The sequence below is a fragment of the Sinorhizobium sp. 8-89 genome (assembly GCF_030124325.1).
In the GTDB taxonomy this organism is placed as follows: Bacteria; Pseudomonadota; Alphaproteobacteria; order Rhizobiales; family Rhizobiaceae; genus Sinorhizobium.
The window spans coordinates 128766-244108 of record NZ_JASKLR010000006.1; the positions used below are offsets into that span (position 1 = coordinate 128766).

Below are 115343 nucleotides of genomic sequence, written 5' to 3' on the forward strand. Positions count from 1 at the left end.
GTTCTTCGACAATACCGATGTTGTTGAGTTTCCCTCGTCGGCACTCGGCGAGAACGCTGAAGAGGCCCAGGTCGGCCGCCCGAGGCGATAGACGACCTCCCCTGTCCTCGCCTCTATACCGTGCCCATGCACCTCCTTCAGGCTGTCGAATGACGCACGAGCGACTTGCCTGCCAGCCGCGGCAACTATCGCGACAGAGGCGGGATGTTTCGACGACCTGGCCATAGCGGCCGCCAGGGACAGTACCTCCGGCGGAATGCTGCCAACGTTGACGAGACGCATTTCGCCCAACGTGAGCGTTCCGGTCTTGTCGAACAGCACCGTATCGATGTCGGTCAGTCTTTCTAATGCGGATCCCTCGCGAACCATGACCCCCTGCTCGAAGAGCCGGCGTACGGCGACGACCTGGACCATCGGGACCGCGAGCCCGAGTGCGCACGGACAGGTGATGATCAGCACGGCGATGCCGATGGTGATCGCCTTGTGGAGATCGCCGGTCGCATAGAGCCAGACGCACAACGACACCAAGGCCAGCCCGTGAACGACGGGGGCATAGAGCGTAGCGGCGCGATCGGCCAGCCGGCGGTAGGTCGAGCGCCCGCTTTCTGCCGCCTCCATCATGCGCGCCATCTCGCCAAGGAAGGAATCGTCTGCCGAGCTGGTCGCCCGCAAGGTGAGCGGGTTGGACAGGTTCATCACGCCGGCCCGTATCTCGATGCCCTGTACTGCGTGTCTCCAGCAGCTCTCGCCGGAGACGAGCGAATAATCGAGCTCGGACGCCCCCGCTACGACGACACTGTCGACCGGCACTCGGTCGCCCGCAGCTACGAGAAGATGCATTCCTGGTCGAATTTCGGGAAGCGGGAGGTAGCTGACGGCGCCATCTGCTGTCACGACGTTGGCACCCTGGGGAGAGAGCCTTGCCAGTGCGCCGACGGCCGAACGCGCCCTGCCCCGCATCATCTGATCCAGTGTCCGGCCCGCCAGCAGAACAAACAGCAAGGAGACGCTCGCGTCAAAATAGGCGTATGGTGCATTCTGAAGCATATCATAGACGCTTAGCGCGAAGGCAAGGACAACGCCGACGCTGATCGGAACGTCCATGTTGGTTCGGCCGCGCCTCAATGCAGCCCAGGCCGAGCGATAGAATACTCTGCCGGAATAGACCATCGCCGGCAGAGCGAGCGCCGCCGAGATCATGTGGAATGCATGTCGCGTCGCGGGATCCGTTCCAAACCAGACCGAAACAGACAGGATCATGATGTTCATCGCCGAAAACCCGGCGACTGCGAGCGCTTTCAAGAGAGACGAAAGCACCGGGTCTTGCGCGCCTTCCTCCGAAGAAGCCAAGTGCGCGCAATAGCCGACCTTTTCGAGCTCGGCCGAAAAATCCGGGCTCTCATCAGCCTTGCCGCGCCAGTTGATGGTAACTCGCTTCGTTGACAGGTTGACCCGGGCGAGTTCGACGCCGCGGACTCTCCTCAGGACGCTTTCGACGGCCGCAATACAGGCGGCGCAGTGGACGTCGGGCAGCGCCAAGACGGTTTGGCGGAGGCCGCCGCCGAGATCCCGGCTCGCCAAGCCGATTTCTTTCGCGCCAGAAGTGCTCCGGGCAGTGTCCTCGGCGAGTGGAACAGCGATGCCAGTGCAGCAGGACATGACTATCGCATCGCTTTATAGGCGTGCCAGGTTGCGTGACCGAGCAGCGGGAAGATCACGATGAGGCCGATGAGTGCCGTCGCGACGCTGACCAGGAACAAGGCCAAAACGATCGCGCCCCAGACGAGCATCGGACGGAGATTGTTCCACACTAGCGCAACACTCACGCCCATTGCCGTGAATGCGTCGATGCGTTGGTCGAGCAGCATCGGAACCGAGAACACGCTGATCGCGAACGAAAACCCGGCAAACAGCGCTCCTACAAAGATGCCGACTAGGAGCATCGCCCAACCGGCGGGCGTCGTCAGCAGCAATTGCGTGACATGCCCTAGCCCCGGAAAAGGCCGCACGCCGAAAAACAAGGCATAGATGAGCACCGCCGCGCGCATCCAAAGCAGCATCAGCATGCACAGAAGCATTCCAGTAAAAAGCACCTGAGCCCCAGCAGCCGGCCTCACACGCAGCATGCTTCCGAGGCTTACGGGCTGCGCTTGTTCAAGGCGCGAGCTCTTCAGGTAGAGGCCCGCGCCCAGCAGAGGTGCGACGATCATGAAACCTGCCATCGCCGGAAACAGGAAATAGTCGCGTCCGGTGGCAAACAGGAACCAGACGATCAGAAAGGAAACGGCGAAGACCCCTGCCCCATAGGCAAGGCTGGGGATCGGGTAGGTGATCAGGTCGCGCCAGCCTTTGGCGAGCCACTCGAAAGGCGCCTTCGCAGGAAGATGCCGTTGCCATTTCGGATTCCAGGTCTCCTCTATGCCTGAGACCTCGCCGATGAAACTCCGTGACTTCTCTGCCATGTGCCCCTCCACGACGGTCAACAGGACGATTTTGCCGCTCGGTACTGTCCCGCCGCCGACCCCGGCTCCTTAAGATGCGGGATACAGCCGGGATCGCTTTGAACTGCGACGTAAAGCAAGTGGGCGTTGGCTCCGACGAAGATGGCCGCCGCCAGCACTATCCAGAAGAGCAGCCCTCTTCTCACCGGTCCTGCGACTGCCTTCGTCATCACGGTTTCTCCACGCCCAGGGAGTTGACGTAAAGAGCAAGGATCCTGATCTCCGTCGGAGTGAGCCTCTCGTCCCATGTCGGCATATGGCCCTGGCGTCCGCCATGGACCGACTCGATGATGTTCCGCATCGTGCCGCCGTAGATCCAATAGGCGTCGGTCAGGTTCGGAGCGCCCACCTCCAGACTGCCCCTCGCGTCCTCGCCGTGGCAGGCAGCACAGGTCGTCAGGAACACCTCACGGCCCGCCTCGATGCGCCCGACGTTGTCCGGTGTGGAGTACGACGGATTGCTGAGCGAATAGACATAGGCGGCGACGTCGCGAACCTGATTGCGGTCGAGCATCTCGTCGCGCCCGAACGAGGGCATCTGCCCTACCCGGCTTTCGGGGTGTCGGGTGTTGATCCCGACCCTCAGGGTCTGGGCGATGTTCTCCGGTCCGCCGCCCCAAAGCCAGTCGTCGTCGGTCAGATCCGGATAATTGCTTCTGCCTTTGCCGTCGACGCCGTGGCAGACGGCGCAGTTGTCTCCGAAGACTTGGTAGCCGGTGGAGCGCACCGTCGCCATCAAACTTTCGTCCGCCCTTATCTGGTTGTATGAGAGGGTGTCTATCCTCTTCTCCCAGACGGCTCTGGCTGCCGTAGCCGCCGCGAGCTTTTCTTCGACGACGTTACGCTCGTCGATCCCGAGCAGGCCTTTCGTATAGGTGCTGCCGAGCGGCCAAGTCGGGAGCAGCACCCACCAGATGAGAGCAAAGACATGGGTCACAACCAAGAAAAGCAGCACTCCGCGAGGAACGGGTGTATCGAGCTCCTTGATGCCGTTCCACTCATGCCCCGTGGTTTTTCGGCCGCTGATCGGATCGACTTCCTCTACGTCCATGGCCGGTCGTCCTTGTCGAGAATGTCCCTCTTGGCGCGATCGAAGCGTTCACGGTTCGCCGGCCAGAAGGTGTAGACCAGCACGCAGATCGAGAACCCGATGAGATAGAAGAGCCCCCAGGTCTTCGCTGTCTCCACCAATGTCTCGTGCGTCACATCCATGGCCGCCATTGCTCTTTTCGTTTCAATCGTTCGGGTTAGGTGGTTGTTCCGGCGCTGCGGTGTTTTGGTATGCCGCCTTCGTGAGCCGCCCGAGCACCTGCAGATAGGCGACCAGCGCATCCATCTCGGTGACCCGGGTCGTCACCCCGTCGAAAGCACTGACCTGTGTTTCCTCTCCATAGCGTTCCGTCACGCCGGAGGCCTGTTCACTGTCCGGTACGGCCTGGCCGAAGGCGTCGCGCGCCGCGTTTTCGATCATTTCGTCGGTATAAGGCACGCCGACGCTGCGCTGCGCCTGTAGGTGCGAGCCGAGATCGTCGAGGCGCAGCGGCGTTCGCGCCAGCCAGGCATAAGCCGGCATGTTCGACTCCGGCACGACGTCGCGCGGATTGGTGAGATGGGCGACATGCCAGAAGTCGGAGTATTTCCCGCCCACTCGCGCAAGGTCGGGACCGGTCCGTTTCGAGCCCCAGAGCATCGGGTGGTCGTATTTGGATTCGACCGCAAGCGAGAACGGTCCGTAGCGCTCCACCTCGTCGCGCAGAGTGCGGATCATCTGGCTGTGGCAGGCGTAGCAGCCCTCGCGGATGTAGATGTTGCGGCCGGCGAGTTCCAGCGGGGTGTAGAGCCGCATGTCCTCGGCCTCCTCCACCGTCTCGTCGATGGTGAAGAGCGGAGCGATCTCGACGATTCCACCGACGCTGGCCGCCACTATGATCGCCAGCACAAATCCGATTGCCGTTCGCTCGAGCTTTCGATGAAGGAGTTCGCGCATGCCGCTACTCCGCCGGGCTGGTCGCAGCGCCTTCGGGCACCGGAGCGGCCAGCGGAAGATCGTCATGCCGCTCGCCGCTGACGACGGGGGCGCCCCGGACGGTCATCCAGATGTTATAGGTGGCGACAACGGCCCCGATCAGGAACAGCAGGCCCCCGAAGGCGCGCGCTATGTAGTACGGGTACATCGCCACGAGCGAGTCCACGAAGGAGTAGGAAAGCGTCCCCTCCTCCGTATAGGTCCTCCACATCAGGCCCTGGATGACGCCCGAGTTCCACATGGCAAAGACGTAGATGAGGGTGCCGGCGAACGCGAGCCAGAAGTGCACTTCGACAAGCGCCGCGGAGTACATCCGCTCGCGCTTCCAGATCGCCGGCACAAGCGTATAGAGCGAACCATAGGTAATCAACGCGACCCAGCCCAAGGCGCCCGCGTGGACGTGGCCCACGGTCCAATCGGTATAGTGGGACAGCGAGTTGACCGGGCGAACAGCAAGGAAAGAACCCTCGAAGGTCGAGAGGCCGTAGAAGAAGGCGGCCATCATGATGAAGCGTAGCGTGGCGTCGTCGCGCACCTTGTGCCAGGCGCCGTTCAGCGTCAGCAGGGCATTGCCGGCCGACGCCCAGGACGGGACCAGGAGCATCACGGAGAACGTCATCCCCAGGTTCTGCACCCAGTGCGGCAGGGCCGTATAGTGAAGATGGTGGGAACCGGCCCACATGTAGAAGAAGGTAATGCCCCAGAAGCTGAGGATCGACAGCCGGTAGGAAAAGATCGGCCGCTCGGCCCGCTTCGGCAGATAGTAGTAGAGCATCGCCAGGAAGCCCGCCGTCAGGAAGAAGGCGACCGCGTTGTGCCCATACCACCACTGCACCATCGAGTCCTGCACGCCCGCCCATATCGTGTAGCTCTTGGCGTGGCCGAGGGAAACCGGAACGGTCAGGTTGTTGACGATGTGCAATATCGCCACGACCACAATGAAGGCCATGTAGTACCAGTTCGCAACGTAGATGTGGGGTTCCCTGCGGCGTGCCAGTGTGCGGATGTAGAGGACGAAATAGGTGACCCAGACGATGACCAGCCAGAGATCGGCGTACCATTCCGCCTCCGCGTACTCCTTCGACTGCGTCACGCCCATGAAGTAGCCGGTCACGGCCAGAATGCAGAAGAGGTTGTAGCCGAACAGCACGAACCATGGGCTGACCTGATCCGCCAGCCGCGCCCGCGAGGTCCGTTGGACGACATGGAACGACGTGGCTATCAAGGCGTTGCCCCCGAACCCGAAAATCACCCCGGTCGTGTGTGCCGGCCTGATCCGCCCGAAGCTCGCCCACGCCGTGTCGAAGTTCAGGCTCGGCCAGGCAAGCTGGGCGGCGGCCCAGACGCCAATGAACATGCCGAAGATCGCCCAGAACAATGTGAACCAGACGCCGACCTTGATCGGATCATCATAGTAGCGCGAGATACGCGAAGGATCCGGAGCCGGACCGAAGGATGTCGACATGATCAGGTACATGAGAGCCATGCTGTAGAGCAGGACGATCGCGCCATGAACTCCGAGCGGATCTGCCCGGCCGGCCACCGCCATGGCAATTCCAATGATTGCCAGGACGATCAAAATCGCCGCCGCCACATCCCGCTCCCTGGTGGTCAACTGTCCCATGAAGTCGCTCCCTCGTCATGCACAGTCCTAGTCCGAGCATCTATCTCCCGGATGCGACAATTCAAGGCTTCCGAGCGCATCTTGCGGCCGGAAGTAGCCGTTGTCGGCCACACACCACCTAGCAGTCATTTGCGTGCGGGGCGAAAATCCTCTCACCGCCTCGTCCGGCCGCTAATGCGCGCTTACGACGCCGTGGTGAAATAGACTCCGGGCTGTATCGATGATGGTTTCCTCCTGAGCCCGAGGACGCCATCCCAGCATTCGCCTCGCCTTCTTGCTGGTGCTCCTGCGAATGGGCGCGCTCGTCGCCTCTTCTATCGGCAGTGCTTGCACCTTCGCAGCGAGCTCGCCGAGATTCTCCCTGAGTACCTTGGCGATATCGAACAGCGTGACGACATCGCCGCTCACTCCAATGAAGCGCTGTCCCTTTGCCGCATCCGCCGTCATCGCGAGGATGTGGAGATCGGCCAGATCGCGGACATCAACCATGCCGAAGCTCAAGCCAGGTGGGGGCGGAGCGCCTTCGAGAAGCTGCTTGATGAAGGCGATCGAAGCAGAATTATCCGGCAGTGGACCGGTAGAGAAAACCCGATCATCGCCTCGTTTGCCGCCGCTGATTGGACGTTCGAACTCTTTGGTCACGCTGTGCCGGTGTCCGAGCAGCACGGCTGGAAGCATTTTCAGGTGGAGCATAGGCTTCTTACTATCGGCGGAAGTCGCTTCCGCGCGGCCGTAATGCGGCTTCGAGACGATGGCATGAAAACCGAGCCCGCATTTGCGGCTACGCTCGCCCTCGAGGCTAGCAATCCTTATCAAGCGCTGCTCGAGATGGCGGGTTGGTCTGACGAAGCCTTGGCCGCTCTGTTGCGGGAGCGTGGATTTTAGGCGGTACGGACGGATAGCCGTACCACCTCCATCAATTTGGACGAGGACCGACGATCAAACCCGCCTGGAGCGCCCTTTGTATCCGCTTTCCAGACTACGCATTCGAAGCCTTCCACTTGGACAAAGGCCAGCCAAAACCCAGCCCCACTTCGATCCTGCTGGTCCCAATTGAGTCCGCTACTGAAGGCCAGGGCAGATAACGGCAGCTAAAGACCGGACAGCGGAAATGATTTCCGCTTCGCGCCCCCATCGCGGTCGCCCATGGCCGCCTCATCAACTCTCGTAAGCGGACGTTCGTTCGGCCGCCGAGCATCACACAGACGATGCAAGGTGCCGATTACGCCGCTGCTGAGCTGCCGATCGCCTGCCTGAGCTGACGTACGTCGCGCACCGGTGGTGCGCGACGGAACGAGGAAATCGAAGAATGGGCGGCTGGACTGCTCGATGAGGATCTGGACGGAATGGTTGTTTGGTATCATGGGGGAGGTTCAACACGGGTAGAGAAGCCGAAGGCTCTCTACATTATTCAACTCTTTAATCACCAGACCCACCACCAGGGTCAGGTCCACGCCATGCTACCCGAGGCGGGTGCAGAACCCGAGCCAACCGACCTCGAGATGCTGCCATGACTTGCACAATTTTGCATAGCCGCACGAAATTTGCATTTTTGCTTTCCGACTTCGACAGATGCTCCTATGCCGTCAACAGCATCATCCTTTGGGAGTTGGTCAGCCAGCGCTACAGCCGCGCGATTGATCCGTCGGCGTTTTCACCTCTTTCGTTATCCTTCAAGAAACCGCTTGCATTATCGAAGCATCACACCTAATCTGCAACCAGTTGCAAATCACAATCACTTGCGAAGGAGTCAGATTGATGAAGCTTTACTCGGCGCCCGGTTTCACCAGTTTGGCCGACCATATCGCTATGCTGGAGGCTGGAATTCAATTCGACTTGGTCAAGGTCGACCTCGAGACGAAACAGATCGAGGGGGGCGGCCATTACCCGGAGATCAACCCGACAGGATATGTGCCCGCCCTTATGTTCGACGATGGCGAAGTGCTGACCGAGAATGTCGCGATCCTGACTTGGATTGCCGATCGCACACCTGAGCTCGCACCGCACGGTCATCTGGGGCGCTACCGCCTGCTCGAGATGCTGAGCTTCATCGCGACCGAGATTCACAAGCGGTTTCCCACCTACCTGTCACTTCCGGAGGATGTCAGGGACCCCACGGGCCAGCAACTGTTGCACTGGTTCGGCTTCCTCGCGGTCCGATTGGATCGGGGCTATCTTTTCGGAGAGACCTTTACGGTCGCGGATGCCTATCTCTTCCAACTTGCGTGGGGCGCGGCGCAACTCGGCTTCCCCCTGCCCGAGCCGCTTGGCGATTACATCGCCAGGATCGAGAAGCGACCTGCGGTACAAGCGGCGCTGCTCCGCGAGGGCCTCGCATGAGTACGTTGGTGATCCGCACCGATGGGGTCGAGCTCGCAACGCAGACCTTCGGCAATTCAACCCAGCCGCCGCTAATTCTGATCATGGGCGGAATGGCCTCGATGCTGTGGTGGCCGGAGGAATTCTGTCAGGGGCTCGCCAAACGGGGTCGCTTCGTCATCCGCTATGACCAGCGCGACACCGGTCTTTCGACGAAGTATCCCCCCGGTCAGCCGGGCTACACCTTCGACGACGCGGTCGATGACGTCTTCCGCGTGCTCGACGGCTACGGGATTTCGGAAGCCCATATTGTCGGCTTTTCTCTCGGCGGCATGGTCGGCCAGGTGGCTGCGCTGAAGAATCCGGAGCGTGTGCTTTCCCTGACGGCGATCAGCACCTCGCCGGTCGGAGTGCACACATCCGGCCTTCCGGCCAGCGGCGAGGATTGGATGGAACATATGTCCGTCGAGGCGGACTGGTCAGACCGAGCAGACGCGGTCGCCTACCTGGTCGAAGATGCGCGCCTGACAGCAAGCAAGGCGCATTCGTTCGACGAAGCCGGTACCCGAGCTTTCCTTGAACGGGACTTCGACCGGTCCGGAGGCTATCTCAACACTACCAATCACATCGTCCTCTTTGACGTCGGCGAGCCATGGCAGGGTCGGCTGAACGAAATGAAGGTGCCGCTTCTCGTCATTCATGGCACGACCGATCCGGTTTTCGCAGTTGAGCACGGCGAGGTACTCGCGCGCGCCGTAACAAATGCGAAGTTCGTGAAGATCGAAGGCGGCGGTCACGAAATTCATGCCGGCGATTGGGAACAAATCATTGCTGCTATCGACGAACATGCCGGAGGACGAGCATCCGCCAAGTGACCGCGATCTGCCAAGGGAAGGTGGACATCATGGATCGTGCCGACTTTTGTGACGCGGAATTGAAGTTGCACAATGAGCATCTGCGCGCCGCCGCCGACGTCAGAGTGCGCGACCGCGGGCTCGATATCGGTTGCGGTGCAGGACATCGAGGCAAGCGCGCAGCTGCACCGTTCCAGTCGATACATTATGCGATCTTTTTAGCCCAGAACGTGAACGTCCTCGTACAAGCCATGCACGGGGTTCGTGTAGGACGGCTCCCTTCGACCCCATTGCTGTCATTGGTGTCCGGCAATACGAACGGCTCGATTGAGCCCAATTTGCGGACGCCGTGGCGCGAGCAAGCGCTGTGCGGACATTCCGGACCTCGCGGGGCGGGTCTATTCTTTTGTAACCTCGGCCGAGGATGCATCTCCCGCGCGGTGTCCACAACGAAGTTAGCTGTATGTCCGCTGGCTCCCCTCGACACGTTGGGCACTCCGAGGGAGGTGAAAGATCGACCGATAGGCCCATCGGTGACAGACAACGGGAACGACCGATCTGGGGCTCTAGAAGGAATCTCGACGCGCGAAGCAAATTGAATCCAAGTTGAATCTGTAGTTATTTGACTCCGCCGGATGCCTGACAGAGCTTGGAATTCGCACGCGCAACCGGTCTGGGAAAGATGCGGCATCAACGCCCGCTGAACCACCGCCTCCAGTTCGCAAGAAGATTGGTCTCGAGTTCAGCTGAGGCTGCGGGTCTGGAGTACATGTCGCAAGCTAGCATGTCACGAAGGCGGAGCCCGCCGGACTGAAAAACAGATCCATGCAGGCGGATGGAGTCCGTCCGCGGCTTTCAACCACGAGGAGGAGAAGACTATGCCAGGCAAGAAGATTCTCATGCTGACCGGCGATTTCACCGAAGAATACGAAATCTTCGTCTTCCAGCAGGCCATGGAGGCCGTCGGTCATACGGTCCATGTCGTCTGTCCGGACAAGAAAGCCGGCGACATCCTGCGGACCTCCCTGCACGACTTCGAAGGCGACCAGACCTACACCGAGAAACTCGGCCACAATGTCGTCATCAACAAGACGTTCGTGGAAGCAGAAACTCAACTCGATGAGTATCACGCCGTTTACTGCGCCGGCGGCCGTGGTCCGGAATACATCCGCACCGACAAACGCGTGCAGGCAATGGTGCGGCACTTCCACGAAAAGCAGAAGCCAATCTTCACGATCTGCCACGGCGTACAAATTCTGATCGCCGTCGACGGTGTCGTGCGCGGCAAGAAGGTCGGCGCTCTCGGCGCCTGCGAGCCGGAAGTCACGCTGGCTGGCGGCACCTATATCGACCTCTCCCCCACCGAGGCCTATGTCGACGGGACGATGGTATCGGCAAAGGGCTGGACGGCTCTTGCCGGTTTCATGCGGGAGTGCCTTAAGGTTCTCGGCACCGAGATCTACCACAACTGATAGACTACGAGCCCGGCACACGATCGTGCGCCGGGCTCCATTTCTCCAGTGGTCTCGCCGCCCGCTATACCGCCCCTGGATTCCAGCCGCGCCCTCTGTTGCCGAACATCTCGTATCCGTCCCTCGTGACGGCGAGCGTGTCCTCGAGCTTGATGAACCCGCGCCTCGGGTGAAGCATCGTCGTCTCGACGGAAATGACCATGCCTGCCTCCAGGGGCCGATCCGTGTCCACGCCTTCATAGGCAACGGGGTGGTTGGTCATCAGGAACGGTGCCTCGTGGCTGATGAGACCCATGCCGTGGCAGAAGAAGTCGGTAAAGGCGGCCGAAGGCGAGCTTTCCAGCATCTTTTCCGCCGCCGCAATCATCTCACTGGCTTGAGCCCCGGCCTTGATCTTCGCGAAGGCCGCCTGCTGGATCGACTCGACTTCAGCTAGCAGATCCTCGAGCTCCGTATCGGGTTCGCCGAGCACGCCCATGCGGCAAAGGTCCCCAATGTAGCCGTGATAGTTGCCCCCGGAATCAATCGAAAGCACCTCGCCCTTCGCCCACGCCTGCGGCGAGGCCGCACGGTTGTGACTAGAGCCGAGGGTCAGCAGGCAATACTCGAAATGCAGGCCGCGATTGGTCTCCTCTCGCCGGAGCCGTTCAATGATCTCGATCTTAGTGGACCCCTCCCGTGCTGCCGCGATCGTGGCAAGCATGGAATCAGTGATCAGTTCGGACGCAAGCTTGAGCTTATGCAATTCCTGCGGCGTCTTGATCGCCCGCAGTCGCTCGAGCGTGTGCGTCGCATCCACAAAACGCGCACTTTCGAGACGAGAAGCCAGCAAATCCCGCGCATCCGACGGCAGAAAGGGCGGCTCGATGCCGATGCGAGCACCGGCCTTACCGATCTTTTTCAGGTGCTCGACCGCAAGCGCTGCAGCGTCGAGCGTACCCCAGGCTGCCGTATGGACGGCGGGTGTCCAGAACGGGTTGTTCTGGTGTTCGCCCCCTTCCATGCGGTTGCCAACATAGGCTGAGTGATCGGGTGAGCCCTTCTCATAAAGGACGATCGGCAGATAGCGGCTGTGGCCGATCGCATCCATTGCGGCGAAGAAGATGAATTTGTAGCCGCCCAGCAGGTACTGGGCATTGTGCTTGGAGGTGGCGAGCAGCACGTCGATGCCCGCCTCCTCCATGAGCTTGTCTAGTTTCGCCGTATCGAAGGGCGGCTCCGCCGCCCGCGTTTCTCTTGGGCTTACATCCACTGAATTTCTCCCAGAAAGGCGTTGTCGCGCGCTCTCAGGTACCGGGCGGGATTAAACGGAAATCCGGCAGATCCCGAAGCGCGCGCTCGGGGCCGGCTGGCGAATAGACGACAAACAGTTGCATCGGGCCGGAACCCGTGTTCTTCGTCGAGTGGAACCTGCTTTCCGGTACATAGATCGTGCAACCGGGCCCAACCTTCTGCGTCACCGGATTGCCGTTCTCGTCCTCCACCATCTGTTCGCCCTCGCCCGAGATCACGAAGATAATCTCTTCCGCGCCCGGATGATTGTGGCGCGCATGCCCCTCGCCGCTCGGCAAATCCACCACCCCACCCGAGAAGCGTTCGGCGCCGTTCACCTCCGGCGCGACCGTCAGGGCGAGGCGACCCCAGTCAAAGCCGAAGCTGTCGACATCCTTCGGGTAGAGAAAATATTTGTCCTTTGCCATGCCGCGGCCTCCTCCCGCATCTTGCCCCGCTTCAAACCACCGTTCTGATGGCAAGCGCCTTGAAATCTTCCGTCTGCTTGCGGATCGCCACCTCGGCCGGCAAGCGCTCCATGGAACTTGCGCCATAAAAACCATTACACTCCGGGCAACGGTCCAGGATATGGCGTGCATCCTCCGGCATCGAGATCGGCCCGCCGTGGCACAGCACGATGACGTCCTTCCGTACTGAGCGTGCGGCCTTCGCCATTGCTTCGATTTCTCTCACGCAGTCGTCGAGGGAGATCGCGGACGTGGCGCCGATCGCGCCGCCCGTAGTAACGCCCATATGAGCGACGATGATGTCTGCACCCGCTTTCGTCATCGCGATCGCTTCTTCCTCGTTGAAGACATAGGGGGTCGTCAGCAGGTCGAGCCGGTGGGCTTCACCGATCATGTCCACCTCAAGACCGTAGCCCATGCCGGTCTCCTCGAAGCTCCGCCGCATCCGTCCATCGAAGAGGCCAATGGTCGGGAAATTCTGTACGCCGGAAAAGCCCATGGCTTTCAGGTCCGCGAGAAACTGCGGCATGAAAACGAATGGGTCAGTGCCATTGACGCCGGCGAGTACCGGTGTCGTCTTCACGACCGGCAGCACCTCCAAGGCCATTTCCTTCACGATCTCATTGGCATTTCCATAGGCGAGCAGACCGGCCGCCGAGCCGCGGCCCGCCATCCGGTAACGGCCGGAGTTATAGATGATGATGAGGTCGATGCCGCCCGCCTCCTCGGCCTTCGCCGAAATCCCCATGCCGGCCCCACCTCCGATGATCGGCTTGCCGGCGGCGATCATGCCGTGGAACTTTTCAAGAATGGTCTTGCGGGGGACTACTGGCATCGGTGTCTCTTTCAGCGGTTGGCGATATCTCGGTAGGCGGCGACTGCGGCCTCGGCGAACTGCGGATCGTTGATGTGGAGCGGAAGCCGTTCGATGCGGCGCGCGTCGGTTCCTTCGACGGTGGCTTCCAGTGCCTCGAAGAGCGCCGCATCCGCCGCAGGATCGAAGAAGGCGCCGCCCCCGATATCGAGCGCCGACAGGCCTCTCTCCGGGATGAGGAACCGGAGCGGGCCTTTGCAGAGGTTCAGCTTTGCGCCAATCCAACTTCCGAGCGCAGCGCACTCCTCCGGAATCGTGCGCATGAGCGTGACGTTCGGGTTGTGGCGGTAGAAGAGGCGGCCGGCATAACGCTCCGGCACCGTCTCGGGCGCCCAGAAATTCACCATATCCAGCGCCCCGACGGAGCCGACATAGGGCAATTCGGTGCGCGCAATTGCGCCGAAACGATCCTCAGTCGCCGGCAAAACGCCGCCAAAGAGAAGATCGCAGACCTCCGTCGTCGTGATGTCGAGCACGCCCGAAAGAAGCCCGCTGTCTGCAAGCTTCTCCATCGTGCGTCCGCCGGTGCCTGTGGCGTGGAAGACCATACAGTCATGGTCGGCCTTGAGACGTTCGACGATGGCAGTCACACAGGGCGTCGTCACGCCGAACATCGTAAGGCCGAGAGCGGGCTTCGAGGCCAATTCCTTCTCCGGCCGGTTGGCCATGGCGGTAATCGCTTCGGCCGCGTTTTGCAGGATCACGCGGCTCAGGCGGTTCAGCCCGGCCATGTCCGTGACCGACGGCATCATAATGATATCGGAGACGTCGACATAAGGTGCTACGTCGCCGGACGCGAGCGTCGAGACCATGACCTTCGGCAGCCCGAGCGGCAACCTGCGCATGCCGGCGGTGATGATTGATGTGCCGCCTCCACCACCAATGCCCACCACCCCGGCGATGCCTTCGCGTTCAGGAAGGAAGCGCGCGAAGGCCTCGCTCATTGCGGCGACCGCCGTCCCTCGATCGTCGCCCAAAAGCACCGCGGCGGGACCGTCCGGATGCGCGGCAGCTACGGTTTCGGCGGAGATGTCGACCGCAATGGTGGGACGACGCGTGCCGACATCGACCAGAACGGGCCGGCCGCCCGCTGCCTCGACGCGGGACGCAAGATAAGCGAGTTCCTCCCCCTTCGTATCGGCCGTACCGACGACGTAAATGTGCTTCATCTCTCCTCCCTGGCGGCTTAGGCCCTCCGCTGCCTTAAAAGCCGCCTACTGCCCGCCATTTTGCCGGCTCTTGCAAAATTATGAGATGTGCGTATCGTAAAGATATGGATGTCTCACGTCAACAGAGCGAATCCTCCGCACGCGCCGAACGCGGTCCCCGGGCGCGCACACGCAAACTCATGTTGGAAACCGCCACACGGCTGATGCAGTCTGGTATCACGCCCTCGGTAAGTGAGGTCGCGGAAGCCGCCGAAGTGTCACGCGCCACCGCCTATCGCTACTTTCCAAGCCAGGCGGCGCTGGTTCATGCGGTGGTGGACGAGGCGCTCGGCCCGATCCTCGATTGGCGCTCCGAAGCACCCGATGCGCTTACGCGCATTGCCAATCTGCTGGCCACGGCCATGCCACGAATCGACGAATTCGAGGCGACCTTCAAGGCGGCGCTCAAGCTCTCGCTTGACCAGTGGGCGCAGCGCCAGGCGGGCACGCTTGGTAACGAACCACAGCTCACGCGCGGCCACCGCGTCGAACTCCTGCGACAGGTCACCGTGCCACTCGAGGGCAAGGTGTCCACTGAGGCCCGCGAGCAGCTCGCTCAGGCGCTCTCGCTTGTTTTCGGTGTCGAGGTGCTGGTCGTGCTCAAGGATATTTGGGGCCTATCGGCCGAACGCGCGCAATCCGTTGCACAATGGGCGGCGGCAGCCTTGGTCGAGGCGGCGGCTCGGGAGGCGCAAACTGCGGCATGACATCGCGCACTCTCGCGCACAGTAAACTGGTTTGACCAATTTGAATGATACGCATGTAGGCGGCTTGTTGACAAGCTTTTCCCTGATTGAACTACCGGTAAAGCATGCCAGGTTAAATTCCGCAGATCGCGGCATTGCGAACGGTGATCTGCGGCAGAAGGCAACGAAACAGGGCCTTGACGCTCGTTAGCTTTGGTAATACCAGATTGGTACTGCGGCCCGTTAAGCTTGAGATCTGACACAAGACACAAGGGTCGAGGAGGACCCGCCGCAGAAGCGCCAGCCAGGAGGATTTGATAGGCGAACCGCCCGCCGCAAGGTGGGTATTGTGCATAAAAGGGGAGGAAATGTAATGCGCAAGACAGTGGCCGGTCTGATGGCCGGTATCGGTTTCATGTTTGCCTGCGGAACACCCGCGCAGTCGCAAGAACTGACGATTTTCTGGGCCGAATGGGACCCGGCAAACTATCTCCAGGAGCTTGTAAACGAATATGAGGCCGAGACCGGCGTGAAGGTCACGGTCGAAACGACCCCTTGGGCGGACTTCCAGACGAAGGCCTTTACCGAATTCAACGCGAAAGGCTCGGCCTACGACATGGTCGTCGGCGACTCCCAGTGGATCGGGGCCGCATCGGAGGCCGGCCACTACGTCGATCTCACTGAGTTCTTCAACAAGCACAAGCTAAACGATGTGATGGCTCCTGCCACGGTGAAGTACTACTCGGAGTATCCTGCGAACTCCGGCAAGTACTGGTCGATCCCGGCCGAGGGCGACGCGGTCGGGTGGTCTTACCGCAAGGATTGGTTCGAGGACCCGAAGGAGATGGAAGCCTTCAAGGCGAAGTATGGCTATGACCTCGCTCCGCCGAAGGATTGGAAGCAGTTGCGCGACATCGCCGAGTTCTTCCATCGTCCGGACCAGAAGCGCTACGGCATCGCGATCTACACCGACAACTCCTATGATGGTCTCGTAATGGGTGTAGAGAACGCCATCTTCTCTTTCGGCGGAGAACTCGGCGACTACAGCACCTACAAGGTCGACGGGATCATCAACTCGGAGAAAAACGTCAAGGCTCTGGAAACCTACCGCGAGCTTTACGGTTTCACCCCTCCTGGCTGGGCGAAGAGCTTCTTCGTCGAGAACAACCAGGCGATCACCGAAAACCTCGCCGCGATGAGCATGAACTACTTCGCCTTCTTCCCGGCGCTGGTCAATGAAGCATCGAACCCGAACGCGAAGGTCACCGGCTTCTTCGCCAACCCGGCCGGCCCGGATGGCGACCAGTATGCCGCTCTTGGCGGCCAGGGCATTTCCATCGTCTCCTATTCCGAGAACAAGGAAGAGGCGATGAAATTCCTCGAGTGGTTCATCAAGGACGAGACTCAGAAGCGCTGGGCCGAACTCGGCGGTTACACGGCAAGCGCCAAGGTGTTGGAGTCCGAAGAGTTCCAAAACGCGACGCCCTACAACAAGGCCTTCTATGAGACGATGTTCAAGGTGAAGGACTTCTGGGCAACGCCCGAATACGCCGAGCTGCTGATCCAGATGAACCAACGCATCTACCCCTATGTGACGGCCGGCCAGGGCACGGCAAAGGAGGCGCTCGATGCTCTCGCCAAGGACTGGAACGCGACCTTCAAGAAGTACGGCCGCCACTAACGGGTAAGACATTTGGGAGGGTGCCGGCTCCCTCCCGTTTCTTCAACTTGGCGCCGGACGCGGCGTCGCGCTCAGAAATGCGCAAAAGGATGGCGCCCGGCGTTGGGCTCTCGGAGGAGGAGCACATTGGCCACCGTGGTTATGACATCGTTAGATTCGAAGTCGCGCGCTGCTTCGCGGGGCTTGAGCGACATCAAAATTCGCAATCTTTTCATTGTTCCGACGATCCTGTTCCTGATCGTCTTCAACATCTTCCCTTTGATCTACTCGCTCGGCTATTCTTTCACCGACTTTCGTGCTTCGACGAACGCGCCGGCTACCTTCGTCGGCCTGCAGAATTATCGGGAACTGCTAAACGACCCCTTCATCTGGGCGAACTTCGCCATTACGGCGAAATACGTGATCGTGTCGGTTACCGGTCAGGTTGTTGTCGGTTTCGGCACGGCGATGCTGCTCAACCGTGAGATTCCGTTCAAGGGTCTAATCACGACACTGCTTCTGCTGCCGATGATGCTGTCGATGGCGGTGGTCGGGCTCTTCTGGAAGCTGCTCTACGACCCATCCTTCGGCATCATCAACTATGCGCTCGGCCTCGGCTCTTTCGAGTGGCTGGCGAATCCCGACATGGCACTCTACGCTGTCGCCATCACCGACATCTGGATGTGGTCCCCCTTCGTGATGCTGCTCTCGCTTGCCGGCCTCTCGGCCGTACCTAGGCACCTTTACGAGGCGGCGGCCATCGATCGGGCGGGGCCGTTCTATACTTTCTTCCGCATCACCTTGCCGCTCGTGGCACCAATACTCATGATCGCGATCATCTTCCGCACGATGGAGGCTTTTAAGACTTTCGACCTCGCCTACATCCTCACGAGCCAGCCGACCACGGAAGTGATCTCGATCCGCCTCTACAAGATGGCGTTCCAGGAATGGCAGACCGGGCGGTCCTGCGCACTCGCCTACATAGTGCTGATCATGGTGCTCGCGATCACCAACATTTACGTCAAATATCTCAACAGGGTGAAGGAGCGCTGAGATGGCGGCCGTCCAAACTCGCTCCGAGCGCGCGCTGAACCTAGTGGCGATCGCCGCCGTGCTCGTAATCACGCTGCTCTTCCTCGCACCGATCTACTGGATCACGTCTACAGCCTTCAAACCGCGCAACCTCGCGACGACCATCCCACCGACGGTGATCTTCGAGCCGGAGATCTCGCCGTTCGTGAAGCTCTTCACCAAGCGCTCTCAGCTGCGCGCAGCACCGGAGCCAGAAGACTATGCTGCCGCTCCTTGGTGGGAACGGCTCGTCTTCGAAGGGGGTGAAAAGGTCGTGCGCTCGGGACGCGGTGAGGTGCAGTTATCTGGCTATCCCAACCGCTTCATGAATTCACTGATTGTCGCGATCACCTCTACGGTGCTCGCCGTTGGCATGGGTACCTTCACGGCCTACGGTTTCTCGCGGTTCAAAATGAAGGGCGAAGCGGACCTGTTGTTCTTCATCTTATCGACACGCATGCTCCCGCCCGTGGTCGTAGCGATCCCCATGTTCCTAATGTACCGGGCTGTCGGGCTGAACGACACCCACTGGGGTCTTATCATCCTCTACACCGCCTTCAATCTCTCCTTCTCGGTCTGGCTGATGAAAGGCTTCATCGACGAGATTCCGAAGGAATATGAGGAAGCGGCACTCGTCGATGGCTACACGCGCCTGGAAGCCTTCTTCAAGATCGTGCTCCCAGAGGCCGCCACAGGGATAGCCGCGACCGCCGTCTTTTGCTTCATCACAGCGTGGAACGAGTATGCTTTCGCGCTGATCATGACGAACCGGCGCGCGCAAACGGCACCACCCTTCATCCCAAGCCAGGTCGGCTCTGGCCTTCCGGATTGGACCGTCATTGCCGCAGGTACCTTCCTGTTTCTGCTGCCGGTCGCCATCTTCACCTTCCTGCTCAGGAACCATCTCCTGCGCGGGATGAGTTTCGGAGCGATCCGCAAATGACGTTTCGTGCCATAAACCAGAAGTATCTCGAGCCAGGCTCACAGCTCCTGATGATATCCGGCATCATTGCGCTGTGCCAGCCATGGAACCTGTTCCTTCATCGCTACGGACTGACGATGACGTTAGTCGGGCTGATTGCCTTCATGATCACGTCGAAGGTCCCGCCAGAACAGAAAACTGACGAGAGCAGGAATCCATGACGCAGATTGAATTGCGCGGCATTGAGAAGCACTTTGGTGCCGTTCAGGTCATCAAGAACCTCAATCTCGCCATCGTCGACAACGAGTTTATTGTTCTGCTTGGCCAGTCTGGCTGCGGCAAGACGACGACGCTGCGCGCGATCGCCGGGCTCGAAACGATCGACGAAGGCGACATCCTTATCGACGGCCAGCCGGTGCAACACATAAAGGCGTCGCACCGAGACATCGCCTTTGTGTTCCAGTCCTTCTCGCTCTACCCGCACATGACGGTCTTCGAGAATATCGCCTTTCCGCTTCGCGCCACGCGCGGCAACCGTGCGGATATCGAGCGCGAGGTTCAGGCGGTTGCAAAAACGCTGCAGATCACGCACCTGCTCGCCAGAAGGCCCTCCGCTCTTTCAGGCGGCGACATGCAGCGCGTGGCGATCGGCCGGGCACTCGTCCGGCGTCCCAGGGCAATGCTCATGGATGAGCCGATCGGCGCGCTCGACGCGAAGCTCCGCGAGGAGATGCGCGCTGAGATCAAGCGGCTTCACATCAAACAGGGCTCGACTACAATCTACGTTACCCATGACCAGGTCGAAGCCATGTCCCTCGCCGACCGTATTGTAGTCATGCACGAAGGTGTGCTGCAGCAAGTCGGCAGCCCTCATGAGGTCTACGCACGTCCCGCCAACATGTTCGTCGCGCAATTCGTTGGCAGCCCGGTCATGAACATGGCTGAGGTGACGGTTTCCGAGGATGCCGGGCATGCGCGCGTGCTGGTCCGAGGTGCTCCGGCCGCATTCGATTTTCCGTCCAGTCTCACGGCCAAGCTCGCTGCCGCTGGAGCCGAAAACGGCAATCTCACCCTCGGCGTGCGACCTGAAGGGGTTCTCGTCTCGCGGGAAGCACGTGAGGGCTTCGTGCCCGTCGAGGCCCATATCATCGAACCGCTCGGCTCGCACGACATCATAGACCTGCAGGTTGGCGCCCAGATGCTGCGAGCAAGGACGAAAAGCGGCTTCGTACCCCGGCCCGGTACGGCCGTCTGGGCCCGGATAAATCCGGCTCAGGCGCATTTCTTCGACAGCTCGACCGGCATATCTTTTGGGACCAGGCTCTGATGGCTCACATCGAACTCAAAGGCATCACCAAGACCTTCGGAACCCACACTGCCCTGAAGGATCTCAGTTTCGAAATTGCCGACGGAGAGTTTTTCGTGCTGCTCGGCGAGACGGGCGCCGGCAAAACGACGACTCTTAGGCTGATTGCCGGGCTCGAAAAGCCGACGGGCGGACAGATCTTCATCGACGGTGAGGACGTCGCCGACTGGGGCGCCGCCGAGCGCGACGTTGCGCTTGTGCTGCAGCAGTATTCGCTCTACCCCCGCTATACGGTGCGCGAGAACCTCGAATTCCCACTCAAATCTCGCATCCGGCGGGTCGAACCGGTTGAGATCAAGGAGCGTGTCGCCCGCGCCGCGAGGACGCTCCGGATCGAGCACCTGCTTGACCGCAAGACGGACCGCCTATCCGGTGGCGAGATGCAGCGCGTTTCCATCGGTCGGGCCATCGTGCGCAAGCCGCGCGTCTTTCTGATGGACGAGCCCCTTTCCGCCCTCGACGCCAAACTGCGCGAGGCGCTGCGTACGGAGCTCAAGAACCTCCAGATGAATCTCGGGGCAACCTTCCTCTTCGTCACCCACGATCAGATCGAAGCCATGTCGATGGGCGACAAGATCGGCGTGCTCAACAACGGCCAGCTCGTTCAGACAGGCACGCCGCAGGAGATCTATGGCAATCCCGTCAACACGTTCGTTGCACGCGCCGTTGGCTCGCCGCCGATGAACCTGATCTCAGGGAGGCTTGCGGGCAGCGAGGCTATCGCGGACGAAGGCTATCGCTTGCCTTTTGGGACGGCGTTCGGCACTGCGGTTGACGGACGGCCCCTCACCTTCGGCATCCGCCCGGAAGATCTCTTCCTCGAAAGCGGCGCACCCGGCGAAGCCCGCGTCCACGACGTCGAGAACCATGGCGTCGAGAAGATCGTCACGCTTCGCACAGGCAACCACTTCTTGCAGGCGACGGTGCCAGCCCAGACCGACCTCGAGATCGAGGAGTCTGTTCGCTTCTCCTGGAACCCGGAAAAGGTCGTGCTCTTCGACGGCGGAAGCGGGATGAGCCTGCGCCACGCTGGCTGAGTTCCGATCGACAACGGCCAAGCTGACTATACCTACAATTTGCAATCGCTGCCGCGGCGCAGGATAGCGGGCAAGACAACAAATGAGCGGTTGCGGCAGAAGAGCCTCTCCATCTGGAGTGCGGCGAAGTTGCCATGCCTTACGCCGGGAACCGTCGCCTATAGTGTTCGACAACCTCAGGGTTGCGGAGATTGGTGGGCAGCCCGCCTTTCAAGACGCGGATTGCTTCGGCCGCAGCTCCCGTTCCCATGCGCATCATGCTTTCCTCGGTGATGCCGGCGAGATGCGGCGTCACGATCACATTGTCGAGCCGGAAGTAAGGATGCTCAAGCGGTACGGGCTGTGTAGAGAACACGTCGAGGGCCGCGCCACCGATACGGCCCGCCTTCAGCGCCTCGATCAACGCTGCATCGTCCACGACGGGGCCGCGCGACACATTGACGAGGATCGCGCCCGGCTTCATGCGCGCTATCCGCTCACGGCTCATAAGGCCGGTCGTCTCGGGTGTAAGCGGACAGCAGAGAACGACGATGTCCGCGATGGAAACCAGGTCGTCGAGCGAGAGAAATCGTGCACCATCGGGGACGCTTGCCGGCGAGCGGCTGTTGACAACGATATCCAGCCCGAAGCCGTACTTGGCGATACGGAAGACCGCCTTGCCAACATTGCCCATTCCGACGATGCCAATGGTACGGCCCGCCAGGTCGTGGGCTCGTTCGGAGCGGGCGCGCCCGGCATTCCATCCATCGCTTCTGAGATCCCGGTCCATAGGACGGAACTGGCGCAGCAGGGCAAGCATCACCATGTAGACGTGCTCGGCAACAGTCGGCGCATTGACGGCCGGTACGTTGGCGATCAGCACGCCGGCGGCGGTGGCCGCGTCGTAGGGGATCATGTCGAGCCCCGCGCCATGCCGGACTGCCGCACGCAGGGCCGGTACGTTTCCGAAGAAGGCGGGCGGGATCGGTGCGCGCACGATGACAACCTCCGCACCCTCGCCTTCACGAAGCAACGTCTCGGGATCGGGGGCGGACGCGACGCGGAGATCACCCGCCGCCTTCAACATGGCCTCGGCGTCGGGATGCAGGGGATGGGTCGAGAAAATGTAACTCATCGGCCTCCTCATTGCCGACCGGGGCTACTCCGCTGCTGTCGCGGGCCCGCCGATGAGGCCCTTCCAGTAGCTTTCCGCACCCTGCAGATGGGCATTCATCAATGCTTGTGCGAGATTGCCGTCGCGTGCGAGCAGCGCCTCGTAGATACGGATATGTTCCTCGTGTGAGCGGCGGCTACGGGCGAGATCCGCGAAGTAGATGGGTAGCCGCTGCTCGCCCATCGTGTAATAAACGCTGCAGACACGGTAGAACACGCTATTCTTCGTCGCCCGCACGATCTCCAGATGAAAGTCCCTGTCCTCGCGGGCGAGGCCCTGGCCCGACTCGATCTTCGCCTCGGAAGCGGCTAGAATCTCGCGCAGGCGTTCGTAGTTCTCCTCCGTCGCCCGCGCACAGGCGAGTTCAGCAGCCTTGATCTCGTGGATCTTGCGGAGCTCCACCGTCTCGTAGATCACGATCGGATCCAGTGGCACGCCGGCACGCGCGAAGAGTGCTATCGCCTCGACGCTCGCCTCCGTAGTCGTCAGATAGATACCCGACTTCGCCCGGCGCTCCACAATGCGCATGGCTTCCAGGATTGCCAGAGCCTCCCGGAGCTGCCCCCGGCTAACGGCGAAGTGCTCGGCGAGCTCCCGCTCCGAGGGCGTTCGCCCATTGTCGCTCGAAGCCCTAAATAGATGGGCCGCCAGAGCGGAAAGCAGATTGTTTTCTTTCATGGTTACAGTCTTTGCGCGTGAGTCTCCAGAACGCGTTCGTTTATCGTAAATCCAAGGCCGGGTTTATCAGGAATCTCTATCATCCCGTCTCTGACAGCCACGGTCTCCTCAACGAGGTCGTGGATCATCGGGTTCGCGCCAACCGAATATTCGATGACAAAGCTTGCCGGAGAGGCCGCGCAGATGTGCAGGCCCGAGAAGAAACAAGGGGCGCCGGCCCACAAATGCGGGGCAAAACGGAGGTTGAAGGCACTGGCGATGACACCAATTCGCATCGCCTCCGTGATGCCGCCGCAGAACGCCGGGTCGGGCTGGAAAATATCGGCCGAGCGCAGCACCGCAAGGTCGCGGAAGGCGAACCGAGTGGCCTCGCTCTCGCCGGCCGCGATCGGTACCTTTCCAGCGGCGCGCACGTCGGCCATGCCGGCCTTATCGTCTGCGATCACCGGCTCCTCGAACCAGGCGAGATCACAATCCTGCACGAGATGGATGAAACGTTTCGCGTCGGCAACCGTATAGGTGCCATGCGCATCGACCATGATATCTACCGAGGGGCCCAGCGCCTTGCGGGCGGCACGCACGCGGGCGGCCGAAACATGCGGCGCGCGGTCCATTGCGCCGACCCTCATCTTGACCGCCTTGAAACCGCCGCTCGCAATGTAGGACTGCAGCTGCCCACCGATCTTTTCGACACTCTCCCAACCGCCGGAAGCATAGGCAGGCAACCGCTCCGCCTTCCGCCCGCCGAGAAGCTTCCATACCGGCACGCCCAGCGATTTCCCAAGAATGTCCCACAACGCGATGTCCACCGCACTGATCGCGGCAATGGAGAGGCCCCGACGCGAGAGTTCCGGCATCGCATGACCCGAAATCGCCGCCATTTCGTGGCGCACGCCGTTGTAAAGCATCTCCCAGATTGCGGAGATGTCGGCGGCGTCACGACCGACGAGCCTCGGCCCCACCTCATAGTTGAGCATGTGCACGAGCGTGCCGTAAGTACCCGTGCTGCCCGCAGCATTCTTGCCCTCACCCCACCCCACGATCCCGTCATCTGTTTCTATGCGCAGGATCGCCGCGTCGAAGGTTGTCAGGCGCCCGAAATCGCTGCGATGCTGCCGACTTGCTTCGATGGGTATGCGAACCCACCAGGCTTGGACGGTCTTGATACGCATTTCGCCTCCCCAACCTCGCGGCGCGCCGGCCGCAGGGCATGCTCCTCCGGACCGGTCCTCACTTGATCAGCGGCAGGATGGTCTCGGCGGTGATCCGCATCTGGTCATCGTAGAACTTCTCGGTCAGCAGGCTCGATCCGTGGTCCTGGATGAACTTGAGCTGCTCCGGCGGGATATCGACCGGGTTGCGCTCGACCATATCGGGATATTTCGCCGCCGGCGTGCGGTCGACCGGAGCCACGAACTCATTCGTGAGCGCACCGTTGTATCCGATCTCTTTCAGAGTGGCGACGATCTTCGGCCAGTCGAGATGACCGAGGCCTGCCGCAAAGCGGTTGTTGTCCGCCACGTGGAAATCGAAAAGCCGCTTTCCGGCGAGCCTGATTGCGTCGAATATGTCCTCCTCCTCTATGTTGAGGTGAAAGGCATCGAGGCAGACACCACAATCGGGATGCACTGCGTCGGCGAGCGCGAGCGCCTGGGCGGCACGGTTGAAGAGATAAGTCTCGAACCGGTTGAGCGGCTCGATGGCCAGCCGGACGCCCTTTTTTTGGGCGTGGGCGAAGCACTCCTTCGTCGCATCCACGACCCACTTCCATTCATCCTCCTCGGTACCATCCGGAACGATCTTGCCAACGGTCGCCGGCACAAGGGTGACGATCTCGCCTTCGAGTTCACTCACCATCGTTATGACACGCTTCACGTAATCCACCGACTTTGCGCGCTGACCCTCGTCCTTGGCTGCGAGGTTGCGCTCGCCGAGCGTCAGCGTCACAGCGCCCCAGCAGCGAACGCCGTGTTCCTTGAGCAACGCGCGAGTGTCTTTGATGTCGTACTGGGCCGGCTCGCCCGAAATCTCGATGCTCTCGTAGCCGTACTTTTTGATGCGGTTAAGCGTGACGGCGAGAGGCTCCGCCCGCATCCAGTTGTGTGTCGAAAGGTGCATAAACGTCCTCCCAGACTAGCGTGACTCCCCAGTCACTCGAGGCGGTGCGCGGCACCTCCTCCACTTCGACCGAACTCATTCTGGTTCGGCCAATCTACCCTTGTCAAAGCTCTATCCCAAATGATCGCTGGCGGCAAGGCGCCTTCACCGTGGCATTTTCCAGCTTTTATGCGATTTCCTGGGTATCTCGGCCGCTTCGCTTCGAGGCATCGACGTCGTCACCTTGACCAGATTGCCGTATTTGGTATTACCAGATCGCGGCGGGCACAGGGAGGCGTTTACCGCGGAAGCCAGCGCCTAAGGAGGAACGATGAAGATCGGCATGTGCATGTTTCTCTGGACGACGAGCGTCGGCCGCAAACATGAAAAGCTCCTTCGGGACATTAAGGCGACCGGCTTCGACGGGGTGGAGATTCCGATCTTTGAGGGCACTCCGGACGACTACCGCCGCCTCGGCGCATTGCTCGATGGTCTAGGTCTCGAGCGCACTGCCGTGTCTGCCATGAGCGACCCTTCCATGAACCTGATTTCGCCTGACACGGCGACACGCAAGCGCGGCATCGCCTACATGCAATGGGCTATCGACTGCGCCGCCGCACTCGGCGCGCACACGCTGAGCGGGCCACTGCATTCTACGCTGGGCCAGTTCTCCGGCACCGGGCCGAGCGCAGCGGAGCTGAAGCGGTCCGTTTCCTGCCAGCGCACGGTCGGCGATCATGCTGCCAAGCATGGCATCACCGTCGCGCTCGAGGCGCTGAACCGCTTCGAATGTTATCTCGTCAACACGATGGACGACCTTGCCGCCCATGTCGACGCGATTGGGCACCCTAATATTCGGGCCATGTACGACACGTTCCACGCCAATATCGAAGAAGCCGACCCTCTCGGAGCCTTCACCCGCAACAAGGACCGCATCGTACATGTCCACATTTCGGAGAACGACCGCGGCGTGCCGGGCCGCGGGAATATCCCTTGGACCGAGACCTTCAAGGCGATCCGCGCAAGCGGCTATGACGGATGGCTGACGATCGAAGCCTTCGGTCGTGCACTAAAGGAGCTTGCGGCTGCAACGAAGGTTTGGCGCGACTTCTCCGAGACTCCCGAGGCGGTCTATCGCGATGGATACCGTCACATCCGCGACGGATGGCAGGGAGCTGCGTAGTGCGAAAGTGAAGCAGCGTTTGCGAGCGGGTCTGCGGCGCTCGAACATCGTCCATGCCTCCGCCTCGCTCGTCGAGCCCTTCGCCTCCAGCGCCAGCAGATAGCGGCAATCCGCAACAAACTTCAATCGGTCGTCCACGACGCCCGTCTCCCGCCAAACTGTGCTCCAAGGCGCGCCTTCAAGCAAGCACGTTTCGAGTAATTCTCACAATCGCTTCAGAATGGCTTCTGATCCCTTCTCCGCGATCATTATCACCGGCGAGTTCGTGTTGCCGGAGACAATCGTCGGCATGATGGAGGCGTCGACGACGCGCAATCGGCCGATGCCGTGCACGCGCAGCTTCGCGTCCACCACTGCCATAGGGTCACTCCCCATCTTGCAGGTACCGACGGGGTGGAAGATCGTTGTGGCAATGTCGCCGGCGCGGCGGATCAAATCCTCGTCGCTGTCGTGCTCGCGGCCGGGAAGCATTTCCTGCGGCCCGAATTGCGCGAGCGCCCTCGTTTCCATGAGCCTGCGGGCGTGCCGGATGGACTTCGCCGCAAGCAATCGGTCGCCGGCGGTGGAGAGATAATTTGGGCATATTTCAGGTGACCGCGCCGCATCACGCGCAGTGACATGCACTGTGCCGCGGCTCTCCGGCCGGAGATTGCAGACGGAGACGGTGACGGCGGGATAGCGGTGCAACGGCTCACCGAGCCGGTCCGTGCTGAGCGGCTGGACGTGATATTCGAGATCGGCCGTCGCGACGGCCGAATCGCTTTTGGCGAAGATCCCGAGCTGGCTCGGCGCCATTGAGAGCGGGCCGGATCGGCTGATGGCATATTGCAGACCCATGCCGACGCGGTTGAAGAGGTTGTGATAGAGCTGGTTCAGGGTGCGCGCGCCCTCGATCTTGAAGACGGTGCGGATCTGCAGGTGGTCCTGCAGGTTCTCGCCGACGCCCTGAAGTTCATGGTGGACGGGAATGGCAAGGGCGGAGAGCAGGTCCGGTCGACCGATGCCAGACAGCTCCAGGATTTTCGGCGAGTTGATGGCACCCGCAGACAGCACCACTTCGCGTGATGCATGAGCGAAGCAGAGGCGGCCGCCAAGGCAGAAACGCACGCCCGTGACCATCTTGCCGTCGAAATTCAGCCTTTCGGTCTCGGCCCCGGTCAGGACGCGCAGATTCTTGCGCTTCATTGCCGGCCGCAGGAACGCTTTTGTTGTGTTCCAGCGCACGCCGCCGCGCTGGTTGACCTCGAAATAGCCGGAACCCTCGTTGTCACCATCGTTGAAGTCGTCAGTCTTCGGAATCCCAAGCTCTTCCGCCGCATCGCGGAAGGCGTCGAGGATCGGCCAGGAGAGGCGCTGGCGCTCGACACGCCATTCACCGCCAGCGCCGTGTATGGGCGACTTGCCGCGATAGTTGTCCTCCGACTTGAGGAAATAGGGTAGCACGTCGTCCCAGCCCCAGCCCGCATTGCCGGCCTGCCGCCACCCATCATAGTCGGCTGCCTGGCCGCGCATATAAATCATGCCGTTGATCGACGAGCAGCCGCCGAGCACCTTGCCGCGCGGATAGTTCAGTGCGCGGCCGTTGAGGCCGGCTTCGGCAGCTGTCTTCATCATCCAGTCGGTGCGCGGGTTGCCCATGCAGTAGAGATAGCCGATCGGCACATGAACCCAGTGATAGCGGTCCGTACCACCAGCTTCGAGCAGCAGAACCCGGTTCTTCGGATCGGCCGACAGCCGGTTTGCCAGAACGCAGCCCGCCGAGCCGGCACCGACCACGATGAAATCGTAGGTCCCCTCGTCCACCGGCGTTTCATTTACATGCAGGTTCACGCAGCAGCTCCCGATGCTATAGTTTCCGGCGCCGAGAGCCGCCGCCAGAGCGGCGTCATGGCCCCCGCCATGTCCTGGTAGAGCGCGTAGCGCCGGCTGTAATGCGCGGCAAGCGCGCCATCCGGCCTATAGTGGCGGTCGACCCGCACCATGGCATTCGCCCCTTCGGTGAAATCGGCAAAGAGGCCGACGCCTGTTCCCGCAGCAATCGCTGCACCCAGCGCCCCCGTTTCCCGCGAGACAGCGACGGAGACCGGCATGCCGAGCACATCGGCAAATATCTGCGGCCAGAAGCGGCTACGCGAACCTCCACCGCTGAGCACCACCTGATCGAAGGTGGCCCCGGCCTTGCGGATCGTCTCGATATGCTGGCGGTGTCCGAAGGCGACGCCCTCGAGCAGGGCACGGATCAGATGCCCCTTGGTGTGCCAGCCGGCAATCCCGTAGAAGCCCGCCCGCGCGCGCCCGTCCTGCTGGGCGCCGTAGAGATAGGGGTGATAGAGCGGATCGTCCGCCGCGGGCTCGACGACCGCAGCGAGCGCGCAGCAGGCATCGAACGGCGATACACCCTTCGCATGTTCCCCTTCGAAGAACTCCCGCACCAGCCATTCGAGATTGGCTGCCGAGGTGGCGCTGTTTTCCATCGCCATGTAGCGGGTGCGGTCGAAGGTCGAGGACATGAAGACGTGGCCATCGAGGTCGGGAACGTCGATGATCACCTGGTTGATGCTCCAGGTGCCGGCGATGATCGAGGCGCTGCCGGTGCGCGACACGCCCGAGCCAAGCGCCGAGGCGACGACGTCGAACAGCCCGCCGATCACCGGCGTTCCGGCGGCAAGCCCAGTCTCCTGAGCCACCGCCTCCGTCACCGTGCCGGCGATGTCGGCGCTTTCGATGAGCGGCGGCAACAGGTCCATGCAATCGGCAAGGCCATAGGCTTCCATCAGCGTCCCGTCATAGCGGCGGGCGGCGAGGTCGAGCAGACCGGCGCCGGACATGTCCGACACCTCGCTGACGCGCCGGCCGGTCAGGCGGTTCACGACGAAATCCTTGGAGAAGAAGACCGTGCCGATGCGCTTGAATATCTCCGGCCTGTATCGCTTCAGCCAGGAAAGGAGCGTCGGCGTCTGTGAGGGCCATGGGCGCTGGCGGCCGATCGGGTAAGTCCGATCGCCGACGCCTTCCGCCGCCCATTCTTCGACAAGGTTTGTCGCCCGCGTGTCGAGCGACTGGATGCCGAGGAGCGGTTCGCCGTCCCGGTCGAGGGCATAAAGCCCGTTGCCGTGGCCGGCGCAGCCGATCGCGGCGATATCGCTCGCCGCAATTCCCGCCTTGTCGAGGCAGGTACGGATGACACGCTTCGCATTCGCCCAGAGCTCGCCGAGATCGCGCTCGACATGGCCGGGACATGGCATGCGGCTGTGGCCCTCCTCGCTCGCATGCGCCAGTTCCCGGCCCGTAAGGTCGAAGATCACCGCCTTGATGACGGTGTTGCCGGCGTCGATCCCCAATAGATAGTCTCGCATTCGGAACCCCTCCCAAGGTTCTCTTACAGCGCCGCGCGTCTTACCAGACGCGCAAAGGTCGCTGTAACACCTTTGAACTGCTGCATGTTTTTGTCCTGAAATCGGCTACGATTTAAGGACACATGCAGTACGCCATCACCCCTGCTGATAAAGTGCGAAGGCGTCCTCGCCGCTCGCATCCCCGTGCACGATCGCCATGAGTCCGCGCACCACGGCGCTCGGATTGGCATGCTGGTAGATATTGCGCCCATAGACCATGCCCATTGCACCCTGCCGCATTAAGGCGGCTGACTTGTCAAAGACGGAGCGAAGACCCTCCTTGCCGCCGCCGCGCACCAGAACCGGGCAGCGCGCCGCCTCAACAACACGGTGGAAATCCTCCGGGTTCGTCGTCGGGTCGGCCTTGATGATGTCGGCGCCCATTTCACGGGCAAGCCGCGTCAGCGTGACGATCTTGTCGGCCTCGCCGTCGACCATATAGCCGCCGCGCTCCGTGACGGGCTGCATGACGAGCGGTTCGATCATCAACGGCATCCCGTATTTCTCGCCATCGGCACGCACGCGGGCGATATTCTGGACGCATTGGCGGAACAGTTCAGGCTCGTCCGGCAGCATGAAGAGGTTGACCACCACGCAAGCCGCGTCCATCTGAAGCGCGCCGATCAGCGGCTCGGCCTCATTCTGCAGAACCGCCCACATATCGCGGTGGCGGATGCGGTTGTAGGGATTGCCCATGTCGATACGCATGACGAGGGCCGGCTTGTCCTTGCCGGGAAGGCCCTGCACCAGGTCGGCCTGGCCGTAGTTCATCTGGATCGCGTCAGGTCTGGCCTCGACCAGCGCCTTCACGACGGCCGGCATGTTCTCCAGTCCCTCGAGGAAGGACGGCTCGTTACACACGCCGTGATCGATCGCCACGTCCAGGCATCGACCTTTGCCGAACAGCCGGTTCATCCGGACCTTGCGGTTGTCTCGCATGATTCACTCCTTTGTTTGTTCCTTGCAGAGAGGGTTGCCTCCGCGACGCCGTGGGCCTCAAGCATGAGGGTGAGAAAACGGCTGCGCTCCTCGACCTTGCGCGACGCGGGCCAAGCCTTTTCGGCCGCAAGCAGATCGAGGGCGGCCTCGGCCGTGTCGAGGGAAAGCTCGCCGGTGATAGCCAGCGTCGTGCGCCGCAGCAGCAGGTCGTCCAGATGTTCGACCGCCTCCGTGCGGATGAGATAGAGGAGCTCCCGGGCGCTGTAGCCGGCGTGGGGCAAGAGGTGGTCCGGCCCCGCGGCGGTGAAGCGGGCGACGTCCTCCGCATCTGTGCCGTAGCGCTCGAAAAGCGCTGCGGCGCGATCGGGGGAAAGGCCTGTCGGTTCCGATAGGGCCCGGATCCAGCCGCTGCGGTCTTTCGGAAATTCCCGTCCGCCGCCGAAAGCGCGATCGGCCGTATCGACGCGGCGGCTGTGGCCCAGCCGTTCCAGCGCCATGTCAGCGGCGAGTTCGCCGAAGGATCGAAAAGTCGTCCACTTCCCGCCGATCATGCAGAGCACCGGCGGCCCGCCTTCACAGCCTTCGAACACGGTGCAGAAATGGTCGCGCGGGATGCGGCCGGTGAAGCTATCGTTGCTGGCCGGCAGCGGTCGCACGCCGGCGAACTGAAAGACGATCTCTTCCGGTCGGATGCGCACGCCCGGCAGCACGAAGGCGAGCGATTGCAGGATATAGTCCCGCTCATCGGCCTCGCACCGCACTGCATCGGGATCGTCGACGCGGATATCCGTCGAGCCGACCAGCACCTTGCTGAGATAAGGAAAAAGGATGCAGATGCGGCCGTCCTCGTTCTCGTAGTAGATCATGTGCCCGTCGAGCATGTCGCGAAGCGCAGGATTGTCGATGATCAGATGCGAGCCCTTCGTGCCACCCGTCAGCGGAGCGGGTCGGGAGTCTGCGGGAAACAGCGTGCCGTTTGCGATATCAATCCAGCCGCCGGTGGCATTGATGACCAGCCGCGGCCGTATCGGGAACTTTTCGCCGGTTAGGTTGTCATGCAGCATGAACTCCCCGGCGCCGGCCTGTTCGATCGTCGCGTAGTTCAGAGCGCTGGCATTTGGCGCGCCCGACAGAGCGTCGCGCAACAGCTCGATGCCAATTCGTTCGGGATGACTGACCCAGGCATCGTGATAGGTCGCGGAGCTGCGGATTGCCGGATTGAGCGCAGGCCATTTTTCCAGCGTTGCTTTGCGGCCGCGGAACTGGTGCCGCGGCAGCAGCGCCCGCTTGTGCGCCAGGAAATCGTAGATGCCAAGACCGGCCCTAATGGCGACGGCACCACGGCGGCTGGGGCGGCGGGTGAGGCCGAGAAATCGCACAATGCCGTTGGCGAGACCGGAGAAGATATTAAAAATCGGCACCGTGGTCGGCAGCGGGGCGACATAGTGGGGGGCGTTGCGCAGCAACCGATCGCGCTCGACGAGTGACTCCTGCACCAGGCTGAACTCACCATTCTCGAGATAGCGCAGACCACCATGGACCATGCGCGAGAGGGCAGCGCTCGCACCCGAGCAATAGTCGCCCTTCTCGGCCAGCAGCACATTCACGCCCTGCAGCGCAAGCTCGCGAAAGACGCTCAGCCCGTTGATGCCGCCTCCGAGGACGCACACGTCCACCTTCGGGCTTTGGCGGAGCCCGTCCAATATCTCTTTGCGATTCATGATGACAGTTATCCGTCCATGTTGGCCAGCTTCGCCGAAACGGCCGTTTCGATGGCTGCCAGGTCTTCATCGGAAAGCCGCAAGGTTCCGGCTTGCGCATTGTCCATCGCCTGCACTGGGTTGCGCGCGCCGCAGAGGGCAAAGGTCACGCCCGGCTGCTTCAACGTCCAGGCGATTACCGTCTGCGCGATGCTGGCGCCGTGCCGCTCTGCGACGGGCCGGATCGTCTCGGCGAAATCCTTGGCCTTGCGCCGGTTGACGACGGAAAAGCGCGGATTGTCCTTGCGCTGATCGTCGCCGGAAAAGACCCGGTCCGGTCCGATCGTGCCGGAGAGCAGCCCGAGTGCCAGCGAGGAATAGCTGAGCGTCGACACGCGATTGGCAACGGTGAGCGGCAGCAGGTCCGCCTCGATCTCACGATCGATCATGCTGAACCGCTCCTGAATCGCGTCGAGCGACCCGGTTTTGAGGTACTGCGTCAGCTCGGAGCGATTGACGTTGCTGGCGCCGATTGCGCGGATCTTGCCGGCGCGCTTCAGCTCTTCCAGCGCCGCTACCGTCTCCTCGATGGGTGTCGTCGCGTCCTGCCAGTGGGTGATGTAGAGGTCGATATGATCTGTGCCGAGCCGCCGCAGGCTTTGCTCAACCTCATGGATGATCGAGTCCCGGCCCAGATACCGGTGGACCGGTTTGCTGTCCTGATCGAAGAAGTGGTTGCCCTTATTGGTATGCCACACGAGGCCGCATTTGGTGGCAATCACCGCCTTGTCGCGGCGGCCGGCGATCGCCTTGCCGACGATCTCTTCCGACCGGCCGAGGCCATATGCCGGTGCCGTGTCGATGAGGGTGACGCCGGCATCAAGCGAAGCGTGAATGGCGGCAATGGATTCCGCCTCATCCGTTCCGCCCCACATCCAGCCGCCGATCGCCCAGGTGCCGAGGCCGACGGCCGAGGCGCTGACGCTGGAGCGTCCGATCTCGCGGGTTAACTGCGCACCGCTCATGCGGAAAATCCTTCCTCGGATGCAATTTTAAGAATGCGCGCGCCGGTCGCCTCGTCGGTGACGAGCGTGTCGAGATGGTTGCCCCGCATGACGCTGAGAATCGGGCCCGCCTTGTTCGGCCCGCTCGCGATCCCGATCTTGGTGGGGATTGCGGCAAACTCCTCGAGCGTCAGCGACACCAGCGAACGGTTGAGGCTGTAGTCGCAAACCCGGCCTCTGTCGTCGAGCAGGTGGGCGAGCAGCTCGCAGGTCGCGCCGGAGCGTTCGATCGCCGCCCGGTCGGTGCTGGAAGACGGATGCAGATCGTAGTAGCTCGAGTCGTCGGTTAGAATCGAGCCGATACCGACCACCGCCACCTTCGCCTCGCGCGCCCGTTTGAAGACGTCGGCGACGGAGCGTATGTTGATCAGCATTTCGCGCTGCTTGGCATCGTCGGCAAAGAGGGGTGCGTGGATCTGGTAGGAGCGCCCGCCGAGCCGGTCGGCCATCAGGGTCGAGACATGATTGACATCGGTATAGTGCTTGCCTTGAACGCAGCCCGTCGCCGGAATGACCTTGACATCGAAACGACGCGGCGGCTGCAAACCGGCGACGACGGCGCTCACTCCTTTGCCGCCCGTGATGCAGATGGTATCGCCGTCGCCGATCTCATCAAGCAGCAGGCGGGCCGCCGCCTCTCCGACTGCTTGAAGCGCGGTCTGCGGATTGTCGGAGATGGTCGGCACCACGACCGCACGGCTGATACCTCCGAGCGCCAGAAGCCGTTCCTCGAGCTCGACCAGCGGCTCGACCGGGGACTTGATCTTGATCTCGACCAGGCCGAGCTGACGGCCCCGTTTGATGAGGCGGTTGACGGTGGCTTGCGAAATGCCGAGCTGATCGGCGATCTGTGCCTGCGTCAGGCCCTCCATGTAGTGTAGGACAAGCGCCTGGTGCATCTGGCGGGCGATGACGATTTCCTCCCGCTGTGGTGTCGTCTTGGGTTTCAGTTTCGCATTTGGCATGTCAGGCGGCCTTCCGCTTGTGCAGGAAATGGTCGATGGAAACGGCGGCAAGCAGAATGCACCCCTTGATCATGTCCTGCCAATAGACCGAAACGTCGAGCAGGATCAGAGAGCTGGTCACGACAGAAAGAAGCGCGATGCCGAGGATGGCGCCGAGGATCGTCCCGGAGCCGCCGTTGAGCGAGGCGCCGCCGATCACTGCCGCTGCGATGATGTTGAGCTCCATGCCGACTCCGAAGGTCGGGGTCGCGGCGCCGAACCGGGACATGTAGATGACGCCGGCAACACCGGCCAGAGTTGAGCAGAGCACCGTCACCCAGAACTTCACCTGATTGGTCTTGATGCCGGAATAGAGCGCCGCCTTCTCGTTGCTGCCGGTGTAGAAAACCTTGCGGAAGGCGGTGGCCCGGCGCAGCAGAAAATCGAACAGAACAACGACGGCGACGAAGATCAGGATGACATAGGGAACGCCGGAGAAACTGCCCTGCCCCACCGCCTTGAAGCCAGCCGGCAGGGTGAAGAGCGAAAGCGGAGTGCCCTTTGTGATAATCAGGCAAAGACCGCGCACGATCACCATGGCGGCGAGCGATGTGATGAAGTGGTTGAGTCCCACGACCGTCACGAAAAAGCCCATGACGCCGCCGATAGCGCTGCTTACAAAGATGCCGACAAGCGAAGCGGTCCAAGGGTCGAGACCGGACAGGAAGAGCGTGCCCGAGAGCACCATCGCAAAGCACACTACGGAGCCGACCGCGAGGTCGATGCCACCGACGATGAGCAGGATCGTCATGCCAACAACGACGATGCCTTCAACCGAAAAACTCATTAGCATGGCGCGGAAATTGCCGAGTGTCAGGAAATGCGGCGAGGCAAAGCTCATGGTCACGCAGAGTGCAAGAACGATTGCGATCAGCCCCGCCTCGCGCATTCTGCCGATGCGCCTCCAGGACGATGCCTTCGGCGCGCGCGCCACCATCGTGTCACTAGCCATTCCAGTCCCTCTCACTTGCTTGTCACGCGGCATGTCTCGCAGCCCGTGCCGTTACCACTCCTGACGCGAGGCGGATCACAGCCTCCTCCGTCATCTCGGCGGCGCCGAGCTCACCGGCGATGCGCCCCTCCCGCACGACGAGCACGCGGTCCGAGAGGCCGAGCAGCTCCGGCATTTCCGAAGAGATGAGGACGATGCCGATGCCCGAGCGCGCAAGCTCGCGCAACAGCCGGTGAATCTCCGCCTTCGCACCAACATCGATGCCGCGTGTCGGCTCGTCCATCAGGATGACATTCGGCTTCACCGCGAGCTGCTTGGCGATCGCGACCTTCTGCTGGTTACCGCCCGAGAGCGATCTTACGGGTGTCTCGATACCGCCCATCCGCACCGCAAGCCGCCGCGCGAGACCCTCCGCAAGCGCGGCCTCCGCACGTGCGTTCATGAGCCCGACAGAGTTCGTCAGCGAGCTCAGATCCAGCACGGACATATTCTGCGCGACCGACATTTCCAGAAATACGCCAGAGCCTTTGCGGTCCTCCGACAGATAGACGATTCCGGCCTTCACGGCATCCGAATAGGAATTGATCTTCTGCGCCTTCCCGCGCAGGTGTACCGCGCCCGCCGTGAGCGCTCGAAGCCCGCAGATGCCCTCGGCGATCTCCGTGCGGCCGGATCCGATCAGGCCGCCGATGCCAAGAATCTCACCCTTCTGGAGCGCGAAGCTGACGCCATGGAAACGCTCGCCATCACCGATGGTGTCCACCTCGAAGATCGGCTCGCCGGACGCCCCACCCGGTCCGAGCTTTTCCGGGTAGAGCTGCGTGATCTCGCGCCCCACCATGCGGCGTACCACGTCTTCCGGCGTGACGTCGGCGATGCAATCGGTCCAGACGTAGCGGCCGTCGCGCAACACGGTGACCCGGTCGCAGAGGCTGAAGATCTCGGCCATGCGATGACTGATATAGATGATGGATATGCCGTTCGCCTTGAGGTCGCGGATAATCGAAAAGAGCTGATGCGCCTCCGTTTCGGTCAGTGCCGCGGTCGGCTCGTCCAGGATCAGCACTCGGCAGTCGAGTGTCAGAGCCTTGGCGATCTCGACGAGCTGCTGGCTGGAAATCGGCAGATCCGCAACCTTGCGGCCGACGTCAATTGCGGCAAGCCGGTTCATTACCGCCTGCGCGTCGCGTTCGAGCGCGCGGTAGTTCATGAAAGGCGCACGGCGGCGGTTGGTCGCCGCCATGAACATGTTTTCCGCAACCGTCACATCCGGGCAGAGCGCGATTTCCTGATGCACGAGCCCAATGCCGAGCGATTGGGCGACAGCAGGTGAGGCGATCCGCACGATCTTGCCATCCATGCGGATTTCGCCCTCGGTCGGCTGCAGTACGCCGGCGATGATGTTCATCAGCGTCGACTTTCCGGCGCCGTTCTCGCCGCAGAGCGCATGGATCTCACCTTCTTCGAGCGTGAAATCGACGTCAGTCAGAGCCTTCACCGGACCGAAGTCCTTGGTGACGCCATGAATGGTGAGCACAGGCTCCGCCATCGTGTTCCTCCCCTCCCTGAGACCATCCGCGCCATGGGGCGCGGATGGCGCAAATCCGAAGCTTACTCCTCGATGCCCTTCGTGCCGCGACGCTTCAGGTATTTGTCCCAATAGAAGTCGTCGGCATTTTCCGCCGTCACGATCGATAGGCCGTTGTCGACGACCGGGATGCTCATCGGGTTGAAGCCGGAGCGCTTCGCATCGTTCATCGGATCGATCAGTTCCGGATGCTTGGCAAGCCAAAGCAACATGAAGCCCATATAGCCCTGCATGCCCTGGTTCGGGTTGATCGAACCGAAGACCTCGCCAGCCTTGATCATGTCGAGGATATTGGCGTTGACGTCTGCGCACATGACGAGGACCTTGCCGCCGCTTTCCTTGTTGGCCTGCGCGGCGCCGATTGCCGAATTTGCCTCCGGCATGAAGACGGCGCCGAGGTTCGGATTGGCCTGGATGATGCTGTTGAGACCCTGATAGGCCTTGGTTGGATCCTGGTTGGAGGCAGCACGGCCGACCAGCTTCATGTCCCGCCACTTCTCCTCCATCCGGCCGATGAAAGCCGCGATGCGCTTGTCGTGGTTGTCCTGGCCCGGATTTTCAAGAACCGCATATTCGCCCTTGCCGCCCATCTTCTCGGCGATTGCGTCGGCGGCATAGATGCCTTCGCGGGTATTGTCCGAGGTGATGAAGGACACGCGCCTGGAGAGCGGCGAGTCGGCCGCGAAGGTCACGACCGCCGTACCCTGGCCGATTGCGCGGTTGATCGGCTCGATGAAGGGGTCGGAGTTCATCGGATGGACGAGAATACCAGCTGGGTTCTGTGCCAGTGCCTGGTCGAAGGTGGCAATCTGTTTGTTGACGTCATATTCCGGCGTGCCCGTATATTCCGTCTCGCAGCCGAACTGCTGGCCCGCCTGCTTGAACATTTCATAGACCGGGAACCAGTATTCGACGCCCGACACCATGACGTTCATGACGTATTTTTCTCCCGGTTTGCAGCGGAACGGGTTCTCTGTCTCGGCGGCCGCGGAACCGGCAAAAAGCGTTGCCGCAAGGACCGCCATCGCGGTCGTGCTGAAAAAAATGCGCAAGTGTCCTCCTCGAGGCCGAAGCCCCTCCCAAAAAGCCCGAGGGCGTCGAACCGACGCCGATCTCAGTGAAGACCGGATTTCCTCCTCGAAGTCCGGTATGGGTAGCTAAACGCAAAGCGCATTGCCTGTCAATATAATTCATGCTGTGAATTATAATTCAGGCAGTGCAAGAGAAACGCTCCCGCGCAGCCTGCGACGAGACAAGCGTCGTCTAACCAAATGCTCTGCTCTACAAGCGCGGGTGATACGGGGAGCGGCAGAGGGTTCTGCTGGAATGTTCGAGGCCCGGTGCGGTCCGCGCCAAACCATTATTTCTCACGGGATGCGTGAGAGACGATCACACATAAGAGCCGTATGCCCGACCAACTTCCTCCCCTGCAGACTCTTCGCGCCTTCGAGGCGGCAGGGAGAAGGCTGAGCATGACACTGGCAGCGGAAGAGCTGCATCTCACCCACGGCGCAGTCAGCCGTCAGATCAAGACACTTGAGGATCATCTGGGGGTCCAGCTCTTCCGCCGCATGACCCGGAGGATCGAGCTGACCGACGCTGGCATCTCGTTCTTCAGTGCCGTCACCCGCCTGCTCTCCGAACTCGCGCGCGAGGCGGAAAAGGTTCGCCGCAAGAACGACACCACGCGCCTCGTCGTCAGCTCGGGCGTTTCCTTCGCAAACAAATGGCTGACACCGCGCCTGCACAGGTTGATGGCGCGATATCCGGATTTCGACGTCCATCTCGAAGTGACCGACACGCAGGTCGACTTCGCGGCAGGTCACGTCGATGTGGCGCTGCGTTATGGGGCCGGTCAATATCCCTTCGCGACTGCCGAGCGCATCATGACCGAGACAGTGTCCCCGGTCTGTGCGCCGGACTATCTCGACCGCATGGGTGGGCTTCGATCTCCGAGCGAGCTTGCCAAATGCCAGCTCATCCACGAGATGGGCATGAACACGACATGGGAAAGGTGGTTCGCGATGATGGAATTGCCGTATCCAAGGAGCCGGGGTCCCGGATACAGTCATGGCAGCATGTCCATCGAGGCAGCGATCCGGGGTGAGTGGCTCTTGGGCGGAGTGTTCTGGTCGCAGAAGACCTTGCGGCAGGCCGCCTTGTGTCGATATTCCCGCACGCAAGGCTGGAGGTCGAGTGGGGATACGATCTTGTTTACCAGGTGGGCAATCAAGATCACCCGAAGGTTCGCGCATTCAGAAATTGGATAGCCGACGAAGTACGGGAATTCATGGCCGTAAACTTCTAGAATCGAACGTTGAATATGACTGCTATCAGGGTCAGGATGGGACAGCTTGTTCAAGGACAGTGATTAGGCGGCGCTCCTCAGTCACCTTGCCGACATTGGGTGCACCGACGTCGCCCGTCAGCGGACCGTCCCAATGGCTCTCCAGCGCCTTGGCCATCTGCGCCGAACCCTTGCCGGCACCGATGACAACGGTGCCCCCTTTGGGCGCGGCGGCAGATTGGCGGCGATCACCTTTGTCGGATCGGCAGCAGCGACGGCGGCCTCAAAGAGCGAGGTCAGAAGCGGGCGGCGCTCGTCGCGGGTCAACGGGCCTTACTCCTCCACCGGGCCATAAAGGCCGAGCTGGTCGAGCAAGGCCCTCTGCCGGCCGGCGTTTTCCACCAGCAGGCCGGTGTAGCGCTCGACGATCCGGCCGCGATGATCCGGATCGGCAACGGCGGAGAGCGCGCCCACGATTGCGGCGATCTTTTCCGATGTCTGCCGCAGGTCCTCCAGGAGCTTCGGCTTGCCGACGACCTCAGCGACCGTCCGCTTCGTCACTCGTCCGATGCCGCCGGGCGTGCGACTGCCCGCTGAGACATAACCCTCCGGCAGATCGCCTTTGAGATTGGTGACCGACTTGAAGCGGATGACGTCGAAGATCTGGTTGACCGCCTGCTTCGCACCGGTCACCCGCGAAGGATGGTCGGTGTCGGCAGCCGCATGCGGCAGCAGTTCGAGCTTGCCCTTGTGCTTCTCTTCGAGCGGCAGGTAAGGCAGCATCGGTCCGGTGAGCTTGCCGGTGGCGGCGTCCTTGAAGAGGTCGGCGTCGATCGCCGCATGCGCGATCTTGCCGGACGAGAGCGCCTTGTCGAGGGCTGCGGCATCGACGACCTCCCCCCGATCATAGTTTACGAGCACCGCGCTGTGGTTCATCGCGCCGAGCACCTTCGCATCGACTGTTCCGGCGTTGGAATAGACGCCGGTCGCCGCATCCAGCCGGCCGAGGCCGATATGGACGGAGAGCACGTCGGCACCGGTGGCCGCCGCGACCGGACTTGCAGCGTATTCGAAGCCTTCCGCTTCGATCCACCGCTCGTGATGCTCGCGCGCATAGATCGCCACCTTCATGCCGAAGGCCTTGGCAAGCTTGGCGAGTTCGCGACCGATATTGCCGTAGCCGAGAATGGCGATCTTGCGGCCCTCGAGCTTCGCAGTCGGAAAATCCTTGAGCTGGCGGCCGGTGTCGAAGTCGCCGCCGACGACCATCCGGTGCAGCCTGTCGACCGGCAGGTCGGGAACGACCCTGAGGATCGCCTTCATCGCCATCTGGGCGGTCGCGCGGCTGTTGATCCCCGGCGTGTTCATCAGCGGCGCGTTGCCGCCCTCGCCATTGCCGCCGCCCCAGGAGGCCGAGCCCATGTTGCCGGTGCCGGCGCCGATGCGCACGCCGCCGAGCGGGAAGACGGAGGCCTTCGGGATGAAGGTCGCCGCCGCGATCAGCGCGTCGTACTGGCCCTTGTCGGTCTGCGGCAGGATCTCCGCCTCGGTGCTGAGGTTTGGCTGGTAGAAGAAATGGATGCGGCCCTTCTCGAGCGCCGACCGATCGCCGAGCGACCCGAGATGGAAGACGCCGCCCTTTTCCTCGATATAGGCCTTGATCTCGCTGTGATCCGGCTCACCGTCGGCGCCGAAGCGTAGGCCGACAAGATCGGCGATCAGCACGGTATAGGCGCGGGACGGATCGTCCTTGCGCACGGCGCCGTCGGTCTTGGCCGCAGCCTCGAAAGTAACGCCGTTCTTCGCCAGTTCCTCTTCAAGAACGACGATCTTGGCGCGCAGATAGGCGTATTGGAGATTTTCCAGCAACGCGACGACATCTTCCGGCTCGCGGATGCCACCTGCCCAGGCGCGATAGTCGCCGGGCGTGCCCGGGAATGCATTGACGTAGCGGGCCGCGTCGAGGCCGGGCTCGTACTCGCCGTTCGGATGGGTAATGCCCTCATAGCCGAGCAGTTGCTTCGAACGGGCGATGATGCGGGCGTGGATGTCGGGATCGGTAATGCCGTTGTCTTCGACCCTGAGGAGCGTCACCGCCGCGCCGCGGCGCTCGGCATCGGTGACCGTCAGCGACAGAAGCGGATGCGACGCGACCCATTCGTCGATCACCTTGCGGTTGGCGGCGGAGCGGCGGTTGAGGTCAATGACGGAGCCGACGCGCGCCTCTGACTGCAAAAGGCCGAAGGTGGTCTCGGCAAAGGCGAGCGCGCTGTACGTGTTGATAACGCCGCCAAGCATGCGGTCTTCCGCGGCATCGTAGAACGGCCCGGCATCGACGGAGCGCTTGGCCGAAAACGGCTGCCTGGGATCGATCGGAGGCGCGATCTTCAGCTGGCGCGGGATCGCCCAGGCCGGATCTTGCTGGTTCCGCTCGATCAATGCCAGGGCATGCGGCGTGAAGGAGGCGACAAAATAGCCCGAAACCCCGCCGATTGCCTTCTGGAATGGCATGAACAGGCAGCATTTCGCCATCACGGCGGCGACCAGTTCGGGCTCCCACGGCATGGCGCCGAGCATCGAGGTGGCATCGAATACCGCGTGGCGGTTTGCCGGATCGCCGTCTATCCAGCTCAAAAGTTCGCGGATCTCGCGGCTGGTATAGGCATTGGCCCCTGTCGTTTCGTGGCCGACACCGACGAAGATCGAGACGCCGAGGGCGGAGAGCTTTTCTGCCGTCGGGATCACGCCTTCCGAGGCGGCGAAATGGATGCGGCTCTCGCAACCTTTTTCGGCGAAGCGCTGCATCTCAATCAGCTGGGTGGCCCAGGACTGGCGGAAGAAGCCCGCGGCCTTCGACGGATCGCTCTCCGGCCGCGGCGTATCGACATAGATGCGCTGGGAGGCTTCGTTGGCGTTCATCAGGTGCTGGACGCAGACGGTGAAGCCGCTATGGCCACCGCCGAGCCCCACGGCCATGCGGTTCGCCTTCGGGAAGCCGAAATAGCGATGGATCGCCCGCATCATGTCGGTCAGGATCTTGTCTGCCGGATAGCCGCGGTGCATGCTGCGCGAAATTTCGGCGGTGGTGAAACCGCCGATGTCGTTGCCCCTGTCGTCGAACTTGCGATAGGTCTTCTCGATCCAGGTGTCGAAGGCGATGCGCCGCAGACGGCTATCCACCTCGTCGGTGGTCGCATCGGTGATCGGGCCGACGCCGAAGAACGGGTTGGACGGCAGCCTCGGAGCGCCCGCTCTGGTCAGTTCGAGTGCCTTCAGTCGCTGTTCCTGCATTTGCGCGATGTTCATCATGATCTGCCTATCTGTTTTCGAGGCCGGGAGATGGCGCTGATAGTGGATCGAGCCCTTCAGAAAGAAGACCTCATATGCGCCGAACAGCACGCGGAATGCGTCATCGTTGCGCCGGCAGTATGGGATTGCTGCTGCGCCGGCGCCGCGAGCGCATCGACCACCTCCACAGCGCGAGCAAGTCGCCCAATAGGCCGACAAAAACCCCACGGCCCTTTCGCGCTTCAGTTGGAGTCCACTTCCGCACGGTCGGTCCCGTCGGACCGGCCATGCGGCTGAGTGATTTCAGATCACAATACTGCTTCAGGTGCGAGCCCGGAAGCTTCCGCCGTTTCCGTGACCGGCTTAGCGGGTGCTGTCGCCGAGTGCCGCTCCCTTCCCTCTTCCAGTTCATCGAGAAGAGAATGCCATAGCGAAATGCAAAGCCCGACCATCACCAGCAGGAACGGCGCGGCCGCGATGATCGAAGCGGTCTGGAGGCCTTGCAGTCCGCCCATGACGAGGAGCACAGCAGCCGACGCACCGGCAAGCACGCCCCAAAGAATGACAACGCCAGGCTTTGGCTCCAGTGCCCCACGCGACGACAGCATTCCCATCACGACCGACCCTGCATCAGCGCCCGAGATGAAGAAGATGGCGACGAGAAAGATGGCCACCAACGACGTCAGCCAGGCGAAGGGATACTGCGCCAGAAGGGCAAAGAGCGAGACTGCCGCGCCCTGGTTGTTGACGGCATCGACGATCCCGCCGGCTCCGAAGAGTTCGGAATGGAGCGCAGTGCCGCCCATGATCGTGAACCAGATGAAGGTTACGCCGCTCGGGATAAGAAGCACGCCGATCACGAACTCCCTGATCGTGCGACCGCGCGAGATGCGCGCGATGAACACGCCGACGAAGGGCGCCCAGGATATCCACCAGGCCCAGTAGAAGATGGTCCAGCTGCCGAGCCACTTGCCGTCACTGAACGCGGCCGTGCGCAACGACATGGACACCAGATCGCTCAGATAGAAGCCCAGCGATTCGGTGAAAGTGTTGAAGATGAAGATCGTCGGTCCGATGCACACCAGGAATGCCAGGAGCACCATTGCGATGATCATGTTCATGTTGGAGAGGAACTGGATCCCCTTGCCCACGCCCGAGACCGCCGACAGTATGAACAGCACCGTCATGACGCCGATGATCGTCAGCGCGATCCCATTAGACTGGCCGGTTCCCCAAAGGAAGTTCATACCGCTATTGATTTGCTGGGCGCCAAGGCCGAGCGAGGTAGCGGTTCCGAACAGTGTCGCGATGAGCGCAAGCACGTCGATCGCCTTACCGATAGGCCCGCTTACGGCCTCGCCGAGAATCGGCGTGAAGGCAGCGGAGATCAGGTTCGACTTTCCCTTGCGGAACGTGAAATAGGCGATTGCCATGCCGACGACGGCGTAAATGGCCCAAGGATGAAGCGCCCAGTGGAAATAGGAATACTTCATTGCCAAGAGAGCTGCCTCGAGGGTCTTCGGCTCGGCCTGCCCGTGGGGCGGATCGGCAAAGTGGTATATCGGTTCGGCAACGCCCCAAAACATCAGTCCGATGCCCATGCCGACGCTGAACATCATGCAGATCCACGAGGCGGTACGGAATTCCGGTCGCTCGTCGTCCTGTCCAAGCCGTATCTTGCCGAAGCGACTCACGGCCAGGAAGAGGGCGAAGACCAGGAAACCGGCCGAGGAGACGACGAAACCCCAGCCGAAGTCGTCGATGATCGCATCGAGTGCCACCTTGGAGATCGACGACAGGCTTTCGGGGAATACCGTCCCCCAGCCGACGAATCCGAGGATGATGAACATGGCCGGCCAGAATACGGCCGGATCGATCTGGCTAGGTCGTGATGGCTCCATTTTTTGCTCCTCCTATTTAACCTCCGGGCCGCCGGTGATACCGGCCGCCTGGCCCTCATACGATCCTGTCCGGCGATCGCGGCTCGAGATGCGGCAAAAGCACGACGTTTTCGAGATCCGTCAGTCCGGCGGGGATCGATGCCTCATCCTCATAGAAGTCGAGCCCGGTCCCGCGATCGCAGCTGTCGAAGTGCGCGGCAGGCACGCGCTCCACTTCGACCGGCCAGCGCCGGTCACGGGCTTTTCCATTCAGGCCGCCTTGGTCATGGCCGACAGCACTTCTGCCACCGTCTCGCCGAAGGACGAAGGGGTCGGCACGATGGTGACTCCTGCGCTCTTCAGGATCTCGACCTTTTCCTGTGCCGATTCCCCGAAGGCCGAGATGATCGCGCCGGCATGCCCCATGCGGCGGCCCTTCGGGGCCGAAAGGCCAGCGATATAGGCGATCAGCGGTTTCTTCATGTTGTCGCGCGCCCAGAGAGCGGCCTCCGCCTCCTGCGGGCCGCCGATCTCGCCGATCATCAGCACCGCGTCCGTGTCCGGATCTTTCTCGAACAGCTCCAGCATGTCCTTGAAGGACGAACCGTTGACCGGGTCGCCGCCGATACCGACCGAGGTCGACACGCCGATGCCGAGTGCCTTCATCTGGCTTGCGGCCTCATAGCCGAGCGTGCCCGAGCGGCCGACGATGCCGATGCGGCCGGGCAGATAGATGGAGCCCGGCATGATCCCCATCAGCGCCTCACCGGGCGTGATCATGCCTGCGCAGTTCGGCCCGATCAGCGTCATGCGGTCCTCGTAGCGGTAGCGCCGCATGTACCGTTTGACACGGATCATGTCCTGGGACGGGATCCCGTCGGTGATGCAGACGCAGAGCCGGATGCCGGCATCCGCCGCCTCCATGATCGAGTCGGCCGCAAAGGGCGGCGGCACGAAGACGATCGAGGCATCCGCGCCGGTTTCCTGCACGGCGCCCTTCACCGTGTTGAAGACCGCCATGCCGAGATGGGTCTGGCCGCCCTTGCCTGGGGTGACGCCGCCAACCACGTTGGTGCCGTAGCGCTTCATGTCCTCGGCATGGAAGCTGCCGATCTTGCCGGTGAAGCCCTGGACGATGACGCGGGTGTTCTTGTCGAGCAGAATGGACATGTCTCGCCTCCCTCAAGCAGCCTTGCCGGCAGTGAACGCACGCCATGCGGCGACTGCCTTGTCGGCAGCTTCGGCCAGCGTTTCCGCGACGATGATGTTTTCGCCGGATTCGGCGAGGATGCGCCGGCCCGCTTCCATGTTGGTGCCGGAGAGGCGGACGACGAGCGGAACCGGCACGCCGACTTCGCGCAACGCCTTGATCACGCCCTCCGCCACCCAGTCGCAGCGGTTGATGCCGGCGAAGATGTTGACGAGAATCGTCTCGACTTGTCTGTCGTGCAGCACGGCGCGGAAGGATTTCGCCACGCGATCGGGCGAGGCGCCGCCGCCGATGTCGAGGAAATTCGCGGGCTCGCCGCCGGCGATCTTGATCATGTCCATGGTCGCCATGGCGAGGCCCGCACCGTTGATGATGCAGCCGATATTGCCGTCGAGGCCAACATAGGAGAGCCCACGGTCGGACGCGTAGGTTTCGCGCGGATCCTCTTGGCTTTTGTCGCGCATCTCGGAGATATGCGGCCGGCGAAAGAGCGCGTTTTCGTCGAAGCTCATTTTGGCGTCGAGTGCCACGAGGTCGCCCCGGCGGGTCACGACCAGCGGATTGATCTCCAGCATCGAGGCGTCATAGTCGACGAAGGCGCGATAGCAGCCGAGCAGCGTCTGTGTGGCGCGGCCGATCAGAGCATTGTCGATGCCCAATCCGAATGCGATCTCGCGGGCCTGGAAGTCCTGCATGCCGACGCCCGGATCGACGGTAGCGCGGATGATGGAATCGGGCTCGGTCTCGGCGATCTCCTCGATCTCCATGCCGCCCGAAGACGAAGCGACGATCATGATGCGTTCGGATTTGCGGTCGAGCACGAAGCCGATGTAGATTTCGCGCGCGATATCCATAGCCTCTTCGACATAGAGGCGGTTGACCAGTTTTCCCTGCGGCCCGGTCTGATGCGTCACAAGCGTGCGGCCAAGCATGGAGTCGGCGGCCTCGACGATCTCGTGGTCGGACGAGCAGAGCTTGATGCCACCCGCCTTGCCGCGCGCACCGGAATGGATCTGCGCCTTGACCACCCAGCGGTCGCCGCCGATCTCCCTAGCACGATAAGCCGCCTGCTCGGGACTATAGGCAAGGCCGCCGCGCGGGATATGGATCTGGTAGCGGGCGAGAAGTTCCTTGGCCTGATATTCGTGAATGTCCATGGTGTCCTTCCCTTCAGCCGCGGCCGGCGGTGATTGCTTCATGGGTGGCGAGCACGTTGCGCGCCATGCGTTCCGAGGCGGCGTCGATCATCTTGCCGTCGAGAGAGGCCGCGCCCTTGCCCTGGCTCTCGGCCAGCTTCAGCGCCTCGATGATGCGGCGGGCGCGGTCGACCTCCTTCTCCGGCGGAGAGAAGATCTCGTTGGCGAGCGCAATCTGGCTCGGATGGATCGCCCACTTGCCTTCGACGCCGAGGGCCGCAGCACGGCGCCCAGCCGCCTTGTAGCCGTCCGGATCGGAGAAATCGCCAAAGGGCCCATCGATGGCGCGCAGGCCGTAGGCGCGGCAGGCAACCGTCATCCGCGACAGGCCGAAATGCCATTGGTCGCCGGGATAGTCCGGATTGAGGCCGCCGATGCTGACCGTGCGGGCCTTCAGGCTCGCGGCGTAATCGGCCACACCGAAATGCAGCGCTTCAAGCCGTCCGCCGAAGGAGGCGATAGCTTCGACATTGGCCATGCCGAGCGCTGTCTCGATCAGCGCCTCGAGACCGACGCGCGTCTTGTAGCCCTTGGCAATCTCGATCTGATTGACCATCGCCTCTACCATGTAGAGGTCGGCCGGCACGCCGACCTTCGGTACCAGCAGCGTGTCGATCCGGTCGCCCGCCTGCTCCATGAGGTCGATCACGTCGCGATACATGTACTGGGTGTCGAGCCCGTTGATGCGAACCGAGATCGTCTTGCCGCGGCCGCGCCAGTCGATCTGATTGAGGGCAGCGACGATGTTGGCACGAGCGCGTTCCTTGTCCGGCGGCGCCACGGCATCCTCGATGTCGAGGAAGATGTAGTCGGAGTCAGAATTGGCGGCCTTCTCGATCATCTCGGGATTGGAGCCTGGGACGGCGAGTTCGCTGCGCTGCAGGCGCAGCCGGCGGAGATGATTTATCGTGTGGCTCATAGAGTTCTCCCCTTCTGGTCTCTTCAGGCCGCTCTGGCGGTCGACGCCGTGGCGGCAGAGCGAAACTGCTTGATCGCTGCGCCCACGCCCGAGCCCGGCTCGATCTTCACACCGCAATCCAGCAGCGTGAGTTCAGCGGCCGAAAGCGCACCCAGAACCATGACCTCGTTCAGCGAGCCGAGGTGGCCGATGCGGAAGACCTTGCCTGCCACCTTGCTGAGCCCGCTGCCGAGCGAGGTGTTGTAGGTGCGGTAGGCGTGACGGATCACTTCCACGCCATCCACGCCTTCGGGGAGCCGGATCGCGGACACCGTGTCGGAATGCCATTTCGGCTCGGTCGCGCAAAGCTTGAGGCCCCAGGCGGAGACGGCGGCGCGGACGCCGTTCGCAAGGTGATGGTGGCGGGCGAAGATATTCTCGAGGCCTTCCTCAAAGATCAGGTCGAGAGAGGCGCGCAAGCCACGCAAAAGCTGCGTCGGCGGCGTATAGGGGAAATAGCCCGCGTCGTTGGTGTTGATCATGTCCTCGAACGAGAAATAGCAGCGCAGATGGCGCGCGGTCCTGGCAGCTTCGAGCGCCTTCCCACTGACCGAGAGGAAGCCGAGGCCGGCGGGCAGCATGAAGCCCTTCTGCGAACCGGAAACGGCGCAATCGACGCCCCATTCGTCCTGGCGGAAGTCGATCGAGCCGATCGAGGAGACGCCATCGACGAAGAGCAGCGCCGGGTGGCCGCAGGCGTCGAGCGCAGCCCGGACGGCGGCCACGTCCGAGGTGACGCCAGTCGCGGTCTCGTTGTGCGTCACGAAAACAGCCTTGATCCGGTGCGCCTTGTCGGCGGCGAGGCGCTCGGCATAGAGCTCGACCGGCACACCTGTGCCCCATTCCCTGTCGATGCAATCAACCTCGAAGCCGAGGCGCTCGGCCATATCGACCCAGAGATGCGAGAACTGGCCGAAGCGGCTCATCAGCACGCGATCGCCGGGCGAGAGCACGTTGGTCATCGCCGCTTCCCAGGCGCCGGTGCCCGATGAAGGATAGATGAAGACGCGGCCGCTGTGGTTCTTAAAGACCTTCTTGACGTCTGCGAAGAGCGGCAATGTCAAGTCTGGATAGCGAGGGGAGCGCATATCCTCCATCGGCAGGTTCATCGCCTGGCGGACCTGTTCCGGAACGTTGGTGGGTCCGGGAATGAAGAGATGATTGTAGCCTGACATCGTTCCTCCAGTGGCTGCGTCCGCGGACGGCGTTTCCTCGGCACCAAAGCTGCCTTTCGGGTGATCGCCGCACAACACTCGCTCAGGCAGAAAAGAATGCCCGACGGGCAGCGTGGGAGCGGCCCTGACGGGTGGTCGCCTGGAAGGGATGGGTAGGAAAAGACTACCCGCAGGTAGTCACTCCGGACTGCGCCGGCGCTCTTTGGTGTAAAGGGCGACCGCCATGGCGCGATTGCGCACCTCGAGCTTATCGTACAGATTTTTGAGGTGGTATTTCACCGTATTCTCGGAAATGCCTGTTCGCGCCGCGATTTGAACATTGGTCCAACCATTGGCCAGCATGCCGAGCAGTTCGCTTTCGCGAGAGGTGAGCTGTTGGAACGGCGTGTTCGAGATTTTCGAGAGCACCGTGTATGGAATGCAGATCCGACCCTGCATTACGGCGGTGAGCGTCGCAAACAGGATTTCAGGATCTTCGAACTGGTAGCAGAGACCGTTGACACCGAGCCGGATCGTCTCGTTGAGGACCGAAGGATTGCTCGTGTCGGCAAAGAGAACGATCCGTGGGTCGAACCCGAGCCGGCCGAGTTCGGCGAGCACCTCGGGCGCCTCGGCATCGTCGAGCTGCCAACTGAGCAGCACGCAGTCCGTCTCGACGGAGGCAAGCTTCTCGCAAAGTTCGGCCGATGTCCGCGCCGTATCGATGATGGAAAACCTGGCATTTTCGGAAAAAAGTCCACGAAGAGCGGCAATCACCAAGGGATTGCGCTCCGCGATCAAAACTCGGCCTCCGCCCTCCTGCGACATGTGCCTCCCTGCGTCCTTGCCGTGATATGCACCCATCAGCGATGCCTGCACCGTAACATCACAAATCGCGGACATTTCCCCGTCGAGCGACGAAACGTGTCCTAAAACGCATCTCTGCGCGGAACGGAGGCGAACGGCGCAAAACCGCGCTCAGCCGATCGCCTGTTTCTGGGCGCGCGCGGTTAAGGCGGAACGGGAAAAACCAACGTTGCGGCCGTATTCCTCGGAGGACCCTTCACAGGTCCACCGAACTCCAAGAGCTGAGCTCTTTTCAGCCCCACTTCATTTCACCGGTGGCGGCCTTGGAACGGACATCGAGGGGACCCCATTCCAAACTTCGGGAGGCGGGCTAACAACATGGCCGCCTTTAGCGCGGCGGCAGCCCCGTTGAAGGTTACGACTCTTTGCTCGCGGGCTTAAGGGCAGAATCGAACAGCCCGCCTAAAGACGGCCGTCGCTGACCATGGGCTGTGCAAAAGTTTGCGTTGACCGTTTCCGATGGCGAGGCGACACTTGCAACCTGCGGCAAGGCGGGAGGAAAATGATGGCCGAGCCAGACAGCTGGCGCCACATGGCAACTGCGCCGAAAGACGGCAGTCGGATCCTCGTCACGATCCGCCCATCGGAACAAGGGGCGGCAGAAGTTGACCTCGCCTATTGGTCAAATGGCGACCAGTTCGGTGCAGAAGGCTGGCGCGCCTCTGATTCCTCGCCCGGCCGCATCATCGAATACGCCGAGCCGGAATTGAAGTGCTGGATGCCGATGCCTTCGGCCAATCTCAATCGCACCTCGATGCCCTCACCCTGGGAAGGCGAGGACGACCAAGAGCTCGACGGGTCGGGGATTTAAGAACCTGCTCCGCCATGCTCCGAAGATGATGCCAAGCGAGTGCCAAAATCCAACGCGACAAGGAGGCGACGAACGGCTCGCGCGATTTCTGGACCACCGCATTCGGGTTCCGAACGACCGACGTTCCCGACGATACATTATGCGATCCTTTGAGCACGGAAAGTGAACAGCGACGACGACGCTTTCCCAGCTCAGCCGAGCGGATCACCGTACGCTCGTGGATCGTTGAAGTTCCCTTTGGCATTAGCCCTGAATCGCTGACGTCGCCAGTTGGCGTGGCCGTCACATCGTCATCTAAGGGCCCGGAACAGGTCCGCAGAGGCGTTCTGATCCGACGACAAAATAGCGCCTAACTTGCAACGGCCGCGCGGCATGACAAAAGTATCTCGTCCCATTGACGCTTAACCCCTTTTTCGCTCATGCGGGTAAATCGCTTGTTTCCTAACGCTTTGCGGACTGCTGACACGATTTTCTGGAAATCGGCATCGTCTGTCGGCTCAAACCGGACTCCTAGGCGAGCGAGACGACCATTCACTGCTCCGATGATTTCTGCAGCACCGTCCCAATCCCCCTTGGCGGCGAGCACTCCGCTTATCGCTGCGATCGCGAGGTTCACTACCATTGGATAGTCATACCTCTCGCCGATGGCCAAGGCCTGGCCGGCGAGCGCTGCAGCGTTCCTCCAGTCGCCGCTGTGCAGTCTAAAATGGGCAAGGTTTTGCAACAGGTGACCGGGCCAATAGGTGTCCCCGAGCTTATCGAGCAGTTTGAGGGCATCATGATAGTGGGCTTCAGCTGCAGTCTCATCCCCTTCAGCGCGTGTCCCTTCGCCAATAGCAATAAGGGCGAGCGCAGTTCCATAGTCATCGCCAATGAGCCTCGACAGTTCCAGTGATTGCGCGATCAACATGCCGCCTGTCTCGGGATCGCCTGAGGTGGCTTTCGCGATACCGGCAATAATTCCGGCACTCGCAATTCCGGCCTTGTTGTCCAGCTCGCAGTAGATGCGGTGACTTTCAACGCCATATTCACGCGCTGTTTCGGAATCGCCGGACATGTATCGGATCAATGCGGCTGAGTTCAAAATCAGCGCCAGCGGCTCCAGCTCACCCGTGGTTCGCGCATGCTCCAAAGCCTTATCCGCCCATGCTCTTGCTTCGGAAAACTGACCTCTCGATATCCAAAGCCACCTTAGCGCCTCGATGAGCTTGGCGGATTGAAGGGCGCTGGATTGTCTCATCCGCCATTCAAGTGCCACCCGAATGTTTCCAGCTTCCTGCATCAGCTGCTCGACAAAGTCGCGCTGATTGAACCTCATCACGTTTGGAGCAGCCGACAGAACAAGGTCGGTAAAATGGTCCGCCTGACGGATACGCACAGTTTCGTACTCGCCAGACTCTCGGAGGCTATCGAGCGCAAAATCGCGAACCGTATCCAGCATGTTTAGGCGCGGGTGACCCAGCGCCGTGGTTCTGAACAACAAGCTCTTGTCCAAAAGAGCTTCCACGTAATCAACTACGTCGGCTTCATCCTGGAACAAATATTCAACGGCACCCAGATCGAACCCACCATTGAAGACAGACGACGCATAAAAGACCCGGCGCTGGTTGTCCGTCAGAAGATGGTCGCTCCATCCGATCATCAGACGAAGGGTGCGGTGACGGGGATCAATATCCCGTGCCTTGCTTCGAAGGTCCTGCATTCTCGTTTGAAGCCGGTTCTCCAGCTCCGCGACACTCAGGAGTCCCACATGCGAGGCTGCCAGTTCAAGCGCCAGCGGTAGCCCGTCAAGTCTCCGGCATACTCTGGAGATCGAAACTAGTGTGTCATTTTCCAATCTGAAGTCTGGCCGCTCGCGGCGTATGAAATTCTCAAAAAGCTTTACAGATGGGTTCTCTCGAATCTGATCGAAGCTCGCCTCTTCGTCGGGTAGGGTGAGAGGGGGTACGACGAAGTCGGTCTCCGAGCGCAATTTGAGCGGCTCACGACTGGTGGTCACAACGGTGACGCCCGGACATCTTCTGAGGATGGTATTTATGACAGGTGCACCTTCAACCAGGTGCTCGAAGGTGTCGAGTATTAACAACACCTCAGCGCCGCCTAGCGAGTTGCACACCGTTTCTACGGCGGAAACGCCGGGGACCTCCTGCAGGCCAACGGCCTTGCAGATCTCCGAAGCGATTAGATCCGGATCATCAATTTCGCTCAACTGTACGAAAAACACCCCGCGCGAGAAGAAGCTCAGCGCTGATCTGCCAGCGTGTATCGCCAAGCTAGTCTTGCCCACGCCGCCGGCACCCGTCAGCGTAATAATTCGGCTCTGCTTATCTGCCAAGATTCGATTGAGCCGGTCCATTTCTGAGCGTCGACCGTAGAGAACTGGCACATCGGACGGGAGATTGGTGCGATTGGCGCCGATGGATGAGATCGGTGCAAAATCGCTTTGTAATCCTGGGATCACCAGATCGAACAGCGCTTCAGGATATCGAAGGTCCTTGAGGCGATGGAACCCGAGATCGCGTATTTCTACATTCGCTCCGATCGGACCTTCTGCGATCTCATCGCGGACGACGTTCGAAATGACGATCTGGCCTCCGTGGGCCACCGATGCGATACGAGCCGCACGGTGCACCTCTATTCCGGTTATCGCGGCATCGTGTCTTCTTATCTTTCCGGAATGCAGCCCCATCCGGACCAGTGGCTTGCACCCTTGAGCCCATTCCTCCTTCGTCAAAGCAAATTGTGCATCAATCGCCGCCTGCACCCCTTGGGCCGAGGCGGGAAAGAGTGCGAATACAGAGTCTCCAGCAACGTTTATTTCTTCGCCACCATAAGAGTGGATGGCACTCCGCAAAAGTTCGTTGTGCCGAAGGAGCATCTGATCGTAGAGGTCAGGATAAGAATCCACCAGGTTTGTTGACCCCTCAATGTCAGTGAAGAGCATGCAAACGCTGTCGCCTGACGATTGAGACCGACTTGCTATTTGGGGTGCCATAACAACACCTCTCTCGGCTTTGTTGACTGACCCGGTCCGAACAAAAAGGTCCGTCGAAGGCACTTGGTCAGAGCAAGTTGAGTGCGATGTATGCTCAGGCGTTTAGAGTACGACGAGCTCCTTCCTTTGCGTGTGAGGAGCTCATTCCATGAGCCAACACGATGGGCGTTGGCCAACTGACGTTCAGCCTGCCGGAGGTCCTCGATTCCGGGTCGAAGGCCACATCGCCGAGCTTCGGAGACAGCCCTCCGAAAGATGTTGAACCTCATCAGGTCAGCCTCTAGTTCGCCGGAGCCTTCAAGGATATTCCAAACTGACGAGGTCGGCACCGTCAATTCTCCGTCGAGCCAGGCAATTTCATCGTCGAGGCGTGAATGGGCCCTCCCGGAACAGCAAAGCCATTCGATGAACTCAACTTCTATTTGTTTCCGATCCGCGCCACTCAACCCATCAGCGGCTCGCTCCCTGCCATCGCTTGAGAGTCCAAACAGCTGAGGTGAACTCAACGGGCGGAGCGGACCTCCTTCAATCTCTAGTAATTTCAAGACCTTGTTTGCAGCCTGAACGGCGTCGGCACGCTTTGTGTCTATGGCCTTCAAAAGGTCGAGCATCTCGCTAGGGAGGTGCCGCCCAGCCTTCTGATACGCGCCGGGCCAGGTCCGCATAGTATAGTGAAGCGATTGAGCCGCCGAGATAATTCCCTCGGCTTCGGGTGCTCCCATGAGACCTTTCCTGGTAGCCCGTCGCAGAGCGATCCGCATGTTAATCAATGGTTCCGTGAGCGGCGGAAAAGGCATTTCCTCGCGGTAAAGGACCGCCACTTCGTCCTCGGCGGATATCACGCGCTGCTTGAACAGTCGAAATATGATCCCCGCGCCATGCGCACCTGCCGGAAAGCAATCCGCCGCTCGCAGTGCGCCCATGCTGGAAGCGCCAACCACAACCGCCCCGTCCTGGACGACATCAACGACTTCCCGTGGCGAAATGGCAAGGACGTTGCCAAATGCGCCGTCAAGGACCAGAAAGAACTGATGTCTCAGGATGCGATAAGCATAAAGGTCCCCCCGCCTTGCCGGAGGTCTTATGATCGCATTTGGCAAAATGGACAGGATGTCCGAAGCGGGGGCGCTTGGGCCCAAAAACACGACCGGCGGCATCCGCATCGCGCCCATCGTTACAACAGGTGCCTTGCACTTCGCCAGCCAACACGGCGGTGGTCTATCGTAAAGAGCGAAAGACCGGGGACGCGCACCCTCATAACGGGCAGGCCCAGGGACTTTCGGCTCATGTCGATTACTATGGCCTGCGTAAGTCCGGCTGACTTTAGCCTCTCCAGGATAAGTTCGATTTCGCTCTCGACGTCAGGCAAGCTTGTATTGGGAATGGTGGAGAAGTCATGCTCGGCTACAAGATTCCAAGGCTTGCCTTCGGTACGCGATCGCGAGTTGGGTACCTGGTTGTAAGAGTCACGTGCACCGTGAATTACCCCGAGCCGTGATTGGAACGACTCAAGGATAGCATGTGTAACGGCGGCCCCCGCCTGAAGGTCAGCGCCCCAACCCTCAACGACGAGCGGCATCGGCCCGGCGGTACCACAAAAGAATGGATCTATCAGCGTGCTCGATATGACCGGTATCTCAAGGTCGGTCGTCAGATCTTCCAGGATGAGTTTCAGGTTTGCTTTCCTGGCGCGCTCCGCAAGCGCCTTGGGTATGGGAGGAAGCGAATCCAGATCGATCCTGCGTCTGGCGGGTCCGGCGCCCCCCTCATGTCCGTATTGTTCAAAGAAGTGATGCTGACTGACGGCATCCCGTTCGATAGCCTCCAGAATTGCGCTGCGCACCGCCCGGCCACGAGTGAACCCGGCTGCCAACCCATTGGTATCGACTTGATCCAGTATGTCTTCCTTTGCAGGAGATCTCGCCAGGTCGGCCAGAACCCAGATCGGACGGCCGCTGATCAATTCCCAACCCTGAACCCATTCAAAGGTCGAATCGGGACGATAGCTGGTAAGCGGGGGAAGATCGAAGGAGAGAGGATCAGCAACGTAGACGTCCGAGGACGTCAGCTCAAGATAAGTTGCATTCCGCGACTCGCCCTCGAATTCCTCTGCGCAGACCCTCTCGACCGCCTCCATGACAGCGCTGACGCGAGCCGCTTCCTTGTCCACCCCTTTTCCTAGATGAGTGGTCAAGTCTCGCGCGAGGGGGGTGACCGTTGCAAACACAGGCGTGCCCAAGACATCGAGTGATGTAATGTCGGCTATGCGTGTTATCGGGACTTGATCGATCGTGGATTTGAGGAACAGCTTGTGTTTGGCCTTTTCCAAGGCACTATGCCTCTCATCGCCGCGGTCGTACAACGGCCACCGGTCCAGTGACCTGAGCGACACCACGACTTCAGAATCCACAGATGATCGAGTGGTCCTTGTTGAGATAAATGTGGGACCCGGTTCTTTTACTGATGTTTTCGAGAACCGCGATTTCTTCGTCGGTGAGGTTTTCGATCGCATCATGTACCGCTTGCGGGAGCATATTCTCCTCCACGTCGGGAATGACATTCGAGTTCTTTAGACGGTCGAAATTTGGCTGGAATCCCGGCATTGTCACCTCCACAGGCGCTGAACAGTTTCGATGCTTGCTGGATTGCTGTCAGGGATCTTTGAATCGTGAGCCGCTGCCTATCAGTAATATTAGGATGCCGGCTCCATAGTTGTCCAGTAGTACTCCCTAATACTAAAGGGCTATATGTGCGCGATCAGGGCCGAACTTGAACCGTATCTGGATTGAGTTAAGATTTGCCGGCCTTGTTTGCTGTTCATCGAATGGTGTCGTTATGAATATGCTTGAAACACAAGCGAATAGTGACTTTGCGAGGGGTAGAATTGCGCTCTGTTTGCCCGCTCTCAAGGCGGCTTTCGACGACCTTTGGCGAACCGAGCCCCAACGGGAAATGACGATTGCTTTCCTGGTCTTGCTTCATCAAATCATGCGGGCATCGGTTCCCCTCATGCAGTTGGCTGTGGAACGATGCGACCAATTGGCAGGGACGGATAGGCTTGTCCCTTCGCTAGGAAAATATTACCGACATCATATCTCCGAGGAACTGCACCACGACACTTGGGCACTCGAGGACCTAGAGGCCGCAGGATTCGATCCTGAGGGAATTCTATCCATCACCCCTTCCGTCGAAGTAGCACGGCTGGTGGGCACTCAGTATTATTGGGTTCAGCACCATCACCCTCTCATGCTACTCGGATACATTGCGGTTCTTGAGGCCTTTCCACCTCCAGACAGTAAAGTTGACGAGATTCGGGATCGATCAGGCCTGCCGGAGTCATGTTTCAGGACCTTGAGAATTCATGGAGATCTTGATCCAACCCATAGCGCTGAGATCGATCAGATGTTTAATACGCTGCCGCTGGATCAGAAGCACTTGGAAATGCTTGGTTTGAGCGTGCTCCACAGCTGCGATGCACTCGCGGCAAGCGTGCGGGCTCTGCGACCCGTCAACTTTCTTGGTGGATCGACATACGGCTGACTTGGCCATTGCCGCCGTTTTGATGCTCCGCTTCATAGACAGCCCTGTCGTGAGAGGCCAGCAGCGACCACTTATTTGCAACTCCTCGGATTGCCAAGCGCTGTGGATGGCGGCTTCGGTCAAAATACGTGACGTTCATCCCTCGCCTTGAGCAGATTCGAACCGGCGACCCGGGATTCGCGGACAGATTTGAGAATGTGATTTCAACCGTTTCCGCCGGTGAACAGATTGGTTCAATGACTGCGTCCTTTCGGTATCTACCTCACTCGTCCAATGGGTCTCATTCGGCCTTGGATGGCAATCTCGATGGGCCGTATCCTGGCGAAGCAGCAAGGTATTCTAGATTTAGCGGCGCAGTACAAAGCAACATCAAGGCATCCAGTGCCTGCTGACCGGGTGATGAAGAAGCAGGGGTCTGCCGAAACGCATCGTCACCGACAAGCTCCGCTCCTAGGGAGCGGCGAGGCCGAGTTATGCCTACGGTCGAGCATTCAAGGCTTGAAAACTCGCATCGGGCTCGTTCAGACGGGACAATGCCGCGCCGCCGTGAGCGATCGGCCGCAGCAGGCGAGAAATTGCGACCAGGAGTGTCGAGAAATGTCCGAGCCACAATTGTCCATCCGCAGCGCCAAGGCAAAGGAACTGGCACATGCGCTGGCGCGCCGGACCGGGATGCCGATGAACAAACTCGTCGAGCAGGCGCTCGAGCACTACGACAGCGAGCTGCGCCAGCAGAAGAACCACCATCCGATCGACGCCGTCTGGGATCTCGCGGCCGCGGGTAACAGCGCGGTTCCGGCGGACGCCAGTTCCGCCCATGACGATCTTTATGACGAGCATGGCCTGCCGAAATGATTGCGATCGACACCTCGGTGATCCTGACGGTCGTGCTTGATGAGCCGGAAGCCGAAAACTTCAAGTCGGTGCTGCGCCAGGAAGCCTTGCTGATCGGCTGGCCGAGCATGTTCGAAACCCGCATTGTGCTTTCGGCGAAGGGGTTTGCCAACGCCGGCGACATCGTTGCGCGACTCACAGAGGTCCGGAATGTCACCGCCGGTCTCCTTCGACGGCAAACACTTTGAGGCTGCCGACCAGGCCTACGATTGTTATGGCAACGGCCGCCATCCGGCCGGGCTCAACATAGGTGACCGCTTTTCCTATGCGGTCGCTGTGCTCGCCAAGGCGCCACTGTTGTTCAAGGGCAATGATTTCGCCAGGACCGATCTGAACTGCCACCCGGCCTCGGCCGTTCCGGAGCGCAGCGAAAGATTCACGGAATGAGCACGGCGTCCGGCAGCCAGGCGATCCTGCGTAGCGCCGAGGAGCTCGATGCGCTCGACGCCATCCTGCCGTTCGACCGGCGTGACCAGCTCGCCGAACTGCTGACCGACGACGATGTCGCGACGCTGACACATCTCGCAGCCGAAGGCATGGGCGAAAACACGCTCAAGGCGCTCGCCTCCGACCTCGGCTATCTCGAGGCCTGGTGCCGGCTGGCGAGCGGCGCTTCCCTGGCCGGCGCCGGAGGCGCTGCTGCTGAAATTCGTCGCCCATCACCTCTGGGACCCTGTTAAGCGCAGCGAGGATCCCGGCCACGGCATGCCCGCGGATGTGGAGGTCGGATTGCGCCTCGAGGGACTGCTCAAGGCAAATGGCCCGGACGCGCCCGGCACGGTTCGCCGGCGGCTGACCTCCTGGTCGATCCTGACCCGCTGGCGCGGGCTCACCGGCGCTTTCGGCGCGCCATCGCTAAAGAGCGCGCTGAGACTCGCTGTGAAGGCAAGCAGCCGAACGCGACAGCGCAAGAGCAAAAAGGCCGTTACCGGCGAGGTGCTCGCCAAGCTACTCACCGCCTGCGCCGGCGAGCGCCTGGTCGATCGGCGCGATCGGGCGCTGTTTCTGACCGCCATTGCCTCCGGCGGCCGCCGCCGATCGGAGGTGGCGGCGTTGCGCATCGAGGATCTCACTGACGAGGAGCCAGTACGCGCCGATCCGGCCGACGAAAACTCCCCTCCCCTGCCCTGCCTGTCGATCCGCCTTGGCCGCACCAAGACCACGACCAGCGACGACGAGCATGTGCTGCTGATCGGCCGGCCAGTGATCGCCTTGAAACGATGGCTGACCGAAGCGACGATCGCGGACGGACCGGTGTTCCGGCGCGTCGACCAATGGGGCAACATCGACCGGCGGGCGTTGACGCCGCAATCGGTCAACCTCATCCTCAAAAACCGCTGCAAACAAGCCGGTCTTGATCCGGCGCTGTTTTCGGCACATGGGCTTAGATCCGGCTATCTGACCGAGGCCGCAAACCGCGGTGTTTCGCTACCGGAAGCGATGCAGCAGTCGCTGCACAAATCGGTGACCCAGGCGGCGAGCTATTACAACAACGCGGAACGAAAGAATGGACGAGCGGCCCGGCTGGTCGTCTAAGCGTGGCTACGCGCCGGAGACGCATCGGCTCGCCTCTCAAATGACTGCCATTCTTCCGGTCCCGCTTCTGCCTCTGACCTATCGTGCCGGTTACCAGGTGGTCTTTTCCGCCGCGCTGATGCCTTCGACGACAACGATCACGAGACCCTCCGCTCCGCTTGGCCGTTGGCTCTGAGCAAGGCCATCAGCATGGGCCTGAGCGAAAACTCCCCTCGCCGCGCCCTGCCCATCAGATCGCGTAGATACCCGCCCGCGGAGTTGATGTGGCCATGCCTCTCGAGGATGCAGGCAACCACGGTTGCCGCGTTTTCCGCTCCGAGCGTCTCGCAGGCGTCCTGATAGGCCGACGGACTGACACCGAGCATCGATCGGACGGTGACGGCGATGCTCTATATGTCGGATCATGGGGAGTCGCTCGGCGAGAACGGTCTATACCTTCACGGCATGCCCCTGTTCACTCGCACCGGACGTGCAGACCCAAATTCCCTTCCTTGTCTGGATGGGCAGTGACGTCGCTCAGGGGTTCGATAGTGAATGCCTGGCCGGGACGGCGCGCGAGGAGACTCATTCACGCGACAACCTGTTCCATAGCGTGCTCGGATTGATGGGCGTGTCGACATCGGTCTACGACCGTGACCTGGACGTCTTCTCCAATTGCAGGAAGTCGGAGACGTGATCTCCGCTTGAGCCGAACAGCTTGCTCGGTCATCTTGCATTCGCCGTGGTGGCTGGCGCGGGACGAGGAGTCCCGCGCCAGCGGCACGCATTCCCAGCCAGTGGAAGAGCTCGGTTAGACCCTGACCGCCAGCACCGCACAGCAATCGCCCGCCTTGATCAGCCCCGGGTAGTGGCGTGCGATGAAGATCCCGTCCATCCTGGCGTGTACCTCGATCGGCTCTGCGCCGGTACGTCCGGTCGGGTAAACACGCGCGATCACGGAGCCACGCTGGACCACATCGCCGAGGTCGGCCAGAAATTCGACAAGCCCGGTTTCCTCGGCGAAAGCAAAACAGTCGCCGTCCGGCATGTCCAGCCATTCTGTCGGCGATGTGTCAACGTCACCGTTGATGATTCCCGCATGCGTGAGGACATTGCGAACCCCGCGTTTGGCAATCCCGACGCTTTTTGCCGTCGCGGAGCCGCCGCCGCCGAGCTCCGTCGTGATGAAGATCTTGCCCATTTCTTCGGCGGCCGTGTCGTACATGCCGACGGCGTCGATCTCCAGCATCTTCATCGACCAGGGCGCGCCGAAAGCCTTCACGTAGTCGAAGGCCTTTGCCTCCTGCACCTTGTCGGCAAGGATGTGGGCAGCGCAGAACGGCAGGAAGTCGAGGGTCTTGCCGCCCGAGTGGAAGTCGAGCACGACGTCAGCGAGCGGCAGCAGAACCCGCTGGAAGTAGTCCGCGATCTTCTCGGTCACTGTGCCGTCCGGCCGGCCCGGGAAGCTGCGGTTCAAGTTGCCCTTGTCGATGGGGGAAGTGCGCGCCCCGCCCAGGAACGCCGGATAATTCATCGCCGGCACGATGATCACCCTACCCTGAACCTCTTTGGCGTCGAGCGTCCGCGCCAGATCGAAGAGCGCGACAGGCCCTTCATATTCATCGCCGTGATTGCCGCCGGTCAGGAGGGCGGTCGGGCCCTCCCCGTTCTTGATGACGGTCACCGGGATCATCACCGAACCCCAGGCTGAATCGTCGCGGCTGTAGGGCAGGCGCAGGAAACCGTGCTGGGTGCCGTTGGCTTCGAAATCGACCGTCGCGCTGATCGGAGACGGCCGCAGATGCTGCTCTCTCACGGCTCAGTCCTTGACCATCAGCTTGCGGGGCACGGAGGCTAGGCACTCGACGCCGGTTTCCGTGATGAGAATGCTCTCGGTCGTCTCGAAGCCCATGTCCTCGAGCCAAAGCCCTGTCATGAAGTGGAAGGTCATGCCCGGCTTGAGTTCCGTCCTGTCACCGGGACGCAGGCTCATCGTGCGCTCGCCCCAGTCGGGCGGATAGGAAAGCCCGATCGGATAGCCGGTGCGGTTGTCCTTGACGATGCCGTATTTCTTCAGGACCGCGAAGAAGGCGTTGGCTATGTCCTCGCAGGTATTGCCGGGCTTTGCCACGGCGAGGCCGGCCTCCATTCCTTCGAGGGTCGCCTTTTCGGCGTCGAGGAAGGCTTGGGTCGGCTTGCCTAGGAAGACCGTGCGCGACAGCGGCAGGTGATAGCGGTTGTAGCAGCCGGCGATCTCGAAGAAGGTGCCCTCGCCGCTCTTCATCGGCCGATCGTCCCAGGTCAGGTGCGGCGCGGACGCTTCCACGCCCGAGGGCAGCAGCGGCACGATCGCCGGATAGTCGCCGCCGATCCCGTCAACCCCGCGCGTGCCGGCGTCATAGATTTCCGCAACGAGATCGCATTTGCGCATGCCCACTTCGATCTTGTCGAAGATGCGCTGATGCATGGCCTCGACGATGCGGGCCGCATTGCGCATGTACTTGATTTCCGTCTCGCTCTTGACCGCGCGCTGCCAGTTGACGAGTGCCGTCGCGTCGACGAAGCGCGCATTCGGCAGATGCTTCTGCAGCGAGGCGAAGGCGGCAGCCGAGAACCAGTAATTGTCCATCTCGACGCCGATCCTGAGCGACCCCCAGCCGCGGTCGGCGAGAATGCCGGAGAGGTAATCCATCGGATGGCGTTCGGTGGACTGCACGTAGTGGTCGGGATAGCCGATGATGCTGTCGTGGCTCAGATAGGCGGTCAACTTGGCGCCGTTGGCGTCCTGCCCGCGGCCGAACCAGATCGGCTCGCCCGAGGGCGGCACGATCACCGCCTGGTGGACATAGAATGACCAGCCGTCATAGCCGGTGAGCCAGGCCATGTTGGACGGGTCGCTCACGATCAGGAGGTCGACGCCCTTCGCCTCCATGGCCTGGCGCGTCTTTTTGAGGCGCGCTTCATATTCCCCAAGGGAGAATTTGAGGTTGGGTTGGGTCATGTTTCTTCCTCGTTTTATCCGGCACTGCCGGTCTCAACTTTCGAATGTCGTACCCGCACTTGCGGCGTCGGCTCGCGCAAGCGCGAGCGTGGCAATGGCGGTGTCCTGAATGCCGGTGCCGGTCAGGTCGGCAATGGTGATTTCTTCGGCGCGCGTTCGCCCGGCCTTTTGTCCTGCGATGACCTGACCGAGTTCCGCGAATTCGGCATCCGGAGCGACGAGCCCGGCGGCAATTGCGTGATGCAATTCGCCGAGGCGGCGCGTCTGTTTCAGACTGTCGGCGACATAGGTGGCCCGGGCGATCGCCTGCGGGTCGAGCTCGTTCTTGTGTTCGGCGTCCGATCCCATCGCGGTCACATGCTGGCCGGGCCTAAGCCATTCGGCCTTGAGGATCGGCGCCTCCGACGGGGTGGTGGTCACAATGATGTCGGCACCCGAAATCGCGATGTTCGGCTCGCGCTCCGCCTTCACCGAAATCCCGAGCTTGCCCGCAAGCGCGCTGGCCGCCGCTTCGGCCTTCGCCGCATCGCGCGCCCAAAGCCGCGCCTCACGGATCGGGCGGACGAGGGTGAGCGCTTCGAGCTGCAGCCTCGCCTGCATGCCGGCGCCGAAGATCGCGGCGACCGAGGACTCTTCGCGCGACAGGTGTTTGGCTGCGACCGCCCCGGCCGCCGCGGTGCGTACGTCCGTCAAATAGCCGTTGTCGAGCAACAGCGCCTGTACCAGCCCGGTGCGGCTCGACAGAAGCACCATCATACCGTTTGTGCTCGGCAGGCCGACCTTCGGATTGTCGAAGAAACCCGGGCTGATCTTGATCGCAAAGCCGTCGAGCCCTGGAACATAGGCCGTCTTCACGTCGACCTCGCCGCGCTGCTCCGCAATATCCAGCCTCCGCAGCGTGGGCATCGGCACCGCTTTGGTAGCGAGTGCATGGAACGCCTCCTGGACGCAGGCGACCGCCTCGCGATCGAGCGGCACGATCCGGCGCAGCTCCGCCTCGGTGAGAATCGTCATCCGCGTCATACCGCCTCCTCGGGAAACGGGTCCGTTTCGCCATTCATCACGCTGAGGTGCAGGTCCATGTCGATATTGCGGCCGGAGAGAATGACCGCGATCGGACCCTCGATGTCCTTGATCTTGCCGGAGAGAAGCGCCGCAATGGCGACCGCGCCGGCTCCCTCCACGACCTCGCGCTCTTCAGCATAGGCGTGGCGCATGCCGGCGGCGATTTCCGCCTCCGTCACGAGGACGACGTCGTCGAGGAGCTCCCGGCACATGCGGAATGTCACGCGATTGTCGAGCCCGATGCCGCCGCCGAGCGAATCCGCAAGGCTCGGCCGTTCCTCGACGTGCACGGGCTTGCCGGCGGCGAGGCTCGCCATCATCGCCGCGCCGCGCTCCATCGTCAGCCCGATTACCCGCGTTGCCGGCCTGCGCGTTTTGACGGCTGCCGCCACCCCGGCCGCGAGCCCGCCGCCCGAAACCGGCACAAGCACCACGGCAACGTCCGGCATCTGCGCGACGATCTCAAGTCCGAGCGTTCCCTGCCCTGCGACGATCGCCGGATGGTCGAAGGGCGGCACCATCACGAGACCTTGTTCCGCAACAAGCCGCTCGACCTCTTCCTGCGCTTCGTCCTGAGACCTGCCGACAATCCGCACATGGGCGCCAAGGCGTCTGATCTCGGAGACCTTGTTCACCGGCACCAGGTGCGACATGCAGATCGTCGCGACCGAGCCTTCCACCTTTGCAGCATGGGCAAGTGCCCGGCCGTGATTACCGGTCGAGGCCGCGATTACGCCGAGCGCCCGGTCGCCGGCAGAAAGCGAAAGCACCGCATTGGTCGCGCCGCGCAGCTTGAAGCTGCCAGTCGTCTGGTGATGCTCGAGCTTGAGGCCGACGGGCACTCCGCAGAGCTGGCTCAGCGCTGCCGAGGCAACGAGCGGTGTCGTCAGCACGCGGCCGGAAATCCGCCGTGCCGCCACCTCGATGTCGTCTATCGTCACCGGAAGAGAGGCACTCATGGCCATTCCCCCTTAAGCGGCAGCCCCATGAGTTGCCCGAGCTGCGGCCGCGCCTTCCCGTCGCCACAGAGGCGCAGGCAAGCCCAGGCTGTAGCGTAATTGCTGCTAACGACGGGCCTGCCGATCGCCGCCTCGATTTCGGCAATGACGCCCGCCGCCCGCACGGCGGTGCAGGAAATGAAAAGGGCGTCGGATTCCGGTGCCGTCGCTTCCTTCGCGAAGGCCACGATCTCCTCAGGCGCAATCCGAGCCATCTCCCGGTCATCGGTGAGCCCTAGACAGGTGAACCTGTCGATCGCGAAGCCGAGGCCGGTGAAATAGTCCGCCATCGGTCGGCTGGTCTCGATCGTGTAAGGGGTGAGAACCGAAATTCTCCTCGCGTCCAAGGCGCGCAAGCCCTTGACCGAGGCAGCCGTCGGCGTAACCACGGCCGCTTCCGGCTTGGCGACCTTTATCGCGGCCGCTACCTGTTCGTCGCCAATGACCACGGAAGCCGACGTGCAGGAATACATCACGACGTCAAGCGTCTCCTCCGGCAGGATCAATGCGGCGGCCGCCGTCAGCGACGGCTGCATCGCCCGGAGATTTTCCCACGTGACCGGATTGGCATAGGGGATGCGCGCGACATAGACGCCAATCTGCTCGGACGCGACCAGACGCTGGAAGTCTACCTCCGTCGTGTGGTCCGTAGCGAGGATGATGAGGCCAACGCGCTTGTCGAGCGGCCGGTCGTCAAGGCGCGGCTCCTGCGATGCGAGCGAAATGGTGACTGGGTTCGCCATCAGCGTTCGTCCACCCGAGCGTAGCGCCCTTCCAGCCAGCGCAGGAAGAAGACGGAGATCAGGCTTATGATCAGGAAGAACACGCCGACCAGCGTCATCGGCTCGATGTAGCGATAGTTGCTGTTGGCGATGCTCTTTGCCTGGTTCATCAGTTCGAGCACCGTGATTGCCGAAAGCAGCGGCGTCTCCTTGAACATGGCGATTAGGTAGTTGGCCAGCGCCGGGATCATCGGCGGGATCGCCTGCGGCAGAATCACGTGGATCCAAGTCTGGCGCGCCGTAAGGTTCGTCGCCTTGGCGGCTTCCCACTGCCCGCGCGGGACGTTCTCGATGCCGGCGCGGTAGACCTCGGCGGCATAGGTGCCGTAGTGAATGCCGAGGCCGATGACGCCGGCGACCAGGGCCGGCAGGCGGATGCCGATGTCCGGCAGGACGTAGAAGATGAAATAGAGCTGCACCAGAAGCGGCGTGCCGCGAATGAACTCCACGGCAAAGCCGGTGGCGCGGGCGATCGGCGCCGGGGCCGTCATGCGCAGGATGGCGAAGGCGAGCCCGATCACGGCGGCAACGGCAGCGCCGAGAATGGTGGCGAGGATGGTGATCTGCAGCCCCTCGATGAGGGTCGGCGTGATCTGACGGACGAATTCCCAATCCCATTCCATGGTCAAGCCCTCACACCGTCGAGACCACGGGTCACGCGCCGTTCCAGCCAGCGCATGCCGAGCGAGATCAGCCAGGCCATGACGAAATAGAGCACCAGAATGGTGGCGAACGGGATCAGCGTGCTGCCGGTTTGCGCCCGCACTACCTGCGCCTGGAAGGTCATGTCGGTGAGCGAGATCAGCGACACGACGGCGGTTCCCTTCAAAAGCTCGATGGCGTTGTTGCCGAAGGTCGGCAGCATCAGCGGCAAGGCCTGCGGCAGGATGATGTGACGCATCGCTTGAAAGCGCGTGAGATTGAGCGCAATGCATGCCTCGCGCTGCTCGCGGCCGATCGCCTTCACCGCACCCCGGACAACCTCCGCGCCATAGGCCCCGACATTAAGGCCGAGCGCCAGTACTCCGGCCTGCAAGGGCGTCAGCGTGATCCCGGCGAAGGGCAGGACGAAATAGACCCAGAAGAGCTGGACGAATATCGAGGTGCCGCGGAAGAACTCGATATAGCTCGTGGCAAGCGCACGCACGGCCATGAAGCGGCTGACACGCCCGAGCCCGGCCGCAAAGGCGACCACGACGGCGAGCGCCGAGCCCATCAGGGTCAGTTCAACGGTCACCCATGCGCCCTGCAGGATCAATCCGATATAGCCGGACCAGTCGATCATCGTTCAATAATTCCAGTCGGAGTGGGTTTCGCTTGTGTGCGCCACGTCGTGCCTTCCCTCCGCGAAATGCGGAGAGAAGGCAATTCTTGGGGATCGGCTCCGGGCTATTTCGCGGCGCAGAGCTTCTCGCGCGTGGTTGACATCGCCGCCTTGGCCGAGAAGCCGTAGGGCTCGATGATCTTGGCGAACTCGCCGGATTCCTTCATCTTGGCGAGTTCGACGTCGAAGGCGTCGCGGAGCGCCTCGTCGCCCTTCCTGAAGGCGGCACCATCGCAGTAGACCGGCGCGCCTTCGACGGGCGCCACCACTTCGATGTTTGGGTCGCTGGCCTTCGAAACCAGATCGTGGATCGACAGTACCGGCAGCGAATAGACGTCGATGCGTCCGTCCTGCAGCATCTTCAAACCGCTCTGCCCATCCGGCACGACGATGACACGATCGCGCGGCACGCCCGCTTCGAGCGCCAGCTTCTCTTCGGTGCCGCCGCCGGGAGCGCCGATCTTCGCATCCGGATTGTCGGCGATGTCCTTGTAGCTGTTGAGCTTCAACGGATTGCCCTTCTTGAGTGCAAAGGCCTCGGCATCGCAGAGGATCGGCTGGGAATAGGCGACAGCGGCGCAGCGCTCCGGCTTCATGAAGAGGCCGGCGGTGATCGCATCGTGACGTCCCGCCTGCAGGCCCGGGATCATCGCGCCATACTCGGAGATGGACGCGACAACATCCGGAACGCCAAGCCGCTTGAAGATTTCGCGGGCGACATCCGGCGCGGCGCCGGAGACCTTGCCGTCGGCTCCGACTGCCGTAAAGGGCGGCTCGTTGGCGATCGCGATGCGCGCGTAGCCTTGTTCCTTCAGTTCCTCCAGCTTGTTCTCATCCGCCGAAGCGGGCGTGGCTGCGGCAACTGCCATCAAAGCTGTGGCGCCGGCCGCCATTGCCATCCATGCTCTCAATTTCATCGTTCCCAACTCCTCTGTCGTTCTCTTGCTGTTTGTTTGAGGCAATGTCGGCCGTAAGGCTTAGACGCGGTGCCCTGCCGCTATGATTTTGCGCAGGAAGGTCTGCGTGCGTTCCTGTGTCGGGTTGCGGAAAATGTGGTCGGGCTTGCCCTCCTCGACGATCTTGCCGCGATCGAAGAAGAGCACGCGATCGGCAAAGTCATGGGCGAAACCCATCTCGTGGGTGACGAGCAGCATCGTCATGTCGGTCTCGGCGGCGAGCTTGCGCATGACGTTCAGGACTTCCTCAACGAGCTCGGGATCCAGCGCCGAGGTCACCTCGTCAAACAGCATGATCTTCGGCGAGAGCGCCAGTGCCCGTGCGATAGCCACGCGCTGCTTCTGCCCGCCGGAAAGCTGCGCCGGCATGCTCTTCGCCTTGTCGGCCAAGCCGACCATGTCGAGAAGCTCCATCGCCCGCTTTTCCGCCGCGCTGCGCGCGATCCCCTTGGTCAGCATCGGCGCGAGCGTGACATTATCGAGCACGCATTTGTGGGGAAACAGGTTGAAGTGCTGGAAGACCATGCCGATCTTCTCGCGCATCTTGTGAAGATGCCGCTCGTCGGCCGGGACAAGGCTACCCGCCTTCTTCACGTGGTAGAGCTGCTCGCCGTCGATCTGGATGAAGCCGCCGCTGATCGTTTCCAGCGTCATCAGAATGCGAAGGATCGTCGTCTTGCCAGACCCTGACGGACCGATGAGCGCGAGCTTCTCGCCCGGCATCACCTCCATCGACAGCCCGTCGAGCACGGTCAGGGGACCGAATTTCTTGACGATGTTGTCGATGCGGATGATCGGTTCGGCCATGCGCGTCTCTCTCCCTTTGAGACAGGTAATGTCCTAACGATGGTCTGGTTCCAAAATCATGTCAATGTTAATAATAATATCATGACAATTATTCCGTCGATGCACAAAGCGTAGGCATCGGCGTCAGATCACGAGCAGCAACGCCTCCGGGTCGCCAAGCGCCAACGACGCGACTGTGCCAAGGCCGGTCTTCAATTCGTGCTCGGTCGTCGAGCCGAGCGATATCCTGACGGCCGGATGCCAGCCGCTGTCGCCGGTACGGAAGGATGCACCGGGCGCGATTGCGACGCCGCGCAGGCGGGCCTGGGAAACGAAGGCGTCCTCCGAGTGCCCCTCCGGCAGCGGCAGCCAGACATGCAGGCTCTGCGGATGCGTCCGGTGCGTGAGGTGCGCAAACGCCTCCTTGACGATCGCGTGGCGCGCGGCGAGAGCCTGGCGCTGCCAGTTTACGAGTTCCAGCGCCGTGCCGTCGCTCACCCAGTGCGTCGCGATCTCGGCGATAGAGGGGGTGGCCATCCAGTTCGACACGAGGTGCCGATTGGCGACGGCCGCAACATAGCGGTCCGGCGCCGCAAGGTAGCCGATTCTGAGGCCCGGCACGGTGATTTTGGTGAAGCTCGTCACATAGAGCGTCCGCTCCGGCGCGAGCGCGGCGACCGGCGGCAGCCGCTCCTCTACCAGGGGGCCCAGAATGTCGTTCTCGATGATGGCGATGTCATGCTTGCGGGCGACCTCCGCGAGAGCCGCTCGCCGCTCGGCGCTCATCAGCATAGCGGTGGGATTGATGACCGAGGGCTGCAGGAAGATGGCGCGCACTACGCCCTTGCGGCAGGCCTCGTCCAGCGCCGCCGGGATCATGCCATCGTGATCGATCGGCAGGCCCTGAAGATGAATGCCGAGATAGGTTGAAAGCGGCACCAGCGTATGATGGCTGATGGCCTCCGTCGCAACCGTCGAGCCGGGCGGCGCCACGCTCATCAGCGCCACGGTCATCGCCGAGGTCGCGCCGTTGGTGAGAGTGATATTGAGCGGAGAAATATCAAGACCGCAACGTGAAAGCCATTGAGCGGCGACGTTGCGGTGGCGCGGGAACACCATGTTGGGCCGGAACGAAAGCGCCGAACTCGCCGGCAAGTTCTCGGCGAGCCAGGCGAAGCCTTGCCGCATCTTTTCGAGATGGAGCTGCTCGCATACGGGCTTGAGGATCGAGAGGTCGATCAGCTCTCCCAGCCGCTCCGGCAGATAGGGCGGTTGCGGTTCGCGCGGGCGCGTCTGTACGAAACTGCCGCGGCCGACCTCACCGGAGATCAGGCCGCGCCGGATAAGCTCGTCATAGGCGCGACTCACCGTCTGGACGGAGAGCTTCAGGTCGTCCGCGAGCTTGCGATGCGTCGGCAGGCGCACGCCGTCCTGCAGCTTGCCCTCCTGAATTGCACGGGCAAACTGATCGGCCAGCGAGAGATAGGCCGGGCGGCGCAGGAGCGTTGTGTCGGGCGTCCAATTTGTCATGATTTGAACAGTGCTGAAAATCAGCTCAATTGACAATGCAAAAGTGAACACCCAATGTCTTTTCCCGGAGTTTGAAGCGACCAGGCCGACGGAAGGCACCTCCCGAATGAAACTCGACGCAATCGATCTGCGCATCCTGGAAGCGATCCAGGCCGATGGGCGTATCACCAAGCTGGCACTCGCGGAAAAGGCCGGCCTTTCGCCGACGCCATGCTGGATGCGTTTGAGAAAACTCGAAAGGGCCGGGATCGTAACCGGCTATCACGCACGCGTCGCCGTGCGTCGGGTGGCACCCGTCGCCAACGTCATTATGGAGGTCACGCTCGGCAACCATCGCCAGGCGGATTTCGAGCGTTTCGAGCGCGCCATCGCAACGATCCCCGAGGTCGTCGCCTGCTGGTCGGTCGGTGGCGGTGTCGACTATATCCTCAAGGTGGTCACCGCCGATATCGACGCCTACCAGCGGCTGGTCGATGCATTGCTCGAGCGCGAACTCGGCATCGACCGTTATTTCACCTACATCGTCACGAAGACGGTCAAGGAAGAGACAGTGTTGCCGCTTGGCTCGCTGCTGCCGCAGGCCACCTAATTGACAAGTAGCGCAGAAGCAGCGGCCAGTGCGGGCAATCCATTGAGATCGTTGCACGCGGTGGTTGCTTTTTTTGCGAGGCCGGGTCCGCCCACCCGATCTGCGCTGCGGCCGGCATCGCCAATCTCGAACTGATCGACGAACTCGGTATTGTCGAGAATGCCGGTTCGACCGGGGCCTATTTCCGGTCCGAACTCACAAAGGCGCTCTCGGGCCACAAGCACGCCGGCGAAGTGCGCGGAGACGGCCTGGTGGCGGCAATCGAGTTCGTCGAGGACCGAGACGATCGGAAGTTCTTCGATCCCGCGCAAAAGATCGGCCCGAAGGTGGCGACCGCGCTGGCGGAACGCGGCGTTCTCGGCCGCGCGATGCCGCAGGGCGACATCCTCGGCTTTGCGCCGCCACTCTGCCTGACGCGCGAGGAGGCCGATATCGTCGTCAAGGCGGCAGTCGGCGCAATCTCCGAAGTCCTCGGCAACAAATAACGGGCTGAGTTCCGGTCGTTCAGATCTGGCGGAGCGCTGGTTTCCTCGGCGCTCCGCGAACTATGCGGCCCTGTCGGTGATGGAACCAGGCTGGTTCGCTACAGCTGTCAGCGACCAGCGGGCTGAAACAGCTCCACGAAATTGCCGGAGGGGTCGATGAGCAGGATCTGCGATCCGCCGGGTCCGCTCACGATGTCATTGCGGAACTTGACACCGGCGGCCCGCAATTGGGCGACCTCGGCAGGCAGATCATCGACGATGAGGTGGATTCGGTTCCAGCCGCCCGGTTGAGGACGCTCGCCGTCGGGCATCGGTCGCCCCGCGGAGCTCGTTGGGCCACTGAGCAGCAGCCGCAGCGCTCCCCGCTTCACATCCGCAAAAGCGGGAGCGTGGTTGGAGAGAAGCGAAAAGCCCAGATGTTTCGTATACCACGCGATCGCAGCCTCGACGTCATCGACCATGTAGCGCACGTTGACGGTTGTTTCCGACATGCCTTCCTCCCGATCCGAGTTCACCGAGCAGATTGACGTCCGCACTCTACGGCAAAGATCACGGAAGCGGAACGTTCTCAGCCGAGAATTCGGGCTGGCAACCAGACGCCCTCCACTCGATCAGGCCGCTGCAGGATCGAGAAGCGACATGTCGATATCTGTCATCTCGACGCGACGCTCGAAGGCGATACCGTTTTCGTCGAACAGGTGGCAGTCGGCAGCGCGGATGCCGGTCCTGACCTCTTCGTCCGCCCGGATCGCAGCGGTCCCCGGCAGCATAGCGCAATAGTTCTCGCCCTCGCCGCCGAGCGAGGCATAGGCAACCGTATGCGCGCCGAGACGCTCGATGACCGATGGTGTGACCGCCAAAGTCAGGTCGCCGGAACCGATCTGGATATGCTCGGGGCGCACGCCGAGCGTCAAGCTCGCGCCGGCCATGCCGCTGCGCGGCTCGACCGGAATGATCGCCGTCTGCCCCTTGTACTCGACCTCGACGCCGGCTTCGCTCACCCCCTTGCAATTGACCGGCAGGAAGTTCATTTTTGGATTGCCGATGAAGCCGGCCACGAAGGTGTTGGCGGGCTTGTGATAGAGTTCGAGCGGCGCGCCCGTCTGGGCGATCTCTCCGGCATTCAGCACCACGATCCGGTCCGCCATCGTCATCGCTTCGACCTGATCGTGCGTGACGTAGATCATCGTCGCCTTCAATTGCCGGTGCAGTTTCGCCAGTTCGATGCGCATGTCGGCACGCAAGGCCGCGTCAAGGTTCGACAGCGGCTCGTCGAAGAGGAAGATCTTCGGCTCGCGGACGATTGCCCGGCCAATCGCGACGCGCTGGCGCTGTCCGCCGGAAAGCATTCCGGGCTTCTGTTGCAGGCGCTGGTCGAGATGGAGAATGCGCGCCGCATGCTCGACCCTGACCTTGAGCTTCTCCTCGGGCATCTTTTCCACGCGGAGCGGAAAGGCGATGTTTTCGTACACCGTCATATGCGGATAGAGCGCATAGGACTGGAACACCATGGCGATGCCGCGCTTGACCGGCGGCAGGTCGTTGACACGCTTGCCGTCGATGACGATGTCGCCCGCCGTGGTCTCGTCGAGGCCAGCGATCATTCTGAGCAGCGTGGACTTGCCGCAGCCCGACGGGCCGACGAAGACCACGAACTCGCCGTTCCTGACTTCGAGGTCGATGCTCTTCAGCACCTCGTAGGTGCCGTAGAATTTCTGAACCTTGTTGAGATTGAGCTGTCCCAAGAATCTGTCTCCGGCCACCGGCGCAAGGCGGCTCTGCCGCCAAAATGATCGGAGACCGCGGGCTGGCGTTCCGCGGCCTCCGTCGCGCTTACTTGTACTGTTCGATTTCGCCGGCAGCCTTCTTCAAGGCATCGGCCGGCTCCGCCTTGCCCGTGACTACCGATTGCACCATGTCGATCATTGCGTTCTGAAAGCCTTTGTAATCCGTGAAGAGCGGCTCCGGACCGCCATAGCCAATGCCGTCGATCAACGGCTTCCAGGACGGGTCGGCCTTGACGAATTCATCGACCTTGGGGGACGGGCGTAGCGGCGTCAGGCCTGCACCGCCCTGCAACTCGTATTCGCCCTGCGGACCGGGAGATGTAATGAACTTGGCGAATTCGATCGCCTTTTCCTCGACGCCAGTACCCTTGAAGATCGCCAGGCTGTCGGTGATCAGCAACGTGCCTTCACCCTTGGCCGAAGGGCCGAGCGGCAGCGGCGCGATGCCCCAGTTGAGCTTCGTGTCCTTGAGCAGCGCAGCGGCGCCGGAGCCCGACTGGATCATGCCAGCCTTGCCGTCAAGGAAGATGGCACGGATTTCGTTCTGCTCGTAAGCTGTCGCCCCCTCGACGGAATAGGGCACGATATCCTTGTAGGCCTGCAGGGCCGCCAAGACCTCGGGGCTGTCCATGACGATCTCATCGCCATCGATCACCTTGCCGTTGTTGGTGTAAACCCAGTGCATGAACTGGTGCATCGTGTTGTCGAAGGTCTTGGCCGGCAGACCATAGCCGGCAATGCCGGTCTTTTCCTTGATCTGCTTCGCAAAGGCGATCTCCTCCGCCCAGGTCTTCGGTGGCGTTTCCGGGTCAAGGCCGGCCTGCTTGAAGAGGTCCTTGTTCCAGTAGAGGGCCTTGGTCGAAAAGGCGATCGGCACGCCCCACTGGTTATCCTCGAAGGTCACGGTGTCGACGATGTTCGGATAGTAGCTCTTCTTCTCTTCCTCGGTCATCGGAACCGGAACGATCATATCGTTCTCGGCAAACTCCTTGAGGGTGCGGGATCCCACATAGGCCATGCCGACTGGCGTGCCGGCCGCAGCAAGCGTCGTCGCCTTGTCCTGGCACTGGGCCCAGCCGACGACTTCCGGCACCACCTTCCAGCCGGCGTTCTTGCCTTCCCATTCCTTGATGTATTTCTCGTGGATCGGATCGATCTTGTCGCCGCAATAGATCCAGCTGATCTCCTGGTCGGCGGCCTGCGCGGAAACGCTCCCGAGCGCTGTGGATCCGAGCAAGGCAAGCGTTAAGGCAGTCTTGTATGCAATGGTCACGATGGAACTCCCCTTCTCTGGTGGTTGCTTATTGTTTCACCGCGCCGGCGGTCAGGCCGCTGACGAGATAGCGTTGCAGGAAGAAAATGACGATGACAGCCGGCGCGATGCCGACGAAGCTTGCGGCCATCAGCTCGTTCCAGACCACTTCCTGCCGGCCGAAATAGGCGAAGAGGCCCACGGGCAGCGGCATGTACTCGGTCTTGGAATTGAAGGTCAGCGCGAAGATGAACTGCTGGGCATAGGAGCCGATGAAGGTGGTGATCGCGACCACCGTGATGCCCGGCATGGCGATCGGCAGGATCACCCGACGAAGCGTGTAGAAGTGGCTGGCGCCGTCGACGAAAGCTGCCTCGTCCAGTTCCCGTGGGATCCGCATCATGTAGGTGCGCAAGAGCCAGATCGCCGAGGGAATGAGGAAGGCGACGCCTGGTACGATCATGGCGAAATAGGTGTTGAGCACGCCGAAGCTGCGCATCAGCCGGAAGAGCGGGATCAAGAGCACCGCGCCGGAGAACATGTTGACCGCCAGGAAAGCCGCAAGCAGCGCACCGCTGCCGCGGAACCTGAAGCGCGCAAATGCATAGGCAGCCGGCACCACCAGCGCCAGCACGACCGCGGTGACGATGACGGAGATGAAGAACGAATTGAAGATATAGCGGGCGAATCCCGGCACGCTTACCCACATGGTCTTGTAGGCGGCGAAGGAGCCATTCTCCGGCCAGAAGCGATAGGGCGATGAAAAAAGCAGGCTGAGCGGCTTCAGCGACACCAGGAAGCCTTCGACAAAGGGGGCTAGAATGAAACTCAGGAAGACAAAGATCCCCGCGTAGATTCCGACCAGCTCGTACCAGCGATAGCGATTGATCAGGGCCGGTTGGCTCATCGGCTTTCTCCGGAGGCAAGGCGGTGGGTGACGCGGAAGTAGAGCAGGCAGAAGATCGACAGGAAGATGCAGATCACCACGGCACGCGCTGCACCTTCGCCATATTTCTTTGAGCCGATGGCCGTTCGATAGGTGTCGATGATCATCGTCGTGGTGTCGCCGTTCGGGCCGCCTTGGGTCAGGATCCAGATGATGTCGAACGAGTTGAAGGTGGCGATCAGCGAAAGCATCGACATGGTGATCATCGCCGGCACGAGCAGCGGCAGGGTGATGCGGCGAAAGCGGTAGAAGCGTCCGGCCCCGTCGGTCCATGCCGCCTCGTAGAGATCCTGCGGGATCGCCTGGATCGAGGCCAGCAGATAGAGCGTCACCAGGGGCACGCCGATCCACACATCGGTGATGATCGTTGCCCAGAAGGCCGTCGAACCGTGGGCGAGGAAGGCGACCGGACCATCGACCAGACCCAAGTTTTGCAGCACGCCGGAAATCATCCCGAACTGGCCGTTGTACATCCAGCCCCACATGAAGATGCCGATCGCCATCGGCACGATCCACGGCGGCATTGTGAGGACGCGAAACAGGGCGCGTCCCGGCACCGCCGCGTTCAGCATGACGGCGCCGAAAGTACCGATCCCCATCTTGATCGACACGGAAAAGAAGGTCCAAACGAACGTCCGGGCGATCACTTCCGCGAAAGTGCCGTTGAAGATCTTGTCATAGTTGAGCGTGCCCACCCACTTGGTCGTCTTCTTCAGCGAAGCATCCGTAAACGACAGGATGAATGTGTCCACCAGCGGATAGGCGACGATAACCGACACATAGAGAAGAGCCGGCAGAAGCAGGATCCAGGCGAAGATGATCGTGCTGCGCCGAACACTCATGCCCGTTCCCTCTCAGGCCGCACGGGCGTGCAACGCTTCGTCGAAGCGGTCCCATAGCGGGCGAAGATCGACGACGGTCCGCTTCATCCGTGCCTCGTCCATGGACAGCGCCAGGATGCCAGCCTGCAGCGCATCGAGCGGCGAAACCGGCAGCGGGCCGCCGTCCTTGACATGGGCAAGAATGTCGGTCGCCATCTGCTCGTCGGCGCCATAGTGTTGCGAGAGCGCGGTCTCCTTGGCGTATTTCTTCTCGACGACCTTCTTGCCGGAAAGCACCTCGTGGACATCGAGATAGCCGCGGATGAAGTCGCCTTCGGCCATGCCGCGCGACCCCATCACGCAGAAGCGGCGGAACTGGTCCGGCACGTTCAGGTTGGTATGGAAATTCATCGCTACGCCGTTAGCGTATTCGATGATCGCAACCTGATAGTCGATGATGTCGCCATCGCTGTCGAAAACCTTGTCCGATCCCAGCCACCCGCTCGGCTTGCGGTGAAAGAGCTGCAGGTCGTTGATACCTTCGCGGGCGGGATCGTTGGCGGGGGTGAAGCTCTTGCGGCCGCCGAAGCTCGCGACGCGCTCCGGCCGGGCGCCGACGACGCCGTTATAGAGATCGAGGTCATGGCAGCATTTTTCGAGCATGAAGCTGCCGGCGTAGCGTCCATAGCGGCGCCAGTCACGCATGAAAAATGCGCCATGATAGGGTTCGATGTGTTCAGCGGCCTCGATCGAAACGATCTGGCCGAGCGTTCCCGCAGCCTGGGCGGCGCGGAGATCGCGATACATTGGCGCGTAGCGGAGCACGAGGCCGACCATCAGCCGGTCATGGCCGTGCTTCGCCAGAAGTCCTGCAAGCTCCAGGCTCTGCTCGATCGTGCTGACGATCGGCTTTTCGCAGAAGATCTTGAGGCCGGCCTCGAGGCCGATGCGGATATGATCGAGATGCATGTGGTTCGGCGAGCCGATCATCAGGAGATCGAGCTTCTCGCTGGCAATCAGTTCCTCAGGCGAGGCATAGGCTCTGCCGGGGGATATGCCTTTTTCGACAAGGGTCGCAAGGCCGGCGGGCGCCGGATCGACATAGCCGGCGATCTCGAAGCTTTCGTCTATCGCCTTGAAGACATAGCCCAGATACCCCAGACGGAATCCGAGTCCGATTATCCCGACTTTCATGCTGTTGCTGTTCCCTTGCCTTTTGGCGTAATTTATTTTCGTAGACTGGGATAGATTTTTGGGTGCGTCAACAAAAAATCGAACATTTCGGCAAAACGTGAAATTCATTTTCACGCTCATGCCAAATGGCTCCTGTGATCTATTTTGGGGTTACGACTTTTGCGAGCAGTGATGTCCGTCGCGGGACGGCTCCTAGGCGCGCACCCGACCGGAAAGAAACCGTTCGACTGCCTGAAGCGCATCGTGGATAAGCACCGCCAGGGCCGCGACGATCAGTCCACCTTGAAGGACGAAGGCGAGGTTGTTGGACTGCAGACCGGCGATGATGACTTCGCCGAGCGTCTTTGCGGCAACGGTCGAACCGATCGTCGCGGTGGCAAGACTGATCACGACGGACAATCGAATCCCGGTCAGGATCACCGGTAGCGCCAAGGGAAGCTCGATACTGAACAGCCGCTGGCGCTCTGTCATACCCGCGCCGCGTGCAGCCTCCATCACCGTTGGCGGCAAGGTCGTCAACCCTGTCAGCGCATTTTCGAAGATCGGCAGCAGGCCATAGAGGAAGAGCGCGATCAGCGTCGGCTTCTCGCCGAAGCCGAAGATCGGCACGGCCAACGCTAGCACTGCCACCGGCGGAAAGGTCTGGCCGATGTTCACCAGGCTGCGCGAAAGCGGCAGAAACTCGGCACCGGCCTTCCGCGTGACGAGGATCGCAAGGGAGACTGCCACGGCGGTCGCGGCAAGCGTTGCGACAAAAACCGTCCGGAGATGCAGCAGCGTCAGCCAGAACAGACTGCCCTGGTTATAGATCGCCGGCGCATTTGCCTGCACCAGCGGCCTCAGCAAGGGTTCGAACCAAAGGGGCTGCAGCAGGAAGACAAGCAACAGCAGCAGGACCAAGAACCGGCCGAGATTGGGCAGCCACGCCATTACCGCGGCCTCGCCGCCCGTTTTGCCAGCCCTTCCAGACTGACCTTGCCGAGGATCGCGCCATCCGGCGCGACAACCGGCACGGCGGATCGCCCGGACCACAAGAGTTCGGAGAGCGCCTCGCGCTGGCTGAGCGTCGCCGGTATCGGCGCGCCCTCGGCCGCACCCGGCTCGACCGCATCCGCCGCCGTGTCGATCGCCAGCAACCGGAACGGCCGTTCGCTGGTGCCTATCAGAGTTTCGACGAAGGATGTCGCCGGCCTTACCAGCATCTCGGCCGGCGTCGCGTATTGTACGACGTCACCCTTGTCCATCACGGCGATCCGGTCGGCAAGATGAAAGGCCTCCTCCATGTCGTGGGTGACGAGAATGATGGTCGTGGCGAAATGTTTCTGGATGGCGACGAGGTCGTCCTGCGCCTTGGAGCGGATAATGGGATCGAGGGCGCCAAAGGGTTCATCCATCAACAGCACGTTCGGCTCCGCCGCAAGCGCTCGCGCCACGCCGACCCGCTGCTGCTGGCCGCCGGAAAGCTCATGAGGATAGCGCGTGCCGAAGGCCGCAGAATCGAGCTGGAAAAGCGCCAGCAGTTCCTCGACCTTCGCGTCTATGCGTTTCCTGTCCCAGCCGAGCAGTGTCGGCACGGTGGCGATGTTCTGTGCCACCGTGCGGTGCGGAAACAGCCCGTGGCCCTGGATGGCGTAGCCGATCCGGCGGCGAAGCTCGAAATCCGGCAATGCGCGATTGTCCTGACCATCGATTTTGATTGTGCCCGAGGTCGGCTCGACCAATCGGTTGACCATTCTGATCAGCGTCGTCTTGCCTGAGCCGGACGTGCCGACGATCACGGTTATCGTGTGCGGTTCGACGGTCAGCGACACGTCGTTGACGACGGTCGTGTCGCCATAGCGCTTGGTGACATGTTCGATTTCGATCATGCGGCATTGCCTTGGTTGCGGTCCGTTACGGTCATTTCGATCAGGGCATCGAGGACGATCGCCGCAGCGAAAGCCAGGACGACAGTCGGCACGGCACCCAGCAGCACGAGGTCCATGGCCGTCTGGCCTATGCCCTGGAAGACGAAGACGCCAAAACCGCCGCCGCCGATGAGTGCTGCTATGGTTGCAAGCCCGATGTTCTGGACGAGGACGATGCGGATTCCCGTGAGGATCACCGGAAAGGCGAGCGGAAATTCGATGCCGGCAAGGCGCTGCCAATCGGTCATGCCGATGCCGCGTGCGGCGTCGTTGGCGTCACGCGGAACGCCGGCGAGCCCGACCACCGTGTTGGCAACGACGGGCAGCAACGAATAGAGAAACAGCGCGACGAAGGCGGGCGCGACGCCGATGCCGCGAATGCCGATCGCCGCGGCACCCGGCACATGGATCGCGATCCAGCCGAGCGGCGCGATCAGGATACCGAAAAGCGCGATCGACGGAATTGTCTGGATGGCGTTGAGGACATTCAACACACCGGCACGCAGCGGCTCGACACGATGGCAAAGCACGCCAAGCGGCAACCCGATCACGGTCGCTGCCGCAAGCGATCCGAGCGCGAGCGTCACGTGTCGGCCCGCCTCCTTCCAGAAGGTGTCGGCGCGGCTCGCATATTCCTTCAGCATGGAAAGTCCGTCCCAGCCGCCGCCAATCAGCATCGCACCGGCGATCGCAAGAACAGCGGCAAGGACGAGTAGCCGGATGACGGGTCCCGGGTTCAGACGCGTCAGCGCGTCGGCAACCAGAAGGGAAAAGGCGAAAACCATCACCCAGAACCCGGAGGCAGGCGAAACACGGGCATAGGTGTTTTCCGGCGGCGTCAGATGGTTGGCGGCCATTCCGATCAGAACGCCAAGCGCGACGAGAGTCGCAAAGGCCACGGTCATTCGCACCAGATTCGGCGTCTTGAAGAACGCAATCGCCGCGGCAAACGCGAGAAGGGCGAGAAGCGCGTATCCGAGCGATGGCGGCAGGGCCTCCAGAATTGCCTTCGCTTCGCCCTGGACAATCCGGTTGGCCCGGAATGTTGCAAACGGCGCAAGAAGCGCCCCATAGACAGCAAGCGCGGCAATGACGATGCCGAGCTTGTCGATGCGGAGGGGCATGCCTTCCTTTCCCTGGATCATGCCATCACCCACGGCGCTTCTGGAGTTGCCCGCCCGATTGGATGGACGAGGGCGCGCCTGGCCGACGGGACAAGCGCCATCCCGTCATCACATCATTTAAGAAAGCCGTTCTTCTTCAGGAAGTCCTCTGCAACGGCCTTGGCCGGCTCGCCGCCAACCTGTACGCGGCCATTGAGCTCCTGCAGCGTGACAAGGTCGAGCTTTTCGAAGACCGGTTTCAAGAGCTCCTCGATCTGCGGATTTTCCTTGAGCACGGCTTCGCGAATGATCGGCGCGGGCTGATAGACGGGTTGGACGCTCTTGTCGTCTTCGAGCACGACGAGACCGGAGGGCGCGATGCCGCCGTCGGTACCGTAGACCATCGCGGCATTGGCGCCGTTCGTCTGGTTTGCAGCCGCCGCAATCGTGGCCGCCGTATCGCCGCCGGAAAGCGTGATCAGTTGCTCGGGTTTCAGGGTAAAGGAATAGGTCGTCTGGAACGCTGGCAGCGCCGCGGCGGAGTTGACGAATTCGGACGAGGCCGCGAGCACAACCTCACCGCCGCCCGAGACATACTTGCCGAAGTCGGAGAGCGTCTTGAGCTTGTTGGCGTCCGCAACCTCCTTGCGCAGCGCGATCGCCCAGGTGTTGTTGGCCGGCGATGGCGTCAGCCAGACGATCTTGTTGGCGTCATAGTCGAGCTTCTTGGCCTGCTCGTAGGCCTTCGCAGCGTCCTTCCAGGCAGGATCATCGGCCTTCTCGAAGAAGAAGGCGGCGTTGCCGGTATATTCCGGATAGATGTCGATCTCCCCCGCGGTAATCGCCTTGCGCACGACGGGCGTCGCGCCAAGCTGAACACGATCCGTGGTCTGGATGCCGTTGGCATTGAGAACGGAGAGAATGATATTGCCGAGGACGCCCCCTTCCGTATCGATTTTTGAGGAAACGACGACATCGGCCTCAGCCGCCGCGGCGGTGAGCGCAAGGGCAAAAGCGGTACCGATAACAGTCTTGATCAGGCGCATGATTGTCTCCCTCGATTTCGTCTCGCAGTTTGATCACGGATTTTCCGCTGCGTCGGGGTAAGCCATTCCATATATGTCAGGGTTCGGCGAAAAATAGAGCGCATTGCGTGTGCGAACCAGCGGTTGAACTCTTAACATGCACAGCCTTCGATTGGACATTGCAATCGATACCGTTCTCAGCCACTCTCCCCTCTGCGCATGGGAATTGTTTTGGGGGAAACATGTCCGTCTATATTCTCGCGCTTTTGATCGGTGTGGTGGCGGGGCTTCGCGCCATGACCGCGCCCGCCGCCGTCAGCATCGCGGCGGCCGCCGGCTGGCTGCCCGTCGCCAATAGCTGGGCGGCTTTCATGGGCTTCCGCTTCACGCCGTATATTTTCGGCCTGCTGGCACTCGTGGAATATGTCACCGACCAGCTTCCGAGCACGCCAAGCCGCAAGGTGCCGCAGCAGTTCGGCGCGCGCATCGTCAGCGGCGGCTTTTGCGGCGCGGTGATCGGCACTGCGGGCGGATCACTTGTCGGCGGTGCGATCGCCGGCGTCATCGGGGCTGTCGTCGGCACGCTCGGGGGTTACGAGGCGCGAAAGCGACTTGGCTTGGCCATTGGCAAGGATTTGCCGGTAGCCCTTCTCGAAGATCTGGTTTCAATTCTGCTAGCCTTCTGGGTGGTGTCCTCCGTGTCATGAGCAAGCACTTCGACGCAATCATCATCGGCGCCGGCCAAGCGGGACCATCGCTCGCCGGGCGGCTGACGGGTGCCGGCAAAACCGTTGCGCTCATCGAACGCAAGCTTTTCGGCGGCACCTGCGTCAATACCGGCTGCATGCCGACCAAGGCCATGGTCGCCAGCGCCTATGCGATCCACACCGCCCGCCGCGGCGCCGAATACGGCATGACGACCGGCACCATTTCCGTCGACTTCGGCCGCGTCATGGCGCGGAAGGAAAAGGTGCGCCTCGATGCGCGTTCGGGCGTCGAAAGCTGGCTCAAGAGCATGAAGAACTGCACCGTCATCGAGGGCCATGCGCACTTCGAAAGCCCGACGGACGTCCGGGTCGGCGATGAGCTGATTTCCGGCGACCAGATTTTCATCAACACGGGCGGGCGTGCCGCCGTTCCCGATTTCCCGGGTGTGGACGAGGTCTCCTATCTCACCAACACGTCGATGATGGACCTCGCCGATCTTCCGGATCACCTGGTCATCATCGGCGGCAGTTATATCGGGCTCGAATTCGCGCAGATGTTCCGCCGCTTTGGTTCCGAGGTCACCGTCATCGAGAAGGGGCCGCGCCTGATCGGGCGCGAAGATCCGGAGGTCTCCGATGCGATCCGCGACATTCTCGAAAAGGAAGGCATCGATATTCGCCTCAATGCCGAATGCATCCGTTTCGCCAAGCACAAGGACGGGGTTGCCGCCGGCGTCAATTGCACGTCAGGGGCCCCCGAAGTCATCGGGTCGCATGTGCTGCTCGCCACCGGTCGCCGGCCGAATACGGACGACCTCGGGCTCGACAAGGCCGGCGTGAAGACCGACGCGCGGGGCAATATCGAGGTCGACGATTTCCTGCGCTCGAGCGTTCCGCATATCTTCGCGATGGGTGACTGCAACGGCCGCGGCGCCTTTACCCATACGGCTTACAACGATTTCGAAATCGTCGCCGCCAACCTCCTCGACAATGATCCGCGCCAGGTGACAGAGCGAATCCAAACCTACGCGCTCTATATCGACCCTCCGCTCGGGCGCGCCGGCATGACGGAGAGCGAGGCCCGTAAGAGCGGCCGCAAGCTTTTGATCGGCACACGGTCGATGACGCGGGTCGGACGCGCCGTCGAGAAGGGCGAGACGCAGGGCTTCATGAAGGTGATCGTCGACGCGGATACGAAAGAAATTCTCGGCGCATCGATCCTCGGCACCGGCGGCGACGAGGCGATTCAGAGCATTCTTGACGTCATGTATGCGAAGAAGCCCTATACTCTGATTACCCGCGCCATGCACATCCACCCGACGGTGTCGGAACTGATCCCGACGGTGTTCGGGGACTTGTCGCCGGCGCCCTAAAAGCGGACTTCAGCGGCTCGCCTCATCCGCCTGCCGGCCGCCTCCCCGAGAGCGGCGGAAGGGAAAGACTGAAACAACTGGAATCCGCTCAGAAACCCAGGATGCGGCGCATCGCGGGCACGTCCCCCTCCCCGCGTGAGGGAGAGGGCAAGCACGACGGTCAGATCCTATCGCTGAACCAGCGCAGCGACATGCAGGAGAGCCCCGCATCGATTTTGCCGATTTCTGTGGTCTTCAGCGGCACGACCTTGTAACCGGCCTTGTCGAGCATCTCGATGGTGCGCGGGAAGTCGGAGCCGACCATGACGACGTCGTTGACGCGGAGCGCATTGGCCGCCGGCTCCTCACCCTCCGGGATGATGATCTGCTTGAACTTCTTGAAGACACCCGAGCGCGCCAGGCGACCGGTGGAAAGCACGGTCTCGTCGTCGAGCAGCGAGCAATCCGTCTTGAAGTGCAGAACGCCCTCAGGCGTCGCGACGATCTCGCTCTTGCGGTCGAACTTGTCGAGGCAGGCCTGGAGCGCTTGGGCACCCGTCTTGTCGGTGCGGGCCGAAAGGCCGATCATCACGCTTTCGCGCGTCGTCAGCACATCGCCGCCATCGGCATAGCCGGTACCCGGCAGGTCGAGAACGGTCTCGAACATTTCCCGCAGTGTCGGCTCGATTTCCGCGGTTTCCTCGACGCGGGTCGCCGCACCGGGGCGCAGCAGGATCGCGCCCTCGGTGAAGACCAGCGCCGGGTCCTCGATGAAGATCGAATCCGGGAAGGCTTCGAGTGCCGGCAGGACCGTCACCTTGACGCCCGCGTCGCGCATTGCGGTGACATAGGCGTCATGTTCGGCCGCGACCCCCTCATAGGTCGGGTTGCCGCGATCGTCCGCGCGCAGACCGTTGACGACGGATTGTGAAGGCTTGCGGACAATGATGGAGTTAAACTCGTAGGCGGGGCGCGGCTGCGGCATTCTGTGCTACCTCTGGTTTGAACCAACCGTTTCTACTGCATGATTCGTCAAATCGAAATCGATTTGAGGACAAAATCATGCAGCCTCTCCGCTTCGGACCAACGGGAGAAAATGATGTGAGCCATATTCCCCAGATCGATTATGATGCCGCGTCCGATGCGATCCGCGCCGCGCACGACGAGGAGCTTCGCCTTCGCGGGCGGATGACGAATATGAAGCGCACGCTGCTTCATTCGCCGACGGCGCACCGCATCTACGCGGAATGGTTCACGCTGCGTGATGAGTTGCGCCCTGCCCTTGACGACCGCGCTGCCTGGCTGCTCTGCCACGCGATTTCCGAGGCGATGCATTCCCGCATCGCCATGGGTTTCTTTCGTCGCGCCTTCGCCAATGCGGGGATCGATTTCAACTCGATTATGCCGAGCGAAGACGAAGAATGCCTGATTGCGTTCGGACGCGCTATCGTCGCGGATTCCAACAATGTTCCCGCCGAGATCTGGGACGGATTGAAGGGGCGCTACGATAACGCGACGCTGGTCAACCTCGTTGCCTTTGCGGGCATCATGGTCGCAACCGCATTGTTCAACAATGTCGTCGAGGTCGATTTCGACCCGGAATTGCTGCCTTACGCAGATGTGTCCACCGCCTGACGAAACCGTCATTGGCCGCCGCGTTATTCCAATATCCTGTTCGTGAATGCGGGATTGCCGCGCAACGTGTTGCTGACGGTGCAGATCTCGTTTTCCGCAGCTTCGGCGATGGCGTGGCGGACGGTATCGTCGAAATCGCCCTTGATGGAGAATTCGATGTCGAAGCGGGCGACCCGCGACGGCTCGTCATGGGCTTTCTCGCCGGTGACCTTGGCGGAGACTTCCGCCAGCCTGTCGAGCACCCCGTAACGGCTTGCCGCGATGCGGGCGCTCAGCACGAGACAGCTCGCGAGCGAAGCGTAGAGGAGATCGAGCGGACCGTAGCCCGGCTGCGACGGGCTGGTGACGATATCGAGTTCGCCGCCGGTGACCGACGTCACATGCGGGAAGCCTGTCCGCCCGACGACCGCGATGGCGCCCGTTTCCCTCGTCCGCACCTTCAGCTCCGCCATTCCCAATCCCCTTTACACTCGCCGTCCAAAACCGAGGCAATATCCGGGCAAAGCTTCGATTCCGCAACAGCGCCGCGGACCTTGGAGGGCCCGCGGCGCGATTTGGATCAGTTCTTCTTCACCAGACGGTAGAAGACGAAGTCGGACGTGGCGCCATTGACGTAGCCCGCGACACTCGCCTTCATTGCCACCTGCGTCGCCGCCTGGAACATGATCACGATCGGCGACTTCTCCTGCACCTTCTTTTGCAGGTCGACATACATCGCGTTGCGCTTGGCGGGATCCGCCTCGGCCTTGGCCGCCTTGGTGGCGGCATTGAGTTCGGCCGGCACCGCCCAGGCGTTACGCCAGGTCGTCGTCGACTGATAGTGATCGTCGGAGTTGTCTTCGTTGAAGGCGAAGGCAGCAGCGTTGGAATCCGGATCCATGAAATCCGGGCCCCAATAGAGCAGCATCGCTTCATGGGTGCGGGCCCGATACTTGGTGATCACCTGGCTGCCAGTTCCGGGAATGATCTCGAAATTGATACCGGCTTCAGCGAACGAGGCCTGCAGCGACTGCGCCATGTCGGTAAAGGGCGTCGAGTTGATGACATCGAGCGTCACCTTGATCGGCGTCTTGATGCCGGCGTCTGCAAGGATCTTCTTCGCCTTCTCGACGTCGTAGCTATAGGGCGTCTCGTCGAGCGAACCGGGGAAGCCTTTGGGCCAAAAGGCCTGGTGTACTTCCATCTGTCCCTTGAGGAAGCTGTCGGTCATGCCCTTGTAGTCGACGAGGTAGCGCGCCGCTTCCCAGACGGCTTCCGGCTGCAGGGGAGCGGTCTTCTGATTGAAGGAGAGGAAGTGAACGGCCGCCTGCGGATAGGACTCGACCCTCATGTTTTCCTTGCCGGTGATGCCGGCGACCTGATCGGGCGTCAGGTTCTTCGCCATGTCGACGTCGCCGGTCTCGAGTAGAAGCTGCTGCGTGGCCGCTTCCGCGACGTGGCGGATGATCACGCCCTTGATCGCCGGAGCGCCGCCGAAATAGTTCGGATTGCTCTGGAGGTTCAGGAGTTCGCCGGCGCGGAAGGCGCGCAGCACGAAGGGCCCGGTTCCGGCGGAGTTGGCCTTAAGCCACGCATTGCCGAAGTCGCCGTTCTCCTCGTTTGCCTTGACTGTCTCGGCATCGACAACCGATGCCGGGCGCGCGGCCAGAACGTTGAGCACGAAGGCGGACGAGAAGTCGCCCTCGTATTTGACGATAACCTTGTTGCCGTCGGCGGTTACCATCTTCTCGATGTTCTCCGGCGTCCAGCCGAGCTGCGTCAGGATGAAGGCCGGCGCCTTGTTGAGCGCCACGACGCGCTTGAACGAGTAGACAACGTCTTCCGCGCGCAACGGATTGCCGGACGAGAAGGTCACGCCGTCACGCAAGGTGAAGGTGACGGTCTTCGCGGCGTCGTCCGCGGTCCATTCGCTGGCGAGCCCAGGGGCAAGTTTCTTGACGTCGGGCGCGTCGTATTGCACGAGGCGATCATAGGTCTGCGTGACATATTCGCCCGACGAGAACTCATAGGCCTCAGCCGGATCGATGCTGACGATGTCGTCGATGTTCTGGGCGACGACCAGGACATCCGCCGGCGTTTCGGCCAATGCGGCCGGCGAAACGCCGAGCGCCAGTGATGCCGCGAACACCGCGGCTTTGAAGATTTTCATCATCGCTTCTCCTGTTTTCGATGAGACTTGGTTTTTGCGGGCCGTGCCGGTGTTCCCGTGGCCTCGGCATGACCTGCTGCCTTCGATGCGGCAGTTCGCGGCCGAAAGAGCGGCAACGTTCCGGTCCAAAGGATGCGGGCCGCCTTGTCGGTCCTGTTCCACCAGTAGTGCGGTTGGATTCCCCTGAAATGCAGGCCGTCGCCGTCCGTCAGCGTCGTCTGCTCGCCATCGAGGCCGAAAAGGATTTCACCGTCGAGGACGAAGACGATCTCCTCCCCCTCATGGCTGAACACTTCCGACCGATGGCCCGGCGGAATCGTGATGACGAAGCTCGAAAGCTGGTTGCCGGCAAAATCCGCGCCGATGCGCTCGTAGGCGACCGGCGAGCCGCCGACAGAGAAGACCATTCGATCTTCAGCGCGCGAAAGACCGGTGTCGATTGCCGGGGCGAGAATGAAATGGCTGATCTCGGTGTCGAGGCCGCGTGCGATCTGCGCGAGCGTGCCGAGCGAGGGCGTCGCGAGATCCCGTTCGACCTGGCTGATATAGCCGACCGATACGCCGGCGACATCACTGAGTTCCTGGAGCGTCATATGCATCTGGCGCCGGCGCGCGCGCACCAACGCGCCGATCCTCGGCTGCGGTGCGGAATTCGCACTCTCCGGCGCGGCACGCGCATCGTTCGATACGGTCACGACCGCCTCCCCTCCTCAGTAAAATTTTTTTGATTTAAGCAAATATATTTATATACTCCAAGCGAATTCTTGCGCTATGGGCGAGGCCCAACGCAGGCCAAGCAGGGATGGAGCCGCCACGTGGCAGATGACAGCACGACCACCGCCGAACCCGCGCGCCGCCGCGGCGTGACCGGATCGGCCCATCGCTGGCTTGTCACCACCGCCGGATTTCTCGTCACGCTGGCCGTAACCTTCCTCGGCCTTCTCGCCATCACCTTCTTCATCGGCCGGATCGTGCCGATCGATCCGGTGCTCGCAGTCGTGGGCGACCGCGCTCCCACTGCGGTCTACGAGCGGGTGCGCGTCGAAATGGGCCTCGATCGCCCCTTGACGACGCAGTTCGTAAGCTATGTCGGCGACGTGCTGACCGGCAATTTCGGCACGTCCGTTTCCACGGGCCGGCCTGTCATCGAGGACCTTGCCCGCGTCTTCCCGGCGACACTCGAGATGGCTACGCTTGGCATTATCATCGGGGTCCTGCTCGGCGTCCCACTTGGCGTCATCGCCGCAAGCCGGCGCGGCTCTTGGCTCGATCAGGCAATTCGCGTCGTCGGCCTGCTCGGCTATTCCGTTCCCGCGTTCTGGCTTGGCCTCGTCGGACTCGCCGTCTTCTATGCCCGGCTCAATTGGGTCGGAGGCCCCGGCCGCGTCGAGATCTTTCTCGACGGCATCGTGCAGCCGGTGACCGGCCTGCTGCTGATCGACAGCATCATCGCCGGCGATTGGGAGGTCTTCGGTAATGCCGTCTGGCACCTGATATTGCCGGCGTCCTGCCTCGGATTCTTCGCGTTGGCCTATATCGCCCGCATGACACGCTCGTTCATGCTCGACCAACTGAGCCAGGAATACGTCACGACCGCCCGGGTCAAGGGCGTTCCCGAGCGGCTGGTCATCTGGCGCCATGCCTTCCGGCCGATCCGCGTGCCGCTGATCACCGTCATCGGGCTCTCCTATGCCGGCCTTCTCGAGGGCTCGGTAATGATCGAGACGATCTTCTCCTGGCCCGGCATCGGCAACTATCTGACCGTGGCGCTGCTCAATGCCGACATGTCCGCGGTACTCGGCTCGACCCTGGTAGTCGGTGCAGTCTTCATCGGCATCAACAAGATTTCGGACGTGCTTTATCGCGTGCTCGATCCGCGTGCGCGCTAGGGAGGTGCGGGACATGGCAACGCTTCGCGACTGGCTGATCGACGACAGCCCCGCTTCCCCGATGCAGGCCCGGCTTAACCGGCTTTATCGAGTCCTCGGCGCGCTGATGCACAATCCGTTGGCAGTGATCGGGGCGATCATCGTCGCCGCCCTGATCCTCGCAGCACTCTTTGCGCCGTGGCTTGCTACGCACGATCCGCTACGCCAGGCGCTTGCCGAACGGCTGCTGCCGCCGAGCGCCGCGCACTGGATGGGCACGGACGAACTCGGGCGCGATATCTGGTCGCGCGTCGTCTATGGTGCCCGCATAACGCTGGTGATCGTCGCGCTCGTCGCCGTCCTTGCGGCGCCGGCCGGGCTCGTCATCGGCGTCGTTTCCGGCTATTTCGGCGGCTGGGTCGATCGCATCCTGATGGGCATCACCGACATCTTTTTGTCGCTGCCGAAGCTGATCCTGGCGCTCGCGTTTGTCGCAGCCCTTGGCCCGGGCATAGAGAACGCCATCATCGCGATCGCCATCACCTCCTGGCCCGGCTATGCCCGCGTCGCGCGGGCCGAGACGCTGACGTTCAAGAATTCCGAGTTCATTGCCGCCGTCCGTCTGCTCGGCGCGTCGAGCCTCAGGGTCAATCTCGGCCACGTGCTGCCGCTCTGCACCTCGTCGATGATCATCCGCGTCACGCTCGACATGGCCGGCATCATCCTGACGGCGGCCGGCCTCGGCTTCATCGGCCTCGGCGCCCAGCCTCCCCTGCCGGAATGGGGTGCGATGATCTCGCGCGGACGCTCCTTCATTCTCGATCAATGGTGGGTCGCAACGATGCCGGGCTTCGCGATCATCCTCGTCAGCCTCGGCTTCTGTTTCCTCGGCGACGGCCTGCGCGACGTGCTCGACCCAAAGAGCGGAGAACAGCGCTGATGAGACCGCTCCTCGAAATCGAAAACCTGCGTGTCACCTTCCCGACAGCACGCGGCGATATCGATGTCGTGCGCGGCGTCTCCTTCACGCTTGGACGCGAGCGCCTCGGCATCGTCGGCGAAAGCGGCTCCGGCAAATCGATGACCGGCCGCTCGATCCTGAAGCTCGTGCGCGCACCCGGCCGCGCGACCGCAGACAAGCTCGCCTTCGACGGTATCGATCTCAGCACCCGCTCGGAGAAGCAGATGCGCGCTATCCGCGGCGCTCGTATCTCAATGGTGATGCAGGATCCGAAATTCTCGCTCAATCCGGTGATGACCATCGGCGAACAGATCGCCGAGGCGCTGCTGACGCACAAACGTCTGCCGCGGCGGGAAGTGAACGACCGCGTGCATGCCATGCTCGAATCGGTGCGCATCACCGACCCGGAGCGTGTCGCCCGGCTTTATCCGCACGAGGTTTCCGGCGGCATGGGGCAGCGGGTGATGATCGCGATGATGCTCATCCCCGAGCCGGACCTGCTCATTGCCGACGAGCCGACCTCGGCACTCGACGTCTCGGTCCAGGCACAGGTGCTTGACATCATCGACGAACTCGTCAGGCGCAAGGGCATGGGGCTGATCTTCATCAGCCACGACCTCAACCTCGTCTCGAGCTACTGCGACCGGATCCTGGTAATGAATACCGGCGAAGTGGTGGAAGAGTGCAGGGCCGGCGAATTGATGAACGCCACGCACCCATACACGCGTGGCCTGATCGCCTCCATTCCGCGCCTCGATGAAACAAGGGACGAGTTGCCCGTGCTCGACCGCAGCGCCTGGGCCAAAGCATGACAGCGCTCTCTCTCAAAGACCTCGACATCTCCTACGGCGACACGCAGATCACGCACAAGGTGAGCCTCGACATCGCCGAGGGCGAGAGCTTCGCGCTTGTCGGCGAAAGCGGCTCGGGCAAGTCCACCGTCTTGAAGGCGATCGCCGGGCTTGCGCCCGAATGGACCGGCGAGATTTGCGTTCTCGGCAAAGCGCGCGGCCACGGCGTCGACCGCGGATTTTCGCGGATCTGCCAAATGGTGTTTCAGGACCCCTATGGTTCGCTGCATCCCCGAAAAACCGTCGACGCGACGCTCGGCGAGGCCCTGACGATCCACGGCATCGGCGACCGGAGCGCCCGTGTCGAGGAGGTGATGGCGTCCGTCGGCCTCGACCGGAAATTCCGGTTCCGCTTTCCGCATCAGCTTTCCGGCGGCCAGCGCCAGCGCGTGGCAATCGCGCGCGCACTGATGCTGAAGCCGAAGATCCTGCTGCTCGACGAGCCGACCTCGGCTCTCGACGTTTCGGTGCAGGCGGAAATCCTCAACCTGCTCAAGCGTCTGCGCCGCGAGCAGAATCTCACCTTCCTGATGGTCACCCACAATCTGCCGGTCGTCTCCTTCCTCTGCGACCGGCTGGCCGTCATGCGTCACGGCCGCATTGTCGAAGTGGCCGGCGTTGACGAGTTGAAGCGCGGTGACCTCAAGGAACCCTATTCGCGCGAACTGATGCAGATCAGTGCCGCACACGCCAGCTAATCGTCCCACTCAATTCTCCCAAGGACATAGGATGAATATCGAGCATATCGCCGCTCTGGCGGAATTCGACGCAACCATTGCCAACGACACCAGCGCAGATGCGCCCTATCGCGCGCTGCAGACGCTTAGCCGAAAGCTGATCGGCGCCAAGCTCTTCACGATCATGACGGTGGACATGGCGAATGAGTTGGCGCGCCGCGCCTATACCTCGCACCCCGACGAGTATCCGGCCTCCGGCACCAAGCCGATTCACTATGATCGCTGGTTCGACACGGTCCACAAGGCGCGCGAGACCTTCGTCGCCAATACGGTTGCCGACATTTCCACCGTTTTCGGCGATTACGAGACGATCGCTGCACTCGGCTGCGGATCAGTCGTGAACATTCCAGTCGTCGTCGGCGGCGAACTGCTCGGCACGGTCAACTGCCTGGATGTCGAGCACCACTACACGCCGGAAAAAGTCGAGCTTTCGAAACTCATCGAGATGCCGGCCAAGCTCGCATTTCTGGCAGCAGCGCGAAGGGCGGCAAACTGATCGGGACAGATTGCCAGCCGGAACCCTGAGCGGCCACGGTTCGCGTGCCGCCGTTCGGCCAAGGGCCAAGCGGAAGCGTCAGGCCGACTCCGGCGGAATGACACCCTTGGTGAAGAGGAAGCAGCCGTAGAAACGCGTCTCGCCGGTGGTGATGACGCAATAGGCGTTCTTTGCTTCCTCATAGAACGCGAAGCGCTCGATGCCATACATGGGCGCCGGCTTGCCCTCGGCGCGATCGATCTCCGCCTGAACCTCCCGTTGTACCGCCGGAAGTTCATCGGGGGCGCCCATGACTTCCATGCGCCCTGCGGAGGGCTGCAGCGGCGTGTCGAGCGGCAATATCGAAAGAACGGCCTTCACAGCGCGGGCCGCGGAGACATTGTCAATGTGCAGCAATTTTCCAAGCGTCGTCTGCCGCGCGATCGCGTCGGACGGGAAATTGGTGTCCGAGATCACCAGCGTGTCGCCGTGTCCCATCGAGCGCAGCGCGTGCAACACGTCGGCATTGAGTGCCGGGTCGATATTCTTGAGCATTCCAGTCCTCTCCCTGCATGATTCCTTGAGACCGAAACCGATCTACTGCAATTCAACGTGCTGCAGCAACTTTGCGCATCCGATCGAGCGCGCGGCGCTGCGTGCGCCGGTCTTCGGCGCTGCACGGCCGCATCAGGCCGTTTCCAAAGCCGGTCGTCAACAGATTGTTCGGATTTCCCCGCTCTTCCGGCCGTGTCCCCCCCGCCCGAAAGATGCTTGATCCCCTACTCGCCGTAGGGGATCCAGATGTTCTTGACGTCGACGGCGCGGCGCAGGAAAGCGGGGCCTTCGGCAGCTATCCGGTCCATCCAGTCGGTCGCCTTGCCGTAATCGACAAAGGTACGCTTGAGATTCCCGATAGAGAGCTTCTCGACCAGCGTCGAGAGTTCCGGCGAGCCGAAAGCCCAGAGCGCGTCGACGTCGTTATGGGCGGCAAGCGTCTTGGCGAGCTCGACGGCCGAGCCGGTGACAATATTGATGACGCCGGCCGGCACATCCGATGTTTCAAGCACGGAGTAGAAATCGGTAGCCGCCAGCGGATGCTGTTCGCTCGGAACGGCGATTACGCGATTGCCGACGGCAATCAGCGGTGCGACGAGGCTGATGAAACCAAGCAACGGCGCCTCGGGCGGGCAGATGACGCCGACGACACCCTGCGGCTCCGGCATCGCCAGTGCAACGCCGCGAAGCGGCGGCTGGTGCACGATGCCCTCGTATTTGTCAGCCCAGGCGCCATAGGTGAAGAGACGCGCGATCGCGGCGTCGATCTCCGCCCTGGCGCCGGCTGCCGAGGCGCCGGTCATGGCGGAGATACGCTCGGCAAATTCCGCCGCACGGCCACTCAAGTTTTCGGCAACGTAGTAGAGAATCTGCGCGCGATTGTGCGTCGTCGCGGAGGACCAGGCCGATGCGGCCTGCGCCGCGACGACGGCATTGCGGATGTCCTTGCGGTTGCCTTCGCCGACCTCGCCGATCACCTTGCCCTTTGAAGAAAGCACCGGCCGCGAATAGTTGCCGTCCGGCCGCGCCTGCTTACCGCCGATGAAGAGCTTGGCGGTGCGGTCGAGCGTTGGCATGGAGAAGTCGCCCGCGGCCGCCTTCACAACCGGTGCAGCCGGGACGGGACGAAGCTTGCGCCCGATCCAGGCTTTCGGCTTCAGATATTCATAGCAGCCCTCGCGCCCGCCTTCCCGACCGAAGCCCGATTCGCGTTTTCCCCCGAAGCCGGCCGCCGCGTCGAAGAGATTGGTGGCATTGACCCAGACGACGCCGGCCGTAAGCTTCGCGGCAACATGTAAGGCGAGCCCGATTGTTTCACTCCAGACGCTGGCGGCAAGGCCGTAGCGCGAATGATTGGCGAGCTGGATCGCCTCTTCCGGCGTGCGGAAGGTCATCGAGACCGCCACCGGCCCGAAGATTTCCTCGGTGGCAACGATCGATGTCGGCTGGACATTGGTGAGCAGCGTCGGCGGATAGAAGCTGCCGCCCTTCGGCAGGTCGATCTTGGGCTGGTGCAGCGACGCGCCCTGTGTCACGCCTTGGGCGACCAGACTTTCGATCCGCTGCAACTGCACCGGCGCGACGATTGCCGCCATGTCGATCGCCTTGTCCAGCGGATGACCGACGCGCAGGGTCGCCATGCGTCGTGTGAGGCGCTCATAAAAGAGCGGCGCTATGCCTTCCTGGACGAGAAGGCGCGAACCGGCACAGCAGACCTGGCCCTGGTTGAACCAGATGGCATCGACCACGCCTTCGACCGCACCGTCGATATCGGCATCGTCGAAGATGATGAAAGGAGACTTGCCGCCGAGTTCCAGCGTCAGCGACTTGCCGGTGCCTGCGGTCTTTTCGCGAATGAGGCGCCCGACTTCGGTGGAACCGGTAAAGGCGATCTTGTCGATATCCTCATGCTCGACGATCAGCGCGCCGGTTTCGCCCTCGCCCGTCACCACATTCAAGACGCCTGCCGGCAGCCCGGCCGCGGCGGCAAGGTCGGCAAAGAGGAGCGCCGTCAGCGGCGTGAACTCAGCGGGCTTCAAGATTACGGTGTTGCCGAGCGCGAGCGCCGGCGCGACCTTCCAGGCCAGCATCAGGAAGGGGAAGTTCCACGGAATGACCTGGCCGACGACGCCGACCGGCACCTGATCGGCGAACTCGGTCTCCTGAAGCTGAGCCCAGCCGGCATGATGGTAGAAATGACGGGCCGCGAGAGGAATGTCGATGTCGCGCGTCTCGCGGATCGGCTTGCCGTTGTCGATTGCCTCGACCACGGCGATCAGCCGCGCGTGGCGCTGGATCATGCGAGCCAGAGCGTAAAGGTGACGCGCGCGGGCATGGCCGGGCAACTTCGCCCACGCACTCTGCGCCTTGCGCGCGGCGGCAACGGCGCTGTTGACGTCCTCGCGGCCGCCGAGCGCGATCTTGGCGAGCAAGGCGCCGGTCGCAGGCTCGTATGTGTCGAATGTCTTTCCAGACGCTGAAGCGGCGAAGGCGCCATTGATGAAGTGACCGAACTCGCCCTTGTGGCGTGCGAGCCATTCGCGAGCTTCGGTGTCGGCCTCGGGTGCGGGACCATACGACATTTCGTCAAAATACCTGGCGACCGTCATCGGGATTATCCTATCGGGTGTCTGTTGAGGGCCGAGTAGGCGCCGCTGACGTGATGTTCAAGCTGGCGCTCGATATCGGCAAGCAAGCTCGACGCCCCTACGCGGAAGAGATCCGGCTCCAGCCATTCACGACCAAGTTCGTCCTTCATGAGGAACTGGTAGTTCAGCACGTCCTTTGCCGCCGAAATGCCGCCGGCCGGCTTGTAACCCACCTTGAGGCCCGTACGCTCCTGATAGGCGCGGATCATCCTGAGCATGACGAGCGTGACGAGCAGCGTCGCATTGACGCCCTCCTTGCCGGTCGACGTCTTGATGAAGTCGGCGCCGGCCATCATGCAGACGAGCGATGCCCGCGCCACGTTGCGCAACGTCTTGAGGTCACCGGTTGCCAGGATTGCCTTGACATGAGCATCGCCGCAAGCAGCGCGGAAATCGCGCATCTCGTCGTAGAGCGCCTGCCAATTGCCGGTCAGCACATGCTCGCGCGTGATGACGATATCGATCTCGCGCGCGCCATCGGCGACCGAGGCCTCGATTTCCTTCAGCTTAACGTCATGCGGCACGAGCCCTGCCGGAAAGCCGGTGGAGACGGCGGCAACCGGGATGCCGGAACCCTCGAGCGCCTCGACGGCGGTCGAAACGAAGCGATGATAGACGCAGACCGCACCGGTCGTGATGCCGCGATTGCCCATGCCGAGCGCCTCGAGAATGTCCTGACGGACCGGCTGGCGCGCCTTGGCGCACAGCCGCTTGACGCGCTCGTTCGTGTCGTCGCCATTGAGCGTGGTGAGATCGATGCAGGTTACGGCCTTGAGCAGCCAGGCGGCCTGGGCGTCCTTTTTGACGGTACGCCGCCCTGGCAGCGTCGCAACGCGCCGCTCGGCCGCCGACAGATTGACGCGCTGATCGACTACCCAGGAAAGGTCGAGCTCAATGCCATCATTGCGCGGCCAATTGTGACCTACGCCGGCGGTCTCAACGGCTGACGCCGCCGTGCTCTTCACAGCAAGGTCTTCCAAACGACTACTCCCTCGTATCGCCGATGTCGCCCTTGGGCGCGCATCTTCGCAGCTTTTGTCCGCCTTGGCGATATGTTATCTTTCTATCTAATCATGTTAGAAATCCACCAAAACAGCGCATCTGTCAAGCAAAGAGCCGCGTCCCGTGAACCCGCGCTACGTGAGTGCCATCTCGCCGTCTTCCGTTATGATCGCTCCAAAGGCGCCCGTGGACGCGAAGAAGGCCGGCTTCAGCTTGCCGATCTTGCTGCGATCGACGACGAGGTAATTTTCCCGCGCGAGCGAAATCACCTTCTGCTTGATCGCCACCTCGTGGAAGTGGACGCAGGTCGCACCCCGCAGTTGGTCGATCCCGGCGGCGGAGAGAAACGCGACGTTGATGCCAAGCCGATCAAGCGTATCCAGGCCGGAATCACCTGAGAAGGATGCCGACGACGGATGATAAAGACCGCCCAGCATGACGATCCGCACATTGGGTTTCCGGATCAGGCGGTCGGCCGCATTCAAAGAATAACAGACTGCGGTTATTGAATAATTTTCCGGAATCAGGTCGACGAGATATTCAAGCGTCGTACCGCAGTCGATGAAGATCGTCTCATCGGGACGAATGTACCCTGCGGCGTGGACGCAGGCCTCGCGCTTGGCGGTTGCGTGGCTATCGGCCGCGCGCGCAAGTTCATAAGGAACATCGCTTTCGATATCGGCCGCGGGAACGATGTGCCCCCCGAGATAGCCGAAAAGCCCGGGATTGTCGGCAATGTCGCGACGCACTGTCATCTCCGACACGCCAAGCAGCGCGGCGGCGTCTTTCAGATGCAGCACGCGCCGCGCCGAAAGCGCGTCGGTCAAGGTCGTGATACGCGTCGACTTGCGGTTAGCCATTGTTCTTCCGGGCGAAGGCTTGCGCTAAATGACGCCACACAACGAGTGCCTGGCGAACAATTTTGTTAGAAATATCACAAATCAATCCCCGACGACAAGGATGCGTCGCCTAACGGCAACGGCCGACGGACGACGAGAGAGCAATCGGGAAGACGATCTCAGGGTGACGGCGCGCGCCTACGGTCCACTACAGCCGCAGGGCATCTTTCAAATTGCTGTCCCTCTTCGTCGCTCGCAGGTCGAGATCCGCCTCGATGTGGTCGATATGCTCGAGCATCAGCGCGCAGGCAGTGTCGACGTCCTTCCTTTCCAGAGCGTCGACGATCTCCTGATGCTCACTATGGCCGCAACTCGAAATCACCGATTGCCCATAGAGTGCGATGACGAGCGAGGAGCGGGCAATGAGCTCGTCCATGAACCGCTTGAGGATGGCGTTGCCCGTGATGGCGGCGATCGCCAGATGAAAGTCGCCGGACGCCTTGATCTCGGCCCGGCGGGCGGACTGGCCACGCTGGATCGTCAGCCGCTCCTCTTCGGCAAGCAGCTCACGCAACTCCTTGATATGCCGCTTCTCCAGATGACGGGCCGCCTCGCGCAAAAGACCCGGTTCGATAAGCCGGCGCGTCGCAAAGATCTGTTGCGCCTCGGCGACAGAGGGATAGGCGACGAAGGCGCCGCGATTTTTCTCGACCGTGACGAGCCCTTCATAGGAAAGCGCTTGAAGAGCGGCGCGCACCACCGTGCGGCTGACACTGAAAAGGCCGCCGACATCGCTTTCGGAAAGTTTTGTGCCGGGCGCGAGACGCCGCTCGACGATCGCTTCGCGGATCGAGTCGCGGATATGGGGAGCACCGATTTCGATGGCGTCTTCGGAAGTGGCGAGATTTGATGAGGTCATGAGGCTGGCAATCCGGACAACGCCGATACTGTAGCGTGATGAACGCTGGAAGTTAACAGCCATTCGCACGCAAATATTTTTGATATTGTATACGATTGCCTCAGATATTGGCGACAAACGCCTATAAAATGTGCAGCTAATCAACGGCCGCACGAGCCACCTCGCCGGGGCGGGAGAATATATTCGACAGATCATGCCCTTAAGCCCTGACGGGCGAACTGGCACGCTTGATGCTTCTCTCCTTGTGCAAGGAGAAAACGCCATGTCAAAAGCGGCTGAGATCGATATTGCCTCGGTTTCCAAGATCTACGGCACGACAACGGCCGTCCATTCGATCAGCCTGAAGATCCCCGCCGGCAGCTATTGCTGCTTTCTCGGACCTTCCGGCTGCGGCAAGACGTCGACGCTGCGCATGATTGCTGGTCACGAGAGCATTTCGTCCGGCGACATTCGCCTCGGCGACATCGTGGTCACCGATTTTCCGCCGGCGAAACGCGGCACCGCGATGATGTTCCAGTCCTACGCGCTGTTCCCGCATCTCGACCTCATCGACAACGTCGCCTTCAGCCTGAAGATGAAGGGAGTCGACAAGAACGAGCGCCGGGCGAAGGCCTTGGAAATGCTCAAGCTGATGCAGATGGAAGCCTACGCGACGCGCCGCCCGGCGCAGCTTTCCGGCGGTCAGCAGCAGCGCGTGGCGCTTGCGCGGGCGCTGATCACCGATCCGGAGGCGTTGCTGCTCGACGAACCGCTTTCCGCGCTCGATCCCTTCCTCAAGATCCGGATGCGAGCGGAGCTCAAGAAGCTGCAAAAGACGCTCGGCATCACGTTCGTCCATGTCACGCATAGCCAAGAGGAAGCGATGGCGCTCGCCGACCTGATCGTCATCATGAACAACGGCCGGATCGAGCAGGCAGCCAAACCGCGCACCGTCTTCGAAAAGCCCGCGACGGCCTTCGTCGCCCGGTTCATGGGCGACCATAACGTGCTGTCGGGCCGCGTGACGAAGATCGAGGACGGCATCGTGACGCTTCACGTGCCGGAGGGCCAGAGCTTCACCGTACGCGACATCGGGCAGGAGGTCGGCAAGCCGATCGACATCGGCATCCGAACCGATCGCGTGCGTCTTGAATCGGCCGTGGAAAAGTCGCTGGGCTTCCAGGGCGTCGTCTCGAATGTCGAATATCGCGGCGCTTCAGTGAAGATCACCGTGATCGGGGCCGGCAGCGACGATTTCACCGTGATCGTCTCCGACGCGGACTATTTCAAGAAACCCGTGCCCCTCGGCGATGCGGTGTCCTTGAGCTGGGCCCTGGAGGACGTGATCCCCCTCGGCCGCCTGTCAGCCTAGCCCGAAAAAAGAGCCGTTCCGGCCGCCTCCCGCTCAAACCAACCACTAACCATCAAGAAAAGGGGAACTACGCATGACAACCGAGGCCAGTTCACTAAAACCGCAAAAAGCGATCTCCCGGCGTTCGCTGCTCAAGACCGGTGCCGCCGCTGTCGGCGCCATCGCCGGATCCGGGGCCATCACCGGCTTTCCCACCATCTGGGCGCAGAACCCGATCACGCTCCGCCAGTTCGGCACCGGCGTTTCGAACATCAATGCGATCGCCGAAAAGTGCAAGCAGGACCTCGGCATCACGCTGGAAATGACGGCGACCGATTCCGATGCCGCCGCCCAGCGCGCCGTCACCCAGCCGGACTCCTATGACATCGCAGATATCGAATACTGGATCGCCAAGAAGGTCTTCCCGAGCGGCGTCATGCAGCCGATGGATGTCTCGAAAATCAAATATTACGACAAGATCGTGCCGCTCTTCATCGATGGCAAGCTGAAGCCCGACAGCGTGATCGCGCAGGGCACCGCGCCGCACACGGTCGGTTTCGTCGAGGCGCAGGATTCCAAGACCTTCGCCAAGGAGCCGACGCAATGGATGACCCTGATCCCGACCATCTACAATGCCGACACGCTCGGCATTCGCCCGGACCTCGTCGGCCGCGAGATCACCACCTGGGCGGACATCATGGATCCGGCCTTCAAGGGCAAGGCGGCGATCCTCAACATCCCCTCGATCGGCATCATGGACGCCGCCATGATCATGGAGGCAATGGGCAACATCAAATATGCCGACAAGGGCAACATGACGACGGATGAAATCGATCAGACCATCGATTTCCTCATCAAGGCCAAGCAGGATGGCCAGTTCCGCGCCTTCTGGAAATCCTTCGACGAGAGCGTCAACCTTATGGCCTCCGGCGAGGTCGTCATCCAGTCGATGTGGTCGCCGGCGGTCGCCGCCGTTCGCTCCAAGGGGATCGCCTGCAAATACCAGCCGCTGAAAGAGGGCTACCGCGCCTGGGGCGGCGGCCTCGGTCTCGCCGCGCACCTGCAGGGCGCCCAACTCGACGCCGCTTACGAATATATCAACTGGTATCTCTCCGGCTGGGTCGGGGCCTATCTCAACCGCCAGGGCTATTACTCCGCCGCGATGGAAACCGCGAAGGCTCACATGTCCGAGGACGAATGGGGCTTCTGGGTGGAAGGCAAGCCGGCAAAGGGCGACATCCTCTCTCCGGAAGGCAAGATCATGGAGAAGGCCGGCGCTGTCCGCGACGGCGGCTCGTTCGAGGAGCGCATGGGCAAGGTCGCTTGCTGGAACTCCGTGATGGACGAGGACCGTTACATGGTCCGCCGCTGGAACGAGTTCATCGCGGCTTAACGGCAATTTGGGCCGCACGCCAGGCCGCTGGCCCCTCACCCCTCACCCTAGCCCTCTCCCCGCACGCGGGGAGAGGGGACGCAGGCGGCGCTTGCCTCTTGTCTCCGCGACAGGCGGAGGGAACGAGGCGGTCGCGGCAAGCCCCTTCTCCGCGCTCGCGCGGAGAAGGTCCCGGCAGGGGAATGAGGGGCAGTTTCGAAGGCAGTAAAAAAGGGACACAGAGGATGACTGCAGTCGCAACCTCAGGAGAGATCAAGGCGGGCGAGGCACCACGCTCCCTCGCCGCACCACAATGGCTAATCGCCTATCTCCAGGCCGCTCCCCTCCTCCTGATCCTCGGCTTCTTCTTCATCCTGCCGATCCTGACCATCTTCGTCGTCAGCTTCTGGGACTACGACTTCGCCGGCCTCTACCCCGACGTCCTGACAATGAACTATACCGACACGCTCGGCTCGTGGGTGACGTGGAAGACCTATCTCAACACGCTGAAATTCACGGCGATGACGTGGGCTCTTACGCTCTTTATCGGCTTCTGCGTTGCCTATTTCCTTGCCTTCCACATTCGCACGACGACGATGCAGATGGTGCTTTTCCTCGTCTGCACCGTGCCGTTCCTCACCTCAAACATCATCCGCATGATCTCCTGGATTCCGGTTCTCGGACGCAACGGCCTCGTCAACTCGACATTGATCGAACTCGGCATCATCCCTGAGCCGATCGAATGGCTGCTCTATTCCGATTTCGCGGTCGTGCTCGCCATGGTGCATCTCAACACGCTGTTCATGGTTACGCCGATCTTCAACACGCTGATGCGCATCGACCGTTCCCTGATCGAGGCCGCGCGCGACTGCGGCGCGACAGGTTGGCAGATCCTCTGGAACGTCATCCTGCCCTTGGCAAAGCCCGGTATGGCAATCGGCTCGATCTTCGTCGTAACGCTGGTGATGGCGGATTTTTCGACCGTGCAGGTGATGTCCGGCGGACAGAGCGCGTCGGTGGCGCTGATGATGAAGAACCAGATGTCGCTGCTGCAGTACCCGGCAGCGGCGGCCAACGCGGTCGTGCTGCTGATCGTCGTGCTCTTGATGGTCGCCGCGATCCTCCGGGTCGTCGATATCAGGAAGGAGCTCTGAGATGAGCCACGAAAGACGGACATGGGAATTCTACGTGCTGGCGGCCTTCTTCGCGCTGTTCGTGCTGTTCCTTTACGGACCGTTGTCAGCGGTCCTGATCCTGTCCTTCCAGGGGCCTGACGGCGGCCTCACCTTTCCGTTGAACGGGGTTTCGACGCACTGGTTCTACAACCTCTTCGAACAGCAGGCTGTCGGCGATTTCGGCGCCTCATTCCGCCGATCCTTCACGCTCGGGCTTATGGTTATGGTCGTCAACGTCGTCGTGGCGCTCCTCGCCGGCCTTGCCTTCCGCCACCGCTTCCGCGGCTCGACGACGCTCTTCTACGTGACGGTCGCAAGCCTCGTCGTGCCCTCGATCATCATTTCGCTCGGCATCGGCGTCGTCTTCCAGCAGTTCGGGCTGAAGCCCGCCTGGTACTCTTCAGGCTTCGGCGCGCATCTCACCTGGACGCTGCCCTTCGGTGTGCTCATCATGTTCGCGGTCTTTAACCGCTTCTCGCCGGCCTATGAGGAGGCTGCCCGCGACCTCGGCGCAACACCGTGGCAGACCTTCCGCCATGTCGTGCTGCCGATGATCGCGCCGAGCCTGATCGGAGTCGGTCTCTTCGGCTTTACCCTCTCCTATGACGAGTTCGCCCGCACGCTGATGACATCCGGCACCTACAATACGCTGCCGCTCGAAATCTATGGCATGACGACCAACGTGACGACGCCGGTGCTCTACGCCCTCGGCACGGTCACGACACTCTTCTCCTTCACCATCATCCTCGTCGCGCTCGCCATCATCCTCGTGCTGCGGCGCCGGCAGGCAAAGATAAGCTGACATCCATGCGCATCCTGATCGCCAATCCGAACACCACCGTCTCAATGACGGAAAAGGCTGCAGATGCAGCGCGCGCCGTCGCCGGGCACGGCACTGAAATCATGGCGGCAACCTCCAGGAACGGCCCTGCCTCGATTGAAGGACACTATGACGGCGCGATCGCTGTGCCCGGCCTGCTGGTGGAGATCCGTGCGGGGCAAGCCGCCGGTGCCGACGCCGCCGTCATCGCCTGCTTCGATGATACCGGCCTTGAGGCCGCGCGCACCCTCGCCGACATTCCTGTGTTGGGGCTTTGCGAGTCCGCCGTGATGACGGCCGCCCTTCTTGCCCAGCGCTTCACCGTCATCACCACGCTGGAGCGTTCGCGCGTTCTCATCGAAAATCTTGTCGGGCGCTACGGTATGGGCAGCCGCGCAAAGGTTCGCGCCGCCGATATTCCGGTGCTCGACCTCGAGGACAAAGCGTCCGGAGCCCTCGTCAAGCTCAGGCGGCAGATCGAACTGGCGCTCACGGAGGACGGAGCCGAAGCGATCGTCCTCGGCTGCGCCGGCATGGCCGATCTGGCGCAGGCGCTGCAGCGCGAATACGGGGTACCGGTTGTCGATGGGGTCTCGGCTGCAGTCAAGCAGGCGGAGGCGCTTGTCTCGCAGGGGCTTACGACGAGCAAGCGCGGCTCCTATTCCGCTCCGCTTGCAAAACCCTATACGGGGTCGATGCAGGCCTTCGCGCCAGGACCCGCTTCGCCCTGAGCGCCCTTTCCCTTCAATCGTTCCGGTTGCAGCGCCGTTCAAGCGGCGTCTGCGGCTCTCTTGGTCGCATCGCGATTGACAAGCCCCCGGGAAGGTTGACAGAGTGACGCTCAATCGAGACGGGCAGCATTGGGAGGACTTGATGTCTATGCGCGCGTTTGTCGGCCTTTTCACGCTTCTTCTCACGCTCGTTTCCCTCGGCTCGCCCGCCTCGGCGGCTGAAACGGACCGCACAGTCGAGATAACGCAAGACGGCGACTATTTCGGCTTTGATCTTCGCACCGAACAGAACGTCTCGCTTCAGCAGTGCCAGAGCGCCTGTACCGCCGACCAGGCCTGCCGCGCCTTCACCTACAATCCAAAGGTGAAGTGGTGTTTCCTGAAATCCGATTTCAATCAGTTGAACACCTTCAAGGGAGCGATAGCCGGCAAGGTCGTCGAGACGGGCAGCGACGAGCCCGATATCGGCGCGCCGCCGCGTCTCTCCTTCCTTTCGGATCAGCTCATTCAGGACGCCCGCGAAGTGAAAGCGAATCTCGCGCTGACAGAGGACCAGCAGGGATTTGGCGTCAACGGCCTGATCGAAGCCGCCCGCGGCGAGTTGACGGCTGGCAACATAGAGAACGCGCTGAAGGGCTTTCGTGGCGCGCTGGCGATAACGCCGGATGACGGCGAATTGTGGCTGGAGACGGCGCGCGCCGCCAACCGCATCACGGGCAATACCGAGATCGCCGGCCAGGCAGCGCTTGCCGCCCTCAACGGCTACCAACTGACCCGCAATGCCCAGAGCCGGGCAGACGCGCTTGCCGTTCTCGCCAAGGCACTCGAAAACACGGAAAACTATCGCACCGCCCTCAACGCCTATAAGGCGAGCCTCGAACTTGTCGAGGCGAAGACGGTCGAAACCGCTTACCTCGATCTCAGGGCGCGACAGGGCTTCCGCGTCACCGGCCATACGATCGATGCCGACAGCGCGAGCCCGCGCGCCTGCGTTCAATTCTCCGAACAGCTCGTCAAGAACGGACCGGATTACGCCTCCTTCGTCACCCTTGACGGCACAGCTCCGAAAGCGGTCGAGGCCAAGGGAAGCGAGATCTGCGTCGAAGGATTATCCCATGGGCAGCGCTATAAGCTGGCGCTGAGGCAGGGCCTGCCCTCCTCCGTCGATGAAGTCATCGAAACGCCCGTAAGCCTCGACATCTATGTGAAGGATCGTTCGCCGATGGTGCGCTTCACCGGCGACAGCTTCGTGCTGCCGTCGACCGCACGGCGCGGCATTCCGATCGTCTCGGTCAATACCGAGAGCGCCAACCTCAAGCTCTATCGCATCGGTGATCGCGGCATCTCTTCGCTGCTCACCAGCTCGCAGTTCCTGACGCAGATCGACGGCTATAGCGAAGAGCGCATCAAGGACGAGAGCGGCGAACTCGTCTGGCAGGGCAGCATCGACATCGATACCGAACTCAACAAGGAAGTGGTGACCAGCTTCCCGGTGGATGAGGCGCTGCCGCAACGCAAGCCAGGGATCTACGTGCTGACGGCAGTCTCCGGAACCGGCCTCAGCCAGGATTGGGACGCGCGCGCCACCCAATGGTTCGTGGTCTCCGACATTGGCATCTCGACCTATGCCGGCACGGACGGGCTCACCGTCTTCGCCCGCTCGCTCGCAAGTGCCAAGCCGCTCGACGGCGTCGAACTGCAACTCGTCGCAAAGAACAACGAAGTTCTCGGCACCGCGATGAGTGATGCGGAGGGGAGAGCGACTTTCGCCGCCGGCCTGATGCGCGGCGCGGCGAGCATGACACCCGCCGTCATCACGGCGAAGAAGGCGGACGCGGATTACGTCTTCCTCGACATGACGCGCGCCGGTTTCGATCTTTCCGATCGCGGCGTCACAGGCCGCGCGGCACCCGGTGCGATCGACCTTTTCGCCTGGACCGAACGCGGTATCTACCGCGTCGGCGAGACGGTGCATGCGGCAGCCCTTGCCCGCGATGTAAACGGCACGGCCATCGAGAACCTGCCGCTGACCTTCGCCTTCCTGCGCCCGGATGGCGTCGAGGACCGGCGCATGGTGAGCAATGGCGGCAAGGTTGGCGGCCACACACTCGACCTGCCGATCCCGGAAAATGCCATGCGCGGCACCTGGACGATGCAGATCTTCGCCGATCCAAAAGGAGCCGCGATCGGCGAGAAGCAATTCCTCGTCGACGACTTCGTACCGGACCGCACCGAGTTCGATCTGACGAGCGAGGCGAACGAAATCACGGTCGGCACGCCTGTGCAGGTCGCGGTCGACGGCCGCTTTCTTTATGGCGCGCCCGCCGCCGGGCTGACGCTCGAGGGTGAAGTCTCGGTCAAGCCGGCGCGCGAGAACGCCGCCTTTAAGGGCTATTTCTTCGGCCTTGCCGACGAGGAGGCGAGCGAAGACACGCGAATGCCGCTCGAGGGGCTGGAGCCGCTGGACGAGAACGGCAAAGCTGTCTTCGACGTCGATCTGACCGAGGTTCCCTCGACGACGCAGTTGCTGAACGCCAATGTCACGGTGCGCATGCGCGAGGCCGGCGGCCGCGCCGTGGAGCGCTCGCTGACGCTGCCGGTCAAGCCGGAGGGGCCGATGGTCGGCATCAAGCCGGAGTTTTCCGGAAATCTTGGCGAAAACTCGGTCGGACGCTTCCACGTGATTGCGCTCGGGGAGGACGGCACGAAGATGCCGATGTCCGGCTTGCTCTGGAAGCTGATCAGCGTCGAACGCAATTACCAATGGTATCGGGACGGGAGCGCCTGGAAATACGAGCCGGTCGTCTCCACGAAACAGGTGGCGAACGGTACCGTCGACGTGACCGCAGAGGGTGGCGAGATCGCCGTGCCGGTCGGCTGGGGCCGCTACCGCCTCGAGATCGAGACGGCTGCGGTCGACGGACCCGCTTCCAGCGTCGAGTTCGATTCCGGCTGGTATGTCGAAGCAACTTCGACTGAAACACCGGACGGGCTGGAGATTGCGCTCGACAAGGAAGAATACGCGATCGGCGAGACCGCGAAACTGAAGGTCTCGCCACGCTTCGCGGGCGAGCTTCTGGTAACCGTCGGAACCGAAGATCTGATCGCGACGAAAACCGCGACCATTGCCGAAACCGGTGGCGAGGTGGAATTGCCGGTCACAGCCGACTGGGGTGCCGGCGCCTATGTCACTGCGACGCTTTATCGTCCCGGTGATGCCCAGGAGAGCCGCATGCCGATGCGGGCGATCGGCATCAAGTGGCTCGCCGTCGATCCGGCGGACCGCAAACTCGCACTCACGCTCGACGCGCCCGAGACGACGCAACCGCGCCGGCCTCTTGATATCAATCTCAAGGCGCGAGGGGCAGGCGCGAACGAGGACGCTTACGTCACAATCGCCGCCGTCGATGTCGGCATTCTGAACCTGACGCGCTACGAGGCACCCGATCCCGATGGGTGGTACTTCGGCCAAAGGCAGCTCGGCGTCGAAATCCGCGACCTCTACGGACGCTTGATCGACGGCTCGCTCGGTGCCACCGGTCGGTTGCGCACCGGCGGCGACGGCGGGCAAATGCCGCTGCAGGGCAGCCCGCCGACCGAAAAGCTGGTCGCCTTCTTCTCGGGGCCGGTGAAGCTCGATGCCGACGGCGAGGCGAAGGTCAGCTTCGATATCCCGCAGTTCAACGGAACGGCACGGGTCATGGCCGTCACCTGGACGAAAGCGGGTGTCGGCCATGCGGTCAAGGACGTCGTGATCCGCGATCCGGTCGTAGTAACCGCAAGCCTGCCGAAGTTCCTTGCCCCGGCAGACCGAGCCGAACTGAGGCTCGACATCGCCAACACGGATGCACCTGCCGGCGAATATCAATTGCAGGTGACGACCAACGGCCCTGTAACAGTGGAGCAGACCGGCGCAGCCGAAACCGTGCATCTTGACGCCGGCGGCAAGACCGCCGTGACTCTGCCGCTGACGGGCCAATATCCCGGAAACGGGCTCGTCACCGTGGCGCTTTCCAACGCCTCCGGCCTGTCGATCGAGCAGGCGCTGAACATTCCGGTCCGCCCAGCCGCGTTGCCGGTCACCCAGCGGCAGGTCGTCAATATCGCCGCCGGCAGCAGCCTTACCGTGGACGACCAGCTGCTCGCCGACAGCCTGTTGCAAGGCGCTTCGGTCAGCCTGAACGTCACACGCTCGGCCGCCTTCGACATCCCAGCACTGCTGATGACGCTCGACCGCTATCCCTATGGCTGCGCCGAACAGACGACGAGCCGCGCGCTGCCGCTGCTCTATCTCAGCGAACTCGCAACACAGTCCGGCCTTCCCGACGACGAAGCGGTGAACAAGCGCGTGCAGGATGCGATCTACAGCGTGCTCGCATACCAGTCCTCCTCCGGCAGCTTCGGTCTCTGGAACCCCGGTTCGGGCGATCTTTGGCTGGATGCCTATGTCAGCGATTTCCTGACACGTGCCCGCGAGCAGAAATATGACGTGCCCGAACAGGCGATGGTGCAGGCACTTGAAAATCTCCAGAACGCGCTAAGCTACGAGACCAACGTCAAGGACCGCGGCAACGAGATCGCCTATGCGCTCTACGTGCTCGCCCGCAATCGCAAGGCGGCGATCAGCGACCTTCGCTACTATGCCGACACGATGCTCGACGATTTCCCGACGCCGCTTGCCAAGGCGCATATCGCCGCGGCATTGGCTCTCTACGGCGACGCCGCGCGCTCGCAAGATATCTTCGCGGCGTCGCTGAACATGTCGACCGGTTCCGGTCTCGTCAAAGTCAGCCTCGCCCGGTCCGACTACGGCTCGTCGCTGCGCGACGGCGCGGCGGTGCTGGCACTAGCCGCGGAAAGCCGGCCCGCGCCCGCGATCATTCCGGAGCTTTCCAAGATCGTCGCCCGGGAGTGGCAGCAGGCGAAATATACGAGCACGCAGGAGCAGACCTGGATGCTGCTTGCCGCGCGCGCGATCCAGGGCGGCGACGCGGATATGAAACTCGACATCAACGGCGCGGCGCGCACCGGCAGTTACGCCGCTCGCATCACCGGGGACGCTCTCATCGAGCACCCGGTCGTCATTCGCAACAACGGCGCCGACGCGGTCTCCGCCGTGGTGACGACCGTCGCCGCCCCGGCTCAGCCATTGTCGGCCGGCGGTGATGGCTTCACGATCGAGCGCACCTACTACACGCTCGACGGCGCCGAGGCCAATGTCAGCGAAGCGCGCCAGAACGAGCGTTATGTCGTCGTGCTCAAGGTGACCGAGACCAACGACTGGCCGTCGCGCGTCCTCATCAACGATCTCTTGCCGGCCGGCTTCGAGATCGACAATCCGAGCCTTGTCGACAGCGCCCAGCTTTCGAACTTCGAATGGATCGGCGAGGTGGAGGCTGCCCATACCGAGTTCCGCAGCGATCGCTTCATTGCGGCGTTCGATCGGTCCACCGGCGACAACCGGGAAATCACGCTTGCCTATGTCGTGCGCGCGGTAACCCCCGGCACCTATGATCATCCGGCGGCAAGCGTGGAGGACATGTACCGGCCGCAATTCTCGGCCCGAACGGCAACCGGGCGCATGGAGGTGCTGGCGGCACAGTAGGCACGCGATGTCCTTCCTGCAAAGGCTCTTGATCGGCTTGGGGATGAACGGCAAGGGCGTTGCCCCGGCGTCACCCCCCTCTGTGCTGCCGGGCATCTCTCCCACACGGGGGGAAATTGCGGAGGCACCGACGTGCGCCACCTCCACATCGCACGCGAAGGTTCATTTAGCGCACGCCGAAGCGAATGTCCTCGATGCGTGGGCACTGACGGACGACACCGTCCCATCCGGCGGTGAGGCTGAGTTTGTCGAGGATGGGAAGCGGAAAGTCCGCGCCCTGCCGATCTCCTCCCTTGTGGGGGAGACGCCCGGCAGGGCAGAGGGGGGTGCGGCCGGCACGGTCAAACCCGATTGTTTTCGCCATCCCCGCCGCCTTGGCGCGATTTTGATCCCGAGCGTCCTGCTCCTGACCGCGCTTGTGGCCCTCGGCCTCCAGTGGGCCGACAAGGCATTTCCCCCGCCGATCGAAGGAGCGATGGATGTCTCGGCCGAGGTTCTCGACAAGGACGGGCAATTGCTGCGCGCCTTCGCCACAAATGATGGTTTATGGCGCCTGAAGACAACCGTGGCAGATGTTGATCCGCGCTTCCTGGAGATGCTGATCGCCTATGAGGACCAGCGCTTTCGGGACCATAACGGCGTCGATCCGCTGGCGCTCGGCCGCGCGGCGCTGCAGTTCGTCACCAACGGCCGCATCGTTTCGGGCGCGTCAACCCTTTCCATGCAGGTTGCAAGGCTGATCGAGCCGCGTCGGGAGCGCACACTGACGGCGAAACTCCTGCAGCTCGCTCGCGCCATCCAGATCGAGCGCCGCCTCAACAAGGATCAGATACTCGACCTCTACCTGACGCGCGCGCCCTATGGCGGCAATCTCGAAGGCGTACGTGCGGCAAGCCTTGCCTGGTTCGGCAAGGAACCGCGCCGCCTCTCCGTTGCCGAGGCCGCGCTGCTCGTGGCGCTGCCGCAACTGCCGGAGAAACGCCGCCCGGACCGCAACCTCTCCGCCGCGGAAGCCGCCCGTAAACGGGTGCTGACCCGCATGGCGGTCGCCAAGGTGATCGGCGAAGGTGAGATAGAACGCGCAGACATGACGGCTGTGCCGAACCGACGCCTTCAGCTTCCGGCTCACGCCGCGCATTTGGCGGAGGCCGCACTCCGTAAGAAGCCGAAGGTCCTCCGCCACCACACGACGCTGCGTCGCGACATTCAGGACGGCCTCGAGGCTGTCGCGCGCGAGGGCGCGGCGAAACTGGGCCCCAAGGTCTCCGTCGCCATGGTGATGGCCGACATCCGGAGCGGCGAGATCGTCGGCGAGGTCGGTTCGGCCGCCTATTTTGATGCGAGCCGCGCCGGCTGGATCGACATGACGCGGGTCACGCGATCGCCGGGGTCGACGCTGAAGCCATTCATCTATGGATTGGCCTTCGAAGAGGGGCTGGTCAGCCAGGAGACGATCATCGAGGACCGGCCGGCGGATTTCTTCGGCTATCGGCCACGCAACTTCGATATGAGCTACCAGGGTGACGTCAGCGTTCGGCAAGCACTGCAACTCTCCCTCAACGTGCCGGCGATCCGCCTGCTCGATGCCGTTGGCCCCACCCGGCTGATGGTGCGCTTTCGCCGGGCCGATGTGCGGCCCGCGCTGCCGCCGAACGAGGCGCCGGGGCTTGCGATCGGCCTCGGCGGTGTCGGCATCACCTTGCGCGACGTCGTTCAGCTCTATGCGGGCCTGGCCAATCGCGGCTGGCCGGTGCGGCTCGGCAACGGTATCGAGGGCCAGGCCGCCCCGATCGATGGGGAGCCGCTGCTCTCGACCCTTGCAGCCTGGCATGTCGCGGATATCCTCTCCGACGTGCTGCCGCCCGCCGGCAGCTTCCAGCGCGGCATCGCCTACAAGACCGGCACCAGCTACGGCTATCGCGATGCCTGGTCCGTCGGCTTCGACGGCCGCTACGTGCTCGGCGTCTGGGTCGGCCGGCCCGACAACGGCGCCGTGCCGGGATTGACCGGCTACGGCGCCGCCGCACCGTTCCTGTTCGAAGCCTTCGCCAAATCGGGGATCGCCATCACGCCGCTGCCGGATGCCCCGGCTGGCGCCGTGCGGCTTGCGCAGGCCGACCTGCCGATCAGCCAAAGGCGCTTTTCGATGACGGCAAGCGGCCTGCTTTCGGCCTCCGCACGCGAGCCCGCGCCGCAGATCGTTTTTCCGCCGGAAGGAGCGCGGGTGGAACTTGGCGCGATGAGCCGCGAGACCATGATGCCATTGACGCTCAAGCTGCAGGGTGGCCGCGCGCCCTTCCGCTGGCTTGCCAACGGCCGGCCATTGCCCGATGTCACCCGACGCCGCACCAGCCAATGGCTTCCGGACGGCGGCGGCTATTCTACCTTGACGGTCATCGATGCCATAGGACGCGCGGCGAGCGTTCGTGTTTTCGTAGAATAATGCCTGCCGGATCAGTGACCGGCATCAACCGCGGCACTTTTCGCAAGGCTTCGCACCCGTCCACCGATCATCCATTCCAAATCGGTGGACGGCGCGTCGGCCCTTGTCATGCAAAGGCGTCATGCAAAGGCCGCCCTCATCATGCACAGGCTCATGCACTCCGGGTCGTTTTGGGTTCAGCCGCTTGCTGACGCGCTGGATGGCCCGTCATCACAATCGGCATTCCCGCTTCAAGGCAGGCAGCCACGAAGGCCTCTCGGGCAACCGCGGCAGGCGTCATCCTATTAAGCGCGCCGCGGCAGGTGCGCACCGCACGCTCGTAACGCTGCCCCTTGCGTAGCGGCCACTCGTTTTCGAGGAAGTCCAGAGCTTCATATACGGAGTTGAAGGTATGCGTGATGCCACTTGAAAGACGTACTGTGAGGGGGATTGTCCAGGGAATCTCATTGAGAAGCATTTTTTCCTCCTTTCACACGCCACCAATGGATCGCTTACAAAGATCCCACACAGATATTGGCGCCGATTTCAGAAAATCAAGTCGAATCGACATTGAAATTTCACAAGGTTTTACAACGGCTTGCCGCTAACTTTCTATTCGGCAGCCGATAACGCGGCCGCAGCTCGCGCAGCCCCTTGAAACCGCTGCAGAAGTACCTAAATCGCAGGTGCGAGCCGCCTTTTCCGGGGCTCGCAGTCGAGGAGCACCGCTCTCTTCGGCGCTCCTCATCGTCCATGTTGCTCAAGGAGGATATGGCTATGAGAACAACACTCGACTTTTCTCCCCTCTCCCGGTCCAGCGTGGGGTTTGACCACGTTTTTGACCTGCTCGACGCGGCAAGCCGCTTGGCGCCCGCCGACAATTGGCCGCCCTACGACATCATGCGCGTCAGCGAGAACCACTATCGCGTCATGATGTCTGTCGCCGGTTTTACGCCCGACGAAATCTCCATCATGCATGAGCCGCAGTTGCTTGTCGTTCGCGGCGAAAAGGCCGGAGAGGACAAGGCAGAATACCTCTATCGCGGCATAGCCGGCCGCAACTTCGATCGCCGATTCCAATTGGCTGACTATGTGACGGTCACGGGTGCCAATCTCGCCAATGGCCTGTTGGCAATCGATCTCGTCCGTGAGCTGCCCGAGCAGATGAAGCCGCGCCGGATTGAGATTCAGCAGGCCAAGGCCCTGCCCCCGATCGAGGACCAGCATCGGGCCGAAGGTGGCAAGCACGCCGCATAGGCGCGCCGAACGACCGCCCGATGAGGAAGATCGCCGAAACGCCGGCCGACGCCGGTGTTTCGGCTGACGGCGACAAACGAAAAAGGAGCTGACAAATGAACGTACGTGATCTCATTCCATGGGGCCGCGCCCAGGAGCACGTCCCTACGTCCTATCGCGATCGCGACCGCGATCCGTTCCTGATGCTTCACCGGGAAATGAATCGACTGTTCGATGATGTCTTCCGCAATTTCGATCAACGCATGCCGCTTGCGTTTTCGAACCACCCGGCCTTCGGCGCGGGTTGGCCCAATGTCGAAGTCACCGACCGCGACAAGGAGATCAGGGTAACGGCGGAGTTGCCCGGGCTCGAAGAGAAGGATGTCGATCTGTCCCTCGCCGAGGGCGTCCTGACGCTGCGAGGCGAAAAACGCGCCGAGAGCGAAGACAAGGAAAATCAGTTCTCCGAGCGCTACTACGGCCGCTTCGAGCGTCGCATTCCGCTGGGATACGACATCGACGAGAACCAGGTCAAAGCGACCTTCAAGAACGGCGTGCTGAGCGTCACGCTTCCGAAAACGGAGCAGAGCCAGAACAAGTCCAGGCGCATCGCGATCAGCGCCGAATAAACCCGGCAACGACGTGCTGGCCTCTGCGCGTCCGATCGGACGCGCAGGCGGTTCGCGCCCCGTCCGTCACTGCACGAGGATAGCCCGAAAGTCGTTGACGTTGGTGCCTGTCGGTCCCGGTTTGAAGATATCGCCGAGCGCATCGAACGCCGCCCAGCTGTCGTTGCGCTGAAGCAGCGCCGCCGGGTCCAGTCGTTGTCCACGAAGCCGGGCGATCGTCGTACCGTCGGCAAAGGCGCCGGCATTGTCTTCCGAGCCGTCGATCCCGTCGGTATCGGCGGCAAGTGCCGAAACGCCTGGAATCCCGTCAATGGCGAGTGCCAGCGACAGGAGAAATTCGCTGTTGCGGCCGCCCTTTCCTTTCCCCTTGATCGTTACGGTCGTTTCACCGCCGGAAAGGACCACGACAGGTTTGGAGAACGGCCGGCTGCGCTGAGCCACCTCACGCGCGATCGCCGCATGGACGCGTGCGACTTCACGCGCCTCGCCTTCGATAGCGTCGGACAGAATGATTGCCTCGATCCCGGCTTCGCGGGCGGCGGCGGCGGCGGCCTCGAGCGAGACTGCGGCCGAGGCGATCAGGCGCACTTCGTTTCGGGCAAACTTCGGATCGGACGGTTTGGGCGCGTCCGCGGCATCCGTCGCCAGCCACTGCATAACCTTCTCCGGCAATGACAGCCCGTAGTGCTCGATGACCTTCAAGGCGTCACCGCGCGTGCTCTCGTCGGCGATCGTCGGACCGGAGGCGACGAGCGCCGGGTCGTCGCCCGGAATATCGGAGACCACAAGCGAAACGACTTTCGCGGGATAGGCCGCCGCCGCGAGCCTGCCGCCCTTGATCGTCGACACATGCTTGCGCACAAAGTTCATCGCACTGATCGGCGCGCCGGACGCGAGCAAGGCGCGGTTGACGACGATTTCCTCCTCCAGCGAGAGGCCGGACGGTGGCGAAGGCAAAAGCGCGGAGCCGCCGCCGCAGACAAGCGCCACCACCAGGTCGTCCTTTGTCAGACCTCCGATCTCGGCGAGAAGGCGTTTCGAGGCGTAGAGCCCGCTTTCGTCCGGCACGGGATGGGCAGCCTCCAGCACCTCGATGCGCTCGCAATGAACGCCGAAGCCATAACGGGTGACGACGGCACCGCTCAGCGGACCATCCCAAAGCTTTTCGAAGGCCCGCGCCATTTGCGCAGCGCCCTTCCCTGCCCCGACGACAACGGTTCGTCCCTTCGGCTTTTCCGGCAGATTCGAGGCGATGACGAGGGCGGGATCGGCGGCGGCAACGGCCGAGGTGAACAGCATTTCGAGAAAGGTTCGCGGATCGGCGATCGGTGCCACGTTATGTCTCCCTGGAAGTGAGGGGCGGCGGCTCCTCACCGCCGCCCTGCGGATGAGCATTTCACCGTCTTTCCCGAACAGTGAAATTGCTCTAACTCTTTGAACCTACGCAATTCCGGACGGAAAACCGTTACACACTTTTCCTGGAATTGCTTTAGGCAACCTGGTGGTTGGCCATCCGCTCGAGCGCCCGGACGAGACCGGAATGGTCGAGCCCGCTGTCGCCGTTGGCGGCGCAATTGTTGAAGAGCTCCTGCGTGGCCGCGGTGTTTGGCAGCGAGATGCCGAGGCTCTTTGCGCCCTGCAGCGCCAGATTGAGATCTTTCTGATGCAGCGAAATGCGGAAGCCCGGATCGAAGGTGCGCTTGATCATCCGATCGCCATGAACTTCGAGAATGCGGGAGGAGGCAAAGCCGCCCATCAGCGCCTCGCGGACGCGCGCCGGATCGGCACCGGCCTTGGACGCGAAGACCAACGCTTCGGAGACCGCCTCGATCGTTAGCGCGACGATGATCTGGTTGGCAACCTTCGTGACCTGACCGTCGCCGCAATCGCCGACAAGCGTGATGTTCTTGCCCATCAGCTTGAAGAGCGGCAGGGCGCGGTCGAAGGATTCCTGCGAGCCGCCGGCCATGATGCTGAGCGACGCGTTCTTCGCCCCGACCTCGCCGCCGGAGACCGGCGCGTCAATATATTCGGCGCCCGTTTCGCGGACCCTCCTTGCGAATTCCT

General features: G+C 62.0%; 105 protein-coding genes and 6 pseudogenes (2 of these 111 cut by a window edge). 41 read left to right on the plus strand and 70 right to left on the minus strand.

What is annotated here, in order from left to right:
- The 7 genes in view from QN219_RS14540 to ccoN are tightly spaced (at most 22 nt apart) and all read right to left on the minus strand, a layout consistent with a single transcriptional unit that may run on beyond the window.
- Positions 1-1659 carry the 5' portion of a heavy metal translocating P-type ATPase gene (locus QN219_RS14540; protein WP_284000420.1) on the minus strand. It extends 612 nt beyond the left edge of the window, so only the first 1659 of its 2271 coding nucleotides appear in the window; the start codon lies at positions 1657-1659; its stop codon lies beyond the left edge, outside the window.
- Positions 1660-1661: 2 nt separating this feature from the next.
- On the minus strand, positions 1662-2462 hold the full coding sequence (locus QN219_RS14545) for a DUF2189 domain-containing protein (RefSeq protein ID WP_284000421.1): 801 nt from the start codon (positions 2460-2462) through the stop codon (positions 1662-1664).
- Positions 2463-2479: 17 nt separating this feature from the next.
- Entirely contained in the window at positions 2480-2671 is a 192-nt protein-coding gene (locus QN219_RS14550) for a hypothetical protein (RefSeq protein WP_284000422.1), read from the minus strand.
- On the minus strand, positions 2671-3552 hold the full coding sequence (gene ccoP / locus QN219_RS14555; RefSeq protein ID WP_284000423.1) for a cytochrome-c oxidase, cbb3-type subunit III: 882 nt from the start codon (positions 3550-3552) through the stop codon (positions 2671-2673). Before ccoP ends, QN219_RS14550 begins: the two co-directional genes overlap by 1 nt.
- Entirely contained in the window at positions 3543-3713 is a 171-nt protein-coding gene (locus QN219_RS14560; RefSeq protein WP_284000587.1) for a cbb3-type cytochrome oxidase subunit 3, read from the minus strand. The genes ccoP and QN219_RS14560 overlap by 10 nt, the downstream gene beginning before the upstream one ends.
- A gap of 22 nt (positions 3714-3735) precedes the next feature.
- On the minus strand, positions 3736-4488 hold the full coding sequence (ccoO, locus tag QN219_RS14565) for a cytochrome-c oxidase, cbb3-type subunit II (RefSeq protein WP_284000424.1): 753 nt from the start codon (positions 4486-4488) through the stop codon (positions 3736-3738).
- Positions 4489-4492: 4 nt separating this feature from the next.
- Positions 4493-6151, minus strand: a complete 1659-nt coding sequence (gene ccoN / locus QN219_RS14570; RefSeq protein ID WP_284000425.1) for a cytochrome-c oxidase, cbb3-type subunit I — start codon at positions 6149-6151, stop codon at positions 4493-4495.
- Between the two features lie 327 nt (positions 6152-6478).
- Here ccoN and QN219_RS14575 point away from each other — a divergent pair, with 327 nt between their 5' ends.
- The 5 genes from QN219_RS14575 to QN219_RS14600 all read left to right on the plus strand — a co-directional run bounded on the left by QN219_RS14575 (position 6479) and on the right by QN219_RS14600 (position 10796).
- Positions 6479-7036 carry a DUF4269 domain-containing protein gene (locus tag QN219_RS14575; protein ID WP_284000427.1) on the plus strand — a complete coding sequence of 186 codons (558 nt, stop codon included), beginning with the start codon at positions 6479-6481 and terminating at the stop codon, positions 7034-7036.
- Between the two features lie 461 nt (positions 7037-7497).
- Entirely contained in the window at positions 7498-7665 is a 168-nt protein-coding gene (locus QN219_RS14580) for a DinB family protein (RefSeq protein ID WP_284000428.1), read from the plus strand.
- Between the two features lie 244 nt (positions 7666-7909).
- A complete protein-coding gene (locus QN219_RS14585; protein ID WP_284000429.1) occupies positions 7910-8491 on the plus strand; it encodes a glutathione S-transferase N-terminal domain-containing protein in 582 nt (193 codons plus the stop codon).
- A complete protein-coding gene (locus QN219_RS14590) occupies positions 8488-9345 on the plus strand; it encodes an alpha/beta hydrolase (protein WP_284000430.1) in 858 nt (285 codons plus the stop codon). Before QN219_RS14585 ends, QN219_RS14590 begins: the two co-directional genes overlap by 4 nt.
- An 857-nt stretch (positions 9346-10202) precedes the next feature.
- A complete protein-coding gene (locus QN219_RS14600) occupies positions 10203-10796 on the plus strand; it encodes a DJ-1/PfpI family protein (protein WP_284000431.1) in 594 nt (197 codons plus the stop codon).
- A 64-nt stretch (positions 10797-10860) separates the two neighbouring features.
- On the opposite strand, the gene QN219_RS14605 is transcribed toward QN219_RS14600, so the two are convergent.
- Genes QN219_RS14605 through QN219_RS14620 form a run of 4 tightly spaced genes read right to left on the minus strand, consistent with a single transcriptional unit; the run spans position 10861 to position 14578 of the window.
- Positions 10861-12048 (minus strand): Xaa-Pro peptidase family protein, encoded by a 1188-nt coding sequence (locus QN219_RS14605; RefSeq protein WP_284000432.1) that lies wholly within the window; start codon positions 12046-12048, stop codon positions 10861-10863.
- Positions 12049-12082: 34 nt separating this feature from the next.
- The gene (locus QN219_RS14610) at positions 12083-12496 is read right to left on the minus strand and encodes a cupin domain-containing protein (RefSeq protein WP_284000433.1); all 414 of its coding nucleotides are present in this window, start codon (positions 12494-12496) and stop codon (positions 12083-12085) included.
- Between the two features lie 31 nt (positions 12497-12527).
- On the minus strand, positions 12528-13370 hold the full coding sequence (locus QN219_RS14615) for a phosphoenolpyruvate hydrolase family protein (protein WP_284000434.1): 843 nt from the start codon (positions 13368-13370) through the stop codon (positions 12528-12530).
- An 11-nt stretch (positions 13371-13381) separates the two neighbouring features.
- Entirely contained in the window at positions 13382-14578 is a 1197-nt protein-coding gene (locus QN219_RS14620) for a Tm-1-like ATP-binding domain-containing protein (protein WP_284000435.1), read from the minus strand.
- A 104-nt stretch (positions 14579-14682) separates the two neighbouring features.
- Between QN219_RS14620 and QN219_RS14625 the strand changes: the two genes are divergently transcribed.
- The 7 genes from QN219_RS14625 (at position 14683) to QN219_RS14655 (ending at position 21359) form a co-directional block, all read left to right on the plus strand.
- The gene (locus tag QN219_RS14625) at positions 14683-15324 is read left to right on the plus strand and encodes a TetR/AcrR family transcriptional regulator (RefSeq protein WP_284000437.1); all 642 of its coding nucleotides are present in this window, start codon (positions 14683-14685) and stop codon (positions 15322-15324) included.
- 352 nt (positions 15325-15676) lie between these two features.
- Positions 15677-16984 (plus strand): extracellular solute-binding protein, encoded by a 1308-nt coding sequence (locus QN219_RS14630; protein WP_284000438.1) that lies wholly within the window; start codon positions 15677-15679, stop codon positions 16982-16984.
- Between the two features lie 126 nt (positions 16985-17110).
- Positions 17111-18016 (plus strand): carbohydrate ABC transporter permease, encoded by a 906-nt coding sequence (locus QN219_RS14635; protein ID WP_026621800.1) that lies wholly within the window; start codon positions 17111-17113, stop codon positions 18014-18016.
- A gap of 1 nt (position 18017) precedes the next feature.
- Positions 18018-18977 (plus strand): carbohydrate ABC transporter permease, encoded by a 960-nt coding sequence (locus tag QN219_RS14640; RefSeq protein WP_284000439.1) that lies wholly within the window; start codon positions 18018-18020, stop codon positions 18975-18977.
- A complete protein-coding gene (locus QN219_RS14645; protein WP_284000440.1) occupies positions 18974-19177 on the plus strand; it encodes a hypothetical protein in 204 nt (67 codons plus the stop codon). The genes QN219_RS14640 and QN219_RS14645 overlap by 4 nt, the downstream gene beginning before the upstream one ends.
- Entirely contained in the window at positions 19174-20283 is a 1110-nt protein-coding gene (locus QN219_RS14650; RefSeq protein WP_284000441.1) for an ABC transporter ATP-binding protein, read from the plus strand. The genes QN219_RS14645 and QN219_RS14650 overlap by 4 nt, the downstream gene beginning before the upstream one ends.
- Entirely contained in the window at positions 20283-21359 is a 1077-nt protein-coding gene (locus tag QN219_RS14655; protein WP_248449214.1) for an ABC transporter ATP-binding protein, read from the plus strand. The genes QN219_RS14650 and QN219_RS14655 overlap by 1 nt, the downstream gene beginning before the upstream one ends.
- A 139-nt stretch (positions 21360-21498) precedes the next feature.
- On the opposite strand, the gene QN219_RS14660 is transcribed toward QN219_RS14655, so the two are convergent.
- From QN219_RS14660 to QN219_RS14675, 4 genes are read right to left on the minus strand one after another with little or no spacing between them, the layout of a single operon-like run.
- Positions 21499-22473 carry a hydroxyacid dehydrogenase gene (locus tag QN219_RS14660; RefSeq protein ID WP_284000442.1) on the minus strand — a complete coding sequence of 325 codons (975 nt, stop codon included), beginning with the start codon at positions 22471-22473 and terminating at the stop codon, positions 21499-21501.
- Between the two features lie 24 nt (positions 22474-22497).
- Positions 22498-23190 carry a FadR/GntR family transcriptional regulator gene (locus QN219_RS14665; RefSeq protein ID WP_284000443.1) on the minus strand — a complete coding sequence of 231 codons (693 nt, stop codon included), beginning with the start codon at positions 23188-23190 and terminating at the stop codon, positions 22498-22500.
- 2 nt (positions 23191-23192) lie between these two features.
- Positions 23193-24362 (minus strand): mandelate racemase/muconate lactonizing enzyme family protein, encoded by a 1170-nt coding sequence (locus tag QN219_RS14670; protein ID WP_284000444.1) that lies wholly within the window; start codon positions 24360-24362, stop codon positions 23193-23195.
- Between the two features lie 58 nt (positions 24363-24420).
- On the minus strand, positions 24421-25308 hold the full coding sequence (locus QN219_RS14675; protein ID WP_284000446.1) for a sugar phosphate isomerase/epimerase: 888 nt from the start codon (positions 25306-25308) through the stop codon (positions 24421-24423).
- Positions 25309-25618: 310 nt separating this feature from the next.
- Here QN219_RS14675 and QN219_RS14680 point away from each other — a divergent pair, with 310 nt between their 5' ends.
- Complete coding sequence (locus QN219_RS14680; protein WP_284000447.1) at positions 25619-26470, plus strand: sugar phosphate isomerase/epimerase; 852 nt, start codon at positions 25619-25621, stop codon at positions 26468-26470.
- Positions 26471-26674: 204 nt separating this feature from the next.
- On the opposite strand, the gene QN219_RS14685 is transcribed toward QN219_RS14680, so the two are convergent.
- The 9 genes from QN219_RS14685 to QN219_RS14725 all read right to left on the minus strand — a co-directional run bounded on the left by QN219_RS14685 (position 26675) and on the right by QN219_RS14725 (position 38164).
- A complete protein-coding gene (locus QN219_RS14685) occupies positions 26675-28294 on the minus strand; it encodes a GMC family oxidoreductase (RefSeq protein ID WP_289624142.1) in 1620 nt (539 codons plus the stop codon).
- Between the two features lie 2 nt (positions 28295-28296).
- Positions 28297-29826 (minus strand): FGGY-family carbohydrate kinase, encoded by a 1530-nt coding sequence (locus tag QN219_RS14690; RefSeq protein ID WP_284000449.1) that lies wholly within the window; start codon positions 29824-29826, stop codon positions 28297-28299.
- Positions 29827-29961: 135 nt separating this feature from the next.
- Entirely contained in the window at positions 29962-30804 is an 843-nt protein-coding gene (locus QN219_RS14695; RefSeq protein ID WP_284000451.1) for a class I fructose-bisphosphate aldolase, read from the minus strand.
- On the minus strand, positions 30777-32525 hold the full coding sequence (locus tag QN219_RS14700) for a glycerol-3-phosphate dehydrogenase/oxidase (protein WP_284000452.1): 1749 nt from the start codon (positions 32523-32525) through the stop codon (positions 30777-30779). The genes QN219_RS14695 and QN219_RS14700 overlap by 28 nt, the downstream gene beginning before the upstream one ends.
- A gap of 8 nt (positions 32526-32533) precedes the next feature.
- Positions 32534-33529 (minus strand): aldo/keto reductase, encoded by a 996-nt coding sequence (locus tag QN219_RS14705; protein WP_284000453.1) that lies wholly within the window; start codon positions 33527-33529, stop codon positions 32534-32536.
- Positions 33526-34533 carry a sugar-binding transcriptional regulator gene (locus tag QN219_RS14710; protein WP_284000454.1) on the minus strand — a complete coding sequence of 336 codons (1008 nt, stop codon included), beginning with the start codon at positions 34531-34533 and terminating at the stop codon, positions 33526-33528. The genes QN219_RS14705 and QN219_RS14710 overlap by 4 nt, the downstream gene beginning before the upstream one ends.
- Position 34534: 1 nt before the next feature.
- The gene (locus QN219_RS14715; protein WP_284000456.1) at positions 34535-35524 is read right to left on the minus strand and encodes an ABC transporter permease; all 990 of its coding nucleotides are present in this window, start codon (positions 35522-35524) and stop codon (positions 34535-34537) included.
- 22 nt (positions 35525-35546) lie between these two features.
- Positions 35547-37073, minus strand: coding sequence for a sugar ABC transporter ATP-binding protein (locus QN219_RS14720; protein WP_284000457.1), 1527 nt, complete (start codon positions 37071-37073; stop codon positions 35547-35549).
- Between the two features lie 62 nt (positions 37074-37135).
- Positions 37136-38164 carry a substrate-binding domain-containing protein gene (locus QN219_RS14725; protein WP_284000458.1) on the minus strand — a complete coding sequence of 343 codons (1029 nt, stop codon included), beginning with the start codon at positions 38162-38164 and terminating at the stop codon, positions 37136-37138.
- A gap of 354 nt (positions 38165-38518) precedes the next feature.
- Between QN219_RS14725 and gcvA the strand changes: the two are divergent.
- Positions 38519-39420, plus strand: a pseudogene (gene gcvA, locus QN219_RS14730) (transcriptional regulator GcvA).
- A gap of 106 nt (positions 39421-39526) precedes the next feature.
- On the opposite strand, the pseudogene QN219_RS14735 reads toward gcvA, so the two are convergent.
- From QN219_RS14735 to QN219_RS14775, 9 genes and pseudogenes are all read right to left on the minus strand, one after another.
- A pseudogene (locus QN219_RS14735) lies at positions 39527-39726 on the minus strand (DUF4147 domain-containing protein); the annotation flags it as partial.
- Positions 39727-39732: 6 nt separating this feature from the next.
- Positions 39733-42708, minus strand: a complete 2976-nt coding sequence (locus QN219_RS14740; RefSeq protein WP_284000588.1) for an NAD(P)-dependent oxidoreductase — start codon at positions 42706-42708, stop codon at positions 39733-39735.
- A 287-nt stretch (positions 42709-42995) separates the two neighbouring features.
- On the minus strand, positions 42996-44588 hold the full coding sequence (locus tag QN219_RS14745; RefSeq protein ID WP_284000459.1) for a BCCT family transporter: 1593 nt from the start codon (positions 44586-44588) through the stop codon (positions 42996-42998).
- A 55-nt stretch (positions 44589-44643) separates the two neighbouring features.
- Positions 44644-44793, minus strand: a complete 150-nt coding sequence (locus QN219_RS14750) for a hypothetical protein (protein ID WP_284000460.1) — start codon at positions 44791-44793, stop codon at positions 44644-44646.
- Between the two features lie 44 nt (positions 44794-44837).
- Positions 44838-45737, minus strand: coding sequence for a succinate--CoA ligase subunit alpha (gene sucD, locus QN219_RS14755; RefSeq protein ID WP_284000461.1), 900 nt, complete (start codon positions 45735-45737; stop codon positions 44838-44840).
- Positions 45738-45749: 12 nt separating this feature from the next.
- Positions 45750-46934 carry a malate--CoA ligase subunit beta gene (locus QN219_RS14760; protein WP_284000462.1) on the minus strand — a complete coding sequence of 395 codons (1185 nt, stop codon included), beginning with the start codon at positions 46932-46934 and terminating at the stop codon, positions 45750-45752.
- Between the two features lie 13 nt (positions 46935-46947).
- Positions 46948-47892 carry a CoA ester lyase gene (locus QN219_RS14765; protein ID WP_284000464.1) on the minus strand — a complete coding sequence of 315 codons (945 nt, stop codon included), beginning with the start codon at positions 47890-47892 and terminating at the stop codon, positions 46948-46950.
- A gap of 23 nt (positions 47893-47915) precedes the next feature.
- On the minus strand, positions 47916-49106 hold the full coding sequence (locus QN219_RS14770; RefSeq protein WP_284000466.1) for an aminotransferase class V-fold PLP-dependent enzyme: 1191 nt from the start codon (positions 49104-49106) through the stop codon (positions 47916-47918).
- 177 nt (positions 49107-49283) lie between these two features.
- Positions 49284-49913: a response regulator transcription factor gene (locus tag QN219_RS14775; protein WP_284000589.1), complete on the minus strand. Its 630-nt coding sequence runs from the start codon at positions 49911-49913 to the stop codon at positions 49284-49286.
- Between the two features lie 544 nt (positions 49914-50457).
- On the opposite strand from QN219_RS14775, the gene QN219_RS14780 reads away from it, so the two are divergent.
- On the plus strand, positions 50458-50763 hold the full coding sequence (locus QN219_RS14780) for a hypothetical protein (protein ID WP_284000467.1): 306 nt from the start codon (positions 50458-50460) through the stop codon (positions 50761-50763).
- A 349-nt stretch (positions 50764-51112) separates the two neighbouring features.
- On the opposite strand, the gene QN219_RS14785 is transcribed toward QN219_RS14780, so the two are convergent.
- The 4 genes from QN219_RS14785 to QN219_RS14800 all read right to left on the minus strand — a co-directional run bounded on the left by QN219_RS14785 (position 51113) and on the right by QN219_RS14800 (position 56361).
- Positions 51113-53758 (minus strand): adenylate/guanylate cyclase domain-containing protein, encoded by a 2646-nt coding sequence (locus QN219_RS14785; protein ID WP_284000468.1) that lies wholly within the window; start codon positions 53756-53758, stop codon positions 51113-51115.
- On the minus strand, positions 53743-54930 hold the full coding sequence (locus QN219_RS14790) for a TfuA-like protein (protein ID WP_309486589.1): 1188 nt from the start codon (positions 54928-54930) through the stop codon (positions 53743-53745). The genes QN219_RS14785 and QN219_RS14790 overlap by 16 nt, the downstream gene beginning before the upstream one ends.
- Positions 54931-54932: 2 nt before the next feature.
- Entirely contained in the window at positions 54933-56087 is a 1155-nt protein-coding gene (locus QN219_RS14795; protein WP_284000469.1) for a YcaO-like family protein, read from the minus strand.
- 70 nt (positions 56088-56157) lie between these two features.
- Positions 56158-56361 (minus strand): hypothetical protein, encoded by a 204-nt coding sequence (locus QN219_RS14800; protein ID WP_136504946.1) that lies wholly within the window; start codon positions 56359-56361, stop codon positions 56158-56160.
- Positions 56362-56593: 232 nt separating this feature from the next.
- On the opposite strand from QN219_RS14800, the gene QN219_RS14805 reads away from it, so the two are divergent.
- The 6 genes and pseudogenes from QN219_RS14805 (at position 56594) to QN219_RS14825 (ending at position 59903) form a co-directional block, all read left to right on the plus strand.
- A complete protein-coding gene (locus QN219_RS14805; protein ID WP_284000470.1) occupies positions 56594-57298 on the plus strand; it encodes an iron-containing redox enzyme family protein in 705 nt (234 codons plus the stop codon).
- Positions 57299-57895: 597 nt separating this feature from the next.
- A complete protein-coding gene (locus tag QN219_RS33985) occupies positions 57896-58153 on the plus strand; it encodes a type II toxin-antitoxin system VapB family antitoxin (protein WP_309486593.1) in 258 nt (85 codons plus the stop codon).
- Complete coding sequence (locus QN219_RS33990; protein ID WP_309486590.1) at positions 58150-58380, plus strand: type II toxin-antitoxin system VapC family toxin; 231 nt, start codon at positions 58150-58152, stop codon at positions 58378-58380. Before QN219_RS33985 ends, QN219_RS33990 begins: the two co-directional genes overlap by 4 nt.
- The gene (locus tag QN219_RS33995) at positions 58343-58579 is read left to right on the plus strand and encodes a type II toxin-antitoxin system VapC family toxin (RefSeq protein ID WP_309486591.1); all 237 of its coding nucleotides are present in this window, start codon (positions 58343-58345) and stop codon (positions 58577-58579) included. Before QN219_RS33990 ends, QN219_RS33995 begins: the two co-directional genes overlap by 38 nt.
- A pseudogene (locus QN219_RS14820) lies at positions 58576-59728 on the plus strand (site-specific integrase). The gene QN219_RS33995 and the pseudogene QN219_RS14820 overlap by 4 nt, the downstream one beginning before the upstream one ends.
- Entirely contained in the window at positions 59700-59903 is a 204-nt protein-coding gene (locus QN219_RS14825) for a hypothetical protein (protein WP_284000596.1), read from the plus strand. The pseudogene QN219_RS14820 and the gene QN219_RS14825 overlap by 29 nt, the downstream one beginning before the upstream one ends.
- Here QN219_RS14825 and repC read toward each other — a convergent pair.
- A pseudogene (gene repC / locus QN219_RS14830) lies at positions 59866-60111 on the minus strand (replication initiation protein RepC); the annotation flags it as partial. The gene QN219_RS14825 and the pseudogene repC sit on opposite strands and share 38 nt — an antisense overlap.
- Here repC and QN219_RS14835 point away from each other — a divergent pair.
- Positions 60110-60404: pseudogene (locus QN219_RS14835) on the plus strand (sulfatase-like hydrolase/transferase); the annotation flags it as partial. The pseudogenes repC and QN219_RS14835 sit on opposite strands and share 2 nt — an antisense overlap.
- 114 nt (positions 60405-60518) lie before the next feature.
- On the opposite strand, the gene doeB reads toward QN219_RS14835, so the two are convergent.
- From doeB to QN219_RS14885, 10 genes are all read right to left on the minus strand, one after another.
- Positions 60519-61523 carry a N(2)-acetyl-L-2,4-diaminobutanoate deacetylase DoeB gene (gene doeB / locus QN219_RS14840; RefSeq protein WP_284000474.1) on the minus strand — a complete coding sequence of 335 codons (1005 nt, stop codon included), beginning with the start codon at positions 61521-61523 and terminating at the stop codon, positions 60519-60521.
- A gap of 3 nt (positions 61524-61526) precedes the next feature.
- The gene (gene doeA, locus QN219_RS14845) at positions 61527-62708 is read right to left on the minus strand and encodes an ectoine hydrolase DoeA (protein WP_284000475.1); all 1182 of its coding nucleotides are present in this window, start codon (positions 62706-62708) and stop codon (positions 61527-61529) included.
- 33 nt (positions 62709-62741) lie between these two features.
- On the minus strand, positions 62742-63731 hold the full coding sequence (eutC, locus tag QN219_RS14850) for an ectoine utilization protein EutC (protein WP_284000476.1): 990 nt from the start codon (positions 63729-63731) through the stop codon (positions 62742-62744).
- On the minus strand, positions 63728-64732 hold the full coding sequence (gene eutB, locus QN219_RS14855) for a hydroxyectoine utilization dehydratase EutB (RefSeq protein ID WP_284000477.1): 1005 nt from the start codon (positions 64730-64732) through the stop codon (positions 63728-63730). Before eutB ends, eutC begins: the two co-directional genes overlap by 4 nt.
- Positions 64729-65514: an ectoine utilization protein EutA gene (gene eutA, locus QN219_RS14860; protein WP_284000478.1), complete on the minus strand. Its 786-nt coding sequence runs from the start codon at positions 65512-65514 to the stop codon at positions 64729-64731. Before eutA ends, eutB begins: the two co-directional genes overlap by 4 nt.
- The gene (gene ehuD / locus QN219_RS14865; RefSeq protein ID WP_284000479.1) at positions 65514-66176 is read right to left on the minus strand and encodes an ectoine/hydroxyectoine ABC transporter permease subunit EhuD; all 663 of its coding nucleotides are present in this window, start codon (positions 66174-66176) and stop codon (positions 65514-65516) included. Before ehuD ends, eutA begins: the two co-directional genes overlap by 1 nt.
- Positions 66177-66178: 2 nt before the next feature.
- A complete protein-coding gene (gene ehuC, locus QN219_RS14870; RefSeq protein ID WP_284000480.1) occupies positions 66179-66838 on the minus strand; it encodes an ectoine/hydroxyectoine ABC transporter permease subunit EhuC in 660 nt (219 codons plus the stop codon).
- 104 nt (positions 66839-66942) lie between these two features.
- Positions 66943-67794 (minus strand): ectoine/hydroxyectoine ABC transporter substrate-binding protein EhuB, encoded by an 852-nt coding sequence (ehuB, locus tag QN219_RS14875; protein ID WP_284000481.1) that lies wholly within the window; start codon positions 67792-67794, stop codon positions 66943-66945.
- 60 nt (positions 67795-67854) lie between these two features.
- On the minus strand, positions 67855-68640 hold the full coding sequence (gene ehuA, locus QN219_RS14880) for an ectoine/hydroxyectoine ABC transporter ATP-binding protein EhuA (protein ID WP_284000482.1): 786 nt from the start codon (positions 68638-68640) through the stop codon (positions 67855-67857).
- Positions 68641-68763: 123 nt separating this feature from the next.
- Positions 68764-70149: a PLP-dependent aminotransferase family protein gene (locus tag QN219_RS14885; protein WP_284000483.1), complete on the minus strand. Its 1386-nt coding sequence runs from the start codon at positions 70147-70149 to the stop codon at positions 68764-68766.
- 106 nt (positions 70150-70255) lie between these two features.
- Here QN219_RS14885 and QN219_RS14890 point away from each other — a divergent pair, with 106 nt between their 5' ends.
- Both QN219_RS14890 and QN219_RS14895 read left to right on the plus strand, forming a co-directional pair.
- Positions 70256-70738, plus strand: coding sequence for an Lrp/AsnC family transcriptional regulator (locus tag QN219_RS14890; protein ID WP_284000484.1), 483 nt, complete (start codon positions 70256-70258; stop codon positions 70736-70738).
- 86 nt (positions 70739-70824) lie between these two features.
- A pseudogene (locus QN219_RS14895) lies at positions 70825-71223 on the plus strand (aminotransferase class III-fold pyridoxal phosphate-dependent enzyme); the annotation flags it as partial.
- 107 nt (positions 71224-71330) lie between these two features.
- Here QN219_RS14895 and QN219_RS14900 read toward each other — a convergent pair.
- The 10 genes from QN219_RS14900 to QN219_RS14945 all read right to left on the minus strand — a co-directional run bounded on the left by QN219_RS14900 (position 71331) and on the right by QN219_RS14945 (position 81279).
- Positions 71331-71714 carry a VOC family protein gene (locus QN219_RS14900; RefSeq protein ID WP_284000485.1) on the minus strand — a complete coding sequence of 128 codons (384 nt, stop codon included), beginning with the start codon at positions 71712-71714 and terminating at the stop codon, positions 71331-71333.
- A gap of 120 nt (positions 71715-71834) precedes the next feature.
- Positions 71835-72968, minus strand: coding sequence for a sn-glycerol-3-phosphate ABC transporter ATP-binding protein UgpC (locus QN219_RS14905; RefSeq protein ID WP_284000486.1), 1134 nt, complete (start codon positions 72966-72968; stop codon positions 71835-71837).
- 88 nt (positions 72969-73056) lie between these two features.
- On the minus strand, positions 73057-74283 hold the full coding sequence (locus QN219_RS14910; protein ID WP_284000487.1) for an extracellular solute-binding protein: 1227 nt from the start codon (positions 74281-74283) through the stop codon (positions 73057-73059).
- 28 nt (positions 74284-74311) lie between these two features.
- Positions 74312-75169, minus strand: a complete 858-nt coding sequence (locus tag QN219_RS14915) for a carbohydrate ABC transporter permease (RefSeq protein WP_284000488.1) — start codon at positions 75167-75169, stop codon at positions 74312-74314.
- Positions 75166-76050 (minus strand): sugar ABC transporter permease, encoded by an 885-nt coding sequence (locus QN219_RS14920; RefSeq protein WP_284000489.1) that lies wholly within the window; start codon positions 76048-76050, stop codon positions 75166-75168. Before QN219_RS14920 ends, QN219_RS14915 begins: the two co-directional genes overlap by 4 nt.
- Positions 76051-76062: 12 nt before the next feature.
- Entirely contained in the window at positions 76063-77223 is a 1161-nt protein-coding gene (locus QN219_RS14925; RefSeq protein ID WP_284000490.1) for a Gfo/Idh/MocA family oxidoreductase, read from the minus strand.
- 192 nt (positions 77224-77415) lie between these two features.
- Positions 77416-78153 (minus strand): ABC transporter permease, encoded by a 738-nt coding sequence (locus tag QN219_RS14930; RefSeq protein WP_284000491.1) that lies wholly within the window; start codon positions 78151-78153, stop codon positions 77416-77418.
- Positions 78153-79091: an ABC transporter ATP-binding protein gene (locus QN219_RS14935; RefSeq protein ID WP_284000492.1), complete on the minus strand. Its 939-nt coding sequence runs from the start codon at positions 79089-79091 to the stop codon at positions 78153-78155. Before QN219_RS14935 ends, QN219_RS14930 begins: the two co-directional genes overlap by 1 nt.
- Positions 79088-80287 (minus strand): ABC transporter permease, encoded by a 1200-nt coding sequence (locus QN219_RS14940; protein WP_284000493.1) that lies wholly within the window; start codon positions 80285-80287, stop codon positions 79088-79090. The genes QN219_RS14935 and QN219_RS14940 overlap by 4 nt, the downstream gene beginning before the upstream one ends.
- A gap of 80 nt (positions 80288-80367) precedes the next feature.
- A complete protein-coding gene (locus tag QN219_RS14945; protein ID WP_284000494.1) occupies positions 80368-81279 on the minus strand; it encodes an ABC transporter substrate-binding protein in 912 nt (303 codons plus the stop codon).
- 221 nt (positions 81280-81500) lie between these two features.
- Here QN219_RS14945 and QN219_RS14950 point away from each other — a divergent pair, with 221 nt between their 5' ends.
- A complete protein-coding gene (locus tag QN219_RS14950) occupies positions 81501-81965 on the plus strand; it encodes a DUF4126 domain-containing protein (protein ID WP_284000495.1) in 465 nt (154 codons plus the stop codon).
- Positions 81962-83338: an FAD-containing oxidoreductase gene (locus QN219_RS14955; protein WP_284000496.1), complete on the plus strand. Its 1377-nt coding sequence runs from the start codon at positions 81962-81964 to the stop codon at positions 83336-83338. The genes QN219_RS14950 and QN219_RS14955 overlap by 4 nt, the downstream gene beginning before the upstream one ends.
- Before the next feature lie 160 nt (positions 83339-83498).
- On the opposite strand, the gene QN219_RS14960 is transcribed toward QN219_RS14955, so the two are convergent.
- Positions 83499-84302, minus strand: a complete 804-nt coding sequence (locus tag QN219_RS14960) for a dimethylarginine dimethylaminohydrolase family protein (protein ID WP_284000498.1) — start codon at positions 84300-84302, stop codon at positions 83499-83501.
- Between the two features lie 116 nt (positions 84303-84418).
- Between QN219_RS14960 and QN219_RS14965 the strand changes: the two genes are divergently transcribed.
- Entirely contained in the window at positions 84419-84952 is a 534-nt protein-coding gene (locus QN219_RS14965) for a hypothetical protein (protein WP_284000499.1), read from the plus strand.
- Positions 84953-84975: 23 nt separating this feature from the next.
- On the opposite strand, the gene QN219_RS14970 is transcribed toward QN219_RS14965, so the two are convergent.
- The 3 genes from QN219_RS14970 to QN219_RS14980 form a co-directional block, all read right to left on the minus strand.
- Positions 84976-85404, minus strand: coding sequence for an OsmC family protein (locus QN219_RS14970; RefSeq protein ID WP_284000500.1), 429 nt, complete (start codon positions 85402-85404; stop codon positions 84976-84978).
- A gap of 107 nt (positions 85405-85511) precedes the next feature.
- Entirely contained in the window at positions 85512-87101 is a 1590-nt protein-coding gene (locus tag QN219_RS14975; RefSeq protein ID WP_284000501.1) for an ABC transporter substrate-binding protein, read from the minus strand.
- The gene (locus QN219_RS14980) at positions 87101-87796 is read right to left on the minus strand and encodes a helix-turn-helix domain-containing protein (protein WP_284000502.1); all 696 of its coding nucleotides are present in this window, start codon (positions 87794-87796) and stop codon (positions 87101-87103) included. Before QN219_RS14980 ends, QN219_RS14975 begins: the two co-directional genes overlap by 1 nt.
- A gap of 168 nt (positions 87797-87964) precedes the next feature.
- On the opposite strand from QN219_RS14980, the gene QN219_RS14985 reads away from it, so the two are divergent.
- From QN219_RS14985 to QN219_RS15005, 5 genes are read left to right on the plus strand one after another with little or no spacing between them, the layout of a single operon-like run.
- On the plus strand, positions 87965-88990 hold the full coding sequence (locus QN219_RS14985) for an ABC transporter permease (protein WP_284000591.1): 1026 nt from the start codon (positions 87965-87967) through the stop codon (positions 88988-88990).
- 13 nt (positions 88991-89003) lie between these two features.
- On the plus strand, positions 89004-89909 hold the full coding sequence (locus QN219_RS14990) for an ABC transporter permease (protein WP_284000503.1): 906 nt from the start codon (positions 89004-89006) through the stop codon (positions 89907-89909).
- Complete coding sequence (locus QN219_RS14995) at positions 89909-90742, plus strand: ABC transporter ATP-binding protein (protein WP_284000504.1); 834 nt, start codon at positions 89909-89911, stop codon at positions 90740-90742. Before QN219_RS14990 ends, QN219_RS14995 begins: the two co-directional genes overlap by 1 nt.
- Positions 90739-91479, plus strand: a complete 741-nt coding sequence (locus QN219_RS15000; protein ID WP_284000505.1) for an ABC transporter ATP-binding protein — start codon at positions 90739-90741, stop codon at positions 91477-91479. Before QN219_RS14995 ends, QN219_RS15000 begins: the two co-directional genes overlap by 4 nt.
- A gap of 31 nt (positions 91480-91510) precedes the next feature.
- On the plus strand, positions 91511-92014 hold the full coding sequence (locus QN219_RS15005; RefSeq protein ID WP_284000506.1) for a GAF domain-containing protein: 504 nt from the start codon (positions 91511-91513) through the stop codon (positions 92012-92014).
- Between the two features lie 78 nt (positions 92015-92092).
- Here the strand turns inward: QN219_RS15005 and QN219_RS15010 are convergent, their stop codons facing one another.
- The 5 genes from QN219_RS15010 to QN219_RS15030 all read right to left on the minus strand — a co-directional run bounded on the left by QN219_RS15010 (position 92093) and on the right by QN219_RS15030 (position 97956).
- Positions 92093-92548 (minus strand): RbsD/FucU family protein, encoded by a 456-nt coding sequence (locus tag QN219_RS15010; RefSeq protein ID WP_284000507.1) that lies wholly within the window; start codon positions 92546-92548, stop codon positions 92093-92095.
- 224 nt (positions 92549-92772) lie between these two features.
- Positions 92773-95157, minus strand: a complete 2385-nt coding sequence (locus tag QN219_RS15015; RefSeq protein WP_284000508.1) for an aldehyde dehydrogenase family protein — start codon at positions 95155-95157, stop codon at positions 92773-92775.
- A gap of 5 nt (positions 95158-95162) precedes the next feature.
- Positions 95163-96176 (minus strand): deoxyribose-phosphate aldolase, encoded by a 1014-nt coding sequence (deoC, locus tag QN219_RS15020; RefSeq protein WP_284000509.1) that lies wholly within the window; start codon positions 96174-96176, stop codon positions 95163-95165.
- A gap of 156 nt (positions 96177-96332) precedes the next feature.
- Positions 96333-97058: a DeoR family transcriptional regulator gene (locus QN219_RS15025; protein WP_284000510.1), complete on the minus strand. Its 726-nt coding sequence runs from the start codon at positions 97056-97058 to the stop codon at positions 96333-96335.
- A 187-nt stretch (positions 97059-97245) separates the two neighbouring features.
- A complete protein-coding gene (locus tag QN219_RS15030) occupies positions 97246-97956 on the minus strand; it encodes a GntR family transcriptional regulator (protein ID WP_284000511.1) in 711 nt (236 codons plus the stop codon).
- 262 nt (positions 97957-98218) lie between these two features.
- Between QN219_RS15030 and QN219_RS15035 the strand changes: the two genes are divergently transcribed.
- From QN219_RS15035 to pbpC, 7 genes are all read left to right on the plus strand, one after another.
- On the plus strand, positions 98219-99307 hold the full coding sequence (locus tag QN219_RS15035) for an ABC transporter ATP-binding protein (protein WP_284000512.1): 1089 nt from the start codon (positions 98219-98221) through the stop codon (positions 99305-99307).
- Positions 99308-99380: 73 nt separating this feature from the next.
- Positions 99381-100679, plus strand: coding sequence for a PotD/PotF family extracellular solute-binding protein (locus QN219_RS15040; protein ID WP_284000514.1), 1299 nt, complete (start codon positions 99381-99383; stop codon positions 100677-100679).
- Positions 100680-100903: 224 nt separating this feature from the next.
- Positions 100904-101812 carry an ABC transporter permease gene (locus tag QN219_RS15045; protein WP_284000515.1) on the plus strand — a complete coding sequence of 303 codons (909 nt, stop codon included), beginning with the start codon at positions 100904-100906 and terminating at the stop codon, positions 101810-101812.
- A 1-nt stretch (position 101813) separates the two neighbouring features.
- A complete protein-coding gene (locus tag QN219_RS15050; RefSeq protein ID WP_284000516.1) occupies positions 101814-102635 on the plus strand; it encodes an ABC transporter permease in 822 nt (273 codons plus the stop codon).
- A 5-nt stretch (positions 102636-102640) separates the two neighbouring features.
- Entirely contained in the window at positions 102641-103384 is a 744-nt protein-coding gene (locus QN219_RS15055; protein WP_284000517.1) for an aspartate/glutamate racemase family protein, read from the plus strand.
- 148 nt (positions 103385-103532) lie between these two features.
- The gene (locus tag QN219_RS15060; protein ID WP_284000592.1) at positions 103533-108989 is read left to right on the plus strand and encodes an alpha-2-macroglobulin family protein; all 5457 of its coding nucleotides are present in this window, start codon (positions 103533-103535) and stop codon (positions 108987-108989) included.
- 7 nt (positions 108990-108996) lie between these two features.
- The gene (pbpC, locus tag QN219_RS15065; protein ID WP_284000518.1) at positions 108997-111432 is read left to right on the plus strand and encodes a penicillin-binding protein 1C; all 2436 of its coding nucleotides are present in this window, start codon (positions 108997-108999) and stop codon (positions 111430-111432) included.
- Between the two features lie 151 nt (positions 111433-111583).
- On the opposite strand, the gene QN219_RS15070 is transcribed toward pbpC, so the two are convergent.
- Positions 111584-111889, minus strand: coding sequence for a DUF982 domain-containing protein (locus QN219_RS15070; protein WP_269285756.1), 306 nt, complete (start codon positions 111887-111889; stop codon positions 111584-111586).
- A gap of 299 nt (positions 111890-112188) precedes the next feature.
- On the opposite strand from QN219_RS15070, the gene QN219_RS15075 reads away from it, so the two are divergent.
- Positions 112189-112668: an Hsp20 family protein gene (locus QN219_RS15075; RefSeq protein WP_284000519.1), complete on the plus strand. Its 480-nt coding sequence runs from the start codon at positions 112189-112191 to the stop codon at positions 112666-112668.
- A 95-nt stretch (positions 112669-112763) separates the two neighbouring features.
- Entirely contained in the window at positions 112764-113276 is a 513-nt protein-coding gene (locus tag QN219_RS15080; protein ID WP_284000520.1) for an Hsp20/alpha crystallin family protein, read from the plus strand.
- Positions 113277-113342: 66 nt separating this feature from the next.
- Here QN219_RS15080 and QN219_RS15085 read toward each other — a convergent pair whose 3' ends face one another.
- Both QN219_RS15085 and QN219_RS15090 read right to left on the minus strand, forming a co-directional pair.
- Positions 113343-114611 carry a glycerate kinase gene (locus QN219_RS15085; protein WP_284000521.1) on the minus strand — a complete coding sequence of 423 codons (1269 nt, stop codon included), beginning with the start codon at positions 114609-114611 and terminating at the stop codon, positions 113343-113345.
- Positions 114612-114765: 154 nt separating this feature from the next.
- On the minus strand, positions 114766-115343 hold the 3' portion of the coding sequence (locus tag QN219_RS15090; protein ID WP_405052139.1) for a 2-hydroxy-3-oxopropionate reductase. 415 nt of this gene lie beyond the right edge of the window; 578 of the gene's 993 nt are visible here — the last part of the coding sequence; its start codon lies off the right edge, out of view — the gene reads right to left on this strand; the stop codon is at positions 114766-114768.

What these genes read in the sequence shown, in the direction of transcription:
- QN219_RS15050 (WP_284000516.1), top strand. Translation starts at nt 101,814, where the DNA reads ATGAGCCACGAAAGACGGACATGGGAATTCTACGTGCTGGCGGCCTTC.
- QN219_RS14710 (WP_284000454.1), bottom strand. Translation starts at nt 34,533, where the DNA reads ATGCCAAATGCGAAACTGAAACCCAAGACGACACCACAGCGGGAGGAA.
- QN219_RS14580 (WP_284000428.1), top strand. Translation starts at nt 7,498, where the DNA reads ATGGTTGTTTGGTATCATGGGGGAGGTTCAACACGGGTAGAGAAGCCG.
- QN219_RS14915 (WP_284000488.1), bottom strand. Translation starts at nt 75,169, where the DNA reads ATGAGCCAACCGGCCCTGATCAATCGCTATCGCTGGTACGAGCTGGTC.
- QN219_RS14640 (WP_284000439.1), top strand. Translation starts at nt 18,018, where the DNA reads ATGGCGGCCGTCCAAACTCGCTCCGAGCGCGCGCTGAACCTAGTGGCG.
- eutB (WP_284000477.1), bottom strand. Translation starts at nt 64,732, where the DNA reads ATGAGTGCCTCTCTTCCGGTGACGATAGACGACATCGAGGTGGCGGCA.
- QN219_RS14885 (WP_284000483.1), bottom strand. Translation starts at nt 70,149, where the DNA reads ATGACAAATTGGACGCCCGACACAACGCTCCTGCGCCGCCCGGCCTAT.
- QN219_RS14785 (WP_284000468.1), bottom strand. Translation starts at nt 53,758, where the DNA reads ATGGCACCCCAAATAGCAAGTCGGTCTCAATCGTCAGGCGACAGCGTT.
- QN219_RS14925 (WP_284000490.1), bottom strand. Translation starts at nt 77,223, where the DNA reads ATGAAAGTCGGGATAATCGGACTCGGATTCCGTCTGGGGTATCTGGGC.
- QN219_RS14560 (WP_284000587.1), bottom strand. Translation starts at nt 3,713, where the DNA reads ATGGATGTGACGCACGAGACATTGGTGGAGACAGCGAAGACCTGGGGG.
- QN219_RS14705 (WP_284000453.1), bottom strand. Translation starts at nt 33,529, where the DNA reads ATGAGCGGTGCGCAGTTAACCCGCGAGATCGGACGCTCCAGCGTCAGC.
- QN219_RS14790 (WP_309486589.1), bottom strand. Translation starts at nt 54,930, where the DNA reads ATGGGCGCGATGCGGATGCCGCCGGTCGTGTTTTTGGGCCCAAGCGCC.
- QN219_RS14590 (WP_284000430.1), top strand. Translation starts at nt 8,488, where the DNA reads ATGAGTACGTTGGTGATCCGCACCGATGGGGTCGAGCTCGCAACGCAG.
- ehuD (WP_284000479.1), bottom strand. Translation starts at nt 66,176, where the DNA reads ATGGAATGGGATTGGGAATTCGTCCGTCAGATCACGCCGACCCTCATC.
- ehuC (WP_284000480.1), bottom strand. Translation starts at nt 66,838, where the DNA reads ATGATCGACTGGTCCGGCTATATCGGATTGATCCTGCAGGGCGCATGG.
- QN219_RS15080 (WP_284000520.1), top strand. Translation starts at nt 112,764, where the DNA reads ATGAACGTACGTGATCTCATTCCATGGGGCCGCGCCCAGGAGCACGTC.
- pbpC (WP_284000518.1), top strand. Translation starts at nt 108,997, where the DNA reads ATGTCCTTCCTGCAAAGGCTCTTGATCGGCTTGGGGATGAACGGCAAG.
- QN219_RS14620 (WP_284000435.1), bottom strand. Translation starts at nt 14,578, where the DNA reads ATGAAGCACATTTACGTCGTCGGTACGGCCGATACGAAGGGGGAGGAA.
- QN219_RS15005 (WP_284000506.1), top strand. Translation starts at nt 91,511, where the DNA reads ATGAATATCGAGCATATCGCCGCTCTGGCGGAATTCGACGCAACCATT.
- QN219_RS14950 (WP_284000495.1), top strand. Translation starts at nt 81,501, where the DNA reads ATGTCCGTCTATATTCTCGCGCTTTTGATCGGTGTGGTGGCGGGGCTT.
- QN219_RS33990 (WP_309486590.1), top strand. Translation starts at nt 58,150, where the DNA reads ATGATTGCGATCGACACCTCGGTGATCCTGACGGTCGTGCTTGATGAG.
- QN219_RS15015 (WP_284000508.1), bottom strand. Translation starts at nt 95,157, where the DNA reads ATGACGGTCGCCAGGTATTTTGACGAAATGTCGTATGGTCCCGCACCC.
- QN219_RS14695 (WP_284000451.1), bottom strand. Translation starts at nt 30,804, where the DNA reads ATGCGAGACAACCGCAAGGTCCGGATGAACCGGCTGTTCGGCAAAGGT.
- QN219_RS14585 (WP_284000429.1), top strand. Translation starts at nt 7,910, where the DNA reads ATGAAGCTTTACTCGGCGCCCGGTTTCACCAGTTTGGCCGACCATATC.
- QN219_RS14920 (WP_284000489.1), bottom strand. Translation starts at nt 76,050, where the DNA reads ATGAGTGTTCGGCGCAGCACGATCATCTTCGCCTGGATCCTGCTTCTG.
- QN219_RS14760 (WP_284000462.1), bottom strand. Translation starts at nt 46,934, where the DNA reads ATGGACATTCACGAATATCAGGCCAAGGAACTTCTCGCCCGCTACCAG.
- QN219_RS14700 (WP_284000452.1), bottom strand. Translation starts at nt 32,525, where the DNA reads ATGAATCGCAAAGAGATATTGGACGGGCTCCGCCAAAGCCCGAAGGTG.
- QN219_RS14680 (WP_284000447.1), top strand. Translation starts at nt 25,619, where the DNA reads ATGAAGATCGGCATGTGCATGTTTCTCTGGACGACGAGCGTCGGCCGC.
- QN219_RS14945 (WP_284000494.1), bottom strand. Translation starts at nt 81,279, where the DNA reads ATGCGCCTGATCAAGACTGTTATCGGTACCGCTTTTGCCCTTGCGCTC.
- QN219_RS14655 (WP_248449214.1), top strand. Translation starts at nt 20,283, where the DNA reads ATGGCTCACATCGAACTCAAAGGCATCACCAAGACCTTCGGAACCCAC.
- QN219_RS14995 (WP_284000504.1), top strand. Translation starts at nt 89,909, where the DNA reads ATGAGACCGCTCCTCGAAATCGAAAACCTGCGTGTCACCTTCCCGACA.
- eutC (WP_284000476.1), bottom strand. Translation starts at nt 63,731, where the DNA reads ATGACGCGGATGACGATTCTCACCGAGGCGGAGCTGCGCCGGATCGTG.
- QN219_RS14675 (WP_284000446.1), bottom strand. Translation starts at nt 25,308, where the DNA reads ATGCACCTTTCGACACACAACTGGATGCGGGCGGAGCCTCTCGCCGTC.
- QN219_RS15075 (WP_284000519.1), top strand. Translation starts at nt 112,189, where the DNA reads ATGAGAACAACACTCGACTTTTCTCCCCTCTCCCGGTCCAGCGTGGGG.
- QN219_RS14660 (WP_284000442.1), bottom strand. Translation starts at nt 22,473, where the DNA reads ATGAGTTACATTTTCTCGACCCATCCCCTGCATCCCGACGCCGAGGCC.
- QN219_RS14600 (WP_284000431.1), top strand. Translation starts at nt 10,203, where the DNA reads ATGCCAGGCAAGAAGATTCTCATGCTGACCGGCGATTTCACCGAAGAA.
- QN219_RS14550 (WP_284000422.1), bottom strand. Translation starts at nt 2,671, where the DNA reads ATGACGAAGGCAGTCGCAGGACCGGTGAGAAGAGGGCTGCTCTTCTGG.
- QN219_RS14720 (WP_284000457.1), bottom strand. Translation starts at nt 37,073, where the DNA reads ATGGCGGAGCCTGTGCTCACCATTCATGGCGTCACCAAGGACTTCGGT.
- QN219_RS14745 (WP_284000459.1), bottom strand. Translation starts at nt 44,588, where the DNA reads ATGGAGCCATCACGACCTAGCCAGATCGATCCGGCCGTATTCTGGCCG.
- QN219_RS14935 (WP_284000492.1), bottom strand. Translation starts at nt 79,091, where the DNA reads ATGATCGAAATCGAACATGTCACCAAGCGCTATGGCGACACGACCGTC.
- QN219_RS14825 (WP_284000596.1), top strand. Translation starts at nt 59,700, where the DNA reads ATGGACGAGCGGCCCGGCTGGTCGTCTAAGCGTGGCTACGCGCCGGAG.
- QN219_RS14800 (WP_136504946.1), bottom strand. Translation starts at nt 56,361, where the DNA reads ATGCCGGGATTCCAGCCAAATTTCGACCGTCTAAAGAACTCGAATGTC.
- QN219_RS15030 (WP_284000511.1), bottom strand. Translation starts at nt 97,956, where the DNA reads ATGACCTCATCAAATCTCGCCACTTCCGAAGACGCCATCGAAATCGGT.
- sucD (WP_284000461.1), bottom strand. Translation starts at nt 45,737, where the DNA reads ATGTCCATTCTGCTCGACAAGAACACCCGCGTCATCGTCCAGGGCTTC.
- QN219_RS14900 (WP_284000485.1), bottom strand. Translation starts at nt 71,714, where the DNA reads ATGTCGGAAACAACCGTCAACGTGCGCTACATGGTCGATGACGTCGAG.
- QN219_RS15060 (WP_284000592.1), top strand. Translation starts at nt 103,533, where the DNA reads ATGCGCGCGTTTGTCGGCCTTTTCACGCTTCTTCTCACGCTCGTTTCC.
- QN219_RS14630 (WP_284000438.1), top strand. Translation starts at nt 15,677, where the DNA reads ATGCGCAAGACAGTGGCCGGTCTGATGGCCGGTATCGGTTTCATGTTT.
- QN219_RS15000 (WP_284000505.1), top strand. Translation starts at nt 90,739, where the DNA reads ATGACAGCGCTCTCTCTCAAAGACCTCGACATCTCCTACGGCGACACG.
- QN219_RS14765 (WP_284000464.1), bottom strand. Translation starts at nt 47,892, where the DNA reads ATGAGCCACACGATAAATCATCTCCGCCGGCTGCGCCTGCAGCGCAGC.
- QN219_RS15040 (WP_284000514.1), top strand. Translation starts at nt 99,381, where the DNA reads ATGACAACCGAGGCCAGTTCACTAAAACCGCAAAAAGCGATCTCCCGG.
- doeA (WP_284000475.1), bottom strand. Translation starts at nt 62,708, where the DNA reads ATGACCCAACCCAACCTCAAATTCTCCCTTGGGGAATATGAAGCGCGC.
- QN219_RS14780 (WP_284000467.1), top strand. Translation starts at nt 50,458, where the DNA reads ATGGCCGAGCCAGACAGCTGGCGCCACATGGCAACTGCGCCGAAAGAC.
- QN219_RS15035 (WP_284000512.1), top strand. Translation starts at nt 98,219, where the DNA reads ATGTCAAAAGCGGCTGAGATCGATATTGCCTCGGTTTCCAAGATCTAC.
- QN219_RS15010 (WP_284000507.1), bottom strand. Translation starts at nt 92,548, where the DNA reads ATGCTCAAGAATATCGACCCGGCACTCAATGCCGACGTGTTGCACGCG.
- ccoO (WP_284000424.1), bottom strand. Translation starts at nt 4,488, where the DNA reads ATGCGCGAACTCCTTCATCGAAAGCTCGAGCGAACGGCAATCGGATTT.
- QN219_RS14715 (WP_284000456.1), bottom strand. Translation starts at nt 35,524, where the DNA reads ATGGCTAGTGACACGATGGTGGCGCGCGCGCCGAAGGCATCGTCCTGG.
- QN219_RS15055 (WP_284000517.1), top strand. Translation starts at nt 102,641, where the DNA reads ATGCGCATCCTGATCGCCAATCCGAACACCACCGTCTCAATGACGGAA.
- QN219_RS33985 (WP_309486593.1), top strand. Translation starts at nt 57,896, where the DNA reads ATGTCCGAGCCACAATTGTCCATCCGCAGCGCCAAGGCAAAGGAACTG.
- ehuA (WP_284000482.1), bottom strand. Translation starts at nt 68,640, where the DNA reads ATGGCCGAACCGATCATCCGCATCGACAACATCGTCAAGAAATTCGGT.
- QN219_RS14960 (WP_284000498.1), bottom strand. Translation starts at nt 84,302, where the DNA reads ATGCCGCAGCCGCGCCCCGCCTACGAGTTTAACTCCATCATTGTCCGC.
- QN219_RS14770 (WP_284000466.1), bottom strand. Translation starts at nt 49,106, where the DNA reads ATGTCAGGCTACAATCATCTCTTCATTCCCGGACCCACCAACGTTCCG.
- QN219_RS14975 (WP_284000501.1), bottom strand. Translation starts at nt 87,101, where the DNA reads ATGAAAATCTTCAAAGCCGCGGTGTTCGCGGCATCACTGGCGCTCGGC.
- QN219_RS14625 (WP_284000437.1), top strand. Translation starts at nt 14,683, where the DNA reads ATGGATGTCTCACGTCAACAGAGCGAATCCTCCGCACGCGCCGAACGC.
- QN219_RS14645 (WP_284000440.1), top strand. Translation starts at nt 18,974, where the DNA reads ATGACGTTTCGTGCCATAAACCAGAAGTATCTCGAGCCAGGCTCACAG.
- QN219_RS14615 (WP_284000434.1), bottom strand. Translation starts at nt 13,370, where the DNA reads ATGCCAGTAGTCCCCCGCAAGACCATTCTTGAAAAGTTCCACGGCATG.
- QN219_RS15045 (WP_284000515.1), top strand. Translation starts at nt 100,904, where the DNA reads ATGACTGCAGTCGCAACCTCAGGAGAGATCAAGGCGGGCGAGGCACCA.
- ccoP (WP_284000423.1), bottom strand. Translation starts at nt 3,552, where the DNA reads ATGGACGTAGAGGAAGTCGATCCGATCAGCGGCCGAAAAACCACGGGG.
- QN219_RS14690 (WP_284000449.1), bottom strand. Translation starts at nt 29,826, where the DNA reads ATGCGAGACTATCTATTGGGGATCGACGCCGGCAACACCGTCATCAAG.
- ehuB (WP_284000481.1), bottom strand. Translation starts at nt 67,794, where the DNA reads ATGAAATTGAGAGCATGGATGGCAATGGCGGCCGGCGCCACAGCTTTG.
- QN219_RS14670 (WP_284000444.1), bottom strand. Translation starts at nt 24,362, where the DNA reads ATGCGTATCAAGACCGTCCAAGCCTGGTGGGTTCGCATACCCATCGAA.
- QN219_RS14610 (WP_284000433.1), bottom strand. Translation starts at nt 12,496, where the DNA reads ATGGCAAAGGACAAATATTTTCTCTACCCGAAGGATGTCGACAGCTTC.
- QN219_RS14665 (WP_284000443.1), bottom strand. Translation starts at nt 23,190, where the DNA reads ATGAAAGAAAACAATCTGCTTTCCGCTCTGGCGGCCCATCTATTTAGG.
- QN219_RS14970 (WP_284000500.1), bottom strand. Translation starts at nt 85,404, where the DNA reads ATGGCGGAGCTGAAGGTGCGGACGAGGGAAACGGGCGCCATCGCGGTC.
- ccoN (WP_284000425.1), bottom strand. Translation starts at nt 6,151, where the DNA reads ATGGGACAGTTGACCACCAGGGAGCGGGATGTGGCGGCGGCGATTTTG.
- QN219_RS14650 (WP_284000441.1), top strand. Translation starts at nt 19,174, where the DNA reads ATGACGCAGATTGAATTGCGCGGCATTGAGAAGCACTTTGGTGCCGTT.
- QN219_RS33995 (WP_309486591.1), top strand. Translation starts at nt 58,343, where the DNA reads ATGTCACCGCCGGTCTCCTTCGACGGCAAACACTTTGAGGCTGCCGAC.
- QN219_RS14805 (WP_284000470.1), top strand. Translation starts at nt 56,594, where the DNA reads ATGAATATGCTTGAAACACAAGCGAATAGTGACTTTGCGAGGGGTAGA.
- QN219_RS15070 (WP_269285756.1), bottom strand. Translation starts at nt 111,889, where the DNA reads ATGCTTCTCAATGAGATTCCCTGGACAATCCCCCTCACAGTACGTCTT.
- QN219_RS14930 (WP_284000491.1), bottom strand. Translation starts at nt 78,153, where the DNA reads ATGGCGTGGCTGCCCAATCTCGGCCGGTTCTTGGTCCTGCTGCTGTTG.
- QN219_RS14775 (WP_284000589.1), bottom strand. Translation starts at nt 49,913, where the DNA reads ATGTCGCAGGAGGGCGGAGGCCGAGTTTTGATCGCGGAGCGCAATCCC.
- eutA (WP_284000478.1), bottom strand. Translation starts at nt 65,514, where the DNA reads ATGGCGAACCCAGTCACCATTTCGCTCGCATCGCAGGAGCCGCGCCTT.
- QN219_RS14955 (WP_284000496.1), top strand. Translation starts at nt 81,962, where the DNA reads ATGAGCAAGCACTTCGACGCAATCATCATCGGCGCCGGCCAAGCGGGA.
- QN219_RS14990 (WP_284000503.1), top strand. Translation starts at nt 89,004, where the DNA reads ATGGCAACGCTTCGCGACTGGCTGATCGACGACAGCCCCGCTTCCCCG.
- QN219_RS15025 (WP_284000510.1), bottom strand. Translation starts at nt 97,058, where the DNA reads ATGGCTAACCGCAAGTCGACGCGTATCACGACCTTGACCGACGCGCTT.
- QN219_RS14740 (WP_284000588.1), bottom strand. Translation starts at nt 42,708, where the DNA reads ATGATGAACATCGCGCAAATGCAGGAACAGCGACTGAAGGCACTCGAA.
- QN219_RS14890 (WP_284000484.1), top strand. Translation starts at nt 70,256, where the DNA reads ATGAAACTCGACGCAATCGATCTGCGCATCCTGGAAGCGATCCAGGCC.
- QN219_RS14545 (WP_284000421.1), bottom strand. Translation starts at nt 2,462, where the DNA reads ATGGCAGAGAAGTCACGGAGTTTCATCGGCGAGGTCTCAGGCATAGAG.